Raw genomic sequence first — 113,792 nt, forward strand, 5'->3', positions numbered from 1 at the left:
AGGCTGGTTTAATGAATTTATCGGCCTTGCGAAGAAACTTCAAAAACTCTCCAGTCGCTATGATTTCGCCGACCTTACTCAGTCTTCTAGTGTGTTAATCAGCCTATTAGAGCAGTGTTCCCCTGCTCAAGCCCCTAAAACCGATGCGTTAGAGCGGTTAAATGATCAAGTGTCGGCCATTGCTCAAGCATGCTCTAGAGCCAACGATAACGTACCTGTTGAAGAAATGTCGGCAGGGCGAAAACCTGTTTACCTTTGCTTTTCTGATCCGCTACAAGGCAATGTTTTAAAAGAGCAGTTAAGTTTTTTTGGAATTCCGGTGTCTTGTTATCAAGATGCTTCAGAACTAGAGCGATCTATCAGTTACCGTATTCCGGCGGCAATCGTTGTGGACACACAATTTGAAGGGCAGGGAATAGCGGTCGTCACAGCGATACAAAAAGAATTACGCCAGGCGATACCCGTTTTATTTTATGCCAAAGAAGAACCTACTATTGAAGATAGGCTTCAGGTTGTGCGAGCACACGGTGTGGCCTTTTATACGGGGCAACTCGACTTTGGCATACTGGTAGAGTCCTTAATGGGAATCTACGCCATGCGAAACGAAGCGCACTTTAAGGTTTTAGTGGTCGATGATTCAAAATCACAAGCATTGTACGCCGAAAAAACGTTAAACCAAGCTGGCATATTCACTCGGGCTGTCATTAAACCTCTAGAAGTATTAAAAGCCATTGAAGAATTTTCACCCGATGCTATTTTGATGGACATGTACATGCCTGGCTGCACAGGACCAGAAATTGCTCAGGTCATCCGTCAGCAAACAAAATACGATGCTATACCAATTTTATATCTCTCGGCCGAATCTGATGTCGATAAACAGCTAGATGCCGTAGGGTTAGGGGGCGATGACTTCCTAACCAAACCTGTTCCTAAAGAAGTACTTATTTCAACCGTTCGTAATCGTTGCCGAAGGCATCGAGGTCTGCGCGACCAGATGGTGCGAGATGGCTTAACAGGCTTGTTTGATCATAATCATATTTTAGAAACACTGAAACAAGAGGTCGGCCTTGCTAATGCCAATGCGCAACCTCTGTGCTTTGTTATGATCGACATAGATCGTTTTAAACAGGTCAATGATCAGTATGGTCACTCGATGGGCGACCGTGTCATACGAGCTCTTGCGTTGTATATGAGACAACGATTCCGCATAACCGATACCATCGGTCGCTATGGTGGTGAGGAGTTTGCGTTGGTGCTACCAAATACCAGTGCAGACAACGCAAGGAACTTACTCGAAGAAGTTCGCCACGGCTTCGAACAGCTAGTGCATCAAGATGGTCAACACCAAATTCGGGTGACTTTCAGTTGTGGAATAGCGCAGTTGCAAGATAAAGAAGAAGCAGCGCTCTTGTCTCAACGTGCCGATTTAGCCATGTATAAAGCAAAAGATGCCGGCCGAAACCGAGTGGAAGTAGCAGATTAGTCTTTCCACTCGTACGGTGTTGTTGCAAACCCAACCGATAAGGTGCCCGGGCCTAAATTAACGCCGCCTGATAATGACATTGGTGTGGTTATTAATTGGTACTTACGAGCCTTAATCGCAAGTTTTAATTCATTAAAGCCAGCCAGTTTGTGAAGTTCTTTTGGATCACCCGCATAGCTGATGCAGACAAAAGGTGATAGCAACCCTTGTTCAACTTTTTCTAGCGTATGAGCCAGTAATTTATTCGCAGCGTTGTTAAATCCGCGTATTTTGGTGACAGGGAAGGTTTTGTCATCTAAGGCCAGCACAATGGGGCTAATATTCAACAAGCTGCCTACTTTTGCACCTAACCAACTTATACTGTTGTCGCCTTTTTTACGGCTGCGTTCTCGCAAGTAAAATACATCGGCAGGCACTTGGTAAGCATGTACGTTAGAACTCAGTGAATCTATTATTCTGCGAAGTTTTGTTCCGCCGATGCCTTTGTCGATCAAGGCTAAAGTGTGGGCAGCCAAAACAGCTTGGCCTGTAAAAACCGTGCGACTGTCTTGAACTCGAATGCTCACATTTTGGCTGGCATAGCGTTTCGATAATAAAGTGGCAGACTCAACAGCGTTCTCGTAAGTTGGGCTGCGCACACGATTAACCGTTTGAATGACTAAATCGGTGTGCCCATTTGCAATGGTTTGCTCAAGAATTCGAGTAATGTCTTTTGTAGAGGTTGGTTGAGATTCACTGTCATGATCTTTATTTAAGATCGCACTTTCATACATGCTAATGGTTTGCTCAGGATCTCTAAAGTCTTGGAGTATATTCTTGTCATAAATTATGGTCGCTGGTAGCAATTGCACATTTTTCTTTTCGATAAGTGCCTTCGGTAAATCGCACGCAGAGTCGACGATGAGAGTAGTCATGAAGGTAGCGGCCTTTGTTATTTTTTTATCCAATGTGAGTTTATCATTGGGTTGAACGATCTAAAAATTAGCATTCTCAACATTAAAGCGTTATTTGTGTGTCGGTACAACCAAAAATAGAACCCTCGACAATAAATAATTTTCTTTTTTGTTCAATATTTATGGGTTGGTTTCGGTATAAGTTTCCGTAAATTAGCTACATTTTGAGAAATAATTGCCCTTCGGAATACAGTTTTGCTGGTTTTGTTGTAATTAAATACCATTCCCCTGATTGCATTTGTTGAGTTGAATAGATTGGCAATTAAATGCTGACAAACTATCTTATATCGACTCAAAGCCTTCTATATAGTGGCCTACCTATTAGCCTATCGGCATAAAATTCAAGACAATTTCGATTAATTTGTAATTTTCGCTTACGAGGAACTACTGTGAATAAGGCCGCTGTTGATCAAACCCTATTGCGTTGGCAAGAAAAGGAAGCACTTGCAGAATCAATGATCCCAATTATTGGTCGCTTGTACCGTAACAATAATGTGATTACTTCGATTTTTGGTCGCCAAATCATCAATCAGTCTACGATGGGGTTATTAAAAACTCATCGCTTTGTGAAGCAGTTAGAAGGGCACGAGCTTTCATTAAATGAATCTCTCGCTGTTTTAGAATTACTCAATGAAATGAACCTAGGTGAAGCTCATATCGATGTGGGTAAGCTTGCGCTTAAGCACAAGCAACAACCAATGGGCACGCCATTGCGCAATTTTTTAAAGGACGAATTAACAGACATTATTGATAAATTCGATCCAAATCGACGTTACCAAGAAAGCCCTAAGGATGTAGTGTTATACGGTTTTGGCCGTATTGGTCGTTTGTTGGCTCGAATTTTAATAGGTAAAGCGGGCGGTTCTCCACTTCGATTGCGCGCTATTGTGGTACGAAAAGGTGGAGCCGAAAATGATTTGGTAAAACGCGCCAGCTTACTGCGTCGCGATTCAATCCACGGCAGTTTTGAAGGCACCATTAAAGTCGATGAAGAAAATAGCTCTTTAATTGTGAATGGCACCGCAATCCAGGTGATATACGCAAGTTCTCCTTCGGAGATTGATTACACCACCTATGGAATTAACAATGCATTGATTGTAGATAACACAGGTATTTGGCGTGATGAAGATGGTTTGTCTCAGCACTTGGCTTGTAAGGGCGCTGCAAAAGTACTTTTAACAGCACCCGGTAAAGGCGACATTAAAAACGTTGTTTACGGTATTAATAATGCCGAAGTAGGAAGCGATGAAACTATCGTATCGGCCGCGTCATGTACGACGAATGCTATTACGCCAGTTCTAAAAGTGTTAGAAGATAAGTTTGGTATTGAGCATGGTCATGTAGAAACGGTTCACTCTTATACCAATGACCAAAACTTGATTGATAACTATCACAAGGGCGGTCGTCGTGGACGCAGTGCGCCATTAAACATGGTGATCACCGAAACGGGTGCAGCGAAAGCGGTAGAAAAAGCATTGCCAGCCTTAAAAGGTAAGTTGTCGGGCAGTTCTATTCGTGTTCCAACACCTAACGTTTCTTTAGCCATCTTAAATTTAACGCTTAAGAATGAAACAGACTTAAAAGAGCTAAATGATCATTTACGTGAGATGTCACTCTATTCAGATCTTTCTAAGCAGATTGATTTCACTAACTCACCGGAAGCCGTTTCTAGTGACTTTGTTGGGAATCGTAAAACAGGGATCGTGGACAGCACCGCAAATATCGTCGACGGTAAGCGTATAGTTTTATATGTTTGGTACGATAACGAAGCGGGCTACAGTGCTCAGGTTGTTCGTTTGATTTCACAGATGGCCGGTGTGCAGTACACTCATTACCCAAAGTAATGGCCTTAAACTAAGCGCGTCTATTGGTTCTCATTAGGCGCGACTGTCGCTATAATGCCGGTCTTTATTTAATTGCAAAAAGAGACTGGCTTCTATTATGAAAATTCGTACGCGTATTGCGCCTTCACCAACGGGTGACCCTCATGTAGGCACGGCTTACATTGCTTTATTCAATAAGGTTTTTGCGCAAAGCCAAGGCGGCGAATTCATACTTCGTATTGAAGATACAGACCAGGCCCGTTCTACTCCAGAATCGGAGCAAGCCATTCTCGATAGCTTAAAGTGGCTGGGATTAAACTGGGCAGAAGGTCCTGATGTCGGTGGAGAGTATGGGCCGTATCGACAGTCTGATCGTAAAGATATCTACAAAAAATACACTCAACAATTGGTCGATGAAGGTCATGCATTCCCTTGTTTCTGTACATCTGAGCGTTTAGATGCGTTGCGTGAAGAGCAACGAGAAGCCGGTACCGACATCGGGTACGATGGTCATTGCATGCACCTAGATGCGTCGGAAGTTGAAGATAAAATAGCCGCAGGCGAAAGCCATGTTATTCGCATGAAGGTACCAGAAGAGGGCGTTTGTGTTGTCGATGATCTGTTGCGTGGCAAAGTAGAAATCGATTGGAAGCAGATCGACATGCAAGTGTTGATGAAGTCTGATGGTTTGCCAACCTACCATTTAGCCAGTGTAGTCGATGATCATCTGATGGAAATCAGCCACATCATGCGTGGTGAAGAATGGATTTCATCAACGCCTAAGCAGATTGCTTTGTATCAGTACTTTAACTGGCAACCACCCGTGTATGTGCATTTACCGCTATTACGCAACGCCGATAAATCTAAGTTAAGCAAACGAAAAAACCCAACTTCAATTACTTACTATCGTGAGTTGGGTATTTTGCCAGAGGCTTTGGTTAATTTTTTAGGCATGATGGGTTGGACGCAGCCAGACGGTGCTGAAATATTCACTGTAGATGACATGGCGGCTACCTTTGATGTTTCGCGTATTTCTTTAGGTGGACCGGTTTTTGACCAAGAAAAACTGAACTGGTTAAATGGTAAATACCTGCGTGAACTTCACACGCCTGAACAGTTGTTGCAAAAACTCGTGGATTGGAAGTTTAATGCTGAGTTTGCAACGCAATTAATGCCGTTAGCGCAAACCCGTGCTGAAACCCTAGGCGATATTGCTCCATTGTTAAGCTTCTTCTTTGCTGGCAACCCTGCAATAACGGAATCGAGCTTTGATGGCTTCAAGCTTGAAGGTGACGAGCTTAAGCGCGTATTACAGTTGATCCTTTGGAAACTTGAGGCACAGCGGCATTGGGAAAAAGACAATATTTTCACCGATGTTAAGACCATTGCTGAACATTGCGAGCTCAAGTTTAAAGATGTGAATGCGCCTTTATTCGTGGCTATTACGGGTTCAACGGCTTCTGTTTCGGTCATGGATGCCATGGCTATTCTAGGGCCCGATATGACCCGTGGTCGTATTCGCCATGCGCTTACTGTTTTAGGTGGGTTGGGAAAGAAGAAGCTTAAGTCTCTAGACAAAGAGTTTCGTCAAATCGCTAATCCGTTAGATTAATTTCACTAAGCTATTGAATTAATTAGGAAAACAGTTGACAGGACGGGCGGCACTTATTAATATCCCGCCTGTCCAGATTGAGGGGCTATAGCTCAGCTGGGAGAGCGCCTGCATGGCATGCAGGAGGTCTGCGGTTCGATCCCGCATAGCTCCACCAAATTCTAAAAGCACGTATTAATTACGTGCTTTTTTTATGCCTAGAAGAAGGTCGACAGCGGGATCGAACCTAATCGGGTTCGTTCGGAATGCCGCACCACCCGCATAGCTCCACCAAATTCTAAAAGCACGTATTAATTACGTGCTTTTTTTATGCCTAGAAGAAAGTCGACAGCGGGATCGAACCTAATCGGGTTCGTTCGGAATGCCGCACCACCCGCATAGCTCCACCAAATTCTAAAAGCACGTAATTAATACGTGCTTTTTTTATGCCTGAAGTATTCTACTGTGGCAGGGTGCGCCTTGGGGCTCGATTGGTTTTGATTGGTCGCTCAAGCGCATCCTTGCGCCGCTAAACTTCGGCATCCATGCCTCAGATTCCCACCCAAAACCAATCAATCCCCAAGGCTCAGCGCAAAACATGCCTACTTTAGTGAGGTCATATCATCTTATCAAACTTGCAGCTTATAACTTGCAGCTTAAAACTACCTTATCGCCTCTCAGTGTTTTTTGATCTTACCCGATGCCCGCAGCCCAAAACACGACCCAATCCCTAGTCAGTTATCGAAAGTTTGTTATAATGCCGCAAATTCGACTAGAGCCCTGTCATGGCGAACCCTTTATATCGGAAAAACATCGTTTCTATCTCTGACCTTTCTAAGTCTGATCTCGAATTAATTGTCCAATTAGCCCAAATTTTTAAACACAAAGGTGCATCACCGTATTTGGCCGGTAAGGTTATTGCGAGCTGTTTTTTTGAAGCGTCGACTCGAACTCGATTGTCGTTTGAAACAGCGGTGCAAAGGCTAGGGGGGAGTTTAATAGGCTTCTCTGACGGTGCTAATACGTCGGTTAAAAAAGGTGAAACCTTAACGGATTCAATCCACATGATTTCATCGTACGCTGATGCCATTATCATGAGGCACCCAAAGGAAGGGTCAGCGCGACTTGCTTCTGAGGTTTCTACGGTTCCGATCATTAATGGCGGTGATGGTGCCAACCAACATCCTACTCAAACTTTGTTGGATCTTTTCACAATTTCAGAGTGCCAGGGTAAGTTAGATAACTTAACCATAGCTTTTGTCGGCGATCTTAAATACGGTCGAACTGTGCACTCCTTAGCTCAGGCGTTGTCTTACTTTAAGCCAACTTTTTTGTTCGTTGCACCCGATGTTCTCTCTATGCCTGGTTACATTCTTGAAGGGCTGGAACAGCATGATATAACCGTGAAAAAGGTAAGTTCATTAGAAGAGGCCGTTGAGCAGGTTGATATTTTGTACATGACACGTGTTCAAAAGGAGCGCTTCGACCCAACAGAATACATGCATATTGCCTCTCAATATGTGTTAACGGAGACTATGTTAAAAAACGCTAAGCCAAATATGAGGGTAATGCACCCTTTGCCGCGGGTTGATGAAATACACCCTGATGTTGATTCAACTAAACATGCTTATTACTTCGAACAAGCCGAAAATGGAGTTTACGCTCGCCAAGCGCTGCTGGCCTTAGTCATGAATGAAACAATAAAGGAGATTGATCATGCGTGAGACAATGGCTGTTGAGGCGATTACAGAAGGCACGGTGATTGATCACATTCCTGCGGGTCAGGGCTTGAATATTTTGGCGAGAATTCAAAAACGTAATCCGGATGCTCGATTAACCGTGGGGCTTAACTTACCTTCTAAAGGCAGTGGTTTAAAAGACATCGTTAAAGTAGAAGGTTGGTTGTTTTCTGAGCAGGATGCAGCGGAGATGGCCTTATATGCGCCTTCCGCTACGGTAAATATTATCACCAATTACAAGGTTGATAAAAAGTTTCAAATTGGCTTACCTGAGCACTTTGTTGGCATTTTTGAATGCCCGAACTCTAATTGCATCAGTCATAGTGAGCCAACAGCAACGCGTTTTATAGTTCGGCGAAAATCAGATCAAATAGCGTTGCGCTGTCACTATTGCGAGCGCAGTTTTTCTGACGCTCTGTTTAAGCACTAAATTACTGATTTATCAGCGATTTTAATCGATAATCTGTTGCTTATTTCATCATCATCTTTATAGTTAAAGGCTTTGCAAACCGACTTAGCCTTGGGAGAATATTCGGTTCATGGACACCTTGAACAAACTTCATAACGACGCATTGAGCGCTGTTACAGCAGCCGCGACTGCGCAAGAATTAGACGATCTTCGAGTTAAGTACTTGGGGAAGAAGGGCGAAATTACGTCGTTGTTAAAGACTTTAGGTAAGCTGTCCGCTGAAGAACGTCCAGCCGCCGGAGCCAAAATCAACGAAGTAAAAGAAGCTGTCTCTGCCGTTATCAACGAACGAAAAGCGAAAATAGAGCAAGAGGCACTTGCAGCTCAACTTGCCAGCGAAAAGGTTGATGTGACTGCTCCCGGTCGTCGTCAATCTTTTGGTGGCTTACATCCGGTAACCATGACGTTGCGACGCATGGAATCGTTTTTTACCAATATTGGTTACGATATCGCCACGGGTCCAGAAATTGAAGACGATTATCACAATTTCGAAGCGTTGAATATTCCATCGCATCACCCTGCGCGTGCTATGCACGATACATTTTATTTTGATGCGAAAACCTTGTTGCGTACTCATACGTCTCCCGTTCAAGTTCGAACAATGGAAGCAGGCAAGCCGCCTTTCCGAATTGTTTGTCCTGGCCGTGTGTACCGTTGCGATTCAGATTTAACCCACAGCCCTATGTTCCACCAAATGGAAGGGTTGATGATCGATGAGAAAGTTAGCTTTGCTGATTTAAAAGGCACAATTGAAGAGTTTTTGAGAGTGTTCTTCGAAAAAGAATTGCCGGTCCGATTCCGTCCATCTTATTTCCCGTTTACGGAGCCGAGTGCGGAAGTCGATATTGCTTGTGTGATGTGTAATGGCGAAGGTTGCCGAGTGTGCAGTCAAACAGGTTGGTTAGAAATTTTAGGGTGCGGCATGGTGCACCCAGAAGTATTAAAAGCTTCAGGAGTTGACCCTGAGAAGTATCAAGGTTTTGCCTTTGGTATGGGCGTTGAACGTATGGCTATGCTGCGTTATGGCGTTAACGATTTACGATTGTTCTTTGAGAACGATTTAAAATTCTTGGGTCAATTTAACTGAAACGGTAAGGAACAGAGTCAATGAAAATCAGTGAAAAGTGGTTGCGTCAGTGGGTCAATCCAGCGATTACCGCTCAGGACATGATGGATCAAATTACAATGGCCGGTTTGGAAGTGGATGGGTTTGAACCCGTTGCTGAAAACTTTTCAGGTGTTGTTGTAGGAGAGATTTTAACGGCAAAGCAGCATCCAAATGCCGATAAACTGCAAGTTTGTGAAGTATCTAACGGTAGCGAAACCGTCCAGGTCGTGTGTGGCGCGCCAAACGCTCGTGCGGGTTTAAAAGTGGCCTTTGCCCAAGTAGGGGCGGTTTTACCGGGCGATTTTATAATTAAAAAAGCCAAGTTACGTCAAGAAGAAAGCAACGGCATGTTATGCAGTGAAAAAGAGCTCGGGCTGTCAGAAAGCCACGATGGCATTATGGAGTTAGCTGCAGATGCGCCTTTAGGCGAAGACCTGCGTACTTATTTTGATTTAGACGATATCGCTATAGATATCGATTTAACACCGAACCGTGCCGATTGTTTAAGTATTGCCGGTATTGCACGTGAAGTTGGTGTTTTAAATGATATCGCTGTTGAAGCACCCTCAATAGAAGCTGTTAAGCCAAGCCACAATGAAGTATTCGAGGTTGAGTTGGCCGATGGCAAAGGGTGCCCGCGTTATGTAGGACGAGTGCTAAACGATGTAGATGTATCAGCCACTACGCCGTTGTGGATGGTCGAAAAGCTACGCCGTGGTGGCATTCGTTCAATCGACCCAGTCGTTGATGTAACCAACTACGTGATGCTTGAACTCGGCCAGCCAATGCATGGTTTCGATTTAGACCAGCTCAACGGCAAAATTGTGGTTCGAAAAGCGCAAAAAGGCGAAAAAATCACCTTGCTAGATGGCCAAGAAATGACTCTAACGCCCGATATATTGGTCATCGCAGATGAAACAGGCCCGCTGGCTATGGCTGGAATAATGGGTGGCGAAAACAGTGGCGTTTCGGCAAGTACTAAACGGGTTTTCTTAGAAAGTGCCTTCTTTGCGCCAATTGAAATTGCTGGTAAAGCACGAGCTAATGGCCTTCATACCGATTCCAGTCACCGTTTTGAGCGCGGCGTTGATTATTCAGGGCAAGAGCGAGCGGTTGAGCGTGCAACGGCACTATTGGTCGATATATGTGGAGCCAAACCTGGTCCATTGGTGGTTCGTGAAGATACCTCAAATGTACCTGCGGCCGCTGAGATTGAACTCCACAGTGATACAGTCACAAGCAGCCTAGGCATGGCGTTAGAAGATTCTGTGATTAAGCAGATTTTAATAGGCTTAGGGTTTGAATTAGTCAGCGAAAAAGCAGGTTACTGGAAAGTTAAAGCTCCCACTTGGCGTTTTGATATGGCTATTCAGGCAGACTTAATTGAAGAAATTGCCCGTATCTATGGGTACAACAAACTTCCGGTAACAGCACCAACTGCGGCATTGAAGCCTCAAGGTAAAAAAGAGCAGCAAGTTGATACTAACGCGTTAGTTGATCGCATGGTGTCTTTAGGGTACCAAGAAGCCATAACCTACAGCTTTGTAGAGCCAGATATGCAAAAAGCCATGTTCCCTAAACTAGAGAGCATTGCATTAGCAAACCCTATTTCAGCTGATATGGCGGTAATGCGGGTATCATTGTGGCCCGGATTGTTAAAAGCGGCACAACATAACTTGAACCGCCAAGCCGATCGTATTCGTCTGATTGAAACAGGCCAGCGCTTTATTCAAGAAGAAAAAGGCTTAGAGCAAATCGATATGTTATCGGGTGTTGTTTCAGGCTCTCGATTGGCGAAAGGCTGGTATGAAAATGGTGAACTGGTCGATTTTTACGATGTAAAGGGCGATTTAGAGCAGCTTTTATCCGCGATCAAAGGGGTATCTTTTGACTTTGTTCCAGGAACGCATTCTGCTTTACATCCTGGCCAATGTGCTAGAATTGAACGTGAAGGTAAGTTAGTTGGGTATGTGGGCGCTTTGCACCCATCCTTGGCTAAGCAGTTTGGTATTAAACAAAGCGTTTTCTTGTTCGAATTGCGACTGGATCGAACGTTGACTGCTGAGCTCCCTGAATTTACGCCATTGTCGAAATTCCCATCAACTACACGAGATTTAGCCGTAGTGGTAGATGAAGAAAGCCCAGTCGAGGATGTGCTCAGTAGCGTTAGGGAAATGGCGGGTGAAGACCTAATTAGCCTCAACCTATTTGACATATATCGTGGCAAAGGTATTGATTCTAAACGAAAAAGCCTTGCAATGGGCTTGACGTGGCAGCATCCTTCGCGCACTCTTACAGATGAAGAAATAAATCGATTCATGGAATCGATCATCAACACCCTGCAGACCAGACACGATGCTGTGCTAAGGGGATAACAAGAAAAAGTAAGCTAAGGAGCCCTTTAATGGCGCTGACGAAAGCTGAAATGGCAGAGCGTTTGTACGACGAATTAGGTCTTAACAAGCGAGAAGCGAAAGAAATGGTCGAGATTTTCTTTGAAGAAATTCGTGAAAGTCTCGTCAATAATGAGCAGGTGAAGTTATCGGGGTTCGGTAACTTTGACCTACGGGACAAGCGGCAGCGTCCTGGAAGGAATCCAAAAACAGGCGAAGAAATCCCTATTTCTGCTCGTCGTGTGGTGACTTTTCGACCTGGCCAAAAACTTAAAGTGACCGTCGAAGCCTATGCTGGAACCGAGCCAGAATGATGAACTCCCGGTAATTCCGGGGAAACGTTATTTTACCATTGGTGAAGTAAGTGAATTATGCGCCGTAAAGCCGCATGTTCTACGTTATTGGGAACAAGAATTCCCACAGTTAAGCCCTGTAAAGCGCCGTGGTAATCGACGCTATTATCAGCGTGAAGACGTCGTTTTGATCCGCCAAATTCGCCATCTTTTGTACGAAGACGGTTATACCATTGGTGGTGCTCGTCAAAAATTATCAGAACCTGAAGACGCTGAAGCGGTTCAGCAACAGCATCAAGCCCTGATTAGAGAAATGATTGACGAACTTGAAGCGGTGCTTGAGTTATTAAAAATCAGCTAATCTGAAGAAAACCTTTTATTTTTCAATAAGTTAAATTAGAATCTCCGTATCGGGTATTAGCGCAGTCTGGTAGCGCACCGTTCTGGGGGAGCGGTGGTCGTCGGTTCAAATCCGGCATACCCGACCAAATTATTCTTTCAAAATCAGCAGCTTAGAGCTGCTTTTTTTGTGCCTGAAATAACTCGCTCAATATTCTCTACGTTTTGCAAAGTTATTCGAGGACGTTTGGCCAGTTCTTATCCGCTTCAGCGATAAACGCTTCTTTTTGCTGTAACCATTGTGACTGTATTTTTTGGCTGTAGTTTAAGTAGAGCTTACCTTCATGGATCGTAAATTGAGTTGGATCTACTCCGGCAACGCTATTTTTTGCAACAGCATAAGCGCAATATCCGCCATACTGAGGGGCATAAGTTTCGGGTGATGCCACGAATAAAGCTTTATTCTCGGCGCTGCTAAATAACCAATTTGCGCCTTGCCATTCAAAAGAGTGTGAAGTGTCTCCTTTTATTGCCTTATTGAGTGTGAAGTAGGCCACACTGTCATAGCCTTTTATCGCTAAATTATTATGCCAAGGTGTGTATATTGCGTCCGCAGCAAATGCAGTAGAAAAACCAATATAACCCAATAAAAATAGCGTTTTTAGTTTTAGAGTTTTCATAACGAGGCTCCTAGGCGGTCTTTTGGTAGTTGAATGTCGAAGGTGCAACGCCGATTGAGTCGGGAACGGAATGGCCATGCAATTTAGCTAATAGCGCGGCGTAAGCTAGGTGGTGAACTGTGTGGTTGATCAGGTACAACAATTCGCGTTCGGCGGTCGATTCAATCGTAACGTTCGTTGGCCTGCCAAGTTCCGTATCAGAGATGACCTTTATGGCCTGTTTATCTAGAACTAAGGTCTGCAGCCACACGATAAAATGATTTGTTGATTCCAAAGCAAGAGGTCTTTGAAATTCTACTTGTGAGTCACGTGAACGATCATTGAAATTGATAAGCTGAGTTGGTAACCCACGCTCGAGACACTGATAGTGATCAAGAATATGCCTAATATGCTTACCAATGCTCGAAGGAGCATTAGGCAGAGTGCCTTTATAGGTTTCGTCGTGGCAACAGGTTACGAATGTCATAACCTGCTCTAGAACGGCGATATTCGCTTTAATTAACTCGTTCATTTTGTTCCCTATGTTGTTTAAAGAGTTCAGCGCCTTCCTTGGTAAGGTAGCGATTTAAATAGCGTTCTGGCATTTGGTGCAAATCAACCAAGATGAGACCATCGAGTGAATCATTGAAACCACGATTAATGGAAAACCCAATGAATTTACCGTTCAGAGCAACATAGTGGCGAAGCAATACCGGGACTGTTTTACCGGGCTCACATAAACCAACCAGCTTATTGAACACAGCAATATCTTGAATAGCCGCAAGCATCGCCTTTGTCCAAATTTTGTTTTTCACTTTTAGCGGCACCAGTGGCTTAACATCGTCTAAAAATCGCTGCTCTGCTCTATAGCTTTCCATCATGGCATCCGATATAAATGCTCGAGCCATGGTGCTGTGTTCTGAAGAAATACTGACGCAACCAAAGAGTTTTGAGTACTGCGGATGCTGAGCAACAAACCGTCCGATGCCTCGCCAGAGCAAGTCTAATGCAGAAGGGTGGCGTTGATAGGCTTGGGTCACGAAAGATCGCCCCACTTCCAGAGCACAACCAAACTTCTCCATATAGCGTTCATCAAATTTGTACAGACTGCGACTGTATAAGCCAGCGACTCCTTGTTGCGCTATGATTTTATCTGTCTCACCTAAGCGATAGCCGCCAACAATGGCGTTGTTTTTATGATCCCAAACAAATAGGTGAAGGTAATGTTTATCGTACTGATCATGGTCATAAGGGTTGCCTGTACCTTCTCCGGCGGCTCGGAAGGTAATTTCACGTGCTTCGGCAAGAGCCAAAAAAACTGAATTCAACTCTTTAAACGGAGCGCAATAAACGCTAAATTCAGATTTTCTTAGCAACTGGAATGGAGCTAAATGCTCAATATCTTTCAATAGTTGGCTTTGTTTAATGCTGCTTTTGACCTCGGAAACGGGGGCTAGTTTTTTGCTTATCAATTGTTTCGTTGGCGCTAAAAAATAAGTCGACATTCTGAGTTGTAAAGTAAGGGCTTGAGCAGAAGCAGACTTAGTACACTCTTTTTCGCTAAGTCGTTTGCCAATCGTCATTTTAAGATGATATCCAATTTTGTTGCTTAATTGCCTTGGCAATAACAACGTTCGTAGCCGTTTGTGAATTAACCCCGCGGCATAAAAGTAAGCCGGGTTCCTACCATGTATATAAATGGGTAAGCAGGAAGCTCGGTGCTTTAGCGCAAGCCTTCCTACCATGCTGTTCCAACTTTTATCTTGAACAGAAAAATTGTTCCACCTTGCGGCACTGACCTCACCAGCGGGAAAAACTATGAGTACACCACCGCGGGCTAAGTGCTTATCGGCATGGCGAACGCTTTGTAAATTATGAGCGGTGGCATTTTTTGAAAGTACATCAACACCTAGAAATACGTCATGGAACTCCGGAATTCTGGAAAGCATTTGGTTGGTTAATACTTTAGTGTCCGGTCGAACAGATAAGACAGCGCGGGTAAGGGCTACACCATCCAAACCTCCAAATGGGTGGTTAGCAACAACAATTACAGGTCCAGATTCTGGTAGTTCTTCATTTAATGACGATCCTTGCAGTGTGACCTGAACCTTGAGCGAGGCTAGCGTATAGTCTAAAAACTGCTCTGAAGTTAAGTTATCGCGACGAGAATCGTATGCCGTTATAAGTGGCTTTAATCCCAGAGCCTTTTCTAATGTAGCAGCTATAAATTTAGAATGAATAGGCACACGAAATGGATTTGTGTCTTTCATATTAATCCGTCTCCGGGTAGGTGAGAGTTAATTCCTTTTCTAAGCGCCAACGCCTTACTAACTCGCCGATAGTTGGAGTTTTTATACCTTGCTTTCGAATTAATGATCCAATTCTAAAAAGCGTTTTATATTGAAAGAGCAGTGAAGATATCGCCTGTGAAAACGATGTGTTTGCATCCCAAATATGTAACGATTCAGAGCTGGCCGTATTAATTTCAACAACTTGTAAGGTCTTTCCGGCCTGCAAAGACGAAGAGTCTTTAAACTTGATATCTAAGCGGCCATAGTGAAAATCGGGAAGATCCTGCATGAGCGAATCAATTGCGAGGGTAAGCTCAGGTGTTATAAATTGTGCCGCATCTTTGAATACAGCCCCTCGACAATGGCTGGCCGAAAAAACCAATTTATAGGGTTCGCCTTTTGGTATGATTTTTTCCCAGGAGTCCTGATGCCTTTTCTCGTAAAGGTGCTTTAATTCCCGTGCGCGTCTATCTTGATCTATCAGCTGTGCCAGTGTGTGTTGGCCATCACCAACAATGTAAGGGCTGTATTTCAGTGCCAATGAGATAATTTTTCCCGTTGTTTGGCCGGGCTCGCGAACATAAAAAACCCCCGCTTCCGGTTCGTAGTCGGCCAATTGTTGTATCATGCAATTTGCCCCTGCAGGGTAGCAAGACAAACAGTTTGAAAGCTGATCGGCGCTATGAATTAGCTTCACGCCCGCGCCACGACAACCAATATCGGGTTTACACACAAAAGGGTAGGCTAATTTACGCGCTTGTAATTTTGCCTCAATGGAGTCAATTTGTTCCGAAATAGGGTGTGTAGAAACGGTATACGTAAACCAAGGCAATATATGGGCATTTAGTAAAGGCCCTGCCTGAGCGAGTAATTCACTTTTGGGGACACCCACCATTCCAGATAAGGGTAGGTTAGGGTTTGCTATTAATGGAAGGGTTAGAGAGCGATGTCGTATAGAAAGCAGCAGCCATTGAATTAAGACGGGTAGGTACATCGCCCACGTGGGCCAAAACTCAAAAAAAGAGGTTGGTTTTGGTCCTTGCTGTAATGGCGGCATGCCATCGCATACATAAGGTTGGTTCTTAACGATAGACATAACAGGTCTTTCTTATTTGTGGTGTTAAATAAGTAGACCTTGTTAGTTTTTAAAAGTTCCAGACTATTTTAGCGCGGAATTTAGCAATTTGATGTGGTTTAGAATTTCGATGCCGGCATCGGTAAGGTAGCCACCATCCGGAGAGTCGGTAAAGCCTTTCTCATACAGTCGCTTGGCCGCTTGTTGGACATTTGATTCAGCATCGCTGTGAATTTTCAAACCAGCCATAATGGTATCGGAAGGGAATTGAAGTAATAAGTTAATTTCATCGAGCTTTTCTGCACTAAGAGACATATAGGATCCTTTTTATTTATTAATAGTGTGAACCTAAATTCAGCATAGCGTAATTGAATAAGAAAAGCTCGACTGGCTTACCACCTATTTCATGGTAATCTAACCTTTCGCTTCGTGATAAGCCCATTCTAGCCAGGGCAGCATGGCTTCAATGTCACTTTGCTCTACGGTTGCTCCTGCCCATATGCGCAACCCAGCTGGAGCGTCTTTATAAGAACCAATATCGTATGCAACACCCTCATTGGCAAGTAGTGAGATCATTAATTTGATTTTTTCTGGTGGTAAATCAACGGTAAAGCAGACACTGGTATTGGATCGAATCGCCTTTTCTTGAGTTAAGAAGTGAAGCCAAGGCGTTTGTTCGACAAATGCCTCAAGCGTCTTTAAGTTAGCAAGTGACTTTTCAATGGCTTGCTGAGTTCCACCAATAGATTCTACCCAAGATAAAGCGTCTAAATAATCTGCAACACATAGCATAGAAGGGGTATTAATTGTTTCACCTCGGAATATACCTTCATTTAGCTTGCCTTTGGTGGTTAGCCTAAATAGCTTTGGCAAGGGCCAAGGTGGCGTATAGGTTTCTAGCCTCTTTACAGCGCGTGGCGAAAGAATAAGCATGCCATGAGCGCCTTCGCTGCCAAGAACCTTTTGCCAAGAAAAAGTGACAACATCTAGCTTGTGCCAAGGTAATTCCATGGCAAACACGGCAGAAGTAGCATCACAAATGGTTAAGCCCTGGCGGTCATCCGCAATCCAGTCTCCATTTGGCACCTTTGCTCCAGAGGTTGTGCCATTCCAAGTAAAAATAACATCATGCTCAAAATTTGCTTGGTCTAAATTAGGAAGAGTGCCATAGTCAGCCGTAATAGTTCGTACGTTATCTAGTTTTAGCTGGTTGGTCACATCGTTTATCCAGCCTTTGCCAAATGACTCCCAGCCGAAAATATCAACAGGGCGTTCACCGAGCATCCCCCACATAGCCATTTCCATTGCGCCCGTATCAGAACCAGGAACAATGCCTACACGCCAGCCTTCGGGTAAGCCCAGCAATTCAGCGGTTTTTAGGCAAACTTTAGACAATACATCTTTACCCGCGCCGGAGCGGTGCGACCGACCTAACACAGATATATCGAGAGCATTTATGTTGTAACCAGGCCGTTTACTGCACGGCCCAGAAGAAAAGTTTGGATTGTTAGGTTTAATGCTTGGCTTCATTGGGTCATGGATCCACATTACTTATTGATCGGAACAGTACTAGGCCTGTTAATGAATATCACTAATGGTACGATATTGAACAGAATTGAGCATTATTTATTGCAGTGGTTTTTATGGGAGAGTGTTTTTCAGTATTAACAAGGCATTGCCTTTATCGGTGTTTAAGCGTGGTGAGTTGAATTAGTGGCTTTGGTGAGCTCGCTGTTTAACCAACGTAGCGCCTCTTTTCTGTCAGAAAATGTCTTTATATTTTGATCTTTTCTAGAATCAACTAAAGAATCTAATATTTTTAACTGGAGGTTAGATTTAAAGAGCATAGCCTTCGCAACCATGTATTGAGAGTTCACCCATTGGTTAAATTCTTCAAGTGCTTGGTAAGCTTCTGGTGTGCCGCCCTGTATGTTTTTGTCGTCAATCAAGACGGCAAAGGGTTCGCCATTAAATGATTCAATGACTTTTCGTTGTTTGCTTAATCCGCTAGCTATACCTTCTAGATTAAATTGGCCGAAATAAGAAACCTGTAAAATGCGGCCACTTACGGATATTTCTGTTTGACCATGTGGTTGATTAATCATTGTGAGCCTAAAAGGATTTTATTATTTTTAGATTAGGGTATATGACGAGTGCCTACTAATGCAAATTGTAATTTCTACCAACGCTTTCTGGGCTTAAATGAATTTCGCGCGTGACCTAACGTACGTTCACCTTTAAATTCAATATCTACTATAAACGTCTTCTCAATTAAAATGTCCCCGTCAAGCTCAAGTACCATACGCCAATGGCCGAGCTTTGTATTTAAAGGCTGCCATAAGGTATCGCCTAAATAAAAATTCCAATCATTATTGCGAACGTAAACATCGCCCGTAAAAGGTTCAAGGATGGTTCCATGTTCATCAGGAATATCGGGATGATAGATAATATAACTGAATTTTAAGCCTTTGGCTTTTTTAAAGTTGGCGATGAACCCAAATTCAATATTTTCACGAGCAGGAATGTCGGTAGTCACCTCAATGAGCTTTGGTAGTTGTTTACTTTTTTCATCCCACTGAGTGTAAATACCATGGTGCAGTAGCGTACAGCTAAATTTTGATCGTTTCATAATATCGCTGCGCCTTGATTACGTTTAAAAAATTGATGAATGAAGATGTTATCAATCAAGTCAGTATAGTCAACCGAGTAAAGCCGTTAACATCGGCACTTTTTTGGATCATTTTGACCATATAAACTCTAACCATGCTCGAAAATAAGGCACTATTGAACGTTGTAAAAAACCTATTCACTAATTCTTACTGGAAATATGCTGTCGGTATAGTAATTGCTGTACTAATGATTGCACCACAAGCAATACCTTCAATTGTTAGCTCGTAACTACAAGAGAAAAAACCAATGATGTACAGTAAAGCTATTATTGATCTTATTAGGGAAACTCGCCGCCGAGTTTCAAGTGAGAAAAAACCCAGTATTAAATTAGCGAACCCCGAAGTCTTTGATGAACTCAATGAAATTTATCACCATACTAGCGATGCTATTTTGAAAGCGCTTGTTAAAGAACTTTTCCATTTAATGGGTGGAGATTGGCCCGAAAAACTCAAACCAACCGTTCAGTCGAGTGGAAGATTCTATCGAGGTGTAGAAATTCCGGTGGCAGATCTGAAAGAAAAAGTACAGGCGCCCAAGCAACTGCCAAAACGAATTTATAGGGGGCAAGCTATTCCGGATTAATGCTAGCCCTCTCGTTCTAAAATATCTTCGTTGATACTTAGAGAGTGTAGTTCTATAAATTGCTGAGCCATAGCGATTGATAAGGTGCTAATGTTAAAGTGCTTTTCGTTTGGTTCAATTGATCCCCTGAAATTAGATCCCGCCAGGCAACACCTTCAATTAAATTCAATTCATGGAAAGATAAACTGACTATCTGGTCCGTTATATTGTGTATGCAAAAAATGCTTTGTTTTCGATCTATCGATTGTCGCCAAACGCCAACCAGTTCATCGCTTAACTGCAGCGTAAATTGGGTGGCATTGGGGTGAAACGCCTTTTGTTGCCTTCGTATTCGTAGTAAGTCGGTAATGCGCTTGAAAACAGCGGAATGCGTACTGGTTTCCTTGTTGAGCTCTTTATTTAGAGCGTCGTAGTCCCACCTGTGTCGATTAATATGGCGATTGTGTTGTGTATTTTCTAAGCGCTGATAGTCGTTTCTTGTGCCCAATAAACTATGAATATAAATGGCTGGGATGCCCTCTAAACTTAACATCACTGCGTGGGCGCATATAAAACGGTCTAAGCCAAACTTGTCGGGGCCAGAGGTGGTGCCTTGTAGTGCATCGAATAATGCAATATTAATTTCATAAGGCCGTAATGAACCATCGGCCAAAGTGCGCATTGAAATTCGACCACCAAAATTCATCATGGTGCTGATAAGGGTATTAATCTCAGGTTCACTCAAAAGACCTTCGGCAGGGCGTAACCCGATGCCATCGTGCGATGCAATAAAATTAAAATAAGCCGTGCCATCCTGGCATGGGGGCATACTCATAAGCCATTGACGGAGGTGGCGGCTATTGCCGCAAATTAGTGTATTAACCAATAGAGGCGGGAGTGAAAAGTTATAAACACTGTGAGCTTCATTAGCGTTGCCAAAGTAACTTAAATTTTCTTGGTTAGGAATATTGGTCTCGGTAATGATCACAGCATCGGGGCAAGCGTGTTCTATCAGCGTTCGCAGCAATCGGATGATTTCATGCGTTTGGGGTAGGTTAACGCAACTTGTGCCATTCGTTTTCCATAAAAAAGCGACGGCATCTAAGCGGAATATTTTTACACCTTCATCTAAATATTTTCTTATAATTTTAACAAATTCACACAGTACATCGGGGTTGCAAAAATCAAAGTCTACTTGATCATGGCTAAAGGTACACCAGACTAGTTTTTGGCCAATTTTCGTTTGAGTTTCTCTTAATAGCGGTGAAGCACGTGGCCGTGTTACTTCACTGTAATCGGCCTGAGCATCTCCTGTTTTGAAGAATTTGTTACCTGGTGGCTCATCTTTAATGAACTGGTCAAACCAGACACTTCGGCTGGAGCAATGGTTTATTACAAGGTCGGCCATTAATCGAAACTTATCCGCAATGTTATTGATATCAGACCAATCACCTAGTGACTCATTCACAGCCGTATAGTTAATCACCGAAAAGCCGTCATCGGAGCTATAAGGGTAAAAGGGTAGAATATGGACACTGTTAAAGGCTTCTCGAACAGGCCCTTGCAAGAACTGATTAAGCGTTTGCAATGGGGGTTCTAGCACATTGTGCCCGTCTTTTTTTTCTAGACTATCCCCATAGGTAATTAAAACGGCATCTTGCTCAGTCCAGTGATTAGTAAAAGGAACAGGTGCCGGTGTTTTAGAATCTAATCGCATAATGCCGATGAGGTTGGTTGCGAGTTGCATGGGTGAAAGCGGAATATTGATTCCGTCATAAATAAAGTTTATTTGCTGATTGAGCTTTAACGTAAGATTCTCAATAGTGTGCTGCATAGTAATTTGCCCTGATTAAAGGTTTAAAAAGTCTTCCCTATCGCCTTCGACTGCAGTGATCAACTGATCAAAGACATCAGGCATGGCACTGACTACTCGGTTCCAACTGGGTATAAAAGGGCGCTCCATTGGCGCGTCTAAAAATTGCTCTCCCGCCGACATGATATTTTTAGCAAACATTTCCACGGCCTTTTCTTCTTGATGAATATCAAGTGTGAGCCCATTCATAATGGCATCATTGTGGTAGGTTTCGACAAAGTCTAAAGCAATACGGTAGTAGGTTGCTTTTAACGAGCGAAAGGTTTCTGAGTTAAATGTTTCCCCTTGCGTGGCCAACTTCCTGAATATTGATTTAGTGATGTCTATCGACATTTTTGAAAGACCCGCGTTTGCATCTTCTAGGCTAAGATCTTGGTGTTTATGATCATAGTTTTTTGCAATATCGGCTTGGCACAATCGGTTGTTTGCATAGTTTCGATGCATTTCAGATAAAACGCCGATTTCGAGACCCCAATCTGAAGGAATGCGAATGTCTTTTAAAACATCCTGACGAAAAGAAAATTCACCGGCAAGCGGGTAGCGAAAGCTGTCTATAAAATCTAAATATTCGTTGGTACCAACTACCCTTTTCAGCGCGCGTAGTAAGGGCGTAACCAGTAATCGAGATACCCGACCGTTTATTTTTCCATTGGCTACTCGCGCATAATAGCCTTTGCAAAATTCGTAATTAAATTGGGGGTGTGCAACAGGGTAAAGCAGCCTTGCTAGTAACCCGCGATCGTAAGTAAGAATGTCGCAATCGTGTAGGGCAATAGATTCAGATTTTCCCGTTGCCAACATATAGCCCATGCAGTACCAAACATTGCGTCCTTTCCCTAATTCCTTTGGTGCCACTTCTAGCTTTTGAAGTTTTTCATCGAGGGCTTTTAACCGAGGTCCATCATTCCATAACACACGGTGGTGTTGGGGCAGTGCAGCAAAAAACTCCAAAGCTTTATGGTATTCATCTTTGTCGGCTCGATCTAACCCGATGACAATTTGCGATAAGTAAGGAACTTGCTTGAGTTCTTTAATAATGGCCGGTAGAGCACTGCCTTCTAATTCAGAATATAAGGATGGCAATATAAGCCCTAGCGGGCGGAATCTAGAAAAGTGCAATAGATCGTATTCTAAATCTTCTATAGACCGCTCAGATAAATTGTGAAGTGTGGTTACAATGCCATTTTGATGGAAATCAGCCATAGGTTTGTCCTTTAAAGTGAAGAGTTAAGTGCTGGAATAAGTTTGAACATTGCTTCATTCCAACCAGCGGGACCTACATTTTCAGTTCGTAAGCAAAGAGGGTGATCAAAAATTGGAAAATTGTGAGTTGGGGATTTAATTTGTACGGGCCAATCAACCACCTTCAACATAGCAATATCATTTTCGCCGTCACCTAAGCCAATACTGCATAAGGTGGCGTTCTCTTGGGCTTGCAGTTGTTGATGCAACCAAGCTACAGATTCACCTTTATTAGAGCCTTTCAGTAAATGAACAAAGCGGCCACCTTGTACAATTTCGATGTGCTTGTTCTGGCAAAACCTGGTGAGTTGAGCAAACTGTGCATCATTGCCGAACCAATATAGTGGGTCTGAAAATTCTCTTTGTTTGGCTAATTCAGCTTGCTTTGCATTCAAGCCCGTAATCTTTACCAATTCAGCCGTGCTCAACTGGCTAAACGGAGTAAAGGCGTTTGGTAAAACGTTAGACAATTCTTTAAATACAATGGCCCAGTAATGAATGCTAGGAGCAAAAGCCTTTACATAGTGGTGTTCTTGTTGAGTTAACTTCAACGTATCGAAATAAGCATAATCAGCCGTTTTAGGAATAAATACAGCCGCACCGTTTTCAGCAATGAAAGGGGTGTTTAAGCGAAGAGACTTCGAAAGTGGCTCTATTTCAGCGCGGGTTTTTGAACTAACAGGAATGACGGGAATACCGTGCGTTCTTAATGTAGCAAGGGCAGGCACCGCTAAAGAGAAATCATAACTGTGATGGTCTATTAAAGAGCCATCTAGATCGGTGTAGACAATGTATCGGGTTGCATTCAAATTTATTACCTTAGACGAGGTTAACTTAGGTAATTGCAACTAACATACCAAGCGCAAAGCAGTGTAAATTGCGCATAATGGGTGAAAAACGCACAATAATGGCGCACTTAAAACACCATAAGAACAAAATAGTGCGCAAAGCTGTTTATTTATGGCGCACCCGACAGAATGGTTAAATGCACCTAAAAAATAAGCCTTTTCAAGGCTAAGCTACTGAAAAACAAGATTTTTTTAACAAAATCCTTGCGCAAGAACAAAAGATCGGTATCATACGCCCACAATTCAGGACTATAGCTCAGTTGGTTAGAGCGCTGCCTTGACATGGCAGAGGTCTCCAGTTCAAATCTGGATAGTCCTACCAGATTTTTATACAAAAAAAGCTACCCAACGGGTGGCTTTTTTTGTATATGGGTATTGCAAAGCAATGCCCAGAACTGGACAGTTCACGCCAACGGCCGCGACCGAAGAGAGCGCATCTGGATAGTCCTACCAGATTTATATACAAAAAAAAGCTACCCAACGGGTGGCTTTTTTTGTATATGGGTATTGCAAAGCAATGCCCAGAACTGGACAGTTCACGCCAACGGCCGCGACCGAAGAGAGCGCATCTGGATAGTCCTACCAGATTTATATACAAAAAAAAGCTACCCAACGGGTGGCTTTTTTTGTATATGGGTATTGCAAAGCAATGCCCAGAACTGGACAGTTCACGCCAGCGACCGTGCGAGCGTATTCCATGCTCAATTGTAATCTGGGTATTGTGAGACAATATTTGAAATGTCGGGTTGGCAAAAATCGGGCAGTGGAGTGTCTTTTTCTTCTAGCACGTTGATCAGTGGAATTAGCTTGAGAAGTTCAATTGTATGTTGAGCGTCCAAGGTGTAACAGGTTTTCGTTTGAGGGAGAGCCGTTAAATAAGACTGGATATCGGATTGCTCTATAACTGGATCAAAAGGGGAGTGCGCAACAAGTACCTGAGTGTTTTGTGTGTCGGGTATTTTGTAACTGTGAACCGGAGTTGTCCAGCAATAGTCTTTAATATCCAAGTACTTTCCGTACACGCCAAGGTCTATTTCCTTGAAAGTACTCTCACCTACAGTCTCATTGCAATGTGTAAACTCGCTGGGAATGGGTGAAATATAATCGACTATAGCCTTTGGCCAAACCCCATAAACAGTTGGGTTTAGAAGCAAATGTTCCATTAATTCGTCACTGACTAAATTTTGATCAAACCCTTCTGGGTTTTCAATATGTAGCTGAACCCATTGTTGAGCTAAATCGAAATCGAAATACATCAGATCAAACAGACCATAAATACTTTGTTAACCCCACATTGTTTAAACCTTTCATATATACGTTTGATTGTTCGAAGTTATCAATGAACTGATCCAACTTTTTCTGCTTGTTACGGTTAGAAAAATTGCCTAGGCATGACTTTATCAATAAACATGCTGCTCGAAATTTGTATAGTGCTTTAGCTTGGATTATAGGAGCATCTGTAGTTTGCTCTGGGAATAGGCTAACAGGAGAATCTAATAATACTGCAGATATGTTTTGAGAGTCTGTTAAAAGCATGGCACCAGCCACGCGACCGCTGTAGGACACGCCGTATATCGACCATTGATCTATGTTTAAGTGGCTTCGTAAAGCATTAAAATCTTGGGCGTATGTCATGAAGTGATAGTGTGTTACGTCAATGCCAGAGTCTACAATCCTTTTTCTACAGGCAGAATATGATTCGTTATATAAGCACTCTAATTCATTAGATTTACCATGGCCACGAATTTGCCCAATGATAAGTTGATCGACCGATGTTGCATATTGATCGAATATACTGACAAATTCATCGACGATATCGCTATCAATTTGTCCACCAGGGCCCCCAATTCCAGCAATAAACCAGGTGTTTTTAGGTTTGACTAGATCGTGTCGCTGCCACTGCCAAAACTCGATATGTGATTGCTCATCAACTTGAAATTTTTGCATACGCAAATCGTAGTCATATTAAGTTATTTCCGACGGTAGCTGGGAGCTAACATTTAGTCGCATTGAGGCTAGTATTCCAAGCGCAACGCACAAAGTTACAATGGCAATTGAGCCAATTAATTTAGGTAAGGTCATAATCCATTCCTTTGGAAGATTGGTAGATGATAATTTATTGGTTGAATAGGACCAATTAGATATGACTTGAACAGAAACAGCATTAACATTACATAACCCTTGAATAAGCGATGCATGTCGTGCATAAAGTCATCTGTTGGTGACTACGTTAAAGTTTAGAGAGTGTCCAGTTCAGTTCACGAGGCAGCGATGCAAAGCTCATTGGCGGTGGTGATTAGCCATAAATCTGCCAATGTTATTCAAACCGGTGCAGAAGATTATTTAAGCAATTGATAGAGGGGTGATATGGAAAGCTTAGACACTATTTTTCCAGAAATGAAAGAAACAGAATGGAAAGCTTATCGTGAGGCTGGCTGGGAGTTGGCATTAACCAAAGGCAAGCTAAAGGCGGAATATAGGAAGAAAGAATTAACCTCAATTCGAAAGTACTTCTTTGAAGGAATACTTGAGGCTGAGATGCCGCTGACGACATATAGCATCACGATGTTGAAAATGTTTCCGATTCAGAATAAAAAGGGCTACGACTACTATTATTCTAATTTGAACTGGGATGAAAAATTACTTCTCGATGCAACATATGGGAGTTACCTTGACCAGTCTTCAAGCGGAATGACTGATCAAGATCAATTAGCTTATTGGGATTATCATTTAGGTACTGAATTTCAGCCGATCGTTACTCGAACAACCCAAAAGGGCGATATAGCTCTTGAGTTAGATCCAAATCACTTATCGTTTAATATATTAGTAAATTTGGACTCATATATGTCAAGAGATCTGTATTCTTTTGAACCTAAATGGGTTCTTAAGCTGGACTACCTATTTTCTATTTTTAAATATATGACTGCGAATAATTGCAATGTATCGAATGATCTATTCGATTTCTATTCAGACCTAATTTCCGATGTATATAATAGGAAATTTGGTAAACGTTTAACTGAAGTTACAGAATACCATATCCAGTTTTGCAATGAATTTGTCACTAAGGTAGAAACATTTGAACATATGCCAGGTCCGTTGCGAGAAGCATTGGATACTGTAAGAAAGGAATCCAAACCATGATGGAATCATGGGTGACTATATCAGTACAGTTTCCAGTAATTGACCAACCCAAATGGCAATCCTTAGTCGAAGGCTTATCAAGCAACGAACATGGCGCCTATCTTGAAGAATATGCTGAGGCTTTTAGCGAGCATGCAGGGGAAATGGTTGGTTACGTGCTAGACGTATGGGAAGAGGAGCGAGGCGAAATTAGTACCCGTTCTTCGGAAATATTCCCAGGTAGAGCTGATATTTGTATTGGCGGTTTTCGCACTGTAGAGCCTAGTATTCAGCCTATGATAAAGTTCTTAAAAGTCTGTGGCGCAACGGATGTGAAGCTACATGAAGAATACGACAGCAATGGCTTAAATGGACAGGCACTCTAAGGGTTGACTTAAAATATAAACAGCGGCAAAGCATTCAACTTTCGCAACTGTTTTTGTTTGAGATGGTTTAATAAGTCACCCACTCTAAAACCCAGCATCGAGCAGGGCTTTTAGGAGGCACTCTTTGATACCCCAAATGCGTACAATTAAACCTAACCGATCTTAATGAACTGGCCATTACCTTAAAATTAGTTTCAAAATATTTTGCGTGCTGGAATCCGTTGTGAACAGCGACCCACCAATTATGACTTTAGTCACAATATTTCACCTTACATGTAATAAACGTTGACTCATTACAGGTAAGGCTATAACTTGGCTTTATGACAACAAAAACATCAGCTCATTATCAACGCGAATATCGCCGCCGCTTACGCGAGCAGGGGCTAGTAAAAAGGGAAGTGTGGGTATTGCCCGAGCACACTGCACAGCTACTGGCTATCGAAAAACAGTTACGTGTTACTTCAGATGCGCCAATGAATATAACTGAGGTAACCATGAATCAACATCAACCTGTGTGGACCGCGCAGAGTTTATTCCAAGCTTTGCAAACGTCCGATCAAGTAAAAAATGCCAGCATTGAAATAGAGCTGGTTGATGGTGTTGAGCCTGTATTATTGTTGGTGATGAAAGAATTTGGCGATTTGCCCTTATACCTTTCGGTGTGTGGTGAGCAAATAATAGTGGAATGTTTGCTGTGGCCTGTTAGTCGCGTATTAAACCCTGCCGCTTTCAATAGTGTTGTTCTTAAAACCCATAAATATTACCCGCTATCGACTATTTGCCTTGAAGCTACTGAAGGTTTTGGCGACTGTTATTTCATGTTTGGCGCGCTGAGTAGTGCCTCGGTTTTAAACAGTGTGCTTATTGAAATAGAAACATTAGCAAGCAACGTTATTCAAGCAACTGAAGCTTATAGCGAGTACCTATTTGATGCTTCTTCGAATGAGGGTGCATAAATGAATATTTGGGCACAACTGGTTCGCGCATTAAAGGGCGATACAAACGAAGGGATAGAATCGCTGCTAGATACTCAAGCTATTAGTCTGTTAGATAAAGAAGTCAGAGTAGCCTCTGCAGAGCTTAAACAGTCTAGAGGCGCGTTAACGGAGCTCATGGCAAAGCGGGTGGTCGCAAACGAGCAGGTCGACTCAGTTGTTAAATTAATATCAGAACATGAGCAGTATGCGCTAAAAGCCCTCGAAAAAGGCGACGAAACATTGGCATTAGAAGTGGCTGAAAAAATAGCCAGTTTGGAAGCCGATAAAGCGCAAGAAGTTGAAATTCGAGATGCCTACCAACATGCCATAAAAGACTTACAGCGCATTATTAAGCAAGCTGAGCTGAATTTAAAAAGATTAAAACAGCAGATAGATACCATTAAAGCTATGGCAAGTGTACAACGAGCTCAGGCAACCGTTGCGGGCCAGCATTCTAGTGCAAAAACTCGCCTACAAACCGCACAAGATGCACTCGAACGTTTGAAAGAACGTCAGTCTATGAAAGCCGCACAGTTTGATGCTGTCGCCGAATCAGACCCTAGCACCCGCAAAAGTGCACTGATAGAGAAGTTAGAAGAAGCGGGAATCAAAACAGGCTCTAGTGGCGCTAATGAAGTATTAAACAGATTAAAAAATAGGTAAGGAACCCCTATGTTTGCCGTACTGTTTATGAAAGAAATGGACCCTTTCTACCAAAATATATCGTCTTTCCCTACGGTTATATTCACTATTATCTTTGTTTTGATGCTTCTGTACTGGGTTATTGCTGTATTGGGCTTGGTTGATATTGGTTTCTTAGATTTTGGTTTGCCTGAAGTAGAAGGAAGCACTGAAACTGTCAATGTATTGGCTGGCCTATTTCTAAAGTTTGGTCTAAATGGCGTGCCAGTCACAGTTGTTTTGACCTTAGTCTCAATGTTTGGGTGGCTAATTAGTTATTATGCCGATCACTATTTACTAATGCCTTATACGTCGGGTGTTGTTGAGTTTCTGCTCGGCGGAGTGGTGCTTTTTGTATCTTTGCTACTTTCTGCACTCATATCTGCACAAGTTATTAAGCCATTGAGAAAATTATTCAATGAAGCTACCACTACGAACAGCTCTAAAATACTTGGGCAAACGTTGGTTGTAAAAACGCTACGAGTTGATGCTGGTTTTGGCGAAGCGCATTTAAACGACGGTGGTGCTGGCCTTGTACTCAAGGTTCGCGCTAACGGAGAAGAAAAATTCAAAAAGGGTGACCGAGTTGTCGCTTATGAATACCTAAAAGATAAAAATGTATACAGAGTTATCTCGGAAGACGAATTTCTTGGCAACTCATAAATAAGGATTATTAAAATGGAGAAACTTTTATGGAATTAGCAAACTTAGCTCAAAATGCCCCTTGGGTTGTTATTGTAGGCGCGCTGTTTATAGGTATTGTTGGGCTGGCGGCGTTTTTTAAAGCGTTTTATGTCAAGGTAGAGCAAGGCGTGGCTTTGATTGTCAACGACCTGTCGGCGACGCCAAAGGTTAAGTTTACGGGTGGCTTTGTGATACCTGTCATCTACAAGAAAGAGTTAATGCGCATTTCATTGATCACCATGGAAGTAGATCGTCGTGGTAAAGATGGTCTAATTTGTGCCGATAATATGCGTGCCGACATTACAGTAGCGTTTTATTTGCGGGTGAATGAAACGGCTGAAGATGTATTGAAAGTTGCGAAATCTATTGGTGCCGACCGCGCTTCCGATAAAACGTCGGTTAACTTACTGTTTAATGCTAAGTTTTCAGAAGCATTGAAAACAGTCGGTAAACAAATTGAATTTGTGAATCTTTTTGAAAACCGACAAGAATTCCGAGAAAAAATTATTGAAGTAATTGGTGATGATCTAAATGGCTATGTGTTAGAAGATGTTGCTATTGACTATTTAGAGCAAACACCAAAGTCTTCGCTTGACCCATCTAATATTCTAGATGCCGAAGGTATCCGTAAAATTACCGAACTAACCGCAAGCCAAAACATTCAAACCAATAACTTCGAGCGTGACGAAGAACTGGCGATTAAGAAAAAGAATGTTGAAACCGTTGAAGCTATGCTAGAGCTAGAGCGGCAACAGTCTGATGCAGAAGCAAAACAAAAGCGTGAAATAGAAACCATCATTGCACGTGAAGAAGCAGAAACGAAAAAGGTACAAGAAGAAGAGCGCTTAAAAGCCGAGCAGTCGACTATTATTACAGACCAAGACTTAGCGGTTCAAACTGAAAATCAAAAGCGCGAAATGGAAGTAGCTGAACAGAACCGACTGCGCGCCGTAGCCATTGAACAAGAAAAGGTAACACGAGCGCGAGATTTAGAAGTGGTTTCACGTGAGCGTGAAGTAGAACTGCAGCGTATTGAAGCAGAAAAAGCCATAGAAGTAGAAAAGAAAGAAATTGCCAATGTGATACGCGAACGCGTTGCAGTTGATAAAACTGTGGCAATTGAAGAAGAGCGTATCAAGGAAGTTCGTGAAGTTTCAGAAGCCGATCGTGCCAAGCAAACTCAAGTACTTGCAGCTGAAGCGATTGCTGAAGAAGAGAAGGTTAAGCAAGTTAAAGCCGCTGAAGCAGAAGAACTCGCAGCGAAACATAAGGCGGTAGAAATAACCGTACTCGCACAAGCCGATTTAGAAGCCGCAGCTAAAGAAGCCGATGGTAAGAAGAAGTTAGCTGAAGGTGTTCAGGCCGAGCAAGCCGCACCTGGTTTAGCTGAAGCCAAAGTGCAAGAAGCGAAAGCTATGTCACTTGAAAAAGAGGGCATCGCAGAAGCGAACGTTATTAAAGCCAAAGGCGATGCCGAAGCCGATGCCTTACTGGGTACCGGTACAGCGGGTGCCGATGTGACTCGATTGCAGTTTAAAGCCGAAGCCGATGGCCTAGTTGATAAATTTGAAGCGATGAACTCAATGAGTGAGCAAGCACGTGACCACGAAGAGTTCCGCATGGGGCTTGAAACAGCCCTTAAAGAAGCCTTGGCCTCTATGGAAGCTGGCAAGGAAATCGCTAAAGAAAATGCTGAAGTATTGGCCGTTGCGCTGCAGAAAGCGAAGATCGATATTGTGGGCGGCGAAGATCATTTCTTTGATAATTTTGCTAAGTCACTCTCTATTGGTAAAGCGGTCGACGGCTTAGCTGGTAAGAGTAATGTGATTCAAGGGCTTGTCAGTAAAATGATGCAGCCAAATAATGCTCAATCGAGCTCCTCAACTAAAGAGAAATCTGAAGCCTAGTGCGTTTGGGGGGGAAACCCCCATTCGCTAACTACCAGGCTGTTTTACCTGCCTTGCCTCTGCCAAGTAAGCCATAGAATTTTAAGGATAAAATAATGACCGAACTAAACAACACGCAACTTAACGCTGCGGATCAAGCTGTTGACAGTGCTGTTGCCGAAGGGGGTGCCTATGAAGTCATCAGTAAACGTTTAGCAGAGCAAGGTAAGCAGCTGTTTGAACAGGCGCAAGAGCTGAATACTGCGCGTCTCGTAGAGTTTGGTAGTGCAGACATGGCCGTTATTGGCCGTACCCGTGTAAGAACAGAGCATAACTGCATTGCGCGAGACATTGTGCAAGTGGGTGAGCATCTTCTGTTTGGTTATAATGTTTTCATTGGTTTAAAGAAAGAAACGAAAGTTGAAGATGTTTTCGCTTTATTTGATATAAAGCAAACAGAAAACGGCGTAGAGTTAAAAGCTGTAGAACACGAAAACCATTTTCTTAAAGAAACCAGCTTTGTAAATGATTTTAGTGAGCTCTACCGATACTACAAAAACACCAAACTCATACAATTAGCCGTAAAAGACGGTAAGTTACTTGCGGCATTTCAAATTGGTGAAAAATTATCCGATGTTCGAGTGTTTCGTTGGTCTATATCTTCCGATGGTAAGGCGATTAAGTATATCGATAACCGTGGCGAACGAGATATACAGCCACCACCTGATTACGATTTTGAATGGATAGAGGCCACCCGTGACGATATTGTAAACGGTCGTCACCCCCATATTAGTATTTTAGACACTGTATTTGTAGAAACGATTGGTGGTGACTTAACCGTTAAAATCGAAAACAATACCGACAATGGCTTAGGGATATACAGTGAGCCGGTAGAGGATGAAACCCAATCGTTAGACGATTGTAAAATCGCTTATGCGAGTGTAGGCAATCTCATTCTATTAAAAGTGTTACCTTATAAAGAAAGTGCAACACGCTATTTGGTTTATAACAAACTCAACGAAGAAGTGATGCGCATTGACGCCATAGGGGAGTCTTGCGTACAGCTTCCTGAAGACCATGGTTTGATTTTTCCTGGTGGGTTGTATTTGCAAAACGGCGAGTATAAGCGCTTTGATGAAAACGTATCCGGTTTAAAATTCCAGCGTGCGATTCGTTCTCCGAATGGCGAAGATGTTCTCTACGCTTTTTATGAGCCGAATGAAGGTGTAGTCGGGTTATTTGGCTATAACCTGATTAATAAGCGATTGCAAAACCCAATCTTTTGTCACGGTTATGCATTAGCCGAAAGCGGACAGTTGGTGGTTTTTTCGGCCGTAAATGAAGCGACTCGCGTACACCCAATGCAAGTGTGGCAAACGCCCTATGTCAGTGCTGAATTTGCCAGTGCCCAGCCGCAGAGCCAAACTTTTTACGGAAAAATTGGCAACGCAGAATTAGTTCGAGGTATATCAGATATTTACAGTATCTGCCGGAATATAGAAAGCCAGTCGGTGTCATCGCGCTTATATGAGGCACTGGCGAAAGCCTCTAAACGAGTATTTGATGATCACTACTGGCTAAGTTCACCTGAAACAGAAACACTTGCTCAGCTGCTCCAGCAAGTAGCCCATACCTCAGAGTTGGTAATTGATGAGTTTGAAAAAGTCCAATCGATACAGCAGCAATCTAAAGCGTCCATGCGCGAAGCCGAGCAAGACCAAAAAGATTTGCTTCAAAAAATACGTCCAGATTCCTGGCAAAGTGCCGAAGATTATGTGAATGCGCTCAGTCAATTGCGTCATCAGCGCGGACACCTGATAACCATTCGTGATTATCGATATATAGATATTGCTCGCCTCGATGCTCTAGATGAAGAGCTACAGCAAGTAAACGCAAGTCTATCGGAAAAAACCGTCGAATTTTTATCGAGTGAGCAAGCGCTAGACCCATACTTTGAAAAAATTACTATGCTAGACAGCTCGGTCGAAAATGCGGAAACCATTGCCGAGCTAACCCCCATAATTGAAGACATTGAATCAACAGTCGCCGGTTTAGATTTGCTCACCGAGTTAATGAATACTCTGAAAGTAGCCGACGCAACGGTACGTACCCAAATCATTGATGCTATATCAAATGTCTATTCAAAGCTAAATCAGAGTAAAGCGAATGCGAACCATAAGAAGAAAGGGCTGGGTTCTTCAGAGGCCATTGCTCAGTTTGGTGCTCAGTTTAAATTGTTTTCGCAGAGTATTGTAAATGCTTTGGGGCTAGCAACGTCACCCGAAAAATGTGACGAGCAACTTTCTAGATTATTAGTTCAGCTAGAGGAGCTGGAAAGCCAGTTTTCAGAGTACGATCAGTTTCTGAGCGACATTATGGATAAACGCGAAGAAATCTATGAATCGTTTGAAGGTCACAAACAACAGCTACTTGATGCGCAACAACGTAAAGCACAAAGCCTAACCGATGCCGCTGGACGCATGCTGACCTCAATTGAAAAGCGCTCGCTCAAGTTTACCAGTGATGATGAGCTTAATACCTATTTCGCAACTGACGCCTTAGTCATGAAAATACGTGATCTGGTGCAAAGTTTGCGAGAGTTAGACGCCGCAGTAAAAGCGGACGATATTGAATCACGTGCTAAGTCTATCAAAGAGCAGGCATTACGTTCGCTGCGCGATAAAACCGATATCTTTGAAGAGGGCGGTAATGTAATTAAGCTGGGTCCTCGCCATAAGTTCTCAGTAAACACACAAGAGTTAGATTTAACCATTATTCCTCGCGATGGTGATTTAAACATTCATTTAACCGGTACAGATTTTTTTGAGCCGATCAATAGTGAAAAGCTCCACGATCTAAAAGACTATTGGAATTTATCGATAGAATCTGAAACCAATGATATATACCGAGCTGAGTATTTAGCCTCCATAGTACTGGCTGCATGTGAGCAAGGTAGAAAAGGGCTAACCTCTAAAACGCTGAGAACGGCGATAAAAAACGAAGATGAGCTGATTACCATTGTAAAAAATATAGCCAGCCCTCGTTACAAAGAAGGCTACCAAAAAGGTGTTCATGATTTTGATGCCGCAAAAATATTAGCTGCGCTGGTACCCGTGTTAGACCAAGCAGATTTGCTACGTTTTGATCCATTGAGCCGAGGGATGGCGCAAGTCTTTTGGGCTAGTCAACAGGGTTCGTCCTCATTAGTCGATACAAAAAGCTGGGCCGCGCGCGCACAATCGGCGTTCCAATTAGCGCAAGCATTGGGCAGTAACGATGCTAGCTTACTACTGTGTGCGGAAGTGTTCGAGGCTATGCAGCAGTTTAACGAAAACGAGTTGATAACTGAGAATACTCAAGTTCTAAAGCGTGCCGCCAATTACTTAGTAGAAGAGCTTGCGAACGACCAACTTGCGTTTATTACCAGCCAATATGCAACCGAGCTAGTAGAGGCGCTGCAACGCTCCGTAAACTTCGAAAGTTGGAGAATGTTTCAGCAAGCATTGAATAATTTAGAAACTCAACCTGCCAGTCAGTGGCAGTTAGCCCAAGCTTGGTTAGAAGCGCTTGTTCAAACTAAACAGTTAACATCTTTAAGCCACTACATACCAGAAGCCATTGCGTTGCTTATTGTGCCCGTGAATATTGAACGAAGATCGATAGAAGCAAATACCGAAATCAACGTCGATGGGTTAATGGGCGAGCACGAGCGCATTAAAGATCGATCACTTCGGTTTAGTTTAGATAGCTTTATTCAACGAACAGAGCATCATCGTGATGTTGTTGTTCCTACATACCATCATTATCTTGATGTAAGGCAAGAGATAATATCAACCGAACGAAACAAGCTAAGGCTCCATGAGTTTAAAGCCCGTCCATTAAGCTCATTTGTACGTAACCGTCTTATTAATGAATCTTACTTACCCTTAATTGGCGACAACCTTGCTAAGCAAATGGGGACGGTTGGCGATTCCAAGCGAACTGACTTAATGGGTTTGTTAATGATGATTTCACCGCCGGGCTACGGTAAAACAACCTTAATGGAATACGTTGCCAACCGCTTGGGTTTGATATTCATGAAGATCAATTGCCCAAGCTTAGGGCACGATGTTATGTCTCTAGACCCGCAGCAAGCTCCAAACGCTACGGCTAAGCAAGAGCTCCAGAAACTAAACTTGGGTTTAGAAATGGGCAATAACGTTATGCTGTATTTAGATGATATTCAGCATACGCACCCTGAGTTTTTGCAAAAATTTATATCTTTATGTGATGGCTCAAGACGTATAGAAGGGGTGTGGAAAGAGCAAACTAAAACCTATGATATGCGAGGCAAAAAATTCAGTGTCGTGATGGCTGGTAACCCTTATACAGAGTCGGGCGAAGCATTTAAAATTCCGGACATGCTGGCTAACCGCGCAGATATTTATAACTTAGGTGATATTTTAGGTGGTATGGATGAGCAATTTGCATTGAGCTATATCGAAAATGCGTTAACGTCTAACCCAGCTCTAGCGCCACTAGCTGTCCGAGAAATGGATGATATTTATAACCTCATTAAAATGGCTCAAGGGAAGAACATAGCCGCCACCGATTTGTCACACCAATATAGCGGTGCCGAAATACAAGAAATTACCGGCATATTTAAGAAGATGTTTGTAGTTCAAGATGTGGTTCTAAAAATAAACAAGCAATACATTGCCTCAGCCGCACAAGACGATAAATACCGCAATGAACCTTCATTTAAATTGCAGGGCAGTTATCGAAACATGAATAAGATGACTGAAAAAATATCAGCGGTTATGAATGATGATGAAATGATGCAAATGATTGCCGACCACTATATAGGCGAAGCTCAATTGCTCACCACCGGTGCCGAAGCAAACCTACTTAAATTGGCGGAATTACGTGGCAATATGACAGAAGCACAGTCGCAGCGTTGGGCCCAAATTAAGAAAGACTTCTTGCGTAACAAAGCCATAGGCGGTGATGAAGGCGATGTCGGTGGTAAGGTGGTAGCGCAACTCGCTGATATGGCGGATGGGCTAGGGGAGCTATCTAAAGTAGGACTTGAACAAAAAGACTTTGAAAAATCAGCCATCAATGATCTCATAGCGGCCATTAAAGACAATAAACCTAAGCAAGAAAATGTTTCTGAACCTAATGTAGAGCTGGTGAACAGTTTTGAAAAGTTAGCTTCGGCTATTCAAAGCAATGCGCCCAAGGTAGAGGTAATTAACGAGCCTGTTCAAGGGTTAGGTAAAATACTTGAAGTACTGGCGACCAGCATAGAAGAAAGTATTTTTCCCATTATGCATACTATGGATAAAAAGCTAGATATTGATATGAGAACCCACGATCGAATTAAAGACCTAACCGATCAAATTAGGGGCTTAGAAAAAACAGTGAATGAAAGGACTCGTACAAACGGCTAAGTCCATCTTGTATTGTTTGTACATTAGGAAGTGATTGCCACACTCCCAAAATCAACGAAAGGAATTAGTTGTTATGACACGAATAAATTTTTTAATGCTCAGCATTATAGTTTTTGCGATTGGTTGCAGTCCTGAAGAAGGCGAAGTAAGGAATCCAGATGAATGGTTATCGTCCTCCAATATTGACGAAGCAGAAACCTTATATATGCGGGATAATACGCTGCGGATGCTAACTAAAACGGGGGTTGTTGAAACTGTTGAAATTAAGGACAGTGATGGAGCTGTTTTATCTGATGTTTCTCTTCAAGGCGGTTGTGCAAGAGGGGATGAGTTTTTTGGGCAATTATATTCTTATGAGGCCGGTGGTAATTACCTTGTGTGGGTTGATCCTACCTCTGGAAAAATAAAATCAATGGCATCAAATAATTTACCAAGTTCACCTTGTCGTTCTAGCATTGGAACCTATCAAGTTCACCGATGGGACGATAGAATCTATTTCGAATACAGTGAGCAGCCTTATGGGTCATTAAGTCTAGTTGAGGCAAAAATTAGTGACAAGTATATAAGCGTGAAGAAGGTGTTTGACTTTCCTACTACAATGGACGAAGTGAGAGTTCTAGATGAGCGCTGGTTTTACCAAACTTATTCGAGCTCGGATAATATACTAGGTAATATCGACCGTATTCGAATAACCGATTTTAAGGGTGAAATACACTACGATGGCGTATCGACTCTAGCCTTTATTGTCGACGCTTATAACCCAAAAATCTTGTTAGAGATGGAGGGGGTATTTGAACTTCTGGAATACAGTAAACTTGTTTGGCAGGCGAGAAAAATCACGACAACCCCTCAACTAGAAATACTCTCTGAATACAATTTACAGCCTTCTACAACTATTTTGACATTTTCTAATGATCGAACACTTTTCGGTGTTGAAAAGAACGGATCCGTAGACCTGTTTGAATGGACTGGTGAAAATATTCAATTAGAAAAAGAAGTATTTTTAGACAATGTCTATAGTTATCAAGCATATGGAAATGAAATAGTTTTCCTATCGAAAAGCAAAAGTTCCGATCAATATCTATTAACAAGTTATAATATAGAATCGAAAATTTTATCCGATCTAACAGTAGATATTGAATATACAAATCATTGGCTGAAGTATCAGTTTACAGAGTCAAGTATTTTGTTTTCACAGAAGTTATATGAAGATGACGGAATAACAGTTAAAAGCTACGATCTTTATCAAGTAAAGAATCTAGACTTAGGTTTATCAAATACCACCCCAATCAAAATAGACAGTTTCACACCTAACGACAATCTAAATTATGTTGGGGGCGTATATAATAATTTCTTTCATATAGAAGGGGCTAGTGCACCTTAACTTATTGGTTATGCTTGGCTCGAAATTTGGGGCCATTGCCCTCGAATCTCATCGGCCAACCACGCTATTTTTTTATCCGATAGTGCCCGGTAATCGAAATAGGGCACTACTAAACAATTATTAATGCTGGGTCGATAAATGCCTGGGTGTATTTCCTGTGCGTTTGTTAATACCCCAAGGTTTTCTGCAAATTGTTTGCCTGCTATTAAGGTGAGAGATTTCAAGGGTTGTTCTAATCTTGGGGTGCCTAACGTTAAAGCATGTTGGTTACCAGCTTGGAGTAATCTGTGGTCTCTAACTTGGCGCCAATCATCGGTATTTTTTGGGTTTATTGCATGTAATAATTTTGCATACACGTTAAAAATTTTTCGCCAGTGGTTTGAATTAACGGCAATCAGTTGTGAGAGCTCATTGCCAGACAGTGTTGTAGTGTTTTCGGGAAAAGTTTGGCTTGGCCATTCGGGCACATTATTGATGCAAACGTTTAATACGGCCGTGGCTTCACCAATTACCTTCATTAATAAACACCTAGGTCTTGCCCGACTTGAACGTCACCTTGAAAGTTTTGACGCACCTCGTTGATTAAATCTACTTCAGTAGCGCCCCACAGCAGTAGGTGAGTCATCACCAGTTTTTTAGGGTTCACTTGCGCGGCAATCTCTCCGAGTTGAATGCCCGATGTGTGCATGGCGCTGTGGTAGCGCTGCCAATCGGGGTTGCGTCGGTCGAACCCTTTTTGCGAATACACTTCATGTACTAGCACATCGCAATTTTTCCATAGGTCGTAAACGTCTGGGCAGGGTGAGGTATCACCAGAAACTACAATGGTTTTATCGTTGGTGGTTATTTTAAACCCGAATGGCTCCCAGCCTTTGCCATGGTTCACTCCAAAAGCTTCAATGCGAACGGCGCTATCTTCATAGCAAACGCCAGCCGAAAATTCCGTAGCTTCGGCTTTGCCTCCGGTAGAGTTTATGGGCTCTAAGCCGCAAGTTCGGGCTTGAATGTCGGCGCCATAGGCTTTGTTTACATGATCAACTAAGTGGGCGGTGCCTTTTGGACCAAATACCTGCAGTGGCTCTTTTCGGCCCATCACCCAAGGCGTAAATATAATATCTGGCAGGCCAATGGTGTGGTCAGAGTGAAGGTGTGTTAAAAATAAATGAGTTAAGTTCGATACTTTTAAGGCTGCAATACCTTGTTCATATGCGGCTTGTGCGCGGCGTACTAAACCAGGCCCGCAATCAATAATATAGGCGCGTTCTCCAACGGTAATTGCTGTGCAGGGTCCCATTCGAAGCGGGTCGGGGTTAGGTGTGCCGGTACCTAGCAAAACAACTTGAGTGCTATTATTTTGAGCGCTTGTTTGCATGAAAGACCTTTTCTCGTGCAATAGAGTTTGCCGATATACTAAAGAGAGTTGCAAGAATTATCAAAACTGCACAAGCTCATTCAACCTCAACCGGAAACCCATAGGCGCGCCACTGGGGTAGCCCTTCATCATACCGCCTTATGGAATACCCTAATTTAGAAAGTATTAACACGGCTTGGTGTGAAAATGTGCAATAAGGACCGCGACAATATGCAACTATTTCAGCACTCCTCGGTAATTTGGAGATTATCGATTCTAATTCGTCAATGGGCGCGTTAATAGCCCCTGGAATGTGGCCAAATTTAAATTCGTTTAACGGGCGTACATCGATCAAGGTTAAAGTGTTATTTGCAATGCCGTCCACTAATAAGTAGTTGGAGTTGTCTGTTTTATAGTCAGCCTAAGCTTGAAGAGACCCTCTAACCTATTCATTTTGCTAGGTTTTTTCCCTTTATTACATCGTAAAAGTACAAAGCGCTTGCGAAAAACTGGCCAAGTGGGCAATGTATTCACAAATTGCATTGAAATTGTTTGCGCCAAACCAATGAGGCCTTAAAGTAATGGCTATTAAGACTTTGTTGTTAATCTGCGATTACAATAGTCAGTCGAATATTCAAACGCTGGTAGTTTTTACACATTTGTAAAAAAATCGAGACAGATCAAGTATTTGCTAATTAAAGGCTATATGTTTGATTAATCACAATAGTTCTTTTAACTTGGCGTTAAAATAAAAATAAATAGCACCTCCAATGCTGTTCATAATAATTATAAGTAATATTGTATTTAGGAGTTTTTACTTTGCGTTCATATTTTTTACGACGCTTGCTGCTTATCATCCCTACCTTTATCGGGGCGACCCTTATTGTTTTTTCGATGACACGTTTTGTTCCAGGTGGACCCGTGGAACGAATCATCATGGAAAGTTCAGCCATGGCAATGGATGGGGCGAGCGGTAATCGACAGTCAATGATGTTGTCTGAACGGCAAATCGAAAAATTAAAAGAGTTCTATGGACTCGATAAACCCATCCCAGAAGCCTATGTCGACTGGATAGGCAACGTACTGACCGGCGAGCTGGGTAAATCTACCCGTTACTACATGCCTGTGTGGGATATGATAATCGAGCGTCTGCCCATAGCGCTGTATTTTGGCGTGCTGACATTTATTATCAGTACCGTGGTGTCTATCCCCTTAGGGGTGGCTAAAGCCCTAAAGCACGGCGGGCTCATGGATAACGTATCGTCGGGGCTTATATTCTTAGGCTTTGCGGTACCGGCCTATGTTGTGGGCGTGTTACTGCTCACTTGGTTTTCGTTTAGCTGGGAGCTTTTCCCAATGGGCGGCTTTGTTCACGAAGACTTTGAAGACTTCTCTCGCGGCAAACAATTCTTAGATTTACTCTGGCACACCGCGTTACCGCTCATTTGTTACCTTATCGCCGATTTTGCCGTGCTTACCGTCACCATGAAAAATAATTTAATGGAAAACCTCTCGGCCGATTACGTTCGCACGGCCGTGGCGAAAGGCATGCCATTTAAGCAAGCGGTAAAAAACCACGCCTTCCGTAATAGCCTTATTCCTTTGGCTTCTCACTTTGGTAACTTTTTAACGGCCTTTTTAGGGGGCAGCTTCTTAATTGAAGTTATCTTTAATATTGATGGTATTGGCTTGTTAGGCTTTGAAGCGTTAGTAGAAAACGATTACCCCGTGGTTATGGGCTTACTGGCTATCACGACAGGCTTATTTTTAGTGGGCAATATATTATCCGATATTTTGGTGGCCTTGGTCGACCCTCGTGTTAAGTATGGAGCGAAGTAATGACAGAAGTAACAGCGCCACCGGTAGTAGAAAAAGAAAAACGTGAGTGGTTTAGCCCGCTGACGCGCAAAAAAATACACCGTTTTACGCAAATAAAACGTGGCTATTATGCCTTTTGGGTGTTCATGCTTTTAATCGTGTTGTCGGCTGCAGCCGAACTGATCGTCAACAACAAGGCATTGATCGTAAAATATGAAGGCAGCTTGTATTTCCCCACCTATAGCGATGTTATTGGTGGCGATTTCTTCGGGCTCGATTACCCATATGAAACCAATTATCGTGAACTCAGCGAAAAATTCTCAAACGATGGGTCTAACAATTGGGTGTTGTTACCGCTGGTGCCTTGGAATGCATTTGAGCAAGACTTTTTAGACGGTGAATACCCTCCATATGCGCCATCGGCCGAACGAAAGCATTATTTAGGCACCGATAGTATCGGACGAGACATTGTTGCGCGCTTAGTTTACGGTTTTCGAATCGCCATTATTTTTGCCATGTTCTCGTTATTTATTTGCATGGGCATTGGTGTCTCTGTGGGTTGTGCCATGGGTTACTTTGGCCGTTGGATTGATCTAGTCGGGCAGCGTGTGATTGAAATTCTTTCCGTTGTGCCTTTTTTGTACGTCATTATGGTATTTGCTTCCATCGTAAAGCCAGGCTTATTTTGGTTAACGGTGGTTTACGTCATGTTTGGATGGATGGGCATTACCTGGTATATGCGCTCGATGACATACAAAGAAAAGGCACGTGATTACGTAATGTCGGCTCGTGCCATTGGCGCTTCCCACGCTCGTATTATTTTTCATCATATTTTGCCAAACACCATCGTAATGGTGATCACCATCGCACCCTTTTTTATGGTGGCAGGTATTTCCGTGCTCACAGCACTCGATTACTTAGGATTTGGCTTAAGACCGCCAACGCCGAGTATTGGTGAGCTGCTGCAGCAGGGTAAAGCAAATTTAGACAGCCCTTGGATTGTGTGGTCGGCTATTTTGTCGGTCTCTACCATTTTAGTGCTTATTCAGTTTATCGGTGAAGCCGTGCGTGAAGCGTTTGATCCTAAACGCTACACGCGGTATGAGTGAGACCCACTTATGCCAATTAAAAACGTTGTCAATAATGAACAACGAAACTATAACAAAGGAACATAAACTATGAGTCATCTAAGAAAGCCTGTTGTCGGCATTGTTGCCGCTGCGTCGCTGATGCTCTCAGCCCATGGCTGGAGCGAGTCGCTACCTGCAAACCTCACTTGGATTTCGAACATGGATCAACCTGTGTTTGCAAACCAAGAAGCACCGAAAGGCGGAACGGTAAATTACCGTATTAGCTCTTTCCCATTAACCTTACGTACTGAAGGTCCTGATTCAAACGGTGCTTTTGCCGCTTGGACACGTGGTTTGTTTGGTTCTTTAATGGAGCGTCACCCAAATACGCGTGAATTTATTCCTTATCTTGCAGAATCATGGGCATTTGCTGGCGATGACCGCACCATGTACTTTAAGCTTGATGAAGATGCGCGCTGGTCTGATGGTGAAAAAGTTACCGCAGACGATTTCGTGTTTACACGTGAATTCATGACTTCAGAAGATATTCAAGCGCCGTGGTATAACGATTACTACTCAAACGAAATTTCTGAAGTAACAAAAATTGATGAGTACACTTTAAAAGTTGTTTCTGGTCCGGCTAAGCCTGTCGATGAGCTTTATGAGCAGGTTAACCTTCGTCCATTACCAGAACATGCCATTCGTCCAGCACTTAATGAAGACTGGGTAGAAGAGCAAAACTGGACCATTTTCCCTACGGTTGCTGCATATCAGATTGATGATGTAGACATGGGTAAATCTATCACCTTAAAGCGCGTTAAAGATTGGTGGGCTGCTGACAAGAAATACATGGTCGGCCGTTACAACGTTGATAAGTTCCGTATCAAAGTAATACGCGATACAGACGTTACCTTACAAGCCTTAAACAAAGGCGAGCTAGACGCACACATGATGATTTTCCCTGCGCAATGGCATTCTTTTAACGAAGATTTCTCAGCCTATGCGAAAGGCTATATTCAAAAAACTTGGGCGTTTAATGCAACACCACAGGGCTTAGCCGGTGTTTGGTTGAACAAGCAAGATCCTATGCTTTCTAACCATGATATTCGTTTAGGTATTGCTCATGCGATGAACGTACCTAAAATGCTAGAAGCCGCTTTGTATGGCGATTACCAGCACTTACAGAACCTAGGTTCTGGTTACGGTAAATATGAAAACAAAGATGTTAAAGCTTTCCCATTTAATCCAGATAAAGCACGCGAGTACTTTGCAAAAGCAGGCTACAGCAAAATGGGTCCTAATGGTTTCTTAGTTAACGACGCCGGTGAAGAACTTAAAGTAGAGTTACTTTACTTAAGCCCAGCACACACGCCGCGTACTTCTGTATTACAAGAAGAAGCGAAAAAAGCGGGTCTTAATTTAGAATTAAACCTATTAGCGGGCGCGCAAGGCTTTAAAGCCATGCTAGAGAAAAACCATAAAGCAGGTTTTGTTGGCATGGGTGCCGGCATGCTGCCAGCTTACTGGCAGTACTTCCACTCAGACAATGCTAAAGAGCAAACCAACAACTTCACAATGACTGCGGACCCTGAGCTAGATAAGTTGATCATGACTTATAAAGAAGAGTTCGATACAGACGTTCGAATTAAAGCCGCTCACGCGATCCAAGAGTGGGTTATTGCCGATGCTGCTTATATTCCAACGTACTCAGTACCATTTACTCGTGCGGCGCACTGGAAGTGGTTGAAGGTTCCTGCTGAAGCTGCGGGTCTTGAAGATTCTCTATTCTGTTCAGGTGGCTTATCGGATTGTTATGGTCGCTTCTGGGTAGATGCAGAAGAGAAGAAAGCTGTTGAAGCAGCCATGAAGAGTGGAAAAACATTTGAGTCTGTGACTCGAATCGACACCACTTGGAAATAATAAAAACTAAAAAATGACTGTTCAAAGGCTGCGCAATTGCGCAGCCTTTTCATAAGAAATCATAGAAATGTTGGAGTAAGGCATGACAAGTGAACCGATCCTGTCCGTTCGAAACTTAAAAACTGAATTTGAAGTTGAAAGCGGAGTTGTTCAGGTGCTCGACGGTGTAAGCTTTGATGTTCCTAAAGGGAAAACATTGGGCATTGTGGGCGAATCGGGTTGTGGAAAAAGCGTTACCGCTTCTTCCATTATGGGGCTTTTACCGCGCCCATATGGTCGTGTGAATGGCGGTGAAATTCTTTACGATGGGCAAGATTTAGCAAAAATCCCAAAGGAAGAGTTTTACAAAGTTCGCGGAAACCGCATTTCTATGATTTTTCAGGAGCCGATGACCGCACTGAACCCAGTGCAACCTGTCGGCAAACAAATTGCCGAAGTCTTCAAGCTGCATAAGCCAAACATAGCCAAAGAAGACTATCGAACGCTCAGCATTGAAATGTTGGCGAAGGTAGGTATTCCAGAACCAGAACGTCGCTACGATGAGTTCCCTCATCAGCTGTCTGGTGGAATGCGTCAGCGTGTCATGATCGCTATTGCACTGGCGTGCGAACCCGATGTACTGATTGCCGATGAACCGACGACCGCGCTAGATGTGACCATTCAAGCGCAAATTTTAGAGCTCATGCAAAAGTTACAAGATGAAAACGGCATGTCGATTATCTTTATTACACATGACTTAGGCGTTGTTGCTGAAATGTGTGATGAAGTAGTGGTCATGTACGCCGGACGTGTTGCAGAGCAAGCCAGCGTGTTCGATATTTTTGAAAAACCTCAACACCCTTACACGCAAGGTTTACTGGCTTCTATTCCTAGGTTAGACGGTACGCCTAAAACGGTTTTACCAACCATTGCGGGGCAGGTACCTAGTTTAATGGATATGCCTCCTGGCTGCCGTTACGCAAGCCGATGCCCAAATGTTACCGAGCAATGCAAAGCAACCCCTGAATTACAGTTTTATGGAAAAGAACACCAAGTAGCCTGCTGGCTGGTGGAATCAAATCCCGTGCAAGTTGCAGCGGTAGGAGAAGCACAATGAGTGATGCAATTTTATCGGTAAACGAACTCACCCAGCATTTTAAATTGAAAAGCGGATTATTGTCGCCCGCGCATTTTGTACATGCCGTGGATGGCGTGAGTTTTAATTTACAGCCTGGTGAAACCTTAGGGTTAGTCGGGGAGTCTGGCTGCGGTAAGAGTACGCTTGGCCGTACTTTGTTAAAGCTGTACGAACCGACTTCAGGTTCTATTTTTTATGACCAGCAAGACATTACCGATACCAGTGGCAAAGAACTACGTAACCTGCGTAAAAGCATGCAAATGGTGTTTCAAGACCCAATGGAATCGTTAAATGCCCGGCACACCGTGGGGGATATTATTGCGGAGCCTTTGTTGGTGCATAACGTCGGTAACCGTGCCAGCCGCTTAGCCAAAGTTCATGAGTTACTCGAAAAAGTAGGTTTGCCAAAAGACGCGGCTAATCGCTATCCGCATGAGTTTTCAGGTGGCCAACGTCAACGTATCGGTATTGCCCGCGCCATTGCTTTAGAACCCAAAGTGCTGGTGTGTGATGAAGCGGTTTCAGCGTTAGACGTGTCTGTTCAATCGCAAATTTTAAATTTGTTAATGGACATTCAAAAGGAAATGAACCTTGCGCTCATATTTATTGCGCATGATTTATCCGTCGTTAAACATATTTCAGATCGCATCGCGGTCATGTACCTTGGTCGTATTGTTGAATTAGCCGATGCACAAACGCTTTATGAATCGCCCAAGCATCCGTATACGCAATCGTTGATTGCGGCGATTCCTGTGCCCGACCCACGCAAACGCAAGAAGCGTGAAATATTACACGGTGATGTGCCTTCACCCATTAATCCGCCTTCTGGGTGTCATTTTCATACCCGTTGCCCAGTAGCTACTCAGCAATGCAAAGAAGTGGACCCAAAACTGAAAGACTTAACAGACTCGCACAAAGTGGCGTGTTTGTTAGTGGAATAACGGTTTTATTATAGAGTGAGCTGTTGCACCACAATATCATTGGTGCAACAGCTTTTATGCTTAGCCGATTATTCGTTTATGTAACGCTTATGCACTCGACGAGTGACCCCTGTAAATAGGGTATAGGGAATCGTATCGCAATAGGTGGCTACTTCAGCCGCCGCCAAAGAATCGCCCCACAATTCTACCTTTGAACCCACCTGAGCACCGGTTACCTGAGTTAAATCGACCGTCAGCATGTCCATAGACACTCGGCCAATTAGGGCTGTACGTTGACCATTGACCATCACAGGTGTGCCATCTTTAGCATGGCGTGGGTAGCCATCGGCGTAACCCATGGCCACTGTGCCTACTAGTGTTGGTTGGTTACACACGTATCGGTGGCTGTAGCCGACACCTTCACCGGCGGGTACTTCTCGTATCGCAATAATTTCTGAAGTGAGCGACATCACGGGCTGTAATTGATCCGCTATCGGATGCGGATTGCTAAAAGGAGTTGCGCCGTACAACATAATACCTGGGCGTTGAAACTGCCGGCGAGCGTTCTCGTAGCCTAAAGTTGCGGCACTGTTTGCGATGCTGATGGGAGCATTAAGATCGTGCGTAACTTCATCAAAACATTGCATTTGTTGCGCGGTTATAGGGCAGCCAATATTGTCGGCGTTGGCAAAGTGGGTCATGAGTACCACTTCAGCCACTTGCTCTAATTGGTTTAATCTAGCAAAGGCCGAACGGTATTCTTTAGGCATAACGCCTAACCTGTGCATGCCGCTGTCCATTTTTAACCAAACATGAATGGGGTTTATTAATTTAGTGTTGGCAAGGGCATCTATCTGTTCAAGGCTGTGTACGGCACACCATAAATTTAATTCGCTGATGGTTTGAAGTTCATCGGCACTGAAAAAACCTTCGAGTAATAAAATAGGTTTTTGTATTCCAGCTTCTCGTAGTTCAACGGCTTCTTCTATACAAGCCACACCGAACGCATCGGCTTCATTTTCTAATGCGTACGCCATTTTAATTGCCCCATGACCGTAGGCATCCGCTTTAATGATGGCAACCGCTTTGGCAGAGCGAGCCAGAGATTTGGCTAGGCGGTAATTGTGGCGAAATGCCTCTATATTTATGGTGGCAGTGGCGGCTCTGGCCATGAAGTTACTCTCGTTTTTGTTGTGTTAATTTTGAAGTTGTAACAACGGCAACGGCTCACGTTGCCATTGTTAAATGACGTTGTTAAAGCGCCATGATGGCTTCAATTTCAATGTCGGCATCTTTTGGTAGTGCTTTTACAGCATACGCTGCACGCGCGGGGTATGGCTCTGAAAAGTACTGGCTCATTAACTCATTTACCTGGTTAAAGTATTTCAAATCGGATAATAAAATGGTCATTTTCACAAAATTTGAAAGATCACCGCCGGCCGCCTCTGCAACGGCTTTGAGGTTCTCAAACACTTGAACGGCTTGCGCTTCAAAAGAGTCAGTCACCATTTCCATGGTTTCAGGGTTTAATGGAATTTGGCCTGATAAGTATACTGTATCGCCCACTTTTACCGCTTGTGAATAAGGACCAATGGCTGCAGGAGCCTTTTTTGTACTGATGATCGTTTTGTTCGACATTTTATTTCCTTAATAGGTTTGTGAATTGAGAGTCGAGGCGTTAATTATACATACCGCTCTATCGAGAGCCCTTCCGGGTCTATGTCGGGTTGTTTGTTGTTAATAATATCACTGACAAACTTCGCCGAACCTAAAGACATAGTCCAACCCAGCGTACCGTGGCCTGTATTGAGATACAAATTAGAATATTGTGTGCCGCCTAAAACTGGAGTGCTGTCGGGCGTCATCGGGCGCAAGCCCGTCCAAAATTCTGCTTTGCTTACATCGGTTGCGCCTGGGAACATGTCTTGAATGACAAAGTCGACACTGGCACGGCGTTTTTCAGGGCATTCTAAGTTGTAGGAAGCTATTTCGGCGGTTCCGCCAACGCGAATACGATCTTCAAAACGCGTAACCGCAACCTTGTAAGTTTCGTCCATGATGGTCGATTGCGGAGCACGGCTTTCATCTTCTATAGGTAAAGTCAGTGAATATCCTTTGATAGGGTAAATAGGTACTTTAATGCCAACGGTTTTTAAAATTTGAGGCGAGTAACTGCCCAACGCACACAAAAATGCGTCGGCTTTTACGGTTCCATTGTTTGTGGAAACGCTCGTGATGCGGCCTGAACTTTCATTTAATCGTTCAATTGAGGTATCCATCATAAAGTTTACCCCAAGTTTTTCGCATTCTTTGGCAAGCTCGGTCGTGAATTTAAAGCAATCGCCAGTTTCATCACCAGGTAATCGTAAGCCGCCTACGAATTTTTCTTTCACATTGGCTAAAGCGGGTTCGTGTTCAATGCAGCCATCCATGTCGAGTGCCTGGTGATTAATGCCGAGCTCTTTCAAAACCTTAATGTCTTTTTGTAAGGCATCTATCTGCTTTTGTTTGCGAAACAGTTGCAGCGTGCCTTGTTGGCGAGCGTCATACTCAATGTTGAGTTCTTTGCGTAAATCAACAAAACAATCGCGGCTGTATTCAGCAATGCGAAGCATTCGCGCTTTGTTGATTTCGTAAGATTTCGCATTGCAGTTGGCGAGCATTTTCATCATCCAAGACAGGGTATAACCATCGAGCTCCTTAACATTAATCATGAACGGAGCCAAATCTTGCATCATCCAACCAATGGCTTTTAGCGGTACGCCAGGACCTGCCCAAGGCATGCTGTATCCAGGCGAGATCATGCCGGCATTTGCATGGCTGGTTTCTTGTGCCACGCTGCTTTGTCGATCGATCACCGTAACCTGGTGACCAGACTTCGCTAAATACCAAGCACTGGCGACACCTAAAACACCACCGCCCAAAATAGAAATATGCATGAGTACCCTCAAGGATGTTGTTATGTTAGAAAACGGCTAGTCTATGTGAAAATAACAAGTTTATTACTTTGATTTTTGCTAAAATTCAGGCTTTATAACTAAAATAACAAAGTAATCTAGGGAAATAATCTAAAATGTCGGCAACAAAGAAAAAAGAGCTCGATAAGCTCGATATCAGCATTCTTCGAGTGTTACAGCGAGATGCAAGGGTAAGTTATGTTGATTTAGCCGAGGCCGTAGGCTTGAGTTCTACACCCTGTATTGAACGGGTTAAAAGGCTCGAAAAAGAGGGCTATATAGAAGGCTATTACACCAAGTTGAATGCAAAAAAACTGGGCTTTGGCATGTTGGTGTTTGTTGAAATATCTTTGTCGTATCAATCACCCGATGCGTTTCAAAGCTTTAATAAAGCGGTTAAGCAGTTACCTTATATTATGGAATGTCACCTCGTTTCAGGTGATGCCGATTACTTGTTAAAAGCACGTATTGAAGATATGTCGGAATATAGAGCATTACTTGGCGATATGTTATTAACCTTGCCAGGCGTTAAGCACTCTAAAAGTTATATTGTGATGGAGGAAGTTACTGAATCTTCAGCCTTGCCAGTGGAAACCCCGCGGTAACTGGCGGCTCTTTTAAAGACAAAGCGACGCTCTCAACGTACAATTAACATTATCTTTAACATTGCCAGTGGTTATGAATCAAACAAAAATCAGCTTAAAAAATGTCACCCTTACACGAGGCGGGCAAACGATTCTCAAAAATATGTCGCTTGCCATTACAGAACAAAGAGTGGGCATTATCGGCTATAACGGTTCTGGTAAGAGCACATTATTGCGTTTGCTGTGCGGTCTACTCGCGCCAGATTCCGGAACTATACGAGTTCACAATCAAACCGTTCATGAACACCAAAAAGATTTATTCAAAACAGCGGGGCTGATTTTTCAAAACCCGGATCATCAACTGATATTTCCAACGGTCATAGAAGAGCTTTGTTTTGGGCTGAGAAATATTGGGTACGCAAAAGCTGAGGCGATATCTAAAGCAGAACAACTGCTTGTGCAATATGAGCGTTCACACTGGCGTGATTTCCCTGTGGCATCGTTGTCGGAAGGTCAAAAACAATTACTTTGTATCTTATCCATTTTGCTCATGGAGCCTTCAGTACTTTTATTTGACGAGCCATACTCGGCCTTAGATTACCCAACTCGGTTACAGCTCGCTCAGGTGATCCAAGCATTGCCACAACAAGCTATTATGGTCAGTCATGAACCAAACAGCTTTGCCGACTTTGATCGTATAATTTGGATTGATCATGGCCAAGTACGAATGGATGGCTCGCCCGAAACCATTCTGCCTGCATATGAGCGTGCCGCTCAGGATCGCAACACACTATGATCAGCCTATACCTTCATGAACGCACTTGGCTGCACCGATTAGAAGCCAGCCATAAACTGGCCACACTTGCCTTGCTCACGATTGTGCTGGTTCCGATTAGTCAGCTGGTCATATGGGTCGCCGCAATATTGGCCGTTCTGATACTTTATTTATCACTTGGCCGCAGTGCTCTGCGTCAGCTCAAAGCATATCGACCCATGTTGTGGATGTTTATGCTGATATTTGCCATGCAATGGTGGGTGGCCAGCTGGGAGTTAGGCTTATTGGTGGTGCTAAGAATGAGTACGCTGATCCTTCTTGCCAATGCCGTCACATTAACGTCGACACTGGATGACATAACCGATGTGTTTCTATGGCTAATGACGCCTTTAAGCAAATTAGGCATAGCAACCGAGAAAATCGCCTTTGCGATGTCGTTATGCATTCGGTTTATCCCTGTGTTAGTTAACTTACTCAATGCGTTGCTCGAAGCTTGGCGTTTACGTGGCGGAGGCAAGCACTATTGGCGCATCATAGCCCCGATGGTGATACAATCGCTGGTTTATTCTCAACACGTTGCCGATGCTGTAAACGCACGCGGTGGCATACCTAAAAACTAAATAATATTGGTCTAAATATGAGTACAAAAGCTTTTCAGTTTAAAACAATAGACATTGTCCAAATAGCCTTGTTTGCGGCAATTATGGCTGCGTTAGGGTTGATTCCTAAAATTGATATCACGGCTAACTTACCCATTACAGCACAATCTATGGGCGTCATGCTTGCGGGTATTATCATCGGAAAGCGCAATGGTTTCTTCGCGATTGTGGTCTTCACATTACTCGTGCTTGCAGGTTTACCTTTATTAGCGGGCGGTAGAGGCGGTTTAGGGATGCTTGGCACGGGAACCGCTGGTTTTATAATTGGTTACTCAATTGCAGCGTTTGCAACTGGATGGATCTTTGAAAAGCTCTCTAAGCTTTCGCTGCCCGTAGCGGCATTTATTGCATCAGCGGTCGGTGGCATTGTAGTACTTTATGCGATCGGCGTGCCTGGATTAGCGCTAAACACCAGCTTAACCCTGCCAAAAGCTGCAACATTGATGCTGCCTTTTATTCCTGGCGATATCATTAAAGCCGTTTTGACTACCGTTATAGCCGTGTCTATTGCGCGAGGCTTGCCTGAGCATTTTGCACGTAATCACTAATTGATAACCTGTTTTTTAAAATGCAGCCATCGGTAAAAGTGTTGGCTGCATTTTGCGTTTGAATAATTGCGAATAATCCTTTCTTTCTATGCCTCGCTACATGGCTATCAAAGCAACGCCACTGTTTACTTAACTGCAGTACTTAGCTAAATATCACTGTCTGAATGTTCAATCGAACATTTTTGCTGGATTTCCAGCCCCTTTTTAACCATTGATGGGCTCAATTTGGTTGATTGTTGATCGTTTTTTGAGGTGTTGTGATTAAAAATCAGCAAATATCCCTAAAAACCACTGTTTTTTGATATTCACTTGGTGATAGGATGTATGTTCGATAGAACATCGAATACAAAAAAAACAACAATCTACGCTGTTCATTAGCTTTATGCCCTTGCTTGCTCTGCGGCTTCGCTTGTCAGCGTTTTAAGGAGAGAAATAATGCAAAAACTTTCGTTTTCGATTCCTACTGTGCGTAAAAATCTAGCTAAGCCCGCTATTTTAATGGCGGCGATGTTAGGTTTTGGCGGTGCAGCTTTAGCCGATTGTGAGCGCGGTGATTTGGATAAAATGTACTGCGATGCAAACGGTGATTTAGTCGCCGATCTACCAACGTCCTCTTCAGAGTGGCAAAACCCAAAGACATTAATCTTCGCTTATACACCTGTTGAAGACCCAGCTATTTACGCTGACATTTGGCAGCCGTTCATTGATCATTTAGAAAAAGTAACCGATAAAAAAGTTCGATTCTTTGCAGTTCAATCTAATGCCGCCCAAGTAGAAGCGATGCGCAGTGGTCGTCTACACATTGCCGGATTCTCAACCGGACCAACACCTTTTGCGGTGAATTTAGCCGGTGCCGTGCCATTTGCATTGATGGGCGGTTCTGAAGGTCAGTTTGGTTATACCTTGCAAGTTTTCACTCACAAAGACAGCGACATTTATAAAGTAACCGACCTCAAAGGTAAGCGTATTGCGCATACTTCGCCTACTTCTAACTCAGGTAATTTAGCGCCTAAAGCGTTGTTCCCTGAAATGGGTGTCACACCGGGTGAAGATTATGAAATTGTATACTCAGGTAGCCACGATCAATCTATGTTAGGTGTTGTCGCTAAAGACTACGATGCAGCCCCGGTTGCTTCGGAAGTTGTAGAACGTATGGCCGCACGTGGTTTATACAATGAAGAAGATGTTCGCTTGGTTTGGGAATCGGATCGCTTCCCTACAACGTCTTACAACTATGCACATAACCTACATCCAGATTTAGTGGAAAAAATCCGAGAAGCTTTTTATACCTTTGAATTTAAAGGTACGGCTTTAGGAGAAGAGTTTGCCGGTGTTGAAACATTTATCCCAATTACTTACAAAGAAAACTGGAAAGTTATTCGCACTATTCAGCGTTCAAACGGTGTGACTTACACTCAAGAGAACCTTAAGTAATTTTTTCTAAGTTTACGCATTAAAACTGGCCCAGTTGGTGGGCTGGTTTTTTGTGTAAGTAGTCGTTAGATGGAGTGTCAGTCATGTTAGAAATTTCAAATTTAGTTAAAAGTTATGGCAGTAATGAGCCCGTATTAAAAAACCTCGATTTAACGGTTGATGGTAGCAGTGTCGTTTCCATCGTGGGTGCATCGGGTGCTGGTAAAAGTACGATGTTGCGCTGCATAAACCGTTTGGTAGAACCTACCTCTGGCTCTATCAAATTAAATGGCTTAGAGCTTGTTAACTTACGAGGTGCCGAGTTACGACACGCACGCCGTAAAATAGGCATGGTGTTTCAAGGCTTTAACCTTATAGATCGCTTAACTGTAATGGAAAACGTGCTATCAGGCCGATTAGGCTATGTTTCATTGTTTCAGGCCGTGACTCGTCGTTTTCCACAATCCGATATTGACCGCGCGTTTCAATTGATGGAGCGGGTAGGGATAGCGCATTACGCAAATAAGAGAGCCGATGAACTTTCTGGTGGTGAACGTCAACGCGTTGCAGTAGTACGAGCATTGATGCAAGAGCCTGAAATTTTATTAGCCGATGAACCGACCGCTTCTTTAGACCCTAAAACTTCTCAACAAATTATGACGCTGCTGCAAAGTTTGGCTCAAGAGATGTCATTGCCGGTACTTATTAACATTCACAATGTTACCCAAGCACGCATGTATACCGACCGTATTGTTGGGATGCGCCATGGCAATATGATTTTTGATGGTGGCCCTAAAGATTTTAATCAAGATGCACTGGATGCCGTGTATGGCGGAATTGAATCACCAGATGAAGAAGGTGTAGAAAATGAAGACGCTGCGGTAACAGGAGTGGCGGTATGACAGAACCAGTGAGCTATGCGCCAGGCCGCGCATGGAAAAAGCCGCATTTTATACCCAACCCGATACTGCGATACGGATTGTTGTTAGGGGTGTTTATCTATTTGTTCTGGGCTTTTGCTACGTTGCCATTTGATTGGGCGCGTATTGCTGAGGGTATTCCTCGAGCCGGACAAATTTTTGGTGGTGCTTTTCCCCCTAGCTTCCAACGTTCCAGTTTATTGATTACGGGTTTTGTTGAAAGTTTTCAAATTGCATTTCTGGCTACTTTGCTGGGGCTATTTTTATCCGTTCCTATTGCGGTCATGGCGGCCAAAAATATTGCGCCAAAGCCCGTTTATTATTTAGGGCGGGCCATAATCATATTATCGCGTAGTTTCCACCCTGTTATTGTGGCTATTTTGTTTGTTGCGGCCGTAGGGTTTGGTCCATTTGCCGGTGTATTAACCCTAACGCTTTATTCAATTGGCTTTGTTGCTAAATTATTAGCCGAAGAAATCGAGGAAATTGATTGGGGCCAAGTAGAAGCCATGCGCTCTGTTGGCGCAGGATATTTTAAGACCTTGTGGTTTGGTGTGTTCCCGCAAATATTACCACGCCAAATTGGCCTATCTATGTATCAACTTGACAGTAACTTACGCGCTTCTGCTGTGGTTGGGATTGTCGGTGCCGGCGGAATTGGCGGTACATTAATGAATGCTTTTGGTCGATACGACTATGATTTTGCCTTTGCAATTTTACTGTTGATAATTGGATTAATTCTCATCAGTGAAGGTGTCAGTGGTTGGGTGAGGAAAAAAATATGGTAAATCAACAATCTGCCGTGGTTGAGCGCGTTTGGTCACGATACAACCCTAAACAACAACTCATTCGTTATTGTGTCATGTTTGCCACCTTACTGGCTGTCATTTGGGCAATCAGCGATATTGATATTTTTTGGCCTTGGGTTTGGGATGCGCCTAACCAGATTCAAAGTTTGGCCGTGCGCATGTGGCCACCTAATATGAGCAGTGGGGAAGCCATTTTTTATGCCATGGTTGAAACCGTACACATCGCAACACTTTCGACAATGTTAACGGTATTTATCGCATTGCCGGTTTCTTATATTGCGGCACAGAATACTACCCCTAATAAAGCCACCTTGTGGATAGGGCGGTTCATTTTAGTATCGAGCCGTTCAGTAAATACCATAATTTGGGCGCTTTTGTTTGTGGCGATTTTTGGTCCAGGAGTATTGGCCGGTATTTTGGCCGTTATGTTCCGCTCGATAGGCTTTATTGGCAAATTGATGGGCGAAGCGATTGAAGAAATTGATAAAAAACCGGTTGAAGCCATGCAAGCAACGGGCGCTTCTAAGTTAAAAGTAGTTGCGTATGCGATCGTTCCGCAAGTCATGCCTGCTTTTTTCGCCATCATTATTTTGCGCTGGGATATTAATATTCGAGAATCAACCGTGTTAGGTTTGGTCGGTGCTGGTGGTATTGGTGTTCTGCTGCAAGGGTCGATTGACACCTTTGCATGGCAGACGGTTGCCACAATATTACTTGGGATTATTTTCTTAGTTATTGTGGGTGAAGCGATAACGAGCAGCCTTCGTAAAAAGGTTATTTAAGGTTTGAACGTGGTTTGGGGGCGTTGACTCACAAACCACGTTTTATTATTTCAATGAGCCTAACTTGTGGTTTAATAGCGGCTTGGAAATTATGCGTATTATGTTAGGAAGTCCACTTACCGATGTGTAACCGGTTATGAGCGCACAAAAGCGACAGAGTATTATTTTAGATTGGGTTCGTGAAGAGCATCATGTTGATGTCGACGCTATTTCCAATCGATTTGGGGTAACGCCTCAAACCATTCGTCGTGACATCAATCACTTGTGCGAACAAGGTTTGTTGCGCAGGCGATATGGTGGTGTTTCTTTACCATCGGCTGCTCTTAATTCGGCTGCAAATGCTTCTTCAGTTAATTTAGATCTTACTCATCAAAAAATAGCCAGTGAAATTGCTAAGCAAATACCTAATGGTGCCTCGGTGAGTTTAGGCGGTGGCGCTGGATTAGTACAGGTCGCTACGGCGTTGCTAAACCATACATCGTTGAAAGTTTTAACGAACAGTTTGTCGGTGGCTTCGGCTTTAGCCAGTAACTCAGAAATAGAAGTGATCGTTTCGGGTGGCCAATTTAGACATGCCAATAATGATGTTGTTGGACCAGAAGTCACGAATTTTTTTAGTTCGTTTTTTTCAGATTTTGGGGTGATCAGTTGTGGCAGTATAGATGCGCAACATGGCCTAATGGATTTTGATATTCGCGAGGCCGAAGCAAATAGGGCGATCATCAGTAACACCCGCACTAAAATTTTATTAGCTGATCAAGAAAAATGGCACGCTAAGGCTATGTGTAAAGTTGCCACCTTCAAATATGTTGATCTTTTCTTCACAGATCAAATGACACAGGAAGAGGTCGAGAGCCTGCCAGATTGTGTGAAATCCTTTCAAGTAAACCCCATCCGACTTTAATTCTAATCATTTTTGTAATCATTCCTGTGATTTACTGAAAATAGTCTATAGTAAAGTAATGTAATCGCTATTTATCTTAGTTATTCATTTTAGTGATCTAAATGGCTTTGCTAGGCGGCGTTGTAGGGCGATTGGTAGAGAAAGTAATCAAAAGGGTTGGATGAAATTAAGATTTCACTTAAAAAGGTTTTCATTCTGGGAAGTGTCCGAATTTAGAGGCTACCCGCTCGGTTGAAAGGTGTTTGACAGAGAACTGGGTCAACTTTAAAGTGTAACTCATTGAAAATAGGGTGAGAAAATAAGATGAATCAAAAAGCTGAACTTCGGCTGGAAGATCAAAGCCAACCTCAGCAGGAACGACTCTTTTATTTGGAGTTTCGTTTATACTTTCTAGGTCATGCAAACCGCAGTGATTTACAACTTCGATTTGGCCTAAAAGAGTCTTCTGCGTCCAGAGATATTGCACTTTATAAAAAACTGGTTCCAGATAACATCATTTATGATTATGGCATTAAATCATATGTTCCTCAGCCGAGCTTTGAGCCGATTTTTTCATATACTGGCACACAAGTTTTAACGGCACTGACGCATGGTTTTGGTGATGATTACGCAGGTCCTAAATTTCCTGAAATCTCATCAGAAGCGCCTACTCAAGCGCCTCTGCCATTTATTCCAACATTAGCGGCATTAACCCGTGCTATTCATAAAGAAAAAGCCGTTTCTATCAACTATTTCAGTGAAGATATTGGTGAAAGCACTTTAGAAGTTGCACCACATTCTTTGATAGACTCTGGAAATCGTTGGAGTATCCGTGCCTTTAACAGAAGCACTGGCCGGTTCGAAGACTTTGTAATAAACCGAATCACAAACGTCTTGGATATATCAAGCAGTCCAGAAGCAAATGAGCAAAAAGACGCTGATTTATTGTGGAATCAGATCAGTGAGCTGAAGCTTAAGCCACATCCTTCCTTAGCGCATCCAAAAGCGGTGGAGCGAGAGTATGGTATGCACAACGGTGTTTTAAAAATGACGTGCCGTACAGCGCTAAAATCATACTTGTTAAGGCAATGGCGAGTAGATACTTCAAGCACGCCAGCGAACAGCGGGCAAGGGTATCAGCTCTGGCTAGACCAATAGTTTGAAAGTAAAAAAAAGAGCCTTACGGCTCTTTTTTTTGCCTATTAATAAGGTGCGTAGGTTACTCAGCAAAGGTACTTTGAGGCTTTTTAACTAATGAAGTCACAACACAATTACGGCCTTGCTGCTTTGCGCTGTATAAGGCTTTATCGGCACGGTTCAATAATTCTGGCCAGTCAGATTCCCCATTATAATGGGCTAACCCCAAACTAGCGGTAACTTTTAAATCTTTATCCGGAAGCTTAACCTGCTCCTCAATCGCAACTCGAATGCGCTCAGAAACAGTACGCGAATGTGCTAAATGCGTGTTGGTAACAAGAATAACAAACTCTTCACCTCCAAACCGAAAGCAAGCATCCGAAGCGCGAATGGATTGTTGTATCACTCGAGCCACTTGTCGTAAAACGTCATCTCCAGATAAATGCCCGTATCGATCGTTAATGGTTTTAAAGTGATCAATATCGATCATCATTAAACTCATATCTTGATCTTCATGGCGACGAGTGCGCTCCAATTCACGCGTTAAGGCAATAGACATTGCGCCTCGATTATTAAGACCCGTTAACGGATCAATCATGGCTGTTGAGAGGGCATCTCGATATTTTAGTGCGTTACGCAACGGAAAAATTATGACATCCATAATGGATTCGATCGTGCTTAGCTCTTTTTCAGAGAAACGCTTGCTTCGTGTGAAGGCAATATCGCCAAATTGTTGTTGGCTCATGTTGAGTTGGTAATTGCACCGATGCTTACTGATGCGCCCTACATGCATGTCTATCATCTTATCTGCATGGTTATATTCAATGCCAGATACAGGAATAAGCTGCTTGAGGTGACGGTAAAAAATGTCTATGAGCTGCTCAATTTCAAGCGTCGTTTGTAAGTGGCTGAACAAATGTAAACGAAAGTCTTTTAATCGATCTGGTGTTAAAGAATCAATTGAAATAGAGGAAACATCCATAGGAAATGGATGGTTCTTTGCTTGCGTTCCAAAATCATGCTGTGTAAAGCTGCTAGCCATGTAGTTCACCAGAAGGCAGTTATTCGTATGGTGTTGTATAGCGAATACTGTGCCAGAAGGCTAAAACATAGTTATATCAAGGGGTTAGCGAATTTTTAGAAGGTTTCGGAATGCAAATACGGAAGCGATTGACCGTTTTTCTTGATTGAACTGGCAGGAAAATGTCGTTTCAAATGAGAGAGTGACAAAAAAATAACGCCAGCTACTTCATTAACTGGCGCATGTTTGACTGCTATTTGCTCAAGTAATCGGCTGCATCAATTGAAAGCCCATTGTGCTCTTGTGAATGGTCTGAAAACAAATATCTATACAGCGGCATGTGTGCTTCAGGGGCGGGAACGGATTCGGGATGCTCTCCAGGGTAGGCGCTTGCTCGCATGTTGGTGCGTGTGCCGCCTGGGTTAATAGCAAAGGTTCTAATATTAGTTTGGTTGCCCAATTCAGCGGCCAATGTTTGCATTAAACCTTCTGTTGCAAATTTAGAGACGCCATAAGCGCCCCAGAAAGCACGCCCTTGCCGACCCACGCTAGAAGTCGTAAACACTATACGGCCTGAGTCCGATGCTTCGATCAGCGGTAGCATGGCTTGGGTTAATAAAAACGCACTGTTTAAATTGACGTTGATGACTTCATTCCACTCATTTTCAGGGTACTGGCTGATCGACATTTTACTGCCTAATAATGAGGCGTTGTGCAAAATACCGTCTAGGCTGCCGAACTCTTGTTCAATGGCGTAAGTCATTTCTTTAGCAACTTCCAACGAAAGTACATTTAGGTCGTAGGGGAAGATGATTGGCTGGGTATTGGTTTCAGATTCTATTTGGTCATAAACTTGCTCAAGCTTATCTTGGTTGCGAGCGAGTAAAATAATATTAGCACCGTGACGAGCAAAATCTAAGGCTGCAGCTTTGCCAATACCGTCACTGGCTCCAGTAATTAAAAGAGTTTTACCCTTGAGTGAATCGGGTTTATTGGCCAGCTCGATTGATTGTTGGGTTGGTTGAGTCATGTAATACCTATGTTTAATTCGACGGCTTTTGAGTGGTCATCATATAATTGACGGAGACATCTTCGGTCAGCTTAAAATCTTTTGTTATCGGGTTGTAGCTTGTGCCTTTAAAACCTTTTACTTGCAATTGCGCTTGCCGAGCACCATTGGCAAGCTCAGAAGGTTTGAGCAGCTTCTTGTATTCATGAGTGCCTTTAGGAACTAAATTTAAAACGTATTCAGCCCCGACAATTGCCATAACCCAAGCTTTAGGGTTGCGATTAATGGTTGAAAATATAGCTGTGCCGCCAGGCTTTAACAGTGTCGAAATGGCTTTAATAACCGACAATGGGTCAGGCACATGCTCAAGCATTTCCATGCAAGTAATGACATCAAACTGACCTGCGCGCTCAACGGCTAAATCTTCGGCCGTTATTTGTTTGTATTGTAAGTTGGTTATGCCACTTTCTAAGGCATGCAATTGAGCCACCTTCAGAGGCGCGTCTGTCATATCAATACCCAGTACATTGCCACCACGCTTAGCGAGTGTTTCCGATAAAATTCCGCCTCCGCACCCAATATCTAAGACATTGAGTCCAGCAACGTTTATTTGCTGGTCGATATAGTTCATTCGAATAGGGTTGAGATCGTGAAGGGGTTTAAACTCTGAATCGCGATCCCACCAACGGCTGGCAAGCGCTTCAAACTTGGCTAATTCAGACGGATCAACATTCGCAGCCACACAGTACTCCTTGCGAGTATAAAATTTTAAAGTGGCGACTATTATGACGTGAAAAGAAGGGAGATCACAGTATTTGTTCGCCGTTACTTGATTTAGCAACGACGAACAAATCTAAAGAACTGTCGATTAACCTCTGATTTTGGCCTGCCATTGCTTGGCGTTCGCAACAATAGCGGCTTTATCTAGCGTCGTTAGCTCGCGATCTTTAAGAAGCTGCTTACCATCTACCCAAACGTTTTTGATCTGATCACGAGAGCTGGCATAGACGATGTGAGACATTGGCTCAAAGATTGGTTGAGACTCAAGATCGTCTAAAGCAATGGAGGTAATGTCGGCACGTTTGCCAACTTCTAAGCTGCCTATCTGATCATCCCAACTTAATGCTTTTGCACCGTTTATGGTGGCCATTGCGATGGCTTCAGCGGCGGGGAGGGCCACAGCATTAGAGCTGACGGCTTTCGCGAGCATTGCGGCGGTACGCATTTCACTGAGCATATCTAAATCGTTGTTACTCGCAGCGCCATCGGTTCCCAGTGCTACGTTTACGCCTGCTTTTTGCAATTTGTCGACCGGGCAAAATCCGCTTGCCAGCTTGAGGTTAGATTCTGGGCAATGCATCACGTGTGCGCCAGTTTCTACGATGTCTTGAATGTCTTCATCGCTTAAAGCTGTCATGTGAACGGCTTGGAATTTAGGGCTTAACAAACCTAATTCTTTTAAGCGACGCACTGGGCGTTGGCCGCGGCGAGTCGTTTCATCGTCAACTTCACCTTGAGTTTCATGAACATGCATTTGAATGCCAACGTCGTATTTTTCGGCCAATTCTTTGATGCGAATGAGCGGCTCATCCGAACACGAGTAGGGCGCATGCGGACCAAAGTTCACCTTAATGTGGCTGTGACCTTTGTATTGTTCCATGACAGCGACGCCCTGGTCGATGTGTTCATCGGGTGTTTTAGCCCAAGCTGTTGGGAAATCGATGGTTGGAAAACACAGTTGCGCGCGCATACCTGCTTTGACCACTCGCTCGGCAGCGGCATCAGGGAAAAAGTAGTTATCAGAGAAGGTAGTGGTACCGCAGCGAATCATTTCGGCTGCCGCTAATTCTGTACCATCGCCAACCATCTCATGGCTTACCCAAGTACCTTCAGCTGGCCAAATGTGATCGTTTAACCAAGTTTGCAGGGCTAAATCATCGGCCATTCCGCGAAACAGTACCATGGCCGCATGGCCATGCGTATTTACCATGCCAGGCATGATAGCTTGGCCGTTTAGATCAACAGTTTCATTGGCTTGAAACGAGCTGGATGCTTCAGATTGAGGCACTATCGCCACAATTGCGCCATCTTTGATGGCAAGGCTGTGATCGGTCAGTACGTCACGATCTGCGTTAACGGTAATAATCCAGCTAGCGTGAATCAGGGTGTCTACAGTTTGCATGGGTAATCCTGTCTGTTGAGTCAATAGCGGTATGATAAAAAAAATGGCTCAATTAAGCGAATGAATCTTTTTTTGGGGTAAAGGCGATAGCAAAGCCTTTTTTGGGTTGGTTCTTAATATGAATATCCCAATTTAACTTTTGATTAGCGATGTTATAAACGATGTACATGCCTAAGCCACTGCCGCCTTGTGCGCGTGCAGTTGTGTAGAACGGTTCGAACATGTTCTCTAGTGCATCTTCATTTACACCTTTGCCATTATCTGTAATTGATAGCTTAAAGCCTTCGGGGGCTTTTTTAAGTGAAACGTGAATTGTTCCTTCGTCTTGACCCATAGCAAAGCCGTGTTGTTTTGCATTGAGAAGTACGTTGGTTAATAGTTGAGCAACAATTCCAGGGAAAGTGATGGTTTCAATACTGGCGTCTAGATCGGTAGTGATGGTGATTTTTGTGTGCTTAAACTCGTGCTTTAAGCTACCTATAATAAGTGTGATGTATTCTCCAAGCGCTAACTGCCGAGTTTCTTCAACCGATTGATCAACCGATACCAGTTTAAAGTTACTGATCAGCTCAGCGGCTCTGTCTAAGCTATTAAAAATTAAACTTGCGTGCTCTTCCATTTCTATTAAAAAGCGGTCGAACTCACTTCGTGTCATCGTATTATTGTGAAGCTTGGAAGAGATTTGCCTGATGTCGTCTAATAATGAAGACGCCGCAAGCTTACCCGACCCAACAGGTGTATTAACTTCATGTGCAACCCCTGCGACAAGCCGACCAAGAGAAGCCATGCGTTCAGATAACTCATTCTGCGTTCTCAATTGATCGTTTTTAGATTGCATAAAATGACGATGTTGAATTTCTGAAATTTGCGGGCTAAAAAATTCAACCAATTCAACGGCATGTTTATTACACCGCGTTAAGGTGTATCCATAATTTAGGTGCTGAGTAACAAGAGGGCAGAACACCCAATAGTGTTTGGATAAGTCTTTTTCACCAAAAGTTAGATCGGGATGTTTTTCAAATACTACAAAATCATTGGCATTGTGGCTCGGACGCTTAAAAATAAACATTTCATCTATAGCGATAGCGTCGAGATCACTTTGAATGTTTGGGAGGATATCTTCGACACGGTCCGTCGCGTGAATTTGCTGAACAATTGAAAATTTTCTTGAGGTTAAGTCTCGTTCTTGAATAAATTGCCAAAGATCCACAAGGCGCTCACGCATATGTTTTTGATTGCTACTTACGTGGCCGGTTGACCCTCTTAACTTGGGTCGAGTTTTTAATAGTATATCTTGTGGTCTTTTACCTTCTAACATTTCTATCGCTAATCGACCTGCTTTTAAGCCAAGTTCGTGAGCTGGATAAAGCACAGTACTTAGGCCCGGCGTCATGTATTGAGCATATTCAAAATCGTCAAAACCTGTCACCCAGCAATCATCAGGGCAATTAATACCTAGTAGCCGAAAAGCATCTAGGACGCCCTTCGCCATGAGGTCGTTGGCACAGACTATGATGTTTGGCTTTTCGGTTTGTGCCTTCCAATATTCGGAAAAGGTGTGTTTTGCGTGTAAAGAGGTGAAGTCCCCCTCGAGAATATCGATACTGGTTGGGTCAACACCGTGCGTATTGCATTCATCAAAAAGCGCCTGTTGGCGAAGTTGACTCTCGGTATTGGAAAATGGGCCGCTCAAAAAAGCAATTTTGGGCTGTGGTTTCTTTAATAGAACAGCATGAATCAAGTCTCTCATGCCTTGGTAATTGTCTATCAGTACAGCAGGCTGTTGATCTATTTTTTGCCCCATGTGAATACTGGGGATGCCTTTATAGACGTCTAAAATTCGCAGTATCGTTTCTATATTAGTTAAGTAGGTTAATCCGCCCGTATAAAAAACAACCAAGCTAGGCTTGAGGTCGACTATATCTTTATGGCATTGCAAATCACTTTCTTGCCAAGCTTCGGGCGCTGAGATATAGCCCACAGGCGCAAAGAGCACTTCTATTTCGGTGTGCTGAAAAGCTTCAGATAACCCTAAGCAGATTCGCTGCTCGATCGTTTGGGAAAATGTTGGAATAATGACCGCCACGAGTGGCCGCATAGGGTTGTGCCTCGGTAAAATTACAGCTGTTGAACGGAGTATAGCTAAGCTTTCAGGCCTTGCTATTTATATGTCGGCTGAAACTGTCTATCTCATTGATTTGTGGTATGATTTCTCCTTTCGTGAGTAGTCAGCGACATCAGAAAGTAGCCAGTGGAACAACCGCTAAGGCTCGATAAGAAGGATAGCGAATTAGATGGGTGAACTAGCCAAAGAAATTCTTCACATCAATATTGAAGAAGAATTAAAACAATCATACTTAGATTACGCCATGAGCGTTATTGTTGGGCGTGCATTGCCCGATGTACGAGACGGTCTTAAGCCCGTACATAGGCGTGTGTTGTTCGCCATGAATGTATTAAACAACGATTGGAATAAGCCGTATAAAAAATCGGCGCGTGTTGTTGGTGATGTAATCGGTAAGTATCACCCACATGGTGATTCAGCTGTTTACGACACTATCGTACGTATGGCACAGCCTTTCTCTATGCGCTATACCCTGGTCGATGGTCAAGGTAACTTCGGTTCGATCGATGGCGACTCTGCCGCCGCCATGCGTTATACCGAAATTCGTATGGAAAAACTGTCTCATTCGCTTTTGGCCGATCTTGAAAAAGAAACGGTCGACTATGTCGAAAACTATGACGGTACTGAATTAATCCCCGAAGTACTGCCTACACGAATCCCTAATTTATTGGTAAACGGTTCTTCAGGTATTGCGGTAGGCATGGCCACCAACATTCCCCCGCACAACTTGAATGAAGTCGTCGATGGCGCATTAGCCCTTATAGATAACCCTGAGATAGATATCGACGGTTTAATGGAATACATTCCTGGCCCCGATTTCCCAACAGGTGCCTATATTAATGGTCGTAAAGGTATTGTCGAAGCCTATCGCACCGGCCGTGGCCGCATATACATGCGAGCTAAGGCTGATGTCGTAGTCGATGAAAAGTCTGGCCGTGAAAGCATTATCGTTCATGAAATTCCGTATCAGGTGAACAAAGCGCGTTTGGTTGAAAAAATTGCCGAACTCGTGAAAGAAAAGAAAATTGAAGGCATTGCCGAGCTGCGCGATGAATCCGATAAAGACGGTTTACGTATCGCGATAGACCTAAAACGTGGCGAATCGGGCGATGTACTATTAAATAACTTATACGCTCAAACGCAGCTTGAAACGGTATTTGGTATCAATACCGTTGCGCTAGTTGATGGCCAGCCTAAGGTCCTAAATCTTAAGCAATTGCTTGAAGCATTTGTTCGCCATCGTCGTGAAGTTGTTACGCGTCGTACGATTTTTGACCTTCGTAAAGCTCGTCAGCGTGGTCATATTTTAGAAGGCTTGGCTATTTCATTGGCTAACATTGATGAAATGATCGAGCTTATTCGTACCTCTGCAACCGGTGCTGAAGCGAAAGAACGCATGTTGGCGCGATCTTGGGCATTAGGTGATGTATCGGCTATGTTGGAGCGTGCAGGTGCTGATGTTTGTCGCCCTGAGGAGCTCGAAGAACAGTATGGCGTGCGCGATGAGCGTTATCACCTGTCTCCTGAGCAGGCCCAGCAAATTCTCGACATGCGACTGCAGAAGTTAACGGGCTTGGAACATGACAAGCTGATCGGTGAATATAAGGCCATTATCGACGATATTGGTGAATATTTGCGTATTTTGAACAGCTATGAGCGACTCATGGAGATTATTCGTGAAGAGCTTGAGCAAGTTAAAGCCGATTTTGGTGACGAGCGTAAAACTGAAATTCTTACCTCCCGTTTAGATTTGTCGATGGAAGATTTAATCACCGAAGAAGATATGGTGGTGACAATCTCTCATGCCGGTTATGCGAAAACTCAGCGGTTAACCGAATATGAAGCCCAAAAGCGCGGTGGTAAAGGGCGTTCTGCATCAGCGTTGAAAGATGAAGACTTTATTGAGCACCTATTGGTTACCAGCACCCACGCCACCATTTTATGCTTCTCTAACTTTGGTAAGGTTTACTGGTTGCGAGTATTTGAGATTCCGCAAGCCAGCCGTGCCGCGAAAGGCCGGCCAATGGTGAACTTGCTGCCGCTAGACGCGGAAGAGCGTGTAACAGCCATTTTGCCGATTCGTGAATACGATGCTGATCACTTTATTTTTATGGCGACAGCAAGCGGTACAGTTAAGAAAACTTCATTAGATGCCTTCTCTCGCCCTCGTAGCAGCGGATTAATTGCGCTTTCTCTGGATGAAGGTGATCACTTAGTAGGCGTTGCACTTACCGACGGTGAGCGTGAAGTTATGTTGCTTTCTGATGCCGGTAAAGTTGTTCGCTTTAAAGAAGAAAACGTACGAGCCATGGGGCGAACAGCCCGAGGTGTTCGGGGTATTTCACTAGAAAAAGATCAGCAAGTAATTTCGTTAATCGTACCTGAAGAAAACGGAACGGTATTAACGGCCTCTATGCGTGGCTACGGTAAGCGAACCAGTGTTGAGGAGTTTCCAACGAAAGGCCGTGGCACTAAAGGCGTCATTGCAATGGTCACTAGTGAGCGTAACGGTGCATTAGTAGGCGCGAAACAAGTGTTCGATGGCGACGAAGTGATGTTGATCAGTAATAAGGGCACTCTGGTACGTACCGGTGTGGACCAAATCTCTGTGTTAGGACGAAATACGCAAGGCGTTCGTTTGATCAGAGTAGCTGAAGATGAAGCACTTGTGAGTATTGAGCGCATTGAAGAGCCCGAAGAAATTGAAACCCTAGTTTCTGATGGCGATTCAGGTGAAGCGGCCGACGCTGCTCCTTCGCAAGAAGGTTCAGACGAGCCTAGTGATTCAGACGAAAGCTAAGTTCGTATAACATTAAGCGGGCAATGTCGTTAACCTATTGCCCGCTGAGTGCGTTTTTCGACCCAGCCAATGATTATGCAGCCAGTGCAATGCTAAGTTGCAAACAATGGGCATTGATCAATACTCCAGTTTCACCAACAATGCTGTTAGATACCCCATTTATACCATTTATCGAGAATGCTTATGTCTGACAAACCTGAATCCTTAACTCAAGCCGATGAATCTGCATTAATGCAGCTTAGAGAAGAAATTGATCGGCTAGATACTGAAATATTAGCCCTAATATCAAAGCGCGCCAATTGTGCTATGAAAGTCGCCGAAGTGAAGATGAAGGCCTCCGGCAATGCTGGAGCTGTGTTTTATCGCCCTGAGCGAGAGGCGCAGGTATTAACCAGTGTAATGGATCGAAACCCTGGGCCGCTTGGTAATGAAGACATGGCTAAGTTATTTCGAGAGATTATGTCGGCCTGTTTGGCACTCGAAAAGCCTATGGAGGTTGCTTATTTGGGGCCAGAAGGCACCTTTACTCAACAAGCTGCCTTGAAGCATTTTGGGCAATGGGTAAAAACCAAGCCGATGCCCGCCATTGATGAGGTTTTCCGAGAAGTTGAAGCCGGCGCTTGCAACTATGGCGTAGTGCCGGTTGAGAATTCTAGCGAAGGTATTGTGAATCATACTCTTGATACCTTCATTACATCCAACATTAAAATTTGCGGCGAAGTTGAGTTACGAATTCACCATCACTTGTTAGCGGGTCCTAATACGAAGCACGATAAAATTTCACGTATATACAGTCACCAGCAAAGTTTGGCTCAATGTCGTAAGTGGCTAGACGCTCATATGCCACATGCTGAGCGTATTGCTGTTAGCAGTAATGCCGAAGCGGCAAAGCGCGTGCAAGGTGAGTGGAATTCTGCGGCCATTGCAGGCGAGCTGGCGGCCAGTTTATATGATTTGGAGATTGTGGAATCAAAAATTGAAGACTCACCCGATAACTCAACCCGATTCTTAATTATTGGCACCGAGCAAGTTGGACCTTCGAGCGAAGATAAGACCTCGCTGGTGGTTTCTATGCGTAACGAGCCAGGAGCCCTGTACCACTTATTGAAGCCTTTCAATGAATTCGGTGTTGATATGACGCGATTAGAAACCCGTCCTTCAATGACTGGAAATTGGACCTACGTATTCTTCATCGATTTCGCAGGCCATTGCGAAGATGAATCGGCCATTAAGGTTATTAATGCTATTCGAGAAACGGCTGTCGATGTCAAAGTACTTGGCTCTTATCCTAAGGGCGTGTTGTAAGTGAGTACTTCTAAACCGTCGGTATTGATTATTGGCTTGGGTCTAATAGGCGCTTCTTTCGGGAAAGCGCTAAAAGCAACTGAGTCGGCCAGAGTTTTGGGGGCGGATCAACAAGTCGAAGTGCCTAAAATTGCGTTGGATTCGGGGGTGATAGATGAGGTGGTTGACCAGTTCTCAAATCTAGAGCAAGTGGATGTCATTGTTTTGGCTGTCCCCGTTAAAGCCATTGGTGCGGTGTTAAAGCAAATTAAGCATTTAATACCCCGCGCAAAAGTGCTAACCGATGTGGGCAGTGTGAAGGGCGCGGTTGTAAAGCAAGTCGAAGCTGAATTAGGCGCAATACCGAGTTGTTTTGTTCCTGGTCATCCAATAGCCGGTGCTGAGAAAAGTGGCGTTAAGGCGGCTAATCCGCATTTATTTGAAAAACATTTGCACATTCTTACGCCGTTAGAGCAAAGCAGTGCTGACGCAATTGCGCTCATTTCAAAATTGTGGACTGCGGTCGGTGCCGATGTTGTGACGATGCCTGTAGATAGACACGATGAAGTGTTGGCCGCCACAAGCCATTTGCCTCATTTGTTGGCTTTCTCTTTAGTAGATACTTTGGCGCGTGAATCGGATAATAGAGAAATATTTCGCTATGCAGCCGGTGGTTTTCGTGACTTTACGCGCATTGCCGCCTCGGATCCCACCATGTGGCACGATGTATTTTTGACCAATCAAGACGCAACGCTTAAAATCCTGCGCAAATTTCAATCCGACTTAGCCCTGTTAGAGCAGGCTATTGAATCATCGGATGGCGATGTTTTAAAAACCGTATTTCATCGCTCTAAATCAGCTCGAGATTACTTTACCCAAGTGCTTGAGCAACGCGAAAACGGGGTGGCGTTTTCTGCTATCACAGATTACACCCCATAATTACGAGGAAGTACCATGCAAGTAGATGCACCTGTCATTACCTTAGATGGCCCAGGAGGGGCGGGTAAGGGCACTGTAAGCACATTGTTGGCTGAACGACTAGGTTGGCATTTTTTAGACTCCGGTGCTTTGTATCGGCTAACCGCTTTAGCCGCCATGAATCATGGTATTGAGATGACCAATGAGGCCGGTTTAGCCGTAGTTGCAGAGCATTTAGATGTAACGTTTGTGCAGCAAGATGGGGAAACCGTCATCATGTTAGAAAACGACAACGTCACCGAAGCAATACGCACTGAAGAGGTGGGGACCAATGCCTCTAAAGTGGCTGCATTTAGCCGTGTACGCGATGCATTGTTAAAGCGCCAGCGAGCATTTGCTGTGCAGCCCGGGTTGGTTGCTGATGGGCGCGATATGGGGACGGTGGTATTTACCAAGGCGGGATTAAAAATCTTCATGACAGCGACCTCTCATGAGCGTGCTCGGCGTCGAGTTGCACAATTAACCGCTAAAGGCATCGAGGCTGACTTCGATCAAGTGAAAGCAGACATTGAAGAACGTGATGAGCGTGATATGAATCGAAAGACAGCACCGTTGGTGGCGGCCAGTGATGCTATTGAACTCGATACCACCGAAATGAGCATTGAAGCCGTGGTTCGGTTTATTGAGCAAGAGGCAAAAAACCGAGGCCTAGCTGATTAACTGAAAAAATAGCCCATTTGGGCTTATTTTTCGATTATCCGCACGATTAAGTTTAAAAACCTTCAAAACCATGAAAAAACCCTTGAAATACCACTAAAAAGCTTGGGTTTTTGCATTTCTTCCGTATAATACGCCCCCCTGAAATCAGATGATTTGTCCGATTCGTACTGCGAAAAAAGACACGTTAACTGGCCTCGAACGGCGGTTAGACCAGCAATTTCGACCGTTTGAGTTTTATTAATAGACCCGTGTTAGCTGGAATACGGAAAGTGTCGCGAATAAATTTATTGGCGACGTTTATAGTTTAGGAACTTAAATTAATGACTGAATCTTTTGCTGACCTCTTTGAAGAAAGCTTATTAACGATCGAAATGGAGCCAGGCTCTATTGTTACCGGTGTTGTTGTAGACATCGATTCTGACTGGGTTACTGTTCACGCAGGCCTTAAGTCTGAAGGCGTTATCCCACGCGTTCAATTTTTAAACGAAGCGGGCGAAATTGAAGTCGCTCTTGGCGACGAAGTTAAAGTTGCACTTGAAGCGGTTGAAGACGGCTTTGGTGATACTAAGCTTTCTCGTGAAAAAGCGAAGCGTGCTGAAGCTTGGTCTGAGCTTGAAGAAGCTTACGAAGCAAAAGAAGTAGTAACTGGTATCATTAACGGCAAGGTTAAGGGTGGTTTCACCGTTGACGTTAAGTCTGTTCGTGCATTCCTACCGGGTTCTTTGGTTGATATCCGTCCAGTGCGTGACACTTTGCACTTGGAAGGTAAAGAACTTGAATTTAAAGTTATTAAACTTGATCAACGTCGTAACAACGTAGTTGTATCTCGTCGTGCTGTTCTTGAAGCAAGCAACAGTGCAGAGCGTGAAGAATTACTAGAAAACCTACAAGAAGGTCAAGAAGTTAAGGGTATCGTTAAGAACCTAACCGATTACGGTGCTTTCGTTGACCTAGGTGGCGTAGACGGCCTATTGCACATCACTGACATGGCTTGGAAGCGCATTAAGCACCCAAGTGAAATTGTTCAGGTTGGCGATGAAATCGACGTTAAAGTATTGAAGTTCGATCGTGAGCGTAACCGTGTTTCTCTAGGTCTTAAGCAGCTAGGTGAAGATCCTTGGGTAGAAATCAAAGCTCGTTACCCAGAAGACGCTGTTGTAACAGCTCGTGTAACAAACCTAACTGATTACGGTTGTTTCGCAGAGTTAGAAGAAGGCGTTGAAGGTTTGGTTCACGTATCTGAAATGGATTGGACCAACAAGAACATTCACCCATCTAAAGTTGTTCAAGTTGGCGACGAGATTGAAGTGATGGTTCTTGATATCGACGAAGAGCGTCGTCGTATCTCTCTAGGTATTAAGCAAACTGTTGTTAACCCTTGGGAAGATTTCGGTAACCGTTTCAACAAGAACGACAAAGTATCTGGTAAGATCAAGTCTATCACTGACTTCGGTATCTTCATCGGTCTTGAAGGCGGCATCGACGGTTTGGTTCACCTTTCTGACATCAGCTGGAACGAGTCTGGTGAAGAAGCGGTACGTAAGTACAAGAAAGGCGAAGAGTTGGAAACAACGATCCTTTCTATCGATCCAGAGCGTGAGCGTATCTCTCTAGGCATCAAGCAGTTAGATATGGACCCATTCGCAGCGTACGCAGCTGAAAATGACAAAGGCACCATCGTTAAAGGTATTGTTAAAGAAGTAAGCGCTAAAGCAGCGATCATTACTTTAGAAGAAGATATCGAAGGAACGTTGAAGGCTTCTGAAATTTCACGTGATAAAGTTGAAGATGCAAGCAACGTATTAAACGAAGGTGATGAAGTTGAAGCTAAGATCGTTAGCATCGACCGTAAGAACCGCGTAATCAGCTTGTCTATCAAAGCGAAAGACGTTGAAGAAGAGAAGAGCGCTGTTAAAGAGTTGAAAGACAAAGCTGTTGAAGCTGCAGGTCCAACAACTATTGGTGATCTGATCAAAGCTAAACTAGAAGAAGGCAGCAACTAAGTTAGTTGTTCTTTCTTGAAAAAGCCGGCTTCTGCCGGCTTTTTTGTGCGTAGCGTTTAGCGCGGAGCGCTAAGCGCTAAGCGCTAAGAACGGATACTCTTCGAGAATCCGCGAGTTTCAAGCTTCAAGTTTCAAGTCTCAAGAAAGTTCAAAAGATTTAAAAGCCGGTCTTTGGGGGCTTACTTGTAGCTTCCTCCACATCTTCAAATTACATTTAAACCTAAAGGCCCAAGGTAGGCGGTGTTTTGGGTTTCGCTTGCAGCTTGAAGCTCAAAACTTGCAGCTTCCCCCAAGCCTACAATTAAATTTAAACTTAATGCTCCAAAGTAGACTGTGTTTCTGGGTTTACTTGCAGCTTGCAGCTCAAAACTTGCAGCTTCTTCCAAAAACCCAAAAAACCGTTTAAAAATAAATACTTGTGTTATTTTGCTAGCTGAATTAGGCTAAATATTAATCGCTTCGATATGAGGGTCGGGGAGGGTATGACAGTGACAAAATCAGAGCTGATTGAGCGTATTGTCGAACGCCAAAATCAGTTATCCGTTAGGGATGTTGAACTCGCCATTAAAACAATGTTAGATCATATGGCTCAAAGCCTATCTGAAGGTGAGCGTATTGAAATACGTGGCTTTGGAAGCTTTTCATTGCATTATCGGTCTGCTCGTGTGGGTCGTAACCCGAAAACGGGAGAATCGGTTGAGTTAGAAGGTAAGTACGTACCACACTTTAAACCGGGTAAAGAGTTGAGAGAGTCGGTTAACGATTGCCTCGAAGGTTAGTTAACGTCACGCAACGTATAAGGATACTTTGTGCGTTTAGTTAAAATTTTGCTGGTTCTGGTGCTTCTTGTGCTGGGCTGGATAGTGGGTTGGTCAAATAATGCCAATACAACATTGGCGTTTCTCAATGCACAAACTCCCAGTTTGCCTCTGTTTGTCTGGTTGTTCTTAAGTATATTTGTGGGCTTTATAATCGGGCTTTTGGCTAGTCGGTTATTCCGATAAAAGGTCAGGTGCTGATGAACCTCGTAACCTATATTTCTAAGTACCTTCCCGCTTCTTTGCGCTCTAAGCGCTTTCTGCTTGATCAAAAACATTTTGATTTAACATCCTTTAAAGGCGATGTTAGCGAGTGGATGCAAAAATACCCTGTCAGCGAAGAAAATGCTGAGATTCACTTGGCCTTAGCCGAGCTATTCCGTCGCCGAGGTGAGTTTGATAAAGCCGTAGCGGTGCACGAAGCAATAGCGAGTGCTAACTTAGCGGGTTATAAAGAGGAAGAGCTTCTGCTCGAAATGGCACAAGACTATTATGCCGCTGGTATCTTAGGTCATGCTGAAGTTTTGCTCGAAAAAGTACTTCAAACCGCTGGAGAAGAGCACTCTAAGATTGCGTTTCGATTATGGCTCTCAATTCTAGAGCGGGAGCAAGAATGGGGGAAAGCCATTGCATTGGTTGAGCAGTTTGGACAACCTGGTTCAGGTGGTATTCGCTTAGTAAACCTCTATTGTGAATATGCGCTAGAGCTAAAAAGACAAGGTGATGTTGCCCAGCTGGCAAAAGTGCTTAAAAAGGCTCGTAGATTGACGCTGGGCGTACGCGCAAGCCTCATGTCGGCTGAATTAGCTACCGCTCAGAATCGTCTCAAAGAAAGCATTAAGTTTTATCGTGATGTGCTGATCAGAGACCCGCTAAGAAGTGATATTGTTTTGCCGGCACTTAAACATTTGTCACACATGACAAAATCTCAAGAAGCCTTGTCAGACTTCTTAAAGGGTTTGTATCAAACTCAGCCCTCAGTCCGAATTTTAGAAGCGTTGATTGAATTAAATATAGATATGTCGGCCCATTATTGGGCGGCTGAAATAGAGCACCATGCAAAACAAGGGCGCTCTAAAAAAGTTTTTGATCATTGGCTTGATGGCGTCGGGTCAATTGAGAATGAGGCCAAGTTCGTCATTGGTGAGTTAGTCCATTCCAGAAGCCTAGTACGATTTGATCGCCAGAAGTGCTATCAATGCGGCTTCCAAACGGACCAGTTAATTTGGCAATGTCCACAATGCGATGGCTGGGAAACACTGTACTCAAGGTATGAGCTAAAAATTTCAAGGCAAACTTCAAAACAACGGTAATTTGTTGATTTTTAACAAAAAAATGTTGCATTGACGAAATTTCGATGTATTATAGCGCTCGTTCTTGAAGCACACAGTGTCCCGTTCGTCTAGTGGCCTAGGACACCGCCCTTTCACGGCGGTAACAGGGGTTCGAGTCCCCTACGGGATGCCACTTAAACTTGGTTTTCTAAGTTTAGAAATGTATTAAAGAACACGAGTCGTAAGTGAAAGTAGCGATTCAAATGCGGGAATAGCTCAGTGGTAGAGCACAACCTTGCCAAGGTTGGGGTCGGGAGTTCGAGCCTCCTTTCCCGCTCCAAATTCTTAAAAGAAGCTAATCAGAAATGATTGGCTTTTTTTCGTTCCGACCCCAAGGAGTCAGGATCGAGCGTCGACCGGTTGAGCCTCATTTCCCGCTCCAAATTCTTAAAAGAAGCTAATCAGAAATGATTGGCTTTTTTTCGTTCCGACCCCAAGGAGTCAGGATCGAGCGTCGACCGGTTGAGCCTCCTTTCCCGCTCCAAATTCTTAAAAGAAGCTAATCAGAAATGGTTGGCTTTTTTTTCGTTCCGACCCCAAGGGGTCAGGATCGAGCGTCGACCGGTTGAGCCTCCTTTCCCGCTCCAAATTCTTAAAAGAAGCTAATCAGAAATGGTTGGCTTTTTTTCGTCAATTAATTGTGTATCTGTTTAGATACGTTTAATGCTAGATTTTAGTTTACCTTGTGCATATATAAAAAAGGCTAGCGCAGGAAGTTTCCGAGCTAGCCTTATTAGGTAAATTAATTTCTCAAATGTCGAATCACATTGACTCTGCCAGTCGAATTTTCTTTCTGGTATTCAGTTCCGTCAATTTTAATATAGTACTCAGTAAGTGTTCCTTGAGTGTTGTCGTAAAACATTAACTCATGGTCACTTACAACAGATAAACGCTCACCAGCATTCACAGTGGTGCCATTAGATGCATTGAAAAGTTCCAATTTAAGTTCATTTAAGTTAAAGGCCGCAAATTTCGGGGTGCTGTTGTCCGTTGTGCCGCCAAATAAACAGAAAAGAGTATTATTGCCAGCAGCGGCCGCTTTCCTTCCACCAGCTGTTTGATTTTCTGAAGCGACTTTTGCAATTGTTTTCGTGTCTTGGTTAAATTGAAACACGTTGCATTCATCGGTCATTTCATAATTGCCACGTTTAACAGAGTAGCTAGACACTCGGTATTCTTCTGTTGTCCATGGTGAGCTTGTCAGCGTTAAATTTAATCCGTCACGGTCTAGTTCATAAATATTGTTATCTGTTTGGTTGTAGCCGTGTAATTGACCATTGATTAAGAATGGACGTACGTCTGTACTGGCGGCTAGTGTTGTTTGCTCTAACGTTTCTGGGTCTACCCAAATGAAATCACCACCACTCCAGTTTTTACGAAGAATAGTGCCGTCTTTATCGACCACCAAATATCCAGCGTAATCGTCGAAGATCTTAGTTACTATAAATGCGCCTTCATTTAACTCAGCTATATGCAGCGATTTAGCATCGGTATGTCTAAAGTAAAGCTTAGAAGTATCGGCAATATTGCTAAATCGTGTATCGGTGTACCAATACTCATGCTCTGCATCAACCCTGTATTCAATAGGGGTGTTGTTTTCGATTAGCGGGTACAGGCTGCCGGTTTTTTTATCGTAGATAAGGGTGTAATTACCAGAGTAATTTTCGGTGCCCACGGTTATGTCAATATTTTCAATATTAATAGCCGCATAGTTTTGATTAATATCACGAATATCTAAAATTTTAGGTGTATCAATGCTTGTTATCTCTTCGCCATCGCTTGAATAGAATTTTATGTCTGTCGATCCATTTGTTAGTGATTTGAATACATAGACAGGTTCGTTTGTGCTACGCAAAGTGCCACGGTTGGTCGAATCGGCTTCAGAAAAGGTTTGAAAACCTTCGGGTAAGCTTGTCATTGAATATTGTTTGTTTAGGCTTTCAGTATTTGAGTCTTCTGAGTTGCAGCCCATTAATCCAAGGATAATGGCGGTTGCAAAAAGAGTAGGTTTCATTTTTATTTTTAGTCCATTTAAAAAGGAGCTTAATATGAATGGTTGAAATAAACATGTCAAATGGCTTATTTGAGTAAAAACCCTCATAAATTGCACCCCACTATAATTCCATCCTGAAAAATCGCTAAGATTCTTTATGCTTGATTTATCAAGCTGGAGAAGATTATGAAAAACGTTTTAGTGACTGGCCTCAATGGTCGGCTAGCACCCTACTTAAAAGAAGCTCTGGAAAGAAAAGAAGTAAATGTAGTCCCATTCGATCGCACAGTTATTAACATTGAAGATCGAACAGCTCAAGTGAGGTATTTAAAGAATCACAATATCGATTCTATTTTCCACCTGGCTACGGGCCCAGAAAAATGGGTTGCTATTTTAGCAAGTATAGCGAAAGAACTAGGCATAGCGTTTCTCTTTACCAGCACTGAAAGCGTGTTTGAGCCTAGTAGCGAAGGACCATTCACTCCAGACAGAAAACCAGACGCAACTAGTGAGTACGGCTGCTACAAAATAGCTTGCGAAAACTCTGCATTAGAAGCTAACCCAGATACAATCATCGCACGTTTAGGTTGGCAGATGTTCGATACCTTCGAAGCCGACAACCTGTTAACCCATGTGCGTGATATGCACAATGAGAAGGGCTTCCTTTATGCCAGTACCAAATGGCTCCCTGCTGTTGCTTTCGTCCAGCACACTATGCAATGCCTACTAGATATAATGGCCGCCGCTGCTCCGAGTATTTACCACGTAGGAGGCAATGAGAACGAACTGTCGTTTTTCGATATCGTAAATTTGATCAATAAAAAGTACGGGATGCAATGGGACATACGTGAAGGTGATGACCCTGCTCGTGATGGCCGAATTGTCGACGAACGAGTGCCTTGTGGTTTGTTGTCTGAAGTGCTTAAGTAACGAGTGTCTTTAAAAACTCAATGTCAGCACTTGAGCTGCAGTCCTTTGCCAATAAGCTTGTTTTTATGCTTTTAATCTAAATTTATCTCTCCACTGTTTTGCAGTTTGCTGAACGAGTCTCGTAATTTCTGTAAAACAATGGGGTCTGAATTTAGATTCATGGCTAAGTACATGTCTACGGTTCGCACCGTAAATACTTTCTCAATGTCAGGGTAGCCAGCTTCTTCTGAAAGTTGATAAGCTTTTTTAACGCCACTGACCCAAACATCGATCAAGTCTTCGTGTAAGCGCCTAGGGTTTAATGAGTCGTTGGTTAAAGTAGATACGGCAATGCCTTGTGCTTCCAAAATATTGGTGGCTGCATCACCTTGGTATCCGCCAACTCTTAGATTATTTAAATCACTAATTGAAGAGATGCTTATGTTGCTGCCTTTTTTGGCAAAGAGTGCAAGTTCATATCTGGCAACTGGGCCAATCCACTCAAAAAGCGGCTCACGAGCTTCTGTGCGAGAGGTTGAAAACACTCCGTAATTTGGGCGATCTAAAGCACGTTCATAGGAAACCGTCCACTTTCTTAGCTTCATGCGATAAGGAATTCCGCTATCGGCCATGATCTTCTTAACAATTTCGGTGGCTGTACCACCGATATCTTCCGCCTTGTGCTCATAGTCTCTATTGGTCAGACTGTAGTTAAACTCTCCATAGTTTTCGGTTAACAAGTTAACCAATGGCAGGTCTCCATTTTCTGAAAAGGTGGTAGACGGCAAAGCGGCTATCCCGATAAGCGTAAATGCAATCAAAAGCAATTTTCTGGTCATGGTAAAACCCTATATTGATGGCATTTTTCATTCTAATAGGCTTGTTTAAATTATTTTGAGGCCATTAGAATTTAAAATGCAGATCTTAGTTTTAAATTAATATATAGGTTTTAGTTGCAAAGACCAACAAGACAGGAAGTAAAATTAGTGGATATTTTGTTGAATATTTGGTCAATCATTTAAGTAGTTTGAGTATAAAGTTACCGAAGTTGAGCACATAAAACGTTAAATCTTTAGAATTTCGACAAATAAAGCTATAAATATCTTTTAACTACAGTTCAAATTTATAATCATTTTTCAGATTAGATCTATAAAAATGGCTCATATCGGGCGCTTTGGGCAGTCCGAATTCTTTCCATAACTTCAATTTGTTGGCTATTTTTTGCCCTTGTTGCTCAAAATTACCGTTCGATTCATATAAGTAATCGCTCGAATACATCTCTGGGTAGCTCAGTCTATTCGGGAGCAAGGGTACACATCCTGCGGCCACGGCTTCGAGTACCGCAATGCCTTGAAACTCATGAATGGCTGTCGATAACACTATGTCACAGCTCGACAAAAGTGCGTGATAGTCCGATTCATTTTCTACAAAAGCGCAATGGCTGACAATTGTGCTTTTCCGTTGTAAGCGTTCAAAGTTCTCAGGTTTTGTTCGAAACTCTTGCCCCGTAATGATGACTTCTATAGATGCATTGGATGCTTCTAGAATATTTACAGTAGCCTCGAGTAGGTCAGGGCATTTATCCCATTCCCATCGGTGGTTCCAAATAACACGTAAATGATTTGTTGCTCTTACCGTTCTCTGAGTCGGAAATGGTTTAATTGGTACGGGTAGGATAACTGACTTTTTCTTTAACTCATCGGGCAGCTTTTTAGGGGCTAAATCGGGCATTTTTTTCATTAAGCGCTTCACGCCGTTTAAAAAGGAGTCCTGGTTGTATTGGCTGTTGAACAGTAGTTTGTTCGCTCTTATCGCGGAATAAATATGAGTAATTTGCCAATCTACGACACTTTGGGGGTTGTTAGCCGCGGGATAGTCGAATTGGTTATCGTGAAAATACAGTGTGCTCGAGGTATTTCGCAATGCAGGATAAATGCTTTGAATGGTGGCCAAATCGACCGATGCTGTTGCTAAAATAACATCGTATTCTCGGGTCACAAGCTCAGGGGCTAATTGGCCAATAGATAAAGGATTACCTCGCATGCGCCAAGAAAAATACCTCGGAGGTAAGGCTATCATCGACCAATCAATATGCGTCAACTCTTCAATTATAAAGTCAGCCCAGCTCGCTTGGCTTAACGAGTGGTATCCTGAAATAAGTAATCCTTTTCGCACAAACTGCCCTTAGAACGCGTTTCGTTAACGGTAAGTGTAACCTGTTAACGAACACTTCCCAACCTAGTACCTTTTGAGCGATGAGTGGCTTGATATAGCTGCAACTTTGTTACATTAAAATATTATCTTGGTGCTTTTTATCGAGGTATTCTGCAGGAGTCTTATTAATATTTATGTAGGAGTAATGAATGATTCGTACCCTAGTTGTTGGGCATGGTTTTTCGGCTCAAACCTTTCATATCCCTTTTTTGTTGGCGTCTGAGTCTTTTGAATGGCTTGGTTCGGTAAGTTCAAAGCCAGATGTCATTCAAAAAAAACACCCATTGGTTAAAGTATATGATGCTATTGACGCCATCCCCAGTGGCGAATATGACTTGGCCATTGTTACTACGCCAAACCATTTGCACTTTGAACAAGTAAAGCAATTACTCGAAATGGATTTGCACGTTGTTGTAGAAAAGCCAATGGTATTAAACCATTGTCATGCAACTTTGTTGTTTGATATTGCCAAAACAGAACAAAAGGTTCTCAGTGTATTTCAGAACAGACGATGGGATGGTGACTTTTTAACCGTTAAGTCTCTGCTTCAAAACGGCACATTAGGTTCACTTGGACGGTTTGTTTCTCGCTTCGATCGCTTTAGACCCGCTGTAAGAGAGCGTTGGCGTGAAAGTGCCATAGATGGGGCCGGTATCCTTTGGGATTTAGGGCCTCATTTGTTAGATCAAATGGTCGCTCTGTTTGGCAGGCCGTTGTCTATTACCGCAAATGTTTCAAAACTAAGAACGGGCGCTAAAAGTGATGATGTTTTTGAAATTTGGTGCCAATACCCTTCACATGAAGTGATCTTAGGTAGTAGCTGTTTTCAAGCTGGGCCTAATATGCGATTCAGTGTTGAGGGTACTGTAGGGAGTTACATTAAACATGGTTTGGATGTTCAAGAGAATGCATTGAAGGCAGGGGAGTCGGTTTTAGGAGAGCAGTGGGGAGCGGAACATGACAGTCAGTGGGGGCAGTTGTATCAAGAAAGCTCTCAATCAGGAGTAAAAACCGTACCTGGAAATTACGGTGAGTTCTGGATGCAGCTTGCTTCTGCTATACAAAGTGGTGGCGCCAACCCTGTACCTCACGAGGATGTGCTTACTGTGATTGAATTAATTGAAAAAGCGCATCTTTCTTCTGAGCAACGAAAAACTATTACGCTTAATTGATGAGCAAAAAAAAGGCTGCGAAAGCAGCCTTTTATTGTTCGAGCATTATTAGTTACGGAAAACGCGTTTACGTACTCGCTCTAAGTTATCTAAAATTTTATCCAAACGATCGGGGTTGATCATGAATTCTTGGAAACCTTTCATGCCTTCAGAAGCCATGGCAGGGTCGGTATCGCGATCATAAAACTGTGCTGTTCCATCAGCGGCACCTAACATTGCACTGCCTTCCACTAAGAACTTGTTGTCTGCGGAATCTGAGTATTTGTTTGGTGGTAATTGGTTCAGTACTTCATTCAAAATCGTCTGATTCTCTGCTTTGGCAACATAAGCCAAGAACTTACGTGCATCTTCTTTGTTCTTTGCACGTGCAGGGATGTGCACTGTGTCAGTAGGCGCATCTTCAAACATGCCAACACCTGGATTGATTTCAGGGAATTGGAAGAAATCAAAGTTAGTGCCCTCTGGGAAGTTTGGCGTTAAGAAGTTACCCATTAGGTACATGGCGGCTTCACCGTTAAACATTGGCGCTTGCGCTTCTTGCCAGCTGTAAGAAGCATGGTTTTCTAAGAAGTAACCTTTGTCGATAAGTTGCTTCCAGTTTGCAAATGTTTTGCGTACTCCCGCATCGGTGTAAGGAATTTTTCCATCCATTAAATCGATGTGATATTCCAGCCCATTGGTACGCATGTTGAGGTAATCGAACCAACCAGCTGCAGTCCAAAGATACTTAGTACCTATGGTGATCGGCGCAATGCCATTGCTTTTTAGCGTTTCACAAACAGCTAAGAATTCTTCCCAAGTTTTTGGTTCTGAAAGTCCGTATTTGTCGAACATATCTTTGTTGTAGTACATGCCCCATTGGTAAAAAGAATAGGGAACGCCGTACTGGTTTCCATCAACCGACATGGATGCTTTTGTCGAAGACATAGAATCTGAAAGTGCATTATCTGCCCAAACATCAGAAACATCTTCTAACAATCCACGTTCAACGAAATATTTCATTCGGTTACCAGCAAACCAAAAAACGACATCTGGTGGTGACGTAACTAACCAGTTACGGATGGCGCTTTTATAGCCTTCATGGTCGTACTCATTGACTTTTACATCAATGTCTGGATTTTCGGCTTGGAAGCGTTGAATGAGTTCTGCCCAAGCTTTTTTGGGAGCAGGGTCAGATTGGTTTGAGTTGATCACCAATGTACCTGCTAAAGCTTGAGTCATCATTGCAACGCTGATAGCGCTTGCGGTAAATATTTTCTTTAGAGACATAGCCTAGTCCTTCTTTATTGTTTTTGACGACTTCATTTCTTTTAAAGGGTTATCTTAAGGTCCCTTTAGACCTTTTTACTTTTTAATCACAAGCTTCAAGCTTGAGAATTAAAATAGTTTCAGGGTCAAGCACCGGTAGTGGTAACCCTTTGTTCATTAGCCATTCACCTTGCACCTTTACTTTTGGTTGTTCTAACCAATGCGGCTTTTTCTTCATGAGGTGTTGGGTGTGTTGCGGTTGAATCAGTACTTTAATTTGATATTGTTGATCTGGTATTAAATAAGGAATTCGCAAAAAGCCCGGAACAGAAAACTCCGGCATGGCCTTTTGGAAAATACTGATATAACCGTTTGATGCTCCTTTCACGAAAAAGCCAATTTGGTTTTCGTCTGGGCAGGTTAAAGGCACGCGAATACCTGAATGGATGTCTTCTCGAATATCTTTATACAAATTCAGATAGGTTGTTAATTCAGCTTGATCGGCCTGGTTTAGCTGTCTTAAATCACACTCAATACCTAAGTGGCAAAAAAGTGCCGTCGCAGCTCGTACTTGCATTGAATGGGTGCGACGTGTTGTATGGCTGGTATCGGGTCCAATATGTGACCCTAAAACTTCTGCTGGGAAAAACAAACTGGCCCATTGTTGCATGCGTTGTCGTTCTAACGCATCGTTACAATCGCTTAACCAAAAACGATGAGTATGCTTTAAAATGCCGAAGTCCATACGGCCACCGCCAGAGGAGCAAGATTCTATTTCTACGTTTGGAAAAGCGGTTCTAATGCGAGCTAATAAATTATAAAGTCCGTGCACATAGTCTGCATAGGCCGCTTTCCCTGTGTAATCCCCTGCTTGCAACAGGTCGCGGTTCATATCCCATTTAATATATCGAATAGGGTGTGCCTTGAGAACGTTACCAATACTAGTAAATAAAAAATCCACAACGCTTGGGTTGGACATGTCTAAAACCCATTGGTTTCGTCCGCTGGGTTGATGCCTATTAGTAATGGCTAGAACCCAATCAGGGTGAGCACGAAAAAGGTCCGAATCAGTGCTGACCATTTCCGGTTCAAACCATAAACCAAACTCTAAATTGTTTTTTGAGAGTGATTTGACAAGCGGTGCAAAACCTTCTGGATAAACGTCTTGATCGATAACCCAATCACCCAATGCAGTTGTATCGTCTCTTCGCCCTTTAAACCAACCATCATCCAGCACAAATCGCTCTGCGCCTACTTGATGAGCCGCTTGAGCGAGAGCATCTAACCCTTCTTGGTTGTGATCAAAATATACGGCCTCCCAAGTATTAATATGTATAGGGCGGGGTGTCGATGTTGGGAAGGTCAGAATGTTTGTTCGCACAAATTTTTGAAAGTTTTCGCTAATACCAGCCAACCCAGCCTGGGTTGTCGTTACATAGAGCGGTGCGTTATGAAATGATTGATCCATTGTCAACAACGCTTCACCTGGCATTAAATAGATGCCCGCTTGATACTGAGTAAGTCCAAGCTGATTCCGTTCAATACGTTGCGTATGGTTTCCGCTCCAACCAAGGTGCATGCCATAACATTCACCGCTCTCATTTCTAAAAGCATGTTCAGCCAGCAATAAACCAGGGAAGTGATCCTGAGAGGTGCGGCCTTTCAGGTTGGTTAATTCTAGTGTTCCTGTAGGAATCGTTGATTCAATGGGCTGAAACTCATTCACCCAACGGCCAGAAAAATGCATCGACTTTTTAAAATGAGAAGGAACGGGCAACGACGTTAACAACTGCGTAAGCTCTAGAGTCTCTTTACCTGTATTTGTAACGCTGGTTTCGAAACAAAAAGTGTCGGTTGCTTCGTCAATGGTAATACGAAGGTTTAACCGAATGTTGGCGTGACAGTCATTAAATGAAAGAGTCAGCTGTTTATCTTCGCTGACGCAGTCAACATTTGTCCATTGAATAACCCAGTCTTGCCCAGCTCGATGGCACTTCAATGATGGATTTAAATAGGTACCATCGGCGTATGTAGACGCTAAACTTAAGTGTTGAATTTCATCCAGCCCCGCTTGGGCGAGCGGAGGTAATACAAGATTTGACAGTTCACTTTCGGAGTAAGGTTGTTTTAGTTTTGGACCTAAATAAATTAGCCGAGCATCCTTGTTTTCAAGGGAGATAACCAATGATGTATTTTTCGAATTAAGAACCTTCATATGATTAACCCTTGGTAGCGCCTAACGTTAAGCCTGCAATAAAGTGCTTCTGCATTGCGAAAAATAAGATCACGGGCGGTAAGGCTGCGACTATTGAACCGGCTGAAATAAGATTCCACGAAGCCAACCATTGACCTCGAAGGGCACTGATACCAGCCGTAACTGGGCGAACTTCATCGCTTTGAACCAACACTAAAGCCCAAAAATAATCGTTCCATACAAAGGTGAAAATAAGGACAGCTAATGCCGCTAGAGCGGGTCGAACTAAAGGTAATATAATTGAGTTAAAAATCTTCCATTCTGAGGCACCTTCTAAACGGCAACTCTCAAGTAATTCATCCGGAATGCCGACAATGAAATTCCGCATAAACATCGTGCAAAAACCCGTTTGAAAAGCAAGGTGAAACAAAATGAGCGCCCAAACCGTGTCGTACATGCCAAGGCTGATGGTTAAATCTCTTACGGGGATCATTAAAATTTGAAAGGGTACAAAGTTGCCTCCAATAAATAATGCAAATACGGCAAGTCGACCTTTAAATTTGAATTTCGCAAGACCAAAACCGGCAAGCGTGGCTAATAAAACAGAACCAAACATAACCGGCACAGTGACTAAAATACTGTTCAGTAAGTAGCGAGCCATATTGGTCGAGCCAAAAACGGCTGAGTAGTTTTCAATTAAGTTAAAGGATTCAGGAATCCCCCAGTAGTTACCCGCGTTAATATCAGCAATAGAGCGTACGGATGTCATTAAAACTGCGGCTAATGGGAGTAGCCACAAAATAATCGCAATTGGTAAAGCAACTTTATAAGAGACTTGTGTAAATTTGCGGGTTTCGGCGATGGGAGTCGGGAACATACGGCTAGCCTCTCTCGTCTTTTAACATGCGCCACAAGAAGAAGGCGATGTAGATCAACATGATTAGAAATAATACGGTAGCAATGGCCGCGCCATAGCCCATGCGGTAATTAAAAATTGCTTGTTCGTACATGAAATACGCTAATACTGTCGAGCTGCCATAAGGTCCGCCAGCCGTCATTGATGCAACAAGGTCAAACGATCTTAACGCTCCAATTACAGTGACAACAATAGCGATAAAAGTGGCCGGCCTTAGTTGTGGCAATATGACATGCCTAAGCATGGTCCAGCCTTTTGCTCCGTCCATGCGTGCCGCTTCAATTTGCTCGGGCTGTAGGTTGTTTAACCCTGTGAGAAATAGAATCATTGTGTAAGCTATTTGTGGCCATAGACCTGCTGCAATAATGCCGTAGGTGACCAGTGTTTCGTCGGCCAAAACAGGGATAGGATCAAACCCAAAAAAGCCGACAATAATCTTTAGTAGACCGTAGCCAGGGTCATAGAACCATGCGAAAACAATGCCGATGATGACTTGAGATATGACAAACGGAAAGAAGAAGAGCGATTTAACGGCTCTAATGCCAAGCACTTCTTGATTCAAGAATAAAGCAATGCCTAATCCAATTGGCACAGCCAACATAAAGAAGACTAACCACAGAATATTGTTCCAAAGAGCGGTCCAAAATTGAGGGTCGTAATACAGGTCAATGTAGTTCTGAAAGCCGATAAAATACTTAGGGCCGATGCCGTCCCATTCATAAAAGCTGTACGAAATACTTTGCACGATGGGGTAAATCACATAGACCACAAATAGGATCAACGCTGGCAACATAAAGAGCCAAGGCGTAAGGCGCTCTAACAGTGGTTTTTGAGTGGATGAAGTCAAGATATCAGCCCTTATATTTGTATTTTTTAACTTGGACGAAAATCATTATGTAATGCCTTGGTAACGTTTTCAAGAACTTTTTGTTATGGTTGATTTTTGATCGAAATTAAAAAGGTTTTAACGCTACAAAAAAGCACCGTTCGACTGTAAAGTATGTAAGGAAATAATAATAAGGACTCCTTTAATGGCACGTTATATTCTATCGATCGACCAAGGCACAACGAGCTCAAGAGCCATTCTATTTGATGTTGCTGGTAAAATTGTGCATACCTCAGCGCAAGAGTTTGAACAAATTTTTCCCGAAAATGGCTGGGTAGAACACGACCCAAATGCCATTTGGGATACCACCTTAACTGTGGCAAAAGAGGTGCTGTGTAAGGTAGAAGCTCAAGACGTTGTTGGAATGGGCATTACCAACCAGCGTGAAACAACTCTGGTCTGGGATAAGCACACAGGTGAGCCGATATATAATGCCATTGTTTGGCAAGACAGGCGGACAGCCGATTATTGCCACCGTCTAAAAGCTCAGGGCGTTGAAGAAACCGTTACTCAAAAAACAGGGTTAGTACTGGATCCATACTTTTCGGCTACTAAAGTCCGTTGGATTCTTGAAAACGTTCCCGATGCTCGGGAAAAAGCAACAAAAGGGGACCTTTTATTCGGCACTGTAGATAGCTTTTTGTTGTGGCGTTTAACCAATGGCGCTGTGCATGCTACCGATGCGACCAACGCTTCAAGAACTCTATTATTTAATATACATACTCAGCAATGGGACTCAAATTTACTGTCTCTTTTTGATATTCCTGAGTCTATGTTACCGGAAGTAAAAGATTGCGATTCTGTGTTTGGTGAAGCCCACAAAGACATACTGGGTGTATCGTTGCCAATAGCCGGCATTGCGGGTGATCAGCAAGCCGCGTTGATTGGGCAGGCATGTTTCTCGCCTGGCATGGTAAAGAGCACTTATGGAACAGGGTGTTTTGTCATAGCGAATACAGGTGACAAAGCGATTGCGTCACACAATAAGCTACTAACAACCGTAGGCTATCGTATCCAAGGAAAAACCACCTACGCCATCGAGGGCAGTATTTTTATGGCAGGCGCCACGATGCAGTGGTTGCGTGATGGAATTGGTTTAATTGACCATGCCAGTGAATCATTAGCGATGGCCGAATCGGTCGGCGCTCATCAATCTGTTTATCTTGTGCCCGCTTTCACAGGGCTTGGTGCGCCGTACTGGAACCCAGAGGCAAGAGGTGCACTTGTTGGAATGACAAGGGATACCGGTCCTAAAGAAATTGTAACGGCCGGCCTACAATCGGTGGCTTATCAGACACGAGATTTGCTAGAAGCCATGGCTAAAGATGGTTTGAATGAAATAAAAAGGATTCGCGTAGATGGGGGTATGGTCGTAAATGATTGGGCAATGCAGTTTTTATCTGATGTTTTGCATGTCAAAGTAGATAGACCTGTTGTAACAGAAACAACCGCTTTAGGTGCGGCTATGTTGGCCGGTTTAGCTTTAGGCGTTTTTGATTCGCTGGATGAATTGTCTGAGCTTTGGGCCGAAGAACATGAGTTTGAAATGACCATGCCGCAAGCACAATCAGAACAACTATACCAAGGCTGGGTTCGTGCCGTTAAAGGTGTAGAATTCATGGCACAATTGGAAAGCGATCAGTAATATTCTCATTTAGCTCGGCTCTCCATTATTCAAAGTGACAGTGCCGAGCAGTCTTATAAATCTAAAAATAAACTCAAAGGTTTTAAATGATCAATAATTTAACAGTAGTCGGCCGACTCATAACTGGGTTTGCTGTGTTAGCGGGCGGCATTTTGTTGTCTACTTTAATGAGTGTCAGCGGCTTGACCAATATTAAGTCTAATTTAGATGTTATTGTAAATTCGGCCAATCCAGCGGAAAGGGCGGCCAGTCAATTACAGCAAGCTGCGTTGAATCTTACGTTGCACCTGTCTGAAGGCTTTAATGCAAAATCTCTGGCGGAGCTGAATTTTGCTTCGCAAAGTATTCAGGCCGATATAAAACTCTTTGATGAGCAATCACAAGTGCTCACACAGGCTTTGCGTTCAATGCCGCTGCAAGAAAAGAACCTCAAACAAGTAGATTCGCTGTCTGGCCGTATATCGGCACTTTCAGAGCGTGCGAACGGAGATATTGGGGACTACCGACTTAGTCTTAAATCCCTCGATGACATTGTGAATAAAAGGGCGGCCCTAGCTGACGTACGAGAAGAGTTAGAGATTTCATTGCCTATGCTCATTGAAGAAACCTTTGACCCCTCTGCGCAGAAGTTAGTTTATGAAGCAAAAGGCATCATAGATCGAGGGACCAGTTTAGCGCTACAAATAAGTTACGCGAATAATTTAGAAGATTTTTCTCAATCACAGCGCCAGTTTAGTCAATTCGCAGACGATTACGGTCGCCTTGCTATGCGCCTTTTAGGGTTTGCCCGTTCCGATAAATTTTTTGCCGACAACTTAAAAGTGGTCACGACATCCGTGCAAAAAGTTATTGGGCTTGTGCAAGAAACAGGTGGAATTGCACCTACTTTAAACAGTTACTTACAGTTAAAAAGTACATTGAATCGCAATGTTGATGAGGTGGCTTCAGAGCTTAAAGAAGTGGTTGCTGAATTGAGTGTGATTTCGTCAAAAATAACCACAGAAGCAAACAAAGTTGCCGCAAAGTCTGCTGCCAAAGTTTCTGAAACCTACATTCGTCTTGTGCTGGTCGGTGTTTTGGCATTATTTTTATCGGTGATCATTGCCGCTCTTGTTGTGTTTTCAATACGAAAACCGATTAAAGCCTTAAATCGTTATATTAGTGAAGTCAGTGAAGGGAATTTAACCGCCAGCTTAACATTGAAAAATAATGACGAGTTTTCGGCAATAGCACGACGCATCAATAGATTAGTGGTGGCATTGCGTAGCATGGTTTTAGATATTGAGGCTGAAAGCCTCAAGGTGAATGAAATTGTGAGTCAAACCCGAGATGTGTCGGAAAAGACTCAAGTGAAGATCGAAAACCAACGCCTGGAAATTGAACAGGCTGCCGTTGCGATCAGTGAAATGTCACTGTCGATTGGTGAAGTAGCGTCTATTGCAGAACAGACCAGCCAAAATATGCAAGAGGGTGAAAAAGAAGCCAGTTCAATTGAGCAGATGATCAATACCACCGTCGCCTCGGTTGAAAAGCTGGATATTCAAATGCAAGAGGCGGTAGAAGTCATTTCATCATTGGATGTCGGGGTTAGCAGTATCGAAGGAATTTTAGAGACGATCCAAAGCATTGCTGAGCAAACCAATTTATTGGCCTTAAACGCCGCCATTGAAGCCGCTAGGGCGGGAGAGCAAGGAAGAGGCTTTGCCGTAGTGGCCGATGAAGTGAGAACGTTGGCTGGCAATTCAGCTAAATCTACCGAAGAGATTCGCTCTAAAATTGATCAAATGACTAAACAGTCAAGAGCGGCCGTGCAGGTTATTGAGCAATCAAGGGCGGCGTCGGAAAGCGTGTCGAAAACTTCACTGGAGACGGGTGCTAAGTTCACGCATTTTGTAAAGTCGATAAGCGATTTGAGCGCTGCGAATGTTTCCATTGCAGCCGCCGCCGAGGAGCAAAATGCAACCACCGACCAAATTGCACTCTTAATGCAATCGGTTGGCAGTAATGCACAAGAAACAGCCGACCAAGCTAAGCAAGTTGCCAGCAGCATCGCTGGTCTTAGCTTAGTCGCAAATGAATTAGATGAATCGGTTCACCAATTTAAGACAAGTTAGTCATTTCGCCGGTGGGAACCCAGTCTACTTCTACACCGGCTTCTTTAAACATATCTTCACTGATTTTGATTTTTTCACCCCAACGCGATAAAAAATCTTCGCTTTGTTCAGGGCAATGTACCACAGAAATCCCTGTCTGAATGATTTTAGCTGCACAGTTAGGGCATGGGAAATGAGTGACCCAGATTTCGCACTGAGTTAAATCTCGCCCAGCAAATAAAATAGCATTTTCTTCGGCGTGAAGTGTTTTTAGTAGCTTCATTTCACGATCATCTGTATCTGCGCTGTCTGATATTCCGTGCGGGTAGCCATTAAATCCCAACGACACAATACGATTCTTGCGAGTTATAACCGCACCAACCTGTGTTGACGGGTCTTTACTCCAAGAACCAACTAGTTGCGCCATTTGCACAAATCGACCTGCCCATTTTGAAATCATGTCTATAATCCTATTAATAGAAGCTATTTTTATCGCCGTTAGCTTAAATGACTTGTCTCAGACTATAAAGGCTGCACTCATTATTTGTGCAGGAATAGGAAGTGTATTCATGAAGCGATCCAGTCAGGTATCTGTGTCCAAAATCATCCAATTGATGAAAAAAATCCCCATTTTCGATGCATTTACTAGTGAAGATCGAGCACAAATGGCGGAGCACGCGCAAATTTATATTGCCAACACCGACGAAGCCATCATTGAGCGAGATGCTAAGGATAACTGCTTCTATATATTGTTAAGTGGCGAGGCTAGGGTATTGCTCAGACAGAAAGATGTGTCGCCGTTGGCAACCATTGAGCCTGGAGACATGTTTGGTGAGATAGGTTTTGCGCTGGGTACGCCACGAAGTACATGGGTATTAGCCAATCAGCTTTCTGCGCTGCTTAGAGTCGATCATAAATTACTGGATGCGTTGGATCATGCTTTGAAGGGGAAAGTGAAAGATCAGATTATACTTAAAATGGCTAATACCATTTCGGCGTTAAATAGCCGGTAAGAAATGGCATCCCGTAGGGGACTTGAACCCCTGTTACCGCCGTGAAAGGGCGGTGTCCTAACCGCTAGACGAACGGGACACACAGTTTTCTTTGCTTTGCTGAAATTAAGTGGCATCCCGTAGGGGACTTGAACCCCTGTTACCGCCGTGAAAGGGCGGTGTCCTAACCGCTAGACGAACGGGACACTGTGCTCATTTCGAAAGCGCGCGAATATTAACATTGCCTCATCACATTGCAAGAACTTTTCTAAAATTAATTAAAAAAATCAATCGGTTAGCGAAAAATTGACGTTTTTTTAGTCGATGACGATTTCGATGCGTCGGTTGACTTTCCAAGCAGTGGCATCCGATTCATCTCTAATTGGTGCATTGGCCGCCTTGCCTGCTACGGTAAAGCGATTGCTATTAACACCTTGGTCGATTAGGTTAACCAGAACCTTTGAGGCTCGTACAGCGCTGAGTTCCCAATTTGTCGGGTAGTTTTGTGACAAAGATGAGGTGATCGGGCGTTCATCACTGTGCCCAATAACCAATATACTCTTGTCTTGAAAGCCATTTAACCCTTCTGCAATGGGCGCTAATAAGTCTTTTGCATTAGCGCGTAATTGCACGGTGCCCGGCACAAATAGAGTTTCTAGCGGAATGCTGATTGAAATCGACTGATCCGATTTTTGTACAATGCCAATTTCATTGTTTGGATCTATGGCTTTAACTTCTTTGATTAGATTACTTAAAGACACAGAGTCGATGGGAGAAGCGCTGTTCGATACGTGGGTGCGATTTTCTAAGGCTCGCTTCAAATTCGCAATCGTAGCATCAGCATTGGTGAGCTGGCGACGAGTGGTTTCGAGGTCTAATTCAAACTTCTTTGCTTGCTGCTTGGCGAGCTCAAGTTGCTGAGCCGACAGTAAGGCAATTTCTTGACTCTTTTGATAATCTGCTTTTAAGTTGGTTAAAGCAGATTGCAACTCTCTAATCATTGTTGCCAGCTCTAATTGAGTGGATTGCATCAGCTCTACTTGCTCTCCACGCTGACGCTGGCTCTGTTGGCTTTGCTCGTTCTGTGTTTCTAAGGTTGTTATTTCCGATGTGAGCTCGGTAACCTGAATTTGGCGCTGGTTGTTTTCGAAATATAAGAATAGATTGGCTAATAAAGACATCAATAGCGCAACCATTGAAAAGATCATTTTTTGAGTCGATGTCATACTGGACAATGCGTCATCCTATTGCTGAATGCTGTTGAATCACTGGTTATATCATAGTTTATTCTATGATTTACGAAATCAGGTTGATAATGCCATAGTGATGCTTGCAGATGAACGAATTATTTGGTGAAGTAGAGCGAGCTCTCCAATAACTATAAAAATAGCGTAAGGAAAAACTATGAATTACCGTACACCGCTTGAAATGTTACGAAGCCATGCTGAAAATTCGGGCGATAGACCCTTTCTTCATCAACCGGCGAACCGCCAATGGCGCATTATTACTTGGAAAGAATCGTTAAGGCAGGTGCAAGTGATTGCGGCTGGTCTCCAAGCTCAAGGCTTACAGCCAGGTGATAAGGTGGCCATATTAGCGAAAAACTCAGCGGAATGGTTTCTGGCCGATTGGGCCATAATGATGGCCGGCATGATCAGTGTGCCTATTTATTCGACTGCCGGTGAAAGCACTCTTAAATATATTCTAGAGCACAGTGAAGCCAAAGCCGTGTTTGTTGGTAAATTAGACGATGTTACCGCCGCAAACAATGTGCTCGATGGCTCTATCCCTCGCATTGCATTTCCTTACCCAACAGCCAACGCTGATATGCAGTGGAATCAGTGGTTGCAAGATTATCAGCCGATAGAAAACCCAGTAGACCCAAGCCTTGATGACATTATGAGTATTGTCTATACATCAGGCAGTACCGGAAACCCGAAAGGCGTTATCATCACCTTCAAAAATTTTGCATCGGTCAGCGAAACACACTCTAAGTCTATGGAGTTAGGTCCAGAAGATCGAGCGGTGTCTTATTTACCTTTGGCGCACATTACGGAGCGCGGCGTTATTCAAGGGCCAAGTCTGTACGGCGGTGGCAAGATTTACTTTGTAGAGTCGTTAGACACCTTTGTTGATGATTTAAAGTACGCACAGCCGACCTTATTTTTATCGGTACCAAGACTGTGGACGCGTTTTCAATCGGGCGTTTATGAAAAACTACCGGCTAAAAAACTCGAAAAACTCCTTAAAATACCGTTGATCGGTAAATTAATTGCTAAGAAAGTTCGAACTGGATTAGGGCTCAACAGCGCTCGACTTTTTGGCTCGGGTTCAGCGCCTATTTCACCGAGTATTTTACAATGGTATACCACCATCGGCGTGAATATTTGTGAAGGTTGGGGAATGACCGAAACAACGGGTCTTTCTTGCACTAACTTGCCATTTGAGGCTAGCCGCATAGGTACGATCGGCATGCCGTGTGATTGCGTTGAGATGTCACTGTCAGATGAGGGTGAAATTATAATTAAAGGCGATGCTGTATTTAAGGAATACTATAAAAACCCAGAAGCCACAGCCGAAGCCTTCACCGACGGATGGTTCCATACGGGTGACCGTGCCTTGAAGAACCCTGATGGCAGCTTCAAAATTATTGGGCGCGTTAAAGAAGAGTTCAAGACCGGCAAAGGCAAATACGTTGCACCGGTTCCTATTGAATCTTTATTAGCTTCTAATGCTAATATTGAGCAAATATGCGTCATGGGGACGGGTCGAAAGCAACCTGTTGCGGTCATAGTATTGGCTGAGCATTTACAAAATGCGGAACGTGCGCCAATTCGTGAATCTCTTCAAGAAACGCTTACTTCGGTGAATGAAAAATTAGAGTCTCATCAAAAGCTTGATTGCCTCATTGTCGCGAAAGATGCTTGGACAATTGAGAATCAGTATTTGACGCCTACTTTAAAAATAAAACGCACCGATCTTGAAGATCATTACCGCACAATTGCCATGAAAGGCGAATTGTCTTCTGTGATTTGGGAAGACGAAGTTTAATTATTAATCAGCAGCGTGTTCGATTTATAATCAATCGGCGCGCTGCGCTTTCTTGCCGCAGAAACATCTTTCCTTAAATTATAAATTTTGCACCAACTTGGCCTAATACTTGCGATCTATTCAGTTAACTTACTTTATTGACTGAATTTTGACGAATGGCGCTATTTGATTCTGTCCGCTCTGCCGGATCCCAGTTTAAACATGTCGATGGTCAGGCCGTACTGCGAGGTACTGGGCGTAATGCTCAACTCGCCAGTAAGCGTTTATTGGGCGTTCCAGTATTCCTACTGATGCTTCTTGGGTTAATGACGTTACCTGTTCCAACGTTGATGCTCGATACGTTTTTCACCTTTAATATTGCCTTATCCATCGTAGTGCTTCTGGTGTCTATTTATGTTTTAAGGCCACTCGATTTCTCAGTGTTTCCATCCATTATTCTTGTCGCTACTTTAATGCGTTTAGCGCTGAATGTAGCTTCAACTCGAGTGGTTTTGATGCATGGTCATCAAGGCGGTGATGCTGCTGGTAAAGTCATTGAAGCGTTTGGTGAAGTGTTGATTGGTGGTAACTATGCCGTAGGTTTGGTGGTGTTTGCCATTTTAATGATTATTAATTTTGTCGTTGTCACCAAAGGTGCCGGGCGAGTGTCTGAAGTGAGCGCTCGATTTACGTTAGACGCGATGCCAGGCAAGCAAATGGCCATAGATGCTGACCTTAACGCAGGCTTGATTGATGCCGATACGGCTAAAACGCGTCGAGCCGAAATTTCTCAAGAAGCCGATTTTTATGGTTCAATGGACGGTGCGTCAAAATTTGTACGCGGCGATGCCGTAGCGGGCATCTTAATTCTTGTGATCAACATTGTGGGTGGACTGGTCATAGGTATGATGCAGCACAACCTTGAGTTTTCAGATGCTGTGCAGAAATATGCGCTGTTAACGATTGGTGATGGCTTAGTCGCACAAATTCCTTCGCTATTGTTATCTGTAGCGGCCGCCATTATGGTGACCAGAAACAGCTCAAGCATTCAAATGGGCGATCAAATCTCCCAGCAGATGTTTGGTACGCCAAATGCATTATCTATAACTGCCTTCGTATTATTTATAATGGGTATTATCCCAGGAATGCCTCACTTCGTGTTTTTGAGTTTGGCGGTGATTTCTCTTTTGGGCGCATTTTTTATTAAGTATAAAGAAAGTGTCGAAGAAGGGACGCCCTTTGTACCTATGAAGGCCGGTTCGCCGGCATTTGGTAGCCCTCAAATTGGTGGTGCGGACAAAAAAGCTTCATTAGAAGGGCCTCCGCCGGTAACACCGAGCCCCGAAGAGACAAAAGAGTTGAGTTGGGATGACGTGCAGCCGGTTGATGTCATAGGGTTAGAGGTGGGCTATCGACTGATACCGCTAGTAGATCGATCGCAAGGAGGGCAGTTGTTGGGGCGCATTAAAGGGATTCGTAAAAAGTTATCGCAAGAGCTCGGGTTTTTAGTCCCTTCTATTCACATTCGTGACAACCTAGATTTAATGCCAAATGCTTACCAACTAACTTTAATGGGTGTTTCTGTCGCTGATGGGGAGGTGTACCCAGAAAAAGAATTGGCTATTAATCCCGGGGAAGTGTTTGGTCCGTTAGAAGGGGTTAAAACGGTCGACCCTGCTTTCGGGCTCGAAGCCATTTGGATTGAGTCAGCCGAAAAAGATAAAGCGCAAACACTAGGATATACCGTTGTAGATGCCAGTACAGTCGTAGCAACTCATGTTAATCATGTCTTGCAGCAGCATGCCTATGAATTATTGGGTCATGAAGAAGTGCAGCAAATGGTCGATCTGTTGGCGAAAAACTCACCGAAGTTAGCTGAAGAGCTGGTGCCTAATACCTTGTCTTTGTCGCAGTTACTTAAAGTATTGCAAAACTTATTGGTTGAGGATGTTTCCGTTAAAGACATGAGAAGCATTGCGGAATCTTTAACTAACATGCCAAACAAAACTCAAGATATTGGCATGTTAACCAACGCCGCACGTATGGGGCTTTCTCGAATGATCGTGCAAAGTATTATTGGTAACGCGAAAGAAATCCCCGTTATTACGCTGGATCGAGGGTTGGAACAGCTATTGCATAAGACTGTACAACAGGCCGGCGCTGATGGAAATCTTGACAGTGTCGCCCTTGAGCCAGGAATGGCTGAACGGTTGCAAGGTTCATTGGCGGAAGCCGTGAAAAACTTAGATGCCGAAGGTAAGCCAGCTATTTTATTGGTGGCTGCATCTCTTCGAACCTTGCTTGCGAAATTTGTTCGTCACGGAGTTGAAAATTTAAAAGTATTGAGTTTTCAAGAAATTCCAGACAACAAGCACATTACGATAGTAGCCACAGTCGGCGGCCAGTAAGGAATAGTCCATGAAAATTAAGCGTTTTACAGCATCAAATATGCAGGCAGGATTAAAAATGATCTCTGAAGCATTGGGACCTGAAGCGGTTATTCTTTCGAATAAACGGATGGGGTCTGGGCTGGAAATTGTCGCAGGCGTGGACGAACAAGACTATGAGCAATACGCGGCCGAACACGAAACAGAAGTCCAGGCTGACGTAAAGCACACCACAGAATCGGGCATCATTAAAGCGCAAGCGAGCCAATCGCTCGATGCCGACACCATGGCTCAATTGCTAGATGGCATGGCAGGTAAGAATAAACAATTATTTACCTCAGCGCGTGATGAGCCGCCAGTAAACTTCGCGCCAAGCACCCAAGAAAATGTCAACCCTGTAGTGGAGCGGCCAATACAACGGCACGCTCAGTACACACAGCCTTTTACCGCATCGCCATCTCCAAAGGTTCAGGAAGACTCTGCTCCGATATCGAAAAAAGATACTGAGGCCTTTGATGTTATCCGACAAGAAATTGACAGCTTGAAGAGTTTGTTGAAAGAACAGACTGAGCAATTGAGTACGCCAGTTGGCCAGATGAATCCTCAATATGAGCGGTTAGAGTCTCGCCTACAAACGCTAGGTTTTACACGGAGTGTGGTCAACAAATTAATGGCTCATTACGATCGGGAAGACTCGTTAGAGAGCAACTGGCGTCGTTTGATGGGGCGATTGAGTTCTGCAATACCCGCACCGCTATACGAACCTACCGCTAACGGGGGGGTGTTTGCGGTGAACGGACCTACCGGCGCTGGAAAAACGACAACGATTGCAAAATTAGCGGCACATGCCGTTAAAGATTTTGGCCAAGAACATGTCGCGCTTATATCGTTAGATTGGTTTCAGGTTGGCGGCCAAGATATTTTAAAATCGGTTTCTAGTATTTTAAATGTTGAATTTCATGCACTGACCGAAGGTGAATCTTTGGGTGATAAGTTAACTGAGCTTAAATCTAAGAAAATAGTATTTATTGATACCAGTGGCAGCAAAGAGGCGATGGCCTATTGGAATGCACTGATCAGCAAAGAACGACTATCACGAGTCATTCAAACCATGATGGTGATACCCGCCACCATGCAGCCAGCGGCACTGTCACAATTTATCCAGAATTATACTAATGTGAACTTTGACTCTGTGATTTTGACGAAACTTGATGAATCGGCGAGTTTTGGTGGCGTTTTAGAGCCAGTGCTCAAGCATCGCTGGCCAATTTGGTACTGCAGTGACGGTCAGAATATCCCACAAGACATTGAAATGTGTGAAGTAAAGCCACTGGTCCAGCGTTTGGTTTCCAGTTTGAATGGCCGTAATTCTAAGTCTCCAGCGACAGAAGTGGCGCTAAAAGTCGGCTAAATTTATAATTTTAAAGAGAATAGCGCGCAAAATTCGATGTCTGTTCTATACTGAGCAGCAAGAAAGGAAATAGGTAATGAATTCAGTGAACCCAGTACAAGTAGTCGCGGTATCCGGCGGAAAAGGTGGTGTCGGGAAAAGCAATGTATCTGTAAATATGGCAATAGCGTTGGCCGAACAGGGCAAACGCGTGGTATTGCTTGATGCCGATCTTGGGTTAGCGAATCTTGATATATTGTTAGGCTTATCTGTGAATAAAAACATCAGTGATGTTTTGGCAGGTGAAGCCACTTTATCTGAAGTCATGGTAGAAGGCCCTTCAGGAATAAAAATCATTCCAGCCTCTTCAGGTACTCAACAAATGGCCAATTTAGGCGAAGTTGAACACGCAGGTATTATCACCGCCTTCAGTGAATTGTCTGATTATATGGATGTGCTAATTGTTGATACCGCGGCCGGTATTTCAAAAACAGTGACGAGTTTTGTTCGTGCAAGCCAAGAAACTCTGATTGTCGTGACCGATGAACCCACCTCTATTGCCGATGCTTATGCGCTGATTAAAGTTCTAGAACGAGATTGTCGTCTTAATCGATTCCGTGTTGTCGCAAACATGGTTCGTACGCCAAAAGAAGGGCAAGCATTGTTTAATAAGTTGGCAACCGTCGCGGATCGCTTCTTAGATGTAACCTTACAATATTGCGGCTCTATCCCTATGGATGAAGCCGTACGAAAATCCGTGCAGCGTCAAAAAGCTGTATTAGAGGCGTATCCACGTTCAAAAGCTGCTGTTGCTTATCGATCGTTGGCGCAAAAAGTCGCAACCTGGCCACTCCCTGTAACACCAAAAGGCAATCTAGAGTTTTTTGTCGAGCGTTTAGTGCAAGGTGTTGGGGTCGCCTAAGATGTCGGTGCAAAAATATACTATGTATAAAACCGAAAAAACGATTAATTATGAACAAATGATCGATCAGTATGGACTATTGGTCAAACGTATTGCTCATCATTTACTCGCTCGGCTGCCCGATAGCGTGCAGCTAGAAGATCTAATTCAATCGGGCATGATTGGGCTATTTGAAGCCGCCGGCAATTACGATCAAAGCAAAGGGGCGAGTTTTGAAACCTATGCCGGAATTCGTATTCGAGGCTCAATGCTAGATGAAATTCGTAAGGGCGACTGGATACCGAGAAGTGTGCATCGTAACTCTAGGCGTATTTCTGATGCTATTCACGTAATTGAAATGCGTGAAGGCCGTGATGCTCAAGATCACGAAATTGCTGAAGAATTAAACATCAGCATAGATCAATATTTTGGTTTATTAAAAGACACGCAAGGCTCTCGTTTATTTAGCTTTGAAGAACTTGTCGAAAACAATAATTCAGAGCATAAAGAGCCTAGACCCGAACTAGTGGATGGTGAAGCCCCTATTGTTGGGTTACAAAATGATCAAATGAACGATCAGCTCGTTGAAGCCATGAAAGCGCTGCCCGAACGGGAGCAAATTGTCATTGCACTTTATTACGAAGAGGAATTAAACCTTAAGGAAATAGGCGCGGTGATCGGCGTAAGTGAATCTCGAGTGAGCCAAATCCATTCTCAGGCAACCATGCGTTTGCGTTCTAAAATGCGTGACTGGACCTGATTCATTTTATTATCCCTAATTTCCTTTATTTATTATAAACTTATCGAAATTTCTGCCGATAACTCACTATAGTGATTGATTGGCGGATGATTATTTGATCATAGCAATCTAAAAAACTGGATAGTGCTGAACTTCAGTCTATCATTAAATAGAGGTTGCTAAAGATAGGCTATAGGAGGTCATCTTGGACAAAAATATGAAAATTCTAGTTGTTGACGATTTTTCAACCATGCGACGAATCGTTAAGAACTTGTTGCGAGATCTGGGTTTCACGAATACACAAGAAGCTGACGATGGCGCAACGGCTTGGCCTATGTTGCAATCGAGCGACTTTGATTTTGTGGTAACCGATTGGAATATGCCAGGCATGACGGGTATTGAGTTATTGCAGAAAATTCGTAGTGACGACCGGCTGAAAGATATTCCCGTATTAATGGTGACTGCCGAAGCTAAGCGCGACCAAATCGTTGCAGCGGCTCAAGCAGGGGTAAACGGCTACGTCGTTAAGCCATTCACTGCTGCGGCGCTAAAAGAAAAAATTGAAAAAATCTTTGAGCGCGTAGACGGCTAGTTTATCGCCTATTCTTCCGGGGGAGTTTATGTCGGAAATAGAACATGACTCTAATGAGTTTGAGGAGCTGCTGAAAGCTAAAGCACCTGAACTTATGCAACATGTTGAAGCGGGTAACATTGAATTAGCCGTAAATGTGTTAGAGCAATTACAACAAGCACGGATGCCAGATATCGGTAGCGACTACGATCTTGTTTCTGCGCTGAAAGAAAAAGCATTAGTTTTGCATGATAAAATTGAAGATGGTGAGCTTGAAGAAGCAATGACCACTTTGCAAGAAATGCAAACTGTGCGTGACCGTGGCTTATATCAGGAAGTCGGCAAGCTTACCCGTGCATTGCACAGTGCTATTACCAATTTTCATATTGATGGCGATGATGAAGTTGATCACAACGACATTACCAATATGAGTGAGGCGACCGATCGGCTGAGCTATGTGATGAAATTAACTGATCGAGCCGCAAATAAAACACTCGATTTAGTGGAAGACAGTCTTCCCGTAGCAGACGCATTGAAAGATGAAGCCAGTTCATTGAAAGCAGAATGGGAACGTTTGGTTCAACGTGAGATGACGCCTGATGAATTTCGAGGGCTTTATTGGCGGTTAGATGAATTTTTTAAACGGTTAGATGACGATACCCAGAAACTATCGGGCAATATGACTGAAATATTGATGGCTCAAGATTTCCAAGATTTAACCGGTCAGGTCATCACTAAAGTTACTGGGTTGGTGAAAGAAGTCGAAACCAGCCTAGTAGACCTAGTCTTTATGGCGAGCCAAGTTGAGCAAATCACCGGAATGGTAACAAAAGGTGAAGAATCGAAATCAATGGTCGATAAAGACATGAAAGGGCACGGTCCACAGATTAATTCAGAAAATGATGAAGAAGTGATGGGCAGCCAAGATGATGTTGACGATCTTTTATCTAGTTTAGGTTTTTAAGGGGCACCTATGGGCTTTGAAGCGGATGACGAAATTCTCCAAGATTTTATGGTAGAAGCCGGTGAAATTTTAGAGCAGCTGTCTGAACAGCTTGTCGATTTGGAAAATAGACCGGACGATAAAGACTTATTGAATTCCATTTTCCGTGGCTTCCATACTGTAAAAGGCGGGGCCGGATTCTTACAGCTAACGGAACTCGTAGACTGCTGCCACGTTGCTGAAAACGTTTTTGACACTCTTCGAAACGGTCAACGCTCCGTTGATGCCGAGCTCATGGATTATGTGTTACAAGCCTTAGATTCTGTTAACGAAATGTTCGCGGCTATTGGTTCTGAAGATGGTTTACAGCCCGCAGACCCTGCGCTTATTGAAAAACTTTACTACTATGCAAAACCCGAATCTGAGACAGGTCCCAGTGATTCGGCCGCTGAAGAGTCTGTCGAGGTTGAAGAGCCCGTTGCAGAGGCTGAACCGGAACCCGACTCGAGTGCTTCAAATGCCAGTGAAGACGGAGAGCCTGGCGACGATATTACCGATGCTGAATTCGAGCAATTATTGGATGCCATAAACCCTAAGGAGGCTGCTGCACCGGCTAAAGCACCCGAGCCCGAGCAAGCCGATGCCGCCTCGGCAAGTGCTGGTGACGGTGATGAAATTACTGACGATGAATTTGAAGCTTTACTGGATCAGCTTCATGGTAAGGGTAAATTTAAAGCCGAATCAGAGGCTTCAGGTAAACCGGCCGCTGATACAAGCGCAAAACCCGCCGACTCGAGTACTGCGCCTGCAGCCGAACCCAGTGGCTCACCGAGTAATGACGAAATTACCGACGATGAGTTTGAGGCGCTACTTGATCAGCTGCATGGCAAAGGCAAGTTCGCTGCTGGCGAGAGTGATGCTAAGCCAGAGCAAGCCGCTAAACCGGCGCCCAAAGCAAGCGAACCTGATCCTGAGCCGGTTAAAAAGCCTGAGCCAGCTCCAGCACCTAAACCCGCTGCGGCGAAGAAGCCAGAGCCAGTCAAAGCTGAAGCGGCTAAACCAGCGGCTGCGGCTAAACCGGCGGCCGCCGCAAAACCAGCTGCCGGAGGCGCTAAAGCACCGGCCGCGGCCGCGACTCAAGATACAACCGTTCGTGTTGATACCCAACGGCTCGATGATATTATGAACATGGTTGGCGAACTGGTGCTGGTGAGAAACCGCTTAGTGCGTCTGGGCAGTGAACTTGAAGATGAGTCTTTGCAAAAAGCCGTCAGTAACCTAAATGTCGTCACCGCCGATTTACAATCATCTGTTATGAAAACTCGAATGCAACCTATTAAGAAAGTATTCGGGCGTTTTCCTCGAGTTGTTCGCGATTTGGCGCGTAACTTGAAGAAAGAAGTAACTTTGGAGTTGGTCGGTGAAGAAACCGATTTAGATAAAAACTTAGTAGATGCTTTGGCCGATCCTTTGGTGCATTTGGTTCGTAACTCGGTCGATCACGGTGTTGAAAGCCCTGATGTCAGAGTGTCACGCGGTAAGCCTAAGATGGGCACTATTATTTTGGCCGCTGAACAAGAAGGTGATCATATTTTACTGACCATTAAAGACGATGGTAGTGGTATGGATGCCGAAAAATTACGCAGTATCGCTGTTGATCGAGGTGTAATGGATCAAGAAGCGGCCGATAGACTCACTGAAAAAGAATGTTTCAGCTTAATCTTTGCGCCAGGTTTCAGTACCAAAGAAGTTATTTCGGATGTTTCCGGCCGAGGCGTCGGGATGGACGTAGTGAAAACCAAAATTTCACAACTTAATGGTACCGTCGATATAGACTCGAAATTAGATGTTGGGACTACGATCAATATTAAAGTACCGTTAACTTTAGCCATTATGCCTACCTTGATGGTCATGTTAGGTCATCAAGCTTTTGCTCTGCCTCTGGCGAGCGTTAACGAAATTTTCCACCTTAATTTGTCGCAAACCAATGTCGTCGATGGCCAAGAAATTGTCTTAGTCCGTGGAAAGCCAATTCCATTGTATTATTTAAACAGATGGCTAACCGATTACCAACCAGAAGGTGGTGTGAAAGAGCCAACCCAAGGTCATGTGGTGGTGGTTTCTGTTGGAATTAAAACGGTCGGTCTTGTTGTTGATCAGTTGGTGGGGCAAGAAGAGGTGGTCATCAAACCGCTGGGCAAGTTACTGCAGGGTACCGAGGGTATGGCAGGTGCAACCATCACCGGTGATGGCCGAATGGCATTAATTTTAGATATTCCAGGGTTGCTGAAAGCGCACACTGGTGCATAAGAGATTCGAGGGAAGTAAATGCCTGTTAAGGTTTTGATAGTTGATGATTCATCGTTTTTTAGAAATCAGATAAAGGCAATACTTGAAGCGAACCCGCAAATTAAAGTCGTAGGCGAAGCCAGCAATGGCCGCGAAGCTATAGATAAAACCAAATTGCTCAAACCCGATATCATCACAATGGATTATGAAATGCCATTGATGGATGGTATCACCTCGGTTCGTCATATCATGAACGAGACACCAACCCCTATTTTAATGTTTTCGTCATTAACTCTGAAAGGTGCACGAGTCACCTTAGATGCATTGGAAGCAGGCGCTGTTGACTTCTTGCCAAAATCATACGAAAAAGTGTCGGGGTCAAATTCAAGCTTACGGCAAATATTAGTTCAGAAAATCCTAACGCTGACAAAACCTGCGGTAAAAATGCCTTCGGCGGCTCCTGCCAACTTGCAAGAGAAAGCCTCGGTAGTCAAACCCAAAAGTGCGAAGGCAAAAACCTATGCGCAACGATTCGAGATTGTAATGATAGGTACTTCTACAGGGGGGCCAGTGGCATTGCAAAAAGTACTGACCCAGTTGCCGGCTAATTATCCTGTACCAATCTTATTAATACAGCATATGCCAGGTACATTCACCGGAGCGTTTGCTGAGCGGCTTAATAATTTATGTAATATATCTGTGCAAGAAGCGAAAGATGGCGATTCATTGAAACCTGGCACGGCTTATTTAGCGCCAGGTGGGCAACAAATGATCTTATCGCAAAAAGGTAAGTTAAAAGTGATGGCAGGCGAAGAACGCTTAAATTATAAGCCTTCTGTCGATCTAACATTTGGCAGCGCCGTGAAATATTATGGCCGTAATGTGTTAGCCATTGTATTAACCGGCATGGGAGCTGATGGTCGTGAAGGTGCCCGTTTATTGAAATCGGTCGGAGCCGCCGTTTGGGCGCAAGAAGGCTCTACCTGCGTGATCGATGGTATGCCATCTGCGGTTGTAAAGGCTAATTTGGCCGATGAAATTATCCCTCTAGAAGACGTCAGTCAACGAATGAAGTCAGTCGTTTAATTATTCGAGATTTCCTAAAAGAGATCTAGGCTTAAGGCATTCATTTTTAATGTTGAGGTGGCTATGTTTCCAGCATTAGGGCTATTACTGGCCTGGTTAAGTACGGTTGTTTACCCTTCATTTATTTTAACCTTTGGCCAGCACGGTGCGGGTTTAAGTATGCTTCTGGCATTGTTAGGTGTCTTGTTTATCCGACACGACTTCAACCAATTAACGGCCATGTGGCAACAATTTCCAAGTATATTTTGGAAAGAAACCGTCTCACCCGATCAAACCATTCAAAAATTAACACTTTGGAATCAATTAGCGAAACAAAAAGGTTATTTAGCGCTAGAGCCTCAGTTAGAAAAAGAGCAAGATGATTACATTAATATCGGACTTCAATATATTATTGATGAAGTAGATGAATTAAAATTAACGCGTAGTTTGAATGTAGTCAGTCAGACTCGCCAGGAGAATGGCGAGTATTTAATTTCATTGTTTCATTTTCTTGGTCGCAGCGCTGTTGGTATTGGCGTTTGTTTCAGCCTTTTTGGTTTATATAGTTTAATTCATAGCGACCAACTAGCTCTCTATTCGTTGGTTATGGTTGCGCCTGTGCTCATTTCTTTGGGTTACGGCGTTGGATTATATTGTTTGTTTTTTTATCCATTAGCGTCACGATTAAAAGTTAGGCTGCAAATAAGGCTGCGCCACGATGAAATGGTGCAAGATGGGTTTGTCGCGATAATTCATCAGGAAAACAGCAAGGTTATGGCGCATCGTTTGCAAGAATATTTTAAGAAATAGGTAAACTAATGATGTAACTAGCCGATAAACCATTAAGAAGAATCGTCTGGTGTCGGCTTTATGAAAAGTTTGAGGGTTTAATATGCAAGTCTGGTCAGTCGCTAACCAAAAAGGCGGCGTCGGTAAAACTACCTCTGTAGTGTCCATTGGCGCATTGCTTGCTGAACAAGGCCACCGGGTCTTATTGTTTGATCTTGACCCACAAGGGTCACTGACCAGTTATTTTGGCCACAACCCAGATGACATTGCGCACAGTGCCTTTGATTTATTTATGAACAATGGCGAAATTCCTGATGAAGTGTTGAATGAAGTGATTATAAAGACTAGTGTTGAAAATATGGACATGATTCCAGCTTCAACGGCATTAGCAACCTTAGAGCGTAACATCAGCCAACAAGAAGGTATGGGGTTGGTCGTGTCTAAAACACTGGCAAAGTTGTGGGATGATTACGATTTTGCATTGATCGATACTCCGCCATTGTTAGGTGTTTTGCTGATAAATTCATTGGCGGCTTGTCGAAAGCTGTTGGTTCCAGTTCAAACTGAATTCCTTGCGCTTAAAGGATTAGAGCGAATGGTTCATACCATTTCAATGGTCATGAGATCGCAAAAAAGAGATTTAGATTATCTTGTTATTCCAACGATGTTTGATCGTCGAACTCAGGCTTCCACAAAAACCTTAAAAGCTTTAAGAGAGCAACACGAAGGCCACATATGGCATACTGCCATTCCTGTAGACACTCGCCTTCGTGATGCAAGTCGAGAAGGGAAAGCCATTAACCAGTTGGATCGAAATTCTCGCGGTGCGCGGGCCTACAGCATATTGCTTAAAACACTCTTAGAGCCGAAATAAATGATGACCTGGGCTGCAGTAAATATTAAACCCGTTTTTAGCCAAAGGTGTGCTTAGTTGTGAAAGATTCTGCGACTTCAAAGGTGAAAACTAAAACCGCCGTTGTTTCTAATAAATTGGCGGTAATGTCATACCTGGATGAAATGTTGCATGTTGCCACCAGTACTGCGGAAGAAATGGAAGCAAAATCGGCTGATCCAAAGCCTGTCGTCGTGCCTGAAATAATTCAACCAGAGCCAGAACCAGAGCCAGAGCCAGAACCAGAGCCAGAGCCAGAGCCAGAGCCAGAGCCAGAGCCAGAACCAGAGCCAGAACCGGAACCAGAGCCAGAACCAGAACCAGAACCAGAACCAGAGCCAGAGCCAGAGCCAGAGCCAGAACCAGAGCCAGAGCCAGAGCCAGAGCCAGAGCCAGAACCAGAGCCAGAGCCAGAGCCAGAGCCAGTGCCTGAAACGGGCCCTAAATTGGCAGCCGATGGTTACCCAGAATGGGCTCAAGGCCGATTCGAATGCTTGGTTTTTCAAGTTGAAGGGCTAAAATTGGCCGTTCCTTTATTGTTGCTGGGGAATATACATCCGTTGGATAAAGAATTAACCGCATTGTTTGATCAGCCCGACTGGTTCATAGGTTTATTACCCGTTGCTCAAGAACGTAACATACGAGTAGTCGATACGGCTCAGTTAGTGATGCCAGAGCGGCATAAGCCAGAAAACAAAGAGCGATTGCGATACGCAGTTGGCGTACACGATTCAGATTGGGCGTTTGGTGCCGATTCTATCGAGGGGTCAATCACGTTAACCACTGATCGAGTGAAATGGCGATCTACCCGAACCAGTCGTCCTTGGTTGGCTGGAACGGTAATTTCGGAGATGTGCGCGTTGGTCGATTTAGATGCGTTTGATCGAATATTGAATGGTTAGCGGAATGCCAAATCTAGTCTATTATTAGTTGATGAATGTCGTGGAGGAAGTTTAATGACAGCACAAACACTGAAAGCCGGAGATGATCCTATTCTCCAGTGGGTTACTTTCCGATTGGAAAATGAGACCTATGGTATCAACGTTATGCAAGTCTCTGAAGTGCTGCGTTATAACGAAATTGCGCCCGTGCCAGGTGCGCCGTCTTATGTAATTGGCATTATTAACTTGCGCGGTAATGTCGTGACCGTGGTTGATACGCGTGAACGCTTTGGGTTGCCCAAAACCGATATCACCGACAGTACTCGTATTGTCATGCTTGAAACGGATGATCAGGTGGTGGGTATTTTAGTTGATGCGGTTGCCGAAGTGGTGTATTTGCGTCAATCAGAAATAGAAGTCGCCCCGAACGTTGGCAATAACGAAAACGCCCGTTACATTCAAGGGGTTAGCCATAAGAATGACGAATTACTCATTTTAATCGAAATCAAAAATTTATTGACTGAGACTGAGTGGGCCGAATTGGCCGAATTGTAAAATTGGCCTGATTTATGCTGAATAGAATAAAACGTCAATAAATTGGAGCCCCCCAATGACCTCTATTCTTTCAGCATTTTCATTAAACTTCGTTGAAGTCACACTATTTTCCATTGTATTACTCCTTTCAGTGATCACCTTCGTCAGCAATAAACGGCGTATTAATAGACTCGAAAATAGATTAGAACAAGCGCAAGCTCTGCTTACTCGAGAGATCAAGATGGTCAACCAAGGTGCGATCGGTGTTGGGCGTCGATTTGCTCAAGTTGAGAAAAAAATTAAGTCGGGCGGTTCAACAGTGGCTTCCTTTTCTAGCGTAAAGCCTAAGTCTGAAGAAAAACCATTGTCTAACGCGTCGAAATTTGCTCAAATTCAACAACAGGCAGCGAAATTAGATGTTCAAAAACCGAAAAGGAACACCGCTGCGCCCAAAGGATTGACTACAAAGGCGGAACAAACATTAACTTCTTGGTTGAAAGAACAACAAACCGCTTAATAAGCGCACCCTTATTTTGTTTACTTGCACTGCTGTTTAGCCTAAACAGCGGTGCCTATGCGCAAAACAACGACCCTCTTGAGCCCATAAACCGTGTGTCGCATGGTTTTAATGAGGTGCTTGATACCTTTTTGTTAAAACCCGTCTCTAAAACTTACCAATTTATCATGCCAGAATTCGCCGAGCGTGGCGTACGGAACGTTTTTACAAATGTCGGCGAAGTGCGGAATATTGTGCATAACGGTTTGCAAGGTAAAGGCAAAGGTGTGCTGCAATCTACAGGGCGGCTATTAATTAACTCGACAGTGGGCATTGGAGGGTTGTTTGATGTTGCTACTAAAATTGGCATTCCTGTCGAACGAGAAGATCTTGGCCAAACGTTGGGGAGTTGGGGTGTAAAGCCGGGGCCTTACCTAGTAGTACCATTTTTTGGGCCTTCCTCGTTGCGTGATTCGCTTGGCTTATTTGGCGACCCGGCACTGAGCCCAATCACATACGCGCCCGTTCAGGTAGAAATTAAAACCGGCCTGAGCCTTTTGTCGGCTGTTCAGACTCGAGCCGATCTGTTATCGGCCGAAGGGATACTCGCTGGAGATACCTATGTCAATTATCGCGAAGCATACTTATCTAAGCGCGAATTCGACGTCAATGATGGCCAAATCGAAACCGATGACTTTATAGATGACGATTTCGAAATGGACGAAGATGAAGGCTTCTTAGATGAAGCGTTTTAACTGATCGATTTCACTTCTAAGCCAATATCGAATTTTGTTTCACTCAGCTCAATGCATCGGACCACATCGCACTGGGCTTCCATCGATTGAAACTGTGCGTTGGGTGATTCAACGATCACCACAACACTGGAGCTCACGGCAATCGCCTTGTTAGACTCCAAATGCATGCCTGTCGCGCTTAAATCAACTACTTTCACCGCGAGAGAGGTTCCATCTGCCTCGGTAAGAGTGGCTGTGGCGTTCATCGTCATTCGAATAAAGTCACGCTTTTCCTCATAGTCTTTGTCGATCAAGCTCATTTTAACGCTCCTGTGGTGGTCTCTTTGGTGCATTCTTGTGCAATACCAATATCTGATAAAAATGTCGCTGTCAAAACTATTGCGTTTAGAACGTAGTAAGGCTACGGTGACGACACAAGACACAAATGTAAGTATCGAAGCCGATGACCAATGCGACTTTATTAATTGTAGATGATGAAAAGGCGGTAAGAGAATCAATTGCGGCCTATTTTGAAGACAGTGGCTACCAGGTTAGAGAAGCCAGCAATGGCGCCTTAGGTCTTGAAATTTTTGAACAAGAAAGCCCCGATTTAGTCATTTGCGACCTGAGAATGCCAGGAATGGATGGCTTGGTGCTATTGAAGAAAATCATGCAAGCTTCTGACGAAACTCCGGTCATTGTCGTTTCTGGGGCTGGTGTCATGACTGATGTCGTTGAAGCCCTCCGTTTAGGTGCTTCCGATTACCTAATGAAACCCGTTGTCGATTTAAGTGTATTAGAACATACGGTAGAACGCGCGTTAGAGCGGTCTAATTTAATGAAAGAAAATACTCGTTATCGTGAAGAGCTTGAGCAACGTAATACCGAGCTTCAAGATCATGTCAATCGTTTGAAATTAGACTTACAAGCCGGTCGAGCCGTACAAGAGCGTTTATTACCTAGGTTTGAATTAGAGCAAAATGGTTATCATGTTAAACATAATATGGTGCCCTCGACCTACTTAAGCGGCGATTTAGTCGATTATTTTGAAATTGGTCCCGATCAATTTGTTTTTTATATTGCGGACGTATCCGGACACGGCGCCAGCTCAGCGTTGATCACCTTGTTAATTAAAACCCAAATAGATCGATATCGAGACGAACTTGAAAACAATACTTCTGATATTGTCTTAAACCCAGCTCAGGTGTTACGTCAGATCAGTTTAGATCTGCTTAAAACCCAAACTAATAAGCACGCTACTATGTTCTATGGGGTCATTGATACCTCAATACACCGAATGGAATACTCTGTGGCCGCTCATTTTCCTGCACCCATTCTTTGTTTTGAAGAAAAATGCACATCTATTGAGCCTGAATCTTTAGCGGTCGGCCTTTTTGACGATGCGAACTACAGTTCACATAAAATAGATTTATCGGGGTTCAAAAATCTGACGCTATTGTCTGACGGTATCTTCGAATTGATGCAAGAGCCAACATTAGCTGAAAAAGAGAAGCGTTTACTTGAGTTGGTGACCCGCCCGAATCATACTATGCACGATTTTCTTGATCAGCTCAGGAAAGATGGGTTAACGAATGGTGCACCAGACGATATTACTGTGCTAACCATTGAACTGTATTAAGTATTATAAGGTAGTTAGTTCATGAGTAATGGACGAGTGTTAATTGCAAACCGTGAAGGCAGTTATTTAGTAAAGCTGACCGGTGATGTGCGCATGACATTATGCACGACAATTGATAATTGCTTGCAATTAATGATTCAAGACCCAAAATTTTCGTCCGTTATTGTTGATGTAACAGAGGCCGAAGGCATAGACAGCACAAGCCTTGGTTTACTGGCTAAGATATCGCGAGTGGCCGTTTCGAAAATGGATGAACTGCCCACCTTGATCAGTTCAAACCCTGATATTACCCGAGTGTTAGAGACAATGGGGTTTAGGAATCGAGTGTTTGTCATCGTCACCTCGGCTGAAGTCGACAATGTGAGCCTACCTTTGACAGAAGCAAAGGTAATTCCCGCCGATGAGCAATCTGCTCAGGCCAGGGTACTTGAAGCACATAAAATATTGATGACGCTCAACGACCACAACAAGGTTGCATTTAAAGAGCTTGTTGAGTGCATTGAACAAACAAATACCTAAGGAAAAAGTGTGACCAAATCTAACCAATCTCCGACTTACCATGTCACTGTACTGGGAGGCGGGAGTTTCGGAACAGCCATAGCCAATATTTCTGCATTAAATAATCACCAAGTTACCCTGTGGATGCGTAACGAAAAGCAAGCCGATGACATTACTCATAACCGTGAAAACTCACGGTATTTACCCGGTTTAACGTTACACGACAATTTATCGCCTAGCCTTAATCTTCAAGAGTCAGTTCGTTCTGCCGATTTTGTTTTTGTTGCGGTTCCGAGTAAAGCATTCCGCTCGGTTCTAGAAGAGGCGGTACCTTTTTTAAAAGCAGATGCAAAATTAATAAGCCTAACCAAAGGCATCGAGCCTCATTCGTTTAAGTTAATGAGTCAAATTCTACAAGAGGTGGTGCCTAATCATGACGTAGGCGTTATTTCTGGTCCTAATCTCGCTAAAGAGATCGCAGATGATCAAATTTCAGCAACGGTAGTAGCTTCCGAAAGCCCCGAACTACGTGCTCAAGTGCAAGAGATGTTGAGCTGTCAGTCGTTTCGCGTCTATGGTAATCCAGATATTTACGGTGTAGAAATGGCCGGCGCAATTAAAAACATTTACGCGATCGTTGCAGGATTAGCTGCTGCGTTGGGCATGGCAGACAACACCAAAGCCGCGATTATTACGCGTTCATTAGCCGAAATGTCTCGGTTTGCCGTAAAGTTAGGTGCTAACCCGATGACGTTCCTTGGTTTAGCTGGCGTTGGCGATCTTATAGTCACTTGCTCGTCTAAACTGAGCCGAAACTATCGTGTGGGTTACTATATAGGCGAAGGTTTAACATTAAAACAGGCCATTAAAAAAATTGGTGAAACGGCCGAAGGTATTAATACATTACGAATGGTTAATGACAAAGCTGAAGAGTTGGGTGTATACATGCCTCTCGTAAAGGGCTTATATGCGGTCATTTACGAAGATATGCCAATATCAGCTATTGCCAGTAAACTGATGTCTGGTGATTTGGCGCAAGATGTTGAGTACATGACTGATCAACCTTAAGGAGAAATCCATGTTAGCCGAAGATCGTGAGCACCATATTTTCAAGTTGTTGTTTATATTGCTGTTCTGGGTATTTTTTAGAATCAGTATGGCAATTACTGTCGTCGTGGGGATCATTCAGTGGGTGATGCTGTGGTTCGAAGACGAGCCAAATCAAACACTGTTTAAGTTTTCTCAACAGTTAACGATATTTCAAACTCAAATATCTGCCTACATGACGTTTCAGTCAAATGAGAAGGTATTTCCGTTTAATGACTGGCCAGAAGTGCCTCAGAGCACATCAGAAGACGCAGACGAAACTTCTCTATGAAACTGTATTTGATGCGTCATGGTGAAGCTGAGCCTTATCAACAAAACGATTCTGGTCGAGCGTTAACCTCAACAGGGCGAGGGTCTGTCGCCAGTAAAGCCCGCTTGATTCCAGCCGTTGATGTTATGTATGTCAGCCCCTATTTAAGGGCCTTGCAAAGTGCCGATATTTTGGTCGACCAAGGCGTTAGTGTAAAGCATCGGATCGTTGATGACCGAGTGACTCCTGATTGCAATCTAGAACCTATCATTGATGAACTTTTGCGTCCTGATGAGCCCGTTCAACTCATTGTGGCGCATAACCCTTTGCTGTCGCGTTTAACTCGGCATTTAGCCGGAGAAGAAGCCCGAGGCGTGAATTTAGCAACAGCGCAGGTAGCTTGTTTAGAAGCTGATGAATTTTTACCGGGTTGCGCTACTTTACTTTGGGTGAAATAAATCTCCGAATCGTTGAATTAAACAGCTAAAAGAGGCTGAAATGGCAAAACCGAATCCAAAAAATAGTAAGAAGCGAAAGCAAGAGCCAAAAGGTTCACCGTTAGGCATCGGCTTGGCAGTCGTGGTTATTATGATGTTGATTACATTCATCATGAGTAATTTAGGTGGATTCGCTGGCGTTCAAGGGCTATTTGGCGGCGGAAGTAACATTGAAGGGCAAGCCCAGGGGAGCTTGCAGAAGGCGGTACAAACCTGTCGGAATCAGGTTCGTGCACAATTGGGAGATCGACTGTCTAAAACCTATTTAGATGAAATGTCGACGCGCTATGATGAAGGCAAGAAAGAATATTTAGTATTCATTGATGTTGTAATCAAGGGGCTTGAAAAAGACAAATACTATTATGAATGCCAGGTTTCTGCGGTAAACCAGAGAATTTTAAAAGCCCAGTTAACAGCACCTCCCGGTGCCTTTCAGCAAATAGAACTGCAATAAAACATGGAATGCGGGTGGGTCTTCCATTAAATAATGGGGCGGGTAATGAAACCTAATCTTAAGAAAATATCAACGATAGTCGCAGCTGCAAATGATCAATTTGATGCCAATAACAGTCGCATCGATACTGTATTAGGCATGATAGATTCCGGTTTGCGAAAGCAAGGCATTCAAGCGGATGCCATAACAGTTGACTGCATTCCTTTAGATAAAAAAATTGTCTTTTTATTGCACGATCAAAAACCCGATATAGTCACCATTGCTTTAGGCAATAAAGCCGGTGATATTCACACCTCTAAAGACCACCCAATAGAAGACGTTACGGTTGAGCATGTTTTAAAAGTGATGCAAGAAACCTTACTCGACAGCGAATCACCTTGAATTAGATAATGCTGTCACCATCATCTAGTTAACTTCGTTTTCGGGTTTTACCGAACAACTTATTCCATTTTTTCAATCGAAAGCATTCATAGGAAGTACTGATGTCAGATTCTATTTATTCTCCGCCTAAAGTTTGGACTTGGGAAGAAAAAAGCGGTGGCCAGTTTGCCAATATAAACCGACCCATCGCAGGTGCAACGCACGACAAGCCATTGCCAGAAGGTAAGCACCCACTTCAGCTGCATTCATTGGCTACACCTAACGGTGTGAAAGTTACTATATTGTTAGAAGAGCTTGTGGAGTTAGGCATCGAAGCGGCCGAATACGATGCCTACACCATTAATATTGGCGAAGGAGAGCAGTTTGGTAGCGGATTTGTTGAGGTAAACCCAAACTCTAAAATACCTGCGCTAATTGATAAAAGTGGTGACAAGCCTATTCGCTTGTTTGAGTCGGGCTCAATATTGGTTTATTTAGCCGAAAAATTTGATCAATTCATTCCGAAAGCGCCTGAAGCGAGAGCCGAATGCATGAATTGGTTGTTCTGGCAAATGGGCAGTGCGCCCTTCGTAGGCGGCGGATTCGGACACTTTTACCATTATGCGCCGGAAAAATACGAATACCCTATTAATCGCTATGCCATGGAAACCAAGCGTCAGCTCGACGTGTTAGACAAGCATTTGGCCGACAATACCTACATGGTAGGAGATGAATACAGCATTGCTGATATGGCTATTTGGCCATGGTATGGAACCCTTGTGATTGGCACCATTTACGACGCGCAGGAATTCTTAGACGTAGACAGTTATAAGAATGTTAAACGTTGGGCTGAGCAAATAGCGCAACGGCCGGCCGTTATTCGTGGGAAAAAGGTAAATTGTGTATGGGGTGATCCTTCAGATCAATTGCCTGAGCGCCATGATAAATCGGACTTTGATAAATTATTGTCTAAATAACGCGCTAAAAATAAGCACTCCTTAAGAGTAGTGCTTATTTTCAAACGGTTGTTTGAATTTCGGCGGGGCATTCTATAGAGTAGGGTTAATTACTTTTTAATACGAATTTATATGAAGTCATTAATCCATTTTGCCCACGCCAATGGCATTCCTTCTGCCAGCTACCAAACTATGTTCGATCAATTGAGCGATCACTACCGATTATGCCAATTGCCGTTGTTTAGCCATCACGATGATTACCCCGTTACGGACAATTGGCCAAAATTAAAA

120 protein-coding genes and 7 tRNA genes (2 of these 127 running past the window's edge) are annotated in these 113,792 nt (G+C 43.5%); 85 read left to right on the forward strand and 42 right to left on the reverse strand.

The annotated features are described in order from the left end of the window. A protein-coding gene (locus QWZ13_RS08415) for a GGDEF domain-containing response regulator (protein ID WP_290281387.1) crosses the window boundary here: on the forward strand, positions 1-1,483 show its 3' portion. 119 nt of this gene lie to the left of the window's left edge; only the last 1,483 of its 1,602 coding nucleotides appear in the window; the start codon falls outside the window, past its left edge; the stop codon is at positions 1,481-1,483. Here the strand turns inward: QWZ13_RS08415 and QWZ13_RS08420 are convergent. Next, entirely contained in the window at positions 1,480-2,430 is a 951-nt protein-coding gene (locus QWZ13_RS08420; RefSeq protein WP_290281388.1) for a DegV family protein, read from the reverse strand. The two genes, QWZ13_RS08415 and QWZ13_RS08420, sit on opposite strands and share 4 nt — an antisense overlap. Positions 2,431-2,825: 395 nt before the next feature. On the opposite strand from QWZ13_RS08420, the gene QWZ13_RS08425 reads away from it, so the two are divergent. The 3 genes from QWZ13_RS08425 (at position 2,826) to QWZ13_RS08435 (ending at position 6,028) form a co-directional block, all read left to right on the forward strand. Further along, positions 2,826-4,280, forward strand: a complete 1,455-nt coding sequence (locus QWZ13_RS08425; protein WP_290281389.1) for a glyceraldehyde-3-phosphate dehydrogenase — start codon at positions 2,826-2,828, stop codon at positions 4,278-4,280. A 97-nt stretch (positions 4,281-4,377) separates the two neighbouring features. Then, the gene (gene gltX, locus QWZ13_RS08430; protein WP_290281390.1) at positions 4,378-5,871 is read left to right on the forward strand and encodes a glutamate--tRNA ligase; all 1,494 of its coding nucleotides are present in this window, start codon (positions 4,378-4,380) and stop codon (positions 5,869-5,871) included. 81 nt (positions 5,872-5,952) lie between these two features. Beyond that, a tRNA-Ala gene (locus QWZ13_RS08435) sits at positions 5,953-6,028 on the forward strand. 266 nt (positions 6,029-6,294) lie between these two features. Here the strand turns inward: QWZ13_RS08435 and QWZ13_RS08440 are convergent. Beyond that, complete coding sequence (locus tag QWZ13_RS08440) at positions 6,295-6,450, reverse strand: hypothetical protein (RefSeq protein ID WP_290281391.1); 156 nt, start codon at positions 6,448-6,450, stop codon at positions 6,295-6,297. A gap of 100 nt (positions 6,451-6,550) precedes the next feature. On the opposite strand from QWZ13_RS08440, the gene QWZ13_RS08445 reads away from it, so the two are divergent. The 9 genes from QWZ13_RS08445 to QWZ13_RS08485 all read left to right on the forward strand — a co-directional run bounded on the left by QWZ13_RS08445 (position 6,551) and on the right by QWZ13_RS08485 (position 12,468). After that, complete coding sequence (locus QWZ13_RS08445; protein ID WP_290281392.1) at positions 6,551-6,679, forward strand: hypothetical protein; 129 nt, start codon at positions 6,551-6,553, stop codon at positions 6,677-6,679. Then, positions 6,636-7,574, forward strand: a complete 939-nt coding sequence (gene pyrB, locus QWZ13_RS08450) for an aspartate carbamoyltransferase (RefSeq protein WP_290281393.1) — start codon at positions 6,636-6,638, stop codon at positions 7,572-7,574. The genes QWZ13_RS08445 and pyrB overlap by 44 nt, the downstream gene beginning before the upstream one ends. Continuing rightward, on the forward strand, positions 7,567-8,019 hold the full coding sequence (gene pyrI / locus QWZ13_RS08455; RefSeq protein WP_290281394.1) for an aspartate carbamoyltransferase regulatory subunit: 453 nt from the start codon (positions 7,567-7,569) through the stop codon (positions 8,017-8,019). The genes pyrB and pyrI overlap by 8 nt, the downstream gene beginning before the upstream one ends. Before the next feature lie 109 nt (positions 8,020-8,128). Beyond that, positions 8,129-9,145 carry a phenylalanine--tRNA ligase subunit alpha gene (pheS, locus tag QWZ13_RS08460; RefSeq protein WP_290281395.1) on the forward strand — a complete coding sequence of 339 codons (1,017 nt, stop codon included), beginning with the start codon at positions 8,129-8,131 and terminating at the stop codon, positions 9,143-9,145. A gap of 20 nt (positions 9,146-9,165) precedes the next feature. Further along, entirely contained in the window at positions 9,166-11,541 is a 2,376-nt protein-coding gene (gene pheT / locus QWZ13_RS08465) for a phenylalanine--tRNA ligase subunit beta (RefSeq protein ID WP_290281396.1), read from the forward strand. A 29-nt stretch (positions 11,542-11,570) separates the two neighbouring features. Beyond that, complete coding sequence (gene ihfA / locus QWZ13_RS08470; protein ID WP_215999099.1) at positions 11,571-11,873, forward strand: integration host factor subunit alpha; 303 nt, start codon at positions 11,571-11,573, stop codon at positions 11,871-11,873. Then, positions 11,851-12,213, forward strand: coding sequence for a MerR family transcriptional regulator (locus QWZ13_RS08475; RefSeq protein ID WP_215999100.1), 363 nt, complete (start codon positions 11,851-11,853; stop codon positions 12,211-12,213). Before ihfA ends, QWZ13_RS08475 begins: the two co-directional genes overlap by 23 nt. Positions 12,214-12,263: 50 nt before the next feature. Then, a tRNA-Pro gene (locus tag QWZ13_RS08480) sits at positions 12,264-12,340 on the forward strand. Continuing rightward, positions 12,307-12,468: a hypothetical protein gene (locus tag QWZ13_RS08485; protein WP_290281397.1), complete on the forward strand. Its 162-nt coding sequence runs from the start codon at positions 12,307-12,309 to the stop codon at positions 12,466-12,468. Before QWZ13_RS08480 ends, QWZ13_RS08485 begins: the two co-directional genes overlap by 34 nt. Here the strand turns inward: QWZ13_RS08485 and QWZ13_RS08490 are convergent. The 6 genes from QWZ13_RS08490 to QWZ13_RS08515 all read right to left on the reverse strand — a co-directional run bounded on the left by QWZ13_RS08490 (position 12,425) and on the right by QWZ13_RS08515 (position 17,764). Then, on the reverse strand, positions 12,425-12,949 hold the full coding sequence (locus tag QWZ13_RS08490; protein WP_290281398.1) for a YHS domain-containing (seleno)protein: 525 nt from the start codon (positions 12,947-12,949) through the stop codon (positions 12,425-12,427). The two genes, QWZ13_RS08485 and QWZ13_RS08490, sit on opposite strands and share 44 nt — an antisense overlap. Then, a complete protein-coding gene (locus tag QWZ13_RS08495; protein ID WP_290281399.1) occupies positions 12,882-13,382 on the reverse strand; it encodes a DinB family protein in 501 nt (166 codons plus the stop codon). The genes QWZ13_RS08490 and QWZ13_RS08495 overlap by 68 nt, the downstream gene beginning before the upstream one ends. Further along, on the reverse strand, positions 13,366-15,120 hold the full coding sequence (locus QWZ13_RS08500; protein WP_290281400.1) for a bifunctional lysophospholipid acyltransferase family protein/GNAT family N-acetyltransferase: 1,755 nt from the start codon (positions 15,118-15,120) through the stop codon (positions 13,366-13,368). The genes QWZ13_RS08495 and QWZ13_RS08500 overlap by 17 nt, the downstream gene beginning before the upstream one ends. Position 15,121: 1 nt before the next feature. Then, on the reverse strand, positions 15,122-16,237 hold the full coding sequence (locus QWZ13_RS08505; protein WP_290281401.1) for an ATP-grasp domain-containing protein: 1,116 nt from the start codon (positions 16,235-16,237) through the stop codon (positions 15,122-15,124). 63 nt (positions 16,238-16,300) lie between these two features. After that, positions 16,301-16,531 (reverse strand): TIGR02647 family protein, encoded by a 231-nt coding sequence (locus QWZ13_RS08510; RefSeq protein WP_215999103.1) that lies wholly within the window; start codon positions 16,529-16,531, stop codon positions 16,301-16,303. A 99-nt stretch (positions 16,532-16,630) separates the two neighbouring features. Continuing rightward, on the reverse strand, positions 16,631-17,764 hold the full coding sequence (locus QWZ13_RS08515; protein ID WP_290281402.1) for a phosphoserine transaminase: 1,134 nt from the start codon (positions 17,762-17,764) through the stop codon (positions 16,631-16,633). Between QWZ13_RS08515 and QWZ13_RS08520 the strand changes: the two genes are divergently transcribed. Next, a complete protein-coding gene (locus QWZ13_RS08520) occupies positions 17,753-17,884 on the forward strand; it encodes a hypothetical protein (protein WP_290281403.1) in 132 nt (43 codons plus the stop codon). The genes QWZ13_RS08515 and QWZ13_RS08520 overlap by 12 nt on opposite strands. Positions 17,885-17,907: 23 nt before the next feature. On the opposite strand, the gene QWZ13_RS08525 is transcribed toward QWZ13_RS08520, so the two are convergent. From QWZ13_RS08525 to QWZ13_RS08535, 3 genes are all read right to left on the reverse strand, one after another. Beyond that, a complete protein-coding gene (locus QWZ13_RS08525; RefSeq protein ID WP_290281404.1) occupies positions 17,908-18,321 on the reverse strand; it encodes a hypothetical protein in 414 nt (137 codons plus the stop codon). Positions 18,322-18,395: 74 nt separating this feature from the next. Next, a complete protein-coding gene (locus QWZ13_RS08530) occupies positions 18,396-18,845 on the reverse strand; it encodes a DUF3859 domain-containing protein (RefSeq protein ID WP_290281405.1) in 450 nt (149 codons plus the stop codon). A 55-nt stretch (positions 18,846-18,900) separates the two neighbouring features. Then, complete coding sequence (locus QWZ13_RS08535) at positions 18,901-19,026, reverse strand: hypothetical protein (protein ID WP_290281406.1); 126 nt, start codon at positions 19,024-19,026, stop codon at positions 18,901-18,903. Positions 19,027-19,132: 106 nt separating this feature from the next. Here QWZ13_RS08535 and QWZ13_RS08540 point away from each other — a divergent pair, with 106 nt between their 5' ends. Beyond that, positions 19,133-19,468, forward strand: coding sequence for a hypothetical protein (locus QWZ13_RS08540; protein ID WP_215999107.1), 336 nt, complete (start codon positions 19,133-19,135; stop codon positions 19,466-19,468). Between the two features lie 52 nt (positions 19,469-19,520). Here QWZ13_RS08540 and QWZ13_RS08545 read toward each other — a convergent pair whose 3' ends face one another. The 3 genes from QWZ13_RS08545 to QWZ13_RS08555 are packed head-to-tail and all read right to left on the reverse strand — an operon-like array spanning position 19,521 to position 23,410. Beyond that, a complete protein-coding gene (locus QWZ13_RS08545; RefSeq protein ID WP_290281407.1) occupies positions 19,521-21,281 on the reverse strand; it encodes an alpha-amylase family glycosyl hydrolase in 1,761 nt (586 codons plus the stop codon). A gap of 15 nt (positions 21,282-21,296) precedes the next feature. After that, positions 21,297-22,523: a glycosyltransferase family protein gene (locus QWZ13_RS08550; RefSeq protein WP_290281408.1), complete on the reverse strand. Its 1,227-nt coding sequence runs from the start codon at positions 22,521-22,523 to the stop codon at positions 21,297-21,299. A gap of 11 nt (positions 22,524-22,534) precedes the next feature. Further along, positions 22,535-23,410, reverse strand: coding sequence for an HAD-IIB family hydrolase (locus QWZ13_RS08555; RefSeq protein WP_290281409.1), 876 nt, complete (start codon positions 23,408-23,410; stop codon positions 22,535-22,537). A 245-nt stretch (positions 23,411-23,655) separates the two neighbouring features. On the opposite strand from QWZ13_RS08555, the gene QWZ13_RS08560 reads away from it, so the two are divergent. Continuing rightward, positions 23,656-23,732 (forward strand) — tRNA-Val (locus tag QWZ13_RS08560). Between the two features lie 53 nt (positions 23,733-23,785). Beyond that, positions 23,786-24,121 (forward strand): hypothetical protein, encoded by a 336-nt coding sequence (locus QWZ13_RS08565; RefSeq protein ID WP_290281410.1) that lies wholly within the window; start codon positions 23,786-23,788, stop codon positions 24,119-24,121. Here QWZ13_RS08565 and QWZ13_RS08570 read toward each other — a convergent pair. The 4 genes from QWZ13_RS08570 to QWZ13_RS08585 form a co-directional block, all read right to left on the reverse strand. Beyond that, a complete protein-coding gene (locus tag QWZ13_RS08570; protein ID WP_290281411.1) occupies positions 24,112-24,666 on the reverse strand; it encodes a hypothetical protein in 555 nt (184 codons plus the stop codon). The two genes, QWZ13_RS08565 and QWZ13_RS08570, sit on opposite strands and share 10 nt — an antisense overlap. Before the next feature lie 4 nt (positions 24,667-24,670). Beyond that, positions 24,671-25,357, reverse strand: coding sequence for an alpha/beta fold hydrolase (locus QWZ13_RS08575; protein WP_290281412.1), 687 nt, complete (start codon positions 25,355-25,357; stop codon positions 24,671-24,673). A gap of 131 nt (positions 25,358-25,488) precedes the next feature. Next, complete coding sequence (locus QWZ13_RS08580; protein WP_290281413.1) at positions 25,489-25,617, reverse strand: hypothetical protein; 129 nt, start codon at positions 25,615-25,617, stop codon at positions 25,489-25,491. A 176-nt stretch (positions 25,618-25,793) separates the two neighbouring features. Continuing rightward, on the reverse strand, positions 25,794-25,964 hold the full coding sequence (locus tag QWZ13_RS08585; RefSeq protein WP_290281414.1) for a hypothetical protein: 171 nt from the start codon (positions 25,962-25,964) through the stop codon (positions 25,794-25,796). Between the two features lie 290 nt (positions 25,965-26,254). Here QWZ13_RS08585 and QWZ13_RS08590 point away from each other — a divergent pair, with 290 nt between their 5' ends. The 8 genes from QWZ13_RS08590 to QWZ13_RS08625 all read left to right on the forward strand — a co-directional run bounded on the left by QWZ13_RS08590 (position 26,255) and on the right by QWZ13_RS08625 (position 37,960). Further along, entirely contained in the window at positions 26,255-26,551 is a 297-nt protein-coding gene (locus QWZ13_RS08590; RefSeq protein WP_290281415.1) for a hypothetical protein, read from the forward strand. After that, a complete protein-coding gene (locus QWZ13_RS08595; RefSeq protein WP_290281416.1) occupies positions 26,548-26,916 on the forward strand; it encodes a hypothetical protein in 369 nt (122 codons plus the stop codon). The genes QWZ13_RS08590 and QWZ13_RS08595 overlap by 4 nt, the downstream gene beginning before the upstream one ends. A 320-nt stretch (positions 26,917-27,236) precedes the next feature. Beyond that, positions 27,237-27,872, forward strand: coding sequence for a YjfI family protein (locus QWZ13_RS08600; RefSeq protein ID WP_290281417.1), 636 nt, complete (start codon positions 27,237-27,239; stop codon positions 27,870-27,872). Continuing rightward, the gene (locus QWZ13_RS08605; RefSeq protein ID WP_290281418.1) at positions 27,873-28,556 is read left to right on the forward strand and encodes a PspA/IM30 family protein; all 684 of its coding nucleotides are present in this window, start codon (positions 27,873-27,875) and stop codon (positions 28,554-28,556) included. A gap of 9 nt (positions 28,557-28,565) precedes the next feature. Further along, the gene (locus tag QWZ13_RS08610) at positions 28,566-29,237 is read left to right on the forward strand and encodes a DUF1449 domain-containing protein (RefSeq protein WP_290281419.1); all 672 of its coding nucleotides are present in this window, start codon (positions 28,566-28,568) and stop codon (positions 29,235-29,237) included. 29 nt (positions 29,238-29,266) lie between these two features. Further along, positions 29,267-31,165 (forward strand): flotillin family protein, encoded by a 1,899-nt coding sequence (locus QWZ13_RS08615; protein WP_290281420.1) that lies wholly within the window; start codon positions 29,267-29,269, stop codon positions 31,163-31,165. 95 nt (positions 31,166-31,260) lie between these two features. Next, positions 31,261-36,576, forward strand: coding sequence for a DNA repair ATPase (locus tag QWZ13_RS08620; protein ID WP_290281421.1), 5,316 nt, complete (start codon positions 31,261-31,263; stop codon positions 36,574-36,576). A 73-nt stretch (positions 36,577-36,649) separates the two neighbouring features. Beyond that, complete coding sequence (locus QWZ13_RS08625; protein WP_290281422.1) at positions 36,650-37,960, forward strand: hypothetical protein; 1,311 nt, start codon at positions 36,650-36,652, stop codon at positions 37,958-37,960. Between the two features lie 8 nt (positions 37,961-37,968). Here the strand turns inward: QWZ13_RS08625 and QWZ13_RS08630 are convergent, their stop codons facing one another. Genes QWZ13_RS08630 through QWZ13_RS08640 form a run of 3 tightly spaced genes read right to left on the reverse strand, consistent with a single transcriptional unit; the run spans position 37,969 to position 39,696 of the window. Next, the gene (locus tag QWZ13_RS08630; RefSeq protein WP_290281423.1) at positions 37,969-38,478 is read right to left on the reverse strand and encodes a DUF6942 family protein; all 510 of its coding nucleotides are present in this window, start codon (positions 38,476-38,478) and stop codon (positions 37,969-37,971) included. Continuing rightward, a complete protein-coding gene (locus QWZ13_RS08635) occupies positions 38,478-39,386 on the reverse strand; it encodes an MBL fold metallo-hydrolase (RefSeq protein WP_290281424.1) in 909 nt (302 codons plus the stop codon). The genes QWZ13_RS08630 and QWZ13_RS08635 overlap by 1 nt, the downstream gene beginning before the upstream one ends. A gap of 22 nt (positions 39,387-39,408) precedes the next feature. After that, entirely contained in the window at positions 39,409-39,696 is a 288-nt protein-coding gene (locus QWZ13_RS08640; RefSeq protein ID WP_290281425.1) for a rhodanese-like domain-containing protein, read from the reverse strand. Positions 39,697-39,738: 42 nt separating this feature from the next. Here QWZ13_RS08640 and QWZ13_RS08645 point away from each other — a divergent pair, with 42 nt between their 5' ends. The 7 genes from QWZ13_RS08645 (at position 39,739) to QWZ13_RS08675 (ending at position 46,177) form a co-directional block, all read left to right on the forward strand. Then, positions 39,739-39,888 carry a hypothetical protein gene (locus QWZ13_RS08645; RefSeq protein WP_290281426.1) on the forward strand — a complete coding sequence of 50 codons (150 nt, stop codon included), beginning with the start codon at positions 39,739-39,741 and terminating at the stop codon, positions 39,886-39,888. A gap of 193 nt (positions 39,889-40,081) precedes the next feature. Then, positions 40,082-40,288, forward strand: coding sequence for a hypothetical protein (locus QWZ13_RS08650; RefSeq protein WP_290281427.1), 207 nt, complete (start codon positions 40,082-40,084; stop codon positions 40,286-40,288). After that, the gene (locus QWZ13_RS08655; RefSeq protein WP_215999401.1) at positions 40,206-41,150 is read left to right on the forward strand and encodes an ABC transporter permease subunit; all 945 of its coding nucleotides are present in this window, start codon (positions 40,206-40,208) and stop codon (positions 41,148-41,150) included. The genes QWZ13_RS08650 and QWZ13_RS08655 overlap by 83 nt, the downstream gene beginning before the upstream one ends. Next, a complete protein-coding gene (locus QWZ13_RS08660) occupies positions 41,150-42,238 on the forward strand; it encodes an ABC transporter permease (RefSeq protein WP_215999123.1) in 1,089 nt (362 codons plus the stop codon). Before QWZ13_RS08655 ends, QWZ13_RS08660 begins: the two co-directional genes overlap by 1 nt. A 69-nt stretch (positions 42,239-42,307) precedes the next feature. After that, complete coding sequence (locus QWZ13_RS08665) at positions 42,308-44,119, forward strand: extracellular solute-binding protein (protein WP_215999124.1); 1,812 nt, start codon at positions 42,308-42,310, stop codon at positions 44,117-44,119. An 82-nt stretch (positions 44,120-44,201) separates the two neighbouring features. After that, positions 44,202-45,215 carry an ABC transporter ATP-binding protein gene (locus QWZ13_RS08670; protein WP_290281428.1) on the forward strand — a complete coding sequence of 338 codons (1,014 nt, stop codon included), beginning with the start codon at positions 44,202-44,204 and terminating at the stop codon, positions 45,213-45,215. Continuing rightward, positions 45,212-46,177: an ABC transporter ATP-binding protein gene (locus QWZ13_RS08675; protein ID WP_215999126.1), complete on the forward strand. Its 966-nt coding sequence runs from the start codon at positions 45,212-45,214 to the stop codon at positions 46,175-46,177. The genes QWZ13_RS08670 and QWZ13_RS08675 overlap by 4 nt, the downstream gene beginning before the upstream one ends. Positions 46,178-46,245: 68 nt before the next feature. Here the strand turns inward: QWZ13_RS08675 and alr are convergent, their stop codons facing one another. The 3 genes from alr to QWZ13_RS08690 form a co-directional block, all read right to left on the reverse strand. After that, entirely contained in the window at positions 46,246-47,328 is a 1,083-nt protein-coding gene (gene alr / locus QWZ13_RS08680; protein ID WP_290281429.1) for an alanine racemase, read from the reverse strand. An 82-nt stretch (positions 47,329-47,410) separates the two neighbouring features. Further along, entirely contained in the window at positions 47,411-47,794 is a 384-nt protein-coding gene (locus QWZ13_RS08685; RefSeq protein WP_290281430.1) for a RidA family protein, read from the reverse strand. Between the two features lie 44 nt (positions 47,795-47,838). After that, positions 47,839-49,095, reverse strand: a complete 1,257-nt coding sequence (locus QWZ13_RS08690) for a D-amino acid dehydrogenase (RefSeq protein WP_290281431.1) — start codon at positions 49,093-49,095, stop codon at positions 47,839-47,841. Between the two features lie 134 nt (positions 49,096-49,229). Between QWZ13_RS08690 and QWZ13_RS08695 the strand changes: the two genes are divergently transcribed. The 10 genes from QWZ13_RS08695 to QWZ13_RS08740 all read left to right on the forward strand — a co-directional run bounded on the left by QWZ13_RS08695 (position 49,230) and on the right by QWZ13_RS08740 (position 57,644). Continuing rightward, positions 49,230-49,718, forward strand: coding sequence for an Lrp/AsnC ligand binding domain-containing protein (locus tag QWZ13_RS08695; protein ID WP_215999130.1), 489 nt, complete (start codon positions 49,230-49,232; stop codon positions 49,716-49,718). Positions 49,719-49,791: 73 nt separating this feature from the next. Continuing rightward, the gene (locus QWZ13_RS08700; RefSeq protein WP_290281432.1) at positions 49,792-50,493 is read left to right on the forward strand and encodes an energy-coupling factor ABC transporter ATP-binding protein; all 702 of its coding nucleotides are present in this window, start codon (positions 49,792-49,794) and stop codon (positions 50,491-50,493) included. Then, positions 50,490-51,092, forward strand: a complete 603-nt coding sequence (locus QWZ13_RS08705) for an energy-coupling factor transporter transmembrane component T family protein (protein WP_290281433.1) — start codon at positions 50,490-50,492, stop codon at positions 51,090-51,092. The genes QWZ13_RS08700 and QWZ13_RS08705 overlap by 4 nt, the downstream gene beginning before the upstream one ends. Positions 51,093-51,109: 17 nt before the next feature. Then, the gene (locus tag QWZ13_RS08710) at positions 51,110-51,679 is read left to right on the forward strand and encodes a biotin transporter BioY (protein ID WP_290281434.1); all 570 of its coding nucleotides are present in this window, start codon (positions 51,110-51,112) and stop codon (positions 51,677-51,679) included. Between the two features lie 498 nt (positions 51,680-52,177). Next, a complete protein-coding gene (gene phnD, locus QWZ13_RS08715; protein ID WP_290283318.1) occupies positions 52,178-53,113 on the forward strand; it encodes a phosphate/phosphite/phosphonate ABC transporter substrate-binding protein in 936 nt (311 codons plus the stop codon). Positions 53,114-53,196: 83 nt separating this feature from the next. Then, a complete protein-coding gene (phnC, locus tag QWZ13_RS08720) occupies positions 53,197-53,994 on the forward strand; it encodes a phosphonate ABC transporter ATP-binding protein (RefSeq protein WP_290281435.1) in 798 nt (265 codons plus the stop codon). Beyond that, on the forward strand, positions 53,991-54,800 hold the full coding sequence (phnE, locus tag QWZ13_RS08725) for a phosphonate ABC transporter, permease protein PhnE (protein WP_290281436.1): 810 nt from the start codon (positions 53,991-53,993) through the stop codon (positions 54,798-54,800). Before phnC ends, phnE (QWZ13_RS08725) begins: the two co-directional genes overlap by 4 nt. After that, positions 54,794-55,603 (forward strand): phosphonate ABC transporter, permease protein PhnE, encoded by an 810-nt coding sequence (phnE, locus tag QWZ13_RS08730; RefSeq protein ID WP_290281437.1) that lies wholly within the window; start codon positions 54,794-54,796, stop codon positions 55,601-55,603. The genes phnE (QWZ13_RS08725) and phnE (QWZ13_RS08730) overlap by 7 nt, the downstream gene beginning before the upstream one ends. A 136-nt stretch (positions 55,604-55,739) precedes the next feature. Continuing rightward, a complete protein-coding gene (locus QWZ13_RS08735; RefSeq protein ID WP_290281438.1) occupies positions 55,740-56,507 on the forward strand; it encodes a DeoR/GlpR family DNA-binding transcription regulator in 768 nt (255 codons plus the stop codon). Between the two features lie 303 nt (positions 56,508-56,810). Further along, a complete protein-coding gene (locus tag QWZ13_RS08740; RefSeq protein WP_290281439.1) occupies positions 56,811-57,644 on the forward strand; it encodes a WYL domain-containing protein in 834 nt (277 codons plus the stop codon). Between the two features lie 61 nt (positions 57,645-57,705). Here QWZ13_RS08740 and QWZ13_RS08745 read toward each other — a convergent pair whose 3' ends face one another. Beyond that, positions 57,706-58,665 carry a GGDEF domain-containing protein gene (locus QWZ13_RS08745; RefSeq protein ID WP_290281440.1) on the reverse strand — a complete coding sequence of 320 codons (960 nt, stop codon included), beginning with the start codon at positions 58,663-58,665 and terminating at the stop codon, positions 57,706-57,708. On the opposite strand from QWZ13_RS08745, the gene QWZ13_RS08750 reads away from it, so the two are divergent. Beyond that, entirely contained in the window at positions 58,642-58,764 is a 123-nt protein-coding gene (locus tag QWZ13_RS08750; RefSeq protein ID WP_290281441.1) for a hypothetical protein, read from the forward strand. The two genes, QWZ13_RS08745 and QWZ13_RS08750, sit on opposite strands and share 24 nt — an antisense overlap. 133 nt (positions 58,765-58,897) lie before the next feature. Here QWZ13_RS08750 and QWZ13_RS08755 read toward each other — a convergent pair whose 3' ends face one another. From QWZ13_RS08755 to QWZ13_RS08770, 4 genes are all read right to left on the reverse strand, one after another. Continuing rightward, positions 58,898-59,674, reverse strand: coding sequence for a YciK family oxidoreductase (locus QWZ13_RS08755; protein ID WP_290281442.1), 777 nt, complete (start codon positions 59,672-59,674; stop codon positions 58,898-58,900). A 13-nt stretch (positions 59,675-59,687) separates the two neighbouring features. Beyond that, entirely contained in the window at positions 59,688-60,395 is a 708-nt protein-coding gene (gene ubiG / locus QWZ13_RS08760) for a bifunctional 2-polyprenyl-6-hydroxyphenol methylase/3-demethylubiquinol 3-O-methyltransferase UbiG (RefSeq protein ID WP_290283320.1), read from the reverse strand. A 126-nt stretch (positions 60,396-60,521) separates the two neighbouring features. Next, a complete protein-coding gene (locus QWZ13_RS08765) occupies positions 60,522-61,859 on the reverse strand; it encodes a TRZ/ATZ family hydrolase (RefSeq protein ID WP_290281443.1) in 1,338 nt (445 codons plus the stop codon). Positions 61,860-61,887: 28 nt separating this feature from the next. Further along, positions 61,888-63,933 carry a substrate-binding domain-containing protein gene (locus tag QWZ13_RS08770; protein ID WP_290281444.1) on the reverse strand — a complete coding sequence of 682 codons (2,046 nt, stop codon included), beginning with the start codon at positions 63,931-63,933 and terminating at the stop codon, positions 61,888-61,890. Here QWZ13_RS08770 and QWZ13_RS08775 point away from each other — a divergent pair. The 7 genes from QWZ13_RS08775 to rpsA all read left to right on the forward strand — a co-directional run bounded on the left by QWZ13_RS08775 (position 63,911) and on the right by rpsA (position 71,685). Beyond that, positions 63,911-64,063: a hypothetical protein gene (locus QWZ13_RS08775; RefSeq protein WP_290281445.1), complete on the forward strand. Its 153-nt coding sequence runs from the start codon at positions 63,911-63,913 to the stop codon at positions 64,061-64,063. The two genes, QWZ13_RS08770 and QWZ13_RS08775, sit on opposite strands and share 23 nt — an antisense overlap. A gap of 66 nt (positions 64,064-64,129) precedes the next feature. Further along, positions 64,130-66,760, forward strand: coding sequence for a DNA gyrase subunit A (gene gyrA, locus QWZ13_RS08780; protein ID WP_290281446.1), 2,631 nt, complete (start codon positions 64,130-64,132; stop codon positions 66,758-66,760). A 23-nt stretch (positions 66,761-66,783) separates the two neighbouring features. Continuing rightward, positions 66,784-66,951: a hypothetical protein gene (locus QWZ13_RS08785; RefSeq protein ID WP_290281447.1), complete on the forward strand. Its 168-nt coding sequence runs from the start codon at positions 66,784-66,786 to the stop codon at positions 66,949-66,951. After that, positions 66,944-68,065 carry a prephenate dehydratase gene (gene pheA / locus QWZ13_RS08790; protein WP_290281448.1) on the forward strand — a complete coding sequence of 374 codons (1,122 nt, stop codon included), beginning with the start codon at positions 66,944-66,946 and terminating at the stop codon, positions 68,063-68,065. Before QWZ13_RS08785 ends, pheA begins: the two co-directional genes overlap by 8 nt. Then, positions 68,066-68,983: a prephenate dehydrogenase/arogenate dehydrogenase family protein gene (locus QWZ13_RS08795; protein WP_290281449.1), complete on the forward strand. Its 918-nt coding sequence runs from the start codon at positions 68,066-68,068 to the stop codon at positions 68,981-68,983. Between the two features lie 15 nt (positions 68,984-68,998). Further along, positions 68,999-69,682, forward strand: a complete 684-nt coding sequence (gene cmk, locus QWZ13_RS08800; RefSeq protein ID WP_290281450.1) for a (d)CMP kinase — start codon at positions 68,999-69,001, stop codon at positions 69,680-69,682. 320 nt (positions 69,683-70,002) lie between these two features. After that, entirely contained in the window at positions 70,003-71,685 is a 1,683-nt protein-coding gene (rpsA, locus tag QWZ13_RS08805; protein ID WP_290281451.1) for a 30S ribosomal protein S1, read from the forward strand. Positions 71,686-71,888: 203 nt separating this feature from the next. On the opposite strand, the gene QWZ13_RS08810 is transcribed toward rpsA, so the two are convergent. Beyond that, positions 71,889-72,071, reverse strand: a complete 183-nt coding sequence (locus QWZ13_RS08810; protein ID WP_290281452.1) for a hypothetical protein — start codon at positions 72,069-72,071, stop codon at positions 71,889-71,891. Between the two features lie 78 nt (positions 72,072-72,149). Here QWZ13_RS08810 and ihfB point away from each other — a divergent pair, with 78 nt between their 5' ends. The 6 genes from ihfB to QWZ13_RS08840 all read left to right on the forward strand — a co-directional run bounded on the left by ihfB (position 72,150) and on the right by QWZ13_RS08840 (position 74,443). Next, positions 72,150-72,464: an integration host factor subunit beta gene (gene ihfB, locus QWZ13_RS08815; protein ID WP_289846299.1), complete on the forward strand. Its 315-nt coding sequence runs from the start codon at positions 72,150-72,152 to the stop codon at positions 72,462-72,464. Positions 72,465-72,494: 30 nt separating this feature from the next. Continuing rightward, entirely contained in the window at positions 72,495-72,689 is a 195-nt protein-coding gene (locus QWZ13_RS08820) for a hypothetical protein (RefSeq protein ID WP_290281453.1), read from the forward strand. Positions 72,690-72,703: 14 nt separating this feature from the next. After that, a complete protein-coding gene (locus QWZ13_RS08825; protein WP_290281454.1) occupies positions 72,704-73,816 on the forward strand; it encodes a hypothetical protein in 1,113 nt (370 codons plus the stop codon). Between the two features lie 78 nt (positions 73,817-73,894). Then, positions 73,895-73,970 (forward strand) — tRNA-Glu (locus QWZ13_RS08830). A gap of 72 nt (positions 73,971-74,042) precedes the next feature. After that, a tRNA-Gly gene (locus QWZ13_RS08835) sits at positions 74,043-74,117 on the forward strand. A gap of 182 nt (positions 74,118-74,299) precedes the next feature. Beyond that, positions 74,300-74,443 (forward strand): hypothetical protein, encoded by a 144-nt coding sequence (locus QWZ13_RS08840; RefSeq protein WP_290281455.1) that lies wholly within the window; start codon positions 74,300-74,302, stop codon positions 74,441-74,443. Between the two features lie 136 nt (positions 74,444-74,579). Here the strand turns inward: QWZ13_RS08840 and QWZ13_RS08845 are convergent, their stop codons facing one another. Further along, positions 74,580-75,851: a hypothetical protein gene (locus QWZ13_RS08845; protein WP_290281456.1), complete on the reverse strand. Its 1,272-nt coding sequence runs from the start codon at positions 75,849-75,851 to the stop codon at positions 74,580-74,582. A 165-nt stretch (positions 75,852-76,016) separates the two neighbouring features. Between QWZ13_RS08845 and QWZ13_RS08850 the strand changes: the two genes are divergently transcribed. Next, a complete protein-coding gene (locus tag QWZ13_RS08850; RefSeq protein ID WP_290281457.1) occupies positions 76,017-76,760 on the forward strand; it encodes a sugar nucleotide-binding protein in 744 nt (247 codons plus the stop codon). 71 nt (positions 76,761-76,831) lie between these two features. On the opposite strand, the gene QWZ13_RS08855 is transcribed toward QWZ13_RS08850, so the two are convergent. Beyond that, complete coding sequence (locus tag QWZ13_RS08855) at positions 76,832-77,578, reverse strand: transporter substrate-binding domain-containing protein (protein ID WP_290281458.1); 747 nt, start codon at positions 77,576-77,578, stop codon at positions 76,832-76,834. Between the two features lie 271 nt (positions 77,579-77,849). After that, positions 77,850-78,896 (reverse strand): tRNA-queuosine alpha-mannosyltransferase domain-containing protein, encoded by a 1,047-nt coding sequence (locus QWZ13_RS08860; protein ID WP_290283321.1) that lies wholly within the window; start codon positions 78,894-78,896, stop codon positions 77,850-77,852. Between the two features lie 206 nt (positions 78,897-79,102). On the opposite strand from QWZ13_RS08860, the gene QWZ13_RS08865 reads away from it, so the two are divergent. Continuing rightward, positions 79,103-80,125, forward strand: coding sequence for a Gfo/Idh/MocA family oxidoreductase (locus tag QWZ13_RS08865; protein ID WP_290281459.1), 1,023 nt, complete (start codon positions 79,103-79,105; stop codon positions 80,123-80,125). Between the two features lie 48 nt (positions 80,126-80,173). On the opposite strand, the gene QWZ13_RS08870 is transcribed toward QWZ13_RS08865, so the two are convergent. From QWZ13_RS08870 to QWZ13_RS08885, 4 genes are all read right to left on the reverse strand, one after another. Beyond that, a complete protein-coding gene (locus QWZ13_RS08870) occupies positions 80,174-81,394 on the reverse strand; it encodes an ABC transporter substrate-binding protein (protein WP_290281460.1) in 1,221 nt (406 codons plus the stop codon). A gap of 82 nt (positions 81,395-81,476) precedes the next feature. Next, on the reverse strand, positions 81,477-83,588 hold the full coding sequence (locus QWZ13_RS08875) for an alpha-galactosidase (RefSeq protein WP_290281461.1): 2,112 nt from the start codon (positions 83,586-83,588) through the stop codon (positions 81,477-81,479). Between the two features lie 4 nt (positions 83,589-83,592). Next, entirely contained in the window at positions 83,593-84,444 is an 852-nt protein-coding gene (locus QWZ13_RS08880) for a carbohydrate ABC transporter permease (protein ID WP_290281462.1), read from the reverse strand. Between the two features lie 4 nt (positions 84,445-84,448). After that, complete coding sequence (locus QWZ13_RS08885) at positions 84,449-85,330, reverse strand: carbohydrate ABC transporter permease (protein ID WP_252728745.1); 882 nt, start codon at positions 85,328-85,330, stop codon at positions 84,449-84,451. Positions 85,331-85,514: 184 nt separating this feature from the next. Between QWZ13_RS08885 and glpK the strand changes: the two genes are divergently transcribed. Next, on the forward strand, positions 85,515-87,014 hold the full coding sequence (gene glpK, locus QWZ13_RS08890) for a glycerol kinase GlpK (RefSeq protein ID WP_290281463.1): 1,500 nt from the start codon (positions 85,515-85,517) through the stop codon (positions 87,012-87,014). A gap of 86 nt (positions 87,015-87,100) precedes the next feature. Beyond that, positions 87,101-89,128 (forward strand): methyl-accepting chemotaxis protein, encoded by a 2,028-nt coding sequence (locus QWZ13_RS08895; protein ID WP_290281464.1) that lies wholly within the window; start codon positions 87,101-87,103, stop codon positions 89,126-89,128. On the opposite strand, the gene QWZ13_RS08900 is transcribed toward QWZ13_RS08895, so the two are convergent. Continuing rightward, positions 89,115-89,567 (reverse strand): dCMP deaminase family protein, encoded by a 453-nt coding sequence (locus QWZ13_RS08900; protein WP_290281465.1) that lies wholly within the window; start codon positions 89,565-89,567, stop codon positions 89,115-89,117. The genes QWZ13_RS08895 and QWZ13_RS08900 overlap by 14 nt on opposite strands. Between QWZ13_RS08900 and QWZ13_RS08905 the strand changes: the two genes are divergently transcribed. After that, the gene (locus QWZ13_RS08905) at positions 89,566-90,120 is read left to right on the forward strand and encodes a cyclic nucleotide-binding domain-containing protein (protein ID WP_290281466.1); all 555 of its coding nucleotides are present in this window, start codon (positions 89,566-89,568) and stop codon (positions 90,118-90,120) included. The genes QWZ13_RS08900 and QWZ13_RS08905 overlap by 2 nt on opposite strands. A 4-nt stretch (positions 90,121-90,124) precedes the next feature. Here the strand turns inward: QWZ13_RS08905 and QWZ13_RS08910 are convergent. The 3 genes from QWZ13_RS08910 to QWZ13_RS08920 all read right to left on the reverse strand — a co-directional run bounded on the left by QWZ13_RS08910 (position 90,125) and on the right by QWZ13_RS08920 (position 91,325). Then, a tRNA-Glu gene (locus QWZ13_RS08910) sits at positions 90,125-90,199 on the reverse strand. 31 nt (positions 90,200-90,230) lie between these two features. Beyond that, positions 90,231-90,305 (reverse strand) — tRNA-Glu (locus QWZ13_RS08915). A gap of 111 nt (positions 90,306-90,416) precedes the next feature. After that, positions 90,417-91,325 carry an OmpA/MotB family protein gene (locus QWZ13_RS08920; protein ID WP_290283322.1) on the reverse strand — a complete coding sequence of 303 codons (909 nt, stop codon included), beginning with the start codon at positions 91,323-91,325 and terminating at the stop codon, positions 90,417-90,419. Between the two features lie 178 nt (positions 91,326-91,503). Between QWZ13_RS08920 and QWZ13_RS08925 the strand changes: the two genes are divergently transcribed. From QWZ13_RS08925 to QWZ13_RS08995, 15 genes are all read left to right on the forward strand, one after another. Beyond that, entirely contained in the window at positions 91,504-93,150 is a 1,647-nt protein-coding gene (locus tag QWZ13_RS08925; protein ID WP_290281467.1) for an AMP-binding protein, read from the forward strand. 155 nt (positions 93,151-93,305) lie between these two features. Next, on the forward strand, positions 93,306-95,537 hold the full coding sequence (gene flhA, locus QWZ13_RS08930; protein ID WP_290281468.1) for a flagellar biosynthesis protein FlhA: 2,232 nt from the start codon (positions 93,306-93,308) through the stop codon (positions 95,535-95,537). A 10-nt stretch (positions 95,538-95,547) separates the two neighbouring features. Beyond that, positions 95,548-96,927 (forward strand): flagellar biosynthesis GTPase FlhF, encoded by a 1,380-nt coding sequence (flhF, locus tag QWZ13_RS08935; protein WP_290281469.1) that lies wholly within the window; start codon positions 95,548-95,550, stop codon positions 96,925-96,927. Between the two features lie 76 nt (positions 96,928-97,003). Continuing rightward, entirely contained in the window at positions 97,004-97,828 is an 825-nt protein-coding gene (locus QWZ13_RS08940) for a MinD/ParA family protein (RefSeq protein ID WP_290281470.1), read from the forward strand. 22 nt (positions 97,829-97,850) lie between these two features. After that, positions 97,851-98,567, forward strand: coding sequence for an RNA polymerase sigma factor FliA (locus QWZ13_RS08945; RefSeq protein ID WP_290281471.1), 717 nt, complete (start codon positions 97,851-97,853; stop codon positions 98,565-98,567). Between the two features lie 196 nt (positions 98,568-98,763). Then, a complete protein-coding gene (cheY, locus tag QWZ13_RS08950; RefSeq protein ID WP_435407400.1) occupies positions 98,764-99,138 on the forward strand; it encodes a chemotaxis response regulator CheY in 375 nt (124 codons plus the stop codon). A 28-nt stretch (positions 99,139-99,166) separates the two neighbouring features. Then, positions 99,167-100,081 carry a protein phosphatase CheZ gene (locus QWZ13_RS08955; RefSeq protein WP_290281472.1) on the forward strand — a complete coding sequence of 305 codons (915 nt, stop codon included), beginning with the start codon at positions 99,167-99,169 and terminating at the stop codon, positions 100,079-100,081. 9 nt (positions 100,082-100,090) lie between these two features. Continuing rightward, entirely contained in the window at positions 100,091-102,370 is a 2,280-nt protein-coding gene (locus QWZ13_RS08960) for a chemotaxis protein CheA (protein WP_290281473.1), read from the forward strand. 18 nt (positions 102,371-102,388) lie between these two features. Beyond that, entirely contained in the window at positions 102,389-103,435 is a 1,047-nt protein-coding gene (locus QWZ13_RS08965; protein WP_290281474.1) for a protein-glutamate methylesterase/protein-glutamine glutaminase, read from the forward strand. A gap of 57 nt (positions 103,436-103,492) precedes the next feature. Next, entirely contained in the window at positions 103,493-104,224 is a 732-nt protein-coding gene (locus QWZ13_RS08970) for a MotA/TolQ/ExbB proton channel family protein (protein WP_290281475.1), read from the forward strand. An 82-nt stretch (positions 104,225-104,306) separates the two neighbouring features. Further along, complete coding sequence (locus QWZ13_RS08975; protein WP_290281476.1) at positions 104,307-105,077, forward strand: ParA family protein; 771 nt, start codon at positions 104,307-104,309, stop codon at positions 105,075-105,077. 59 nt (positions 105,078-105,136) lie between these two features. Then, positions 105,137-105,997, forward strand: a complete 861-nt coding sequence (locus QWZ13_RS08980) for a chemotaxis protein CheW (protein WP_290281477.1) — start codon at positions 105,137-105,139, stop codon at positions 105,995-105,997. A gap of 54 nt (positions 105,998-106,051) precedes the next feature. Next, positions 106,052-106,531 (forward strand): chemotaxis protein CheW, encoded by a 480-nt coding sequence (locus QWZ13_RS08985; protein WP_215999173.1) that lies wholly within the window; start codon positions 106,052-106,054, stop codon positions 106,529-106,531. Positions 106,532-106,586: 55 nt separating this feature from the next. After that, on the forward strand, positions 106,587-107,027 hold the full coding sequence (locus tag QWZ13_RS08990; protein ID WP_290281478.1) for a hypothetical protein: 441 nt from the start codon (positions 106,587-106,589) through the stop codon (positions 107,025-107,027). Beyond that, positions 107,000-107,761: an MlaA family lipoprotein gene (locus QWZ13_RS08995; RefSeq protein ID WP_290281479.1), complete on the forward strand. Its 762-nt coding sequence runs from the start codon at positions 107,000-107,002 to the stop codon at positions 107,759-107,761. The genes QWZ13_RS08990 and QWZ13_RS08995 overlap by 28 nt, the downstream gene beginning before the upstream one ends. On the opposite strand, the gene QWZ13_RS09000 is transcribed toward QWZ13_RS08995, so the two are convergent. After that, positions 107,758-108,258 carry a PilZ domain-containing protein gene (locus tag QWZ13_RS09000; RefSeq protein ID WP_290281480.1) on the reverse strand — a complete coding sequence of 167 codons (501 nt, stop codon included), beginning with the start codon at positions 108,256-108,258 and terminating at the stop codon, positions 107,758-107,760. The genes QWZ13_RS08995 and QWZ13_RS09000 overlap by 4 nt on opposite strands. Between QWZ13_RS09000 and QWZ13_RS09005 the strand changes: the two genes are divergently transcribed. From QWZ13_RS09005 to QWZ13_RS09045, 9 genes are all read left to right on the forward strand, one after another. Beyond that, entirely contained in the window at positions 108,204-109,379 is a 1,176-nt protein-coding gene (locus tag QWZ13_RS09005; protein ID WP_215999177.1) for a response regulator, read from the forward strand. The genes QWZ13_RS09000 and QWZ13_RS09005 overlap by 55 nt on opposite strands. A 21-nt stretch (positions 109,380-109,400) precedes the next feature. Beyond that, the gene (locus tag QWZ13_RS09010) at positions 109,401-109,898 is read left to right on the forward strand and encodes an STAS domain-containing protein (RefSeq protein WP_290281481.1); all 498 of its coding nucleotides are present in this window, start codon (positions 109,401-109,403) and stop codon (positions 109,896-109,898) included. A 9-nt stretch (positions 109,899-109,907) separates the two neighbouring features. Beyond that, a complete protein-coding gene (locus QWZ13_RS09015; protein WP_290281482.1) occupies positions 109,908-110,945 on the forward strand; it encodes an NAD(P)H-dependent glycerol-3-phosphate dehydrogenase in 1,038 nt (345 codons plus the stop codon). Positions 110,946-110,955: 10 nt separating this feature from the next. After that, the gene (locus tag QWZ13_RS09020; RefSeq protein WP_290281483.1) at positions 110,956-111,255 is read left to right on the forward strand and encodes a DUF4389 domain-containing protein; all 300 of its coding nucleotides are present in this window, start codon (positions 110,956-110,958) and stop codon (positions 111,253-111,255) included. Then, positions 111,252-111,692: a SixA phosphatase family protein gene (locus QWZ13_RS09025; protein ID WP_290281484.1), complete on the forward strand. Its 441-nt coding sequence runs from the start codon at positions 111,252-111,254 to the stop codon at positions 111,690-111,692. The genes QWZ13_RS09020 and QWZ13_RS09025 overlap by 4 nt, the downstream gene beginning before the upstream one ends. A 40-nt stretch (positions 111,693-111,732) precedes the next feature. Further along, complete coding sequence (locus QWZ13_RS09030; protein ID WP_215999182.1) at positions 111,733-112,185, forward strand: hypothetical protein; 453 nt, start codon at positions 111,733-111,735, stop codon at positions 112,183-112,185. A 45-nt stretch (positions 112,186-112,230) separates the two neighbouring features. Further along, positions 112,231-112,566, forward strand: coding sequence for a hypothetical protein (locus QWZ13_RS09035; RefSeq protein WP_290281485.1), 336 nt, complete (start codon positions 112,231-112,233; stop codon positions 112,564-112,566). Positions 112,567-112,667: 101 nt separating this feature from the next. Then, on the forward strand, positions 112,668-113,522 hold the full coding sequence (gene yghU / locus QWZ13_RS09040; RefSeq protein WP_290281486.1) for a glutathione-dependent disulfide-bond oxidoreductase: 855 nt from the start codon (positions 112,668-112,670) through the stop codon (positions 113,520-113,522). Positions 113,523-113,633: 111 nt separating this feature from the next. Continuing rightward, a protein-coding gene (locus tag QWZ13_RS09045; RefSeq protein WP_290281487.1) for an alpha/beta hydrolase crosses the window boundary here: on the forward strand, positions 113,634-113,792 show its 5' end (the start). The gene runs 636 nt beyond the window's last position; only the first 159 of its 795 coding nucleotides appear in the window; it begins with the start codon at positions 113,634-113,636; its stop codon lies off the right edge, out of view.

The organism is Reinekea marina, from assembly GCF_030409715.1.
GTDB lineage: Bacteria > Pseudomonadota > Gammaproteobacteria > Pseudomonadales > Natronospirillaceae > Reinekea > Reinekea marina.

Bases quoted from the DNA above. Each gene is read 5' to 3' on its own strand.
- gltX (WP_290281390.1), top strand. From the start codon at position 4,378: ATGAAAATTCGTACGCGTATTGCGCCTTCACCAACGGGTGACCCTCAT.
- QWZ13_RS08440 (WP_290281391.1), bottom strand. From the start codon at position 6,450: ATGTTTTGCGCTGAGCCTTGGGGATTGATTGGTTTTGGGTGGGAATCT.
- QWZ13_RS08445 (WP_290281392.1), top strand. From the start codon at position 6,551: ATGCCCGCAGCCCAAAACACGACCCAATCCCTAGTCAGTTATCGAAAG.
- pyrB (WP_290281393.1), top strand. From the start codon at position 6,636: ATGGCGAACCCTTTATATCGGAAAAACATCGTTTCTATCTCTGACCTT.
- pyrI (WP_290281394.1), top strand. From the start codon at position 7,567: ATGCGTGAGACAATGGCTGTTGAGGCGATTACAGAAGGCACGGTGATT.
- pheS (WP_290281395.1), top strand. From the start codon at position 8,129: ATGGACACCTTGAACAAACTTCATAACGACGCATTGAGCGCTGTTACA.
- pheT (WP_290281396.1), top strand. From the start codon at position 9,166: ATGAAAATCAGTGAAAAGTGGTTGCGTCAGTGGGTCAATCCAGCGATT.
- ihfA (WP_215999099.1), top strand. From the start codon at position 11,571: ATGGCGCTGACGAAAGCTGAAATGGCAGAGCGTTTGTACGACGAATTA.
- QWZ13_RS08475 (WP_215999100.1), top strand. From the start codon at position 11,851: ATGCTGGAACCGAGCCAGAATGATGAACTCCCGGTAATTCCGGGGAAA.
- QWZ13_RS08490 (WP_290281398.1), bottom strand. From the start codon at position 12,949: ATGGCCATTCCGTTCCCGACTCAATCGGCGTTGCACCTTCGACATTCA.
- QWZ13_RS08495 (WP_290281399.1), bottom strand. From the start codon at position 13,382: ATGAACGAGTTAATTAAAGCGAATATCGCCGTTCTAGAGCAGGTTATG.
- QWZ13_RS08500 (WP_290281400.1), bottom strand. From the start codon at position 15,120: ATGAAAGACACAAATCCATTTCGTGTGCCTATTCATTCTAAATTTATA.
- QWZ13_RS08505 (WP_290281401.1), bottom strand. From the start codon at position 16,237: ATGTCTATCGTTAAGAACCAACCTTATGTATGCGATGGCATGCCGCCA.
- QWZ13_RS08510 (WP_215999103.1), bottom strand. From the start codon at position 16,531: ATGTCTCTTAGTGCAGAAAAGCTCGATGAAATTAACTTATTACTTCAA.
- QWZ13_RS08520 (WP_290281403.1), top strand. From the start codon at position 17,753: ATGGATCCACATTACTTATTGATCGGAACAGTACTAGGCCTGTTAATG.
- QWZ13_RS08515 (WP_290281402.1), bottom strand. From the start codon at position 17,764: ATGTGGATCCATGACCCAATGAAGCCAAGCATTAAACCTAACAATCCA.
- QWZ13_RS08525 (WP_290281404.1), bottom strand. From the start codon at position 18,321: ATGATTAATCAACCACATGGTCAAACAGAAATATCCGTAAGTGGCCGC.
- QWZ13_RS08530 (WP_290281405.1), bottom strand. From the start codon at position 18,845: ATGAAACGATCAAAATTTAGCTGTACGCTACTGCACCATGGTATTTAC.
- QWZ13_RS08540 (WP_215999107.1), top strand. From the start codon at position 19,133: ATGATGTACAGTAAAGCTATTATTGATCTTATTAGGGAAACTCGCCGC.
- QWZ13_RS08545 (WP_290281407.1), bottom strand. From the start codon at position 21,281: ATGCAGCACACTATTGAGAATCTTACGTTAAAGCTCAATCAGCAAATA.
- QWZ13_RS08550 (WP_290281408.1), bottom strand. From the start codon at position 22,523: ATGGCTGATTTCCATCAAAATGGCATTGTAACCACACTTCACAATTTA.
- QWZ13_RS08570 (WP_290281411.1), bottom strand. From the start codon at position 24,666: ATGTATTTCGATTTCGATTTAGCTCAACAATGGGTTCAGCTACATATT.
- QWZ13_RS08575 (WP_290281412.1), bottom strand. From the start codon at position 25,357: ATGCAAAAATTTCAAGTTGATGAGCAATCACATATCGAGTTTTGGCAG.
- QWZ13_RS08580 (WP_290281413.1), bottom strand. From the start codon at position 25,617: ATGCACGACATGCATCGCTTATTCAAGGGTTATGTAATGTTAATGCTG.
- QWZ13_RS08585 (WP_290281414.1), bottom strand. From the start codon at position 25,964: ATGTCGTCAGCGGCATCTCAGCCTCAAGTATTCCTTCAAAGAAGTACT.
- QWZ13_RS08590 (WP_290281415.1), top strand. From the start codon at position 26,255: ATGTCAAGAGATCTGTATTCTTTTGAACCTAAATGGGTTCTTAAGCTG.
- QWZ13_RS08595 (WP_290281416.1), top strand. From the start codon at position 26,548: ATGATGGAATCATGGGTGACTATATCAGTACAGTTTCCAGTAATTGAC.
- QWZ13_RS08600 (WP_290281417.1), top strand. From the start codon at position 27,237: ATGACAACAAAAACATCAGCTCATTATCAACGCGAATATCGCCGCCGC.
- QWZ13_RS08605 (WP_290281418.1), top strand. From the start codon at position 27,873: ATGAATATTTGGGCACAACTGGTTCGCGCATTAAAGGGCGATACAAAC.
- QWZ13_RS08610 (WP_290281419.1), top strand. From the start codon at position 28,566: ATGTTTGCCGTACTGTTTATGAAAGAAATGGACCCTTTCTACCAAAAT.
- QWZ13_RS08615 (WP_290281420.1), top strand. From the start codon at position 29,267: ATGGAATTAGCAAACTTAGCTCAAAATGCCCCTTGGGTTGTTATTGTA.
- QWZ13_RS08620 (WP_290281421.1), top strand. From the start codon at position 31,261: ATGACCGAACTAAACAACACGCAACTTAACGCTGCGGATCAAGCTGTT.
- QWZ13_RS08625 (WP_290281422.1), top strand. From the start codon at position 36,650: ATGACACGAATAAATTTTTTAATGCTCAGCATTATAGTTTTTGCGATT.
- QWZ13_RS08630 (WP_290281423.1), bottom strand. From the start codon at position 38,478: ATGAAGGTAATTGGTGAAGCCACGGCCGTATTAAACGTTTGCATCAAT.
- QWZ13_RS08650 (WP_290281427.1), top strand. From the start codon at position 40,082: ATGCTGTTCATAATAATTATAAGTAATATTGTATTTAGGAGTTTTTAC.
- QWZ13_RS08655 (WP_215999401.1), top strand. From the start codon at position 40,206: ATGACACGTTTTGTTCCAGGTGGACCCGTGGAACGAATCATCATGGAA.
- QWZ13_RS08660 (WP_215999123.1), top strand. From the start codon at position 41,150: ATGACAGAAGTAACAGCGCCACCGGTAGTAGAAAAAGAAAAACGTGAG.
- QWZ13_RS08665 (WP_215999124.1), top strand. From the start codon at position 42,308: ATGAGTCATCTAAGAAAGCCTGTTGTCGGCATTGTTGCCGCTGCGTCG.
- QWZ13_RS08670 (WP_290281428.1), top strand. From the start codon at position 44,202: ATGACAAGTGAACCGATCCTGTCCGTTCGAAACTTAAAAACTGAATTT.
- QWZ13_RS08675 (WP_215999126.1), top strand. From the start codon at position 45,212: ATGAGTGATGCAATTTTATCGGTAAACGAACTCACCCAGCATTTTAAA.
- alr (WP_290281429.1), bottom strand. From the start codon at position 47,328: ATGGCCAGAGCCGCCACTGCCACCATAAATATAGAGGCATTTCGCCAC.
- QWZ13_RS08685 (WP_290281430.1), bottom strand. From the start codon at position 47,794: ATGTCGAACAAAACGATCATCAGTACAAAAAAGGCTCCTGCAGCCATT.
- QWZ13_RS08690 (WP_290281431.1), bottom strand. From the start codon at position 49,095: ATGCATATTTCTATTTTGGGCGGTGGTGTTTTAGGTGTCGCCAGTGCT.
- QWZ13_RS08695 (WP_215999130.1), top strand. From the start codon at position 49,230: ATGTCGGCAACAAAGAAAAAAGAGCTCGATAAGCTCGATATCAGCATT.
- QWZ13_RS08700 (WP_290281432.1), top strand. From the start codon at position 49,792: ATGAATCAAACAAAAATCAGCTTAAAAAATGTCACCCTTACACGAGGC.
- QWZ13_RS08705 (WP_290281433.1), top strand. From the start codon at position 50,490: ATGATCAGCCTATACCTTCATGAACGCACTTGGCTGCACCGATTAGAA.
- QWZ13_RS08710 (WP_290281434.1), top strand. From the start codon at position 51,110: ATGAGTACAAAAGCTTTTCAGTTTAAAACAATAGACATTGTCCAAATA.
- phnD (WP_290283318.1), top strand. From the start codon at position 52,178: ATGGCGGCGATGTTAGGTTTTGGCGGTGCAGCTTTAGCCGATTGTGAG.
- phnC (WP_290281435.1), top strand. From the start codon at position 53,197: ATGTTAGAAATTTCAAATTTAGTTAAAAGTTATGGCAGTAATGAGCCC.
- phnE (WP_290281436.1), top strand. From the start codon at position 53,991: ATGACAGAACCAGTGAGCTATGCGCCAGGCCGCGCATGGAAAAAGCCG.
- phnE (WP_290281437.1), top strand. From the start codon at position 54,794: ATGGTAAATCAACAATCTGCCGTGGTTGAGCGCGTTTGGTCACGATAC.
- QWZ13_RS08735 (WP_290281438.1), top strand. From the start codon at position 55,740: ATGAGCGCACAAAAGCGACAGAGTATTATTTTAGATTGGGTTCGTGAA.
- QWZ13_RS08740 (WP_290281439.1), top strand. From the start codon at position 56,811: ATGAATCAAAAAGCTGAACTTCGGCTGGAAGATCAAAGCCAACCTCAG.
- QWZ13_RS08750 (WP_290281441.1), top strand. From the start codon at position 58,642: ATGCTGTGTAAAGCTGCTAGCCATGTAGTTCACCAGAAGGCAGTTATT.
- QWZ13_RS08745 (WP_290281440.1), bottom strand. From the start codon at position 58,665: ATGGCTAGCAGCTTTACACAGCATGATTTTGGAACGCAAGCAAAGAAC.
- QWZ13_RS08755 (WP_290281442.1), bottom strand. From the start codon at position 59,674: ATGACTCAACCAACCCAACAATCAATCGAGCTGGCCAATAAACCCGAT.
- QWZ13_RS08775 (WP_290281445.1), top strand. From the start codon at position 63,911: ATGACCGCCACGAGTGGCCGCATAGGGTTGTGCCTCGGTAAAATTACA.
- QWZ13_RS08770 (WP_290281444.1), bottom strand. From the start codon at position 63,933: ATGCGGCCACTCGTGGCGGTCATTATTCCAACATTTTCCCAAACGATC.
- gyrA (WP_290281446.1), top strand. From the start codon at position 64,130: ATGGGTGAACTAGCCAAAGAAATTCTTCACATCAATATTGAAGAAGAA.
- QWZ13_RS08785 (WP_290281447.1), top strand. From the start codon at position 66,784: ATGTCGTTAACCTATTGCCCGCTGAGTGCGTTTTTCGACCCAGCCAAT.
- pheA (WP_290281448.1), top strand. From the start codon at position 66,944: ATGTCTGACAAACCTGAATCCTTAACTCAAGCCGATGAATCTGCATTA.
- cmk (WP_290281450.1), top strand. From the start codon at position 68,999: ATGCAAGTAGATGCACCTGTCATTACCTTAGATGGCCCAGGAGGGGCG.
- rpsA (WP_290281451.1), top strand. From the start codon at position 70,003: ATGACTGAATCTTTTGCTGACCTCTTTGAAGAAAGCTTATTAACGATC.
- ihfB (WP_289846299.1), top strand. From the start codon at position 72,150: ATGAGGGTCGGGGAGGGTATGACAGTGACAAAATCAGAGCTGATTGAG.
- QWZ13_RS08825 (WP_290281454.1), top strand. From the start codon at position 72,704: ATGAACCTCGTAACCTATATTTCTAAGTACCTTCCCGCTTCTTTGCGC.
- QWZ13_RS08845 (WP_290281456.1), bottom strand. From the start codon at position 75,851: ATGAAACCTACTCTTTTTGCAACCGCCATTATCCTTGGATTAATGGGC.
- QWZ13_RS08850 (WP_290281457.1), top strand. From the start codon at position 76,017: ATGAAAAACGTTTTAGTGACTGGCCTCAATGGTCGGCTAGCACCCTAC.
- QWZ13_RS08855 (WP_290281458.1), bottom strand. From the start codon at position 77,578: ATGACCAGAAAATTGCTTTTGATTGCATTTACGCTTATCGGGATAGCC.
- QWZ13_RS08865 (WP_290281459.1), top strand. From the start codon at position 79,103: ATGATTCGTACCCTAGTTGTTGGGCATGGTTTTTCGGCTCAAACCTTT.
- QWZ13_RS08870 (WP_290281460.1), bottom strand. From the start codon at position 81,394: ATGTCTCTAAAGAAAATATTTACCGCAAGCGCTATCAGCGTTGCAATG.
- QWZ13_RS08875 (WP_290281461.1), bottom strand. From the start codon at position 83,588: ATGAAGGTTCTTAATTCGAAAAATACATCATTGGTTATCTCCCTTGAA.
- QWZ13_RS08880 (WP_290281462.1), bottom strand. From the start codon at position 84,444: ATGTTCCCGACTCCCATCGCCGAAACCCGCAAATTTACACAAGTCTCT.
- glpK (WP_290281463.1), top strand. From the start codon at position 85,515: ATGGCACGTTATATTCTATCGATCGACCAAGGCACAACGAGCTCAAGA.
- QWZ13_RS08895 (WP_290281464.1), top strand. From the start codon at position 87,101: ATGATCAATAATTTAACAGTAGTCGGCCGACTCATAACTGGGTTTGCT.
- QWZ13_RS08905 (WP_290281466.1), top strand. From the start codon at position 89,566: ATGTCTATAATCCTATTAATAGAAGCTATTTTTATCGCCGTTAGCTTA.
- QWZ13_RS08900 (WP_290281465.1), bottom strand. From the start codon at position 89,567: ATGATTTCAAAATGGGCAGGTCGATTTGTGCAAATGGCGCAACTAGTT.
- QWZ13_RS08920 (WP_290283322.1), bottom strand. From the start codon at position 91,325: ATGACATCGACTCAAAAAATGATCTTTTCAATGGTTGCGCTATTGATG.
- QWZ13_RS08925 (WP_290281467.1), top strand. From the start codon at position 91,504: ATGAATTACCGTACACCGCTTGAAATGTTACGAAGCCATGCTGAAAAT.
- flhA (WP_290281468.1), top strand. From the start codon at position 93,306: ATGGCGCTATTTGATTCTGTCCGCTCTGCCGGATCCCAGTTTAAACAT.
- flhF (WP_290281469.1), top strand. From the start codon at position 95,548: ATGAAAATTAAGCGTTTTACAGCATCAAATATGCAGGCAGGATTAAAA.
- QWZ13_RS08940 (WP_290281470.1), top strand. From the start codon at position 97,004: ATGAATTCAGTGAACCCAGTACAAGTAGTCGCGGTATCCGGCGGAAAA.
- QWZ13_RS08945 (WP_290281471.1), top strand. From the start codon at position 97,851: ATGTATAAAACCGAAAAAACGATTAATTATGAACAAATGATCGATCAG.
- cheY (WP_435407400.1), top strand. From the start codon at position 98,764: ATGAAAATTCTAGTTGTTGACGATTTTTCAACCATGCGACGAATCGTT.
- QWZ13_RS08955 (WP_290281472.1), top strand. From the start codon at position 99,167: ATGTCGGAAATAGAACATGACTCTAATGAGTTTGAGGAGCTGCTGAAA.
- QWZ13_RS08960 (WP_290281473.1), top strand. From the start codon at position 100,091: ATGGGCTTTGAAGCGGATGACGAAATTCTCCAAGATTTTATGGTAGAA.
- QWZ13_RS08965 (WP_290281474.1), top strand. From the start codon at position 102,389: ATGCCTGTTAAGGTTTTGATAGTTGATGATTCATCGTTTTTTAGAAAT.
- QWZ13_RS08975 (WP_290281476.1), top strand. From the start codon at position 104,307: ATGCAAGTCTGGTCAGTCGCTAACCAAAAAGGCGGCGTCGGTAAAACT.
- QWZ13_RS08985 (WP_215999173.1), top strand. From the start codon at position 106,052: ATGACAGCACAAACACTGAAAGCCGGAGATGATCCTATTCTCCAGTGG.
- QWZ13_RS08990 (WP_290281478.1), top strand. From the start codon at position 106,587: ATGACCTCTATTCTTTCAGCATTTTCATTAAACTTCGTTGAAGTCACA.
- QWZ13_RS09005 (WP_215999177.1), top strand. From the start codon at position 108,204: ATGACCAATGCGACTTTATTAATTGTAGATGATGAAAAGGCGGTAAGA.
- QWZ13_RS09010 (WP_290281481.1), top strand. From the start codon at position 109,401: ATGAGTAATGGACGAGTGTTAATTGCAAACCGTGAAGGCAGTTATTTA.
- QWZ13_RS09020 (WP_290281483.1), top strand. From the start codon at position 110,956: ATGTTAGCCGAAGATCGTGAGCACCATATTTTCAAGTTGTTGTTTATA.
- QWZ13_RS09025 (WP_290281484.1), top strand. From the start codon at position 111,252: ATGAAACTGTATTTGATGCGTCATGGTGAAGCTGAGCCTTATCAACAA.
- QWZ13_RS09030 (WP_215999182.1), top strand. From the start codon at position 111,733: ATGGCAAAACCGAATCCAAAAAATAGTAAGAAGCGAAAGCAAGAGCCA.
- QWZ13_RS09035 (WP_290281485.1), top strand. From the start codon at position 112,231: ATGAAACCTAATCTTAAGAAAATATCAACGATAGTCGCAGCTGCAAAT.
- yghU (WP_290281486.1), top strand. From the start codon at position 112,668: ATGTCAGATTCTATTTATTCTCCGCCTAAAGTTTGGACTTGGGAAGAA.